This window comes from Clostridium sp. TJA038 (assembly GCF_058310255.1).
On sequence record NZ_JBZEFA010000001.1, the window covers coordinates 1,153,426 to 1,265,291 of the forward strand.

General features: G+C 25.9%; 105 protein-coding genes and 1 riboswitch (1 of these 106 running past the window's edge). Of the genes, 26 read left to right on the forward strand and 79 right to left on the reverse strand.

The genetic code is table 11. The annotated features are described in order from the left end of the window. Both AC4FQV_RS05425 and AC4FQV_RS05430 read right to left on the reverse strand, forming a co-directional pair. A protein-coding gene (locus AC4FQV_RS05425; RefSeq protein WP_491138276.1) for a hypothetical protein crosses the window boundary here: on the reverse strand, positions 1-307 show its 5' portion. 47 nt of this gene lie to the left of the window's left edge; 307 of the gene's 354 nt are visible here — the first part of the coding sequence; its start codon is at positions 305-307; its stop codon lies beyond the left edge, outside the window. 116 nt (positions 308-423) lie between these two features. Continuing rightward, positions 424-2,364 carry a GTP-binding protein gene (locus tag AC4FQV_RS05430; protein ID WP_491164860.1) on the reverse strand — a complete coding sequence of 647 codons (1,941 nt, stop codon included), beginning with the start codon at positions 2,362-2,364 and terminating at the stop codon, positions 424-426. Positions 2,365-2,554: 190 nt separating this feature from the next. On the opposite strand from AC4FQV_RS05430, the gene AC4FQV_RS05435 reads away from it, so the two are divergent. Beyond that, on the forward strand, positions 2,555-3,583 hold the full coding sequence (locus tag AC4FQV_RS05435) for a lactonase family protein (RefSeq protein WP_491138273.1): 1,029 nt from the start codon (positions 2,555-2,557) through the stop codon (positions 3,581-3,583). A gap of 25 nt (positions 3,584-3,608) precedes the next feature. Here the strand turns inward: AC4FQV_RS05435 and AC4FQV_RS05440 are convergent, their stop codons facing one another. After that, complete coding sequence (locus AC4FQV_RS05440) at positions 3,609-4,388, reverse strand: histidinol-phosphatase (protein ID WP_491138272.1); 780 nt, start codon at positions 4,386-4,388, stop codon at positions 3,609-3,611. A gap of 226 nt (positions 4,389-4,614) precedes the next feature. On the opposite strand from AC4FQV_RS05440, the gene AC4FQV_RS05445 reads away from it, so the two are divergent. Together AC4FQV_RS05445 and AC4FQV_RS05450 are read left to right on the forward strand one after the other, a co-directional pair. Beyond that, positions 4,615-5,235, forward strand: a complete 621-nt coding sequence (locus tag AC4FQV_RS05445; protein ID WP_491164863.1) for a methyltransferase — start codon at positions 4,615-4,617, stop codon at positions 5,233-5,235. A 27-nt stretch (positions 5,236-5,262) separates the two neighbouring features. Then, on the forward strand, positions 5,263-6,714 hold the full coding sequence (locus tag AC4FQV_RS05450) for a cation:proton antiporter (protein ID WP_491164866.1): 1,452 nt from the start codon (positions 5,263-5,265) through the stop codon (positions 6,712-6,714). A gap of 74 nt (positions 6,715-6,788) precedes the next feature. On the opposite strand, the gene AC4FQV_RS05455 is transcribed toward AC4FQV_RS05450, so the two are convergent. Beyond that, positions 6,789-7,763: a hypothetical protein gene (locus AC4FQV_RS05455; RefSeq protein WP_491164868.1), complete on the reverse strand. Its 975-nt coding sequence runs from the start codon at positions 7,761-7,763 to the stop codon at positions 6,789-6,791. A gap of 662 nt (positions 7,764-8,425) precedes the next feature. Between AC4FQV_RS05455 and yjeM the strand changes: the two genes are divergently transcribed. Then, a complete protein-coding gene (gene yjeM / locus AC4FQV_RS05460) occupies positions 8,426-10,039 on the forward strand; it encodes a glutamate/gamma-aminobutyrate family transporter YjeM (RefSeq protein WP_491138268.1) in 1,614 nt (537 codons plus the stop codon). 42 nt (positions 10,040-10,081) lie between these two features. Here yjeM and AC4FQV_RS05465 read toward each other — a convergent pair whose 3' ends face one another. Continuing rightward, positions 10,082-10,513: a MarR family winged helix-turn-helix transcriptional regulator gene (locus AC4FQV_RS05465; protein WP_491138267.1), complete on the reverse strand. Its 432-nt coding sequence runs from the start codon at positions 10,511-10,513 to the stop codon at positions 10,082-10,084. A gap of 729 nt (positions 10,514-11,242) precedes the next feature. Here AC4FQV_RS05465 and AC4FQV_RS05470 point away from each other — a divergent pair. After that, complete coding sequence (locus AC4FQV_RS05470; RefSeq protein WP_491138266.1) at positions 11,243-11,833, forward strand: metal-dependent hydrolase; 591 nt, start codon at positions 11,243-11,245, stop codon at positions 11,831-11,833. 64 nt (positions 11,834-11,897) lie between these two features. On the opposite strand, the gene AC4FQV_RS05475 is transcribed toward AC4FQV_RS05470, so the two are convergent. Further along, complete coding sequence (locus AC4FQV_RS05475) at positions 11,898-12,434, reverse strand: glutathione peroxidase (protein WP_491138265.1); 537 nt, start codon at positions 12,432-12,434, stop codon at positions 11,898-11,900. Between the two features lie 113 nt (positions 12,435-12,547). Further along, the gene (locus AC4FQV_RS05480; RefSeq protein ID WP_491138264.1) at positions 12,548-13,759 is read right to left on the reverse strand and encodes a BaiN/RdsA family NAD(P)/FAD-dependent oxidoreductase; all 1,212 of its coding nucleotides are present in this window, start codon (positions 13,757-13,759) and stop codon (positions 12,548-12,550) included. A 247-nt stretch (positions 13,760-14,006) separates the two neighbouring features. Here AC4FQV_RS05480 and AC4FQV_RS05485 point away from each other — a divergent pair, with 247 nt between their 5' ends. The 6 genes from AC4FQV_RS05485 (at position 14,007) to AC4FQV_RS05510 (ending at position 18,461) form a co-directional block, all read left to right on the forward strand. After that, a complete protein-coding gene (locus AC4FQV_RS05485; RefSeq protein WP_491138263.1) occupies positions 14,007-14,234 on the forward strand; it encodes a single-stranded DNA-binding protein in 228 nt (75 codons plus the stop codon). Between the two features lie 285 nt (positions 14,235-14,519). Continuing rightward, positions 14,520-15,401, forward strand: coding sequence for a hypothetical protein (locus AC4FQV_RS05490; RefSeq protein WP_491138262.1), 882 nt, complete (start codon positions 14,520-14,522; stop codon positions 15,399-15,401). Between the two features lie 175 nt (positions 15,402-15,576). After that, positions 15,577-16,233 (forward strand): pentapeptide repeat-containing protein, encoded by a 657-nt coding sequence (locus tag AC4FQV_RS05495; RefSeq protein ID WP_491164870.1) that lies wholly within the window; start codon positions 15,577-15,579, stop codon positions 16,231-16,233. Between the two features lie 150 nt (positions 16,234-16,383). Then, positions 16,384-16,728, forward strand: a complete 345-nt coding sequence (locus AC4FQV_RS05500; RefSeq protein ID WP_491138260.1) for a DUF1622 domain-containing protein — start codon at positions 16,384-16,386, stop codon at positions 16,726-16,728. 100 nt (positions 16,729-16,828) lie between these two features. Beyond that, positions 16,829-17,614 carry a hypothetical protein gene (locus AC4FQV_RS05505; RefSeq protein ID WP_491164873.1) on the forward strand — a complete coding sequence of 262 codons (786 nt, stop codon included), beginning with the start codon at positions 16,829-16,831 and terminating at the stop codon, positions 17,612-17,614. Between the two features lie 94 nt (positions 17,615-17,708). After that, positions 17,709-18,461 (forward strand): DUF7852 domain-containing protein, encoded by a 753-nt coding sequence (locus AC4FQV_RS05510; RefSeq protein ID WP_491138258.1) that lies wholly within the window; start codon positions 17,709-17,711, stop codon positions 18,459-18,461. 38 nt (positions 18,462-18,499) lie between these two features. On the opposite strand, the gene AC4FQV_RS05515 is transcribed toward AC4FQV_RS05510, so the two are convergent. From AC4FQV_RS05515 to AC4FQV_RS05615, 21 genes are all read right to left on the reverse strand, one after another. Continuing rightward, positions 18,500-19,009 carry a GNAT family N-acetyltransferase gene (locus tag AC4FQV_RS05515; protein WP_491138257.1) on the reverse strand — a complete coding sequence of 170 codons (510 nt, stop codon included), beginning with the start codon at positions 19,007-19,009 and terminating at the stop codon, positions 18,500-18,502. 91 nt (positions 19,010-19,100) lie between these two features. Continuing rightward, on the reverse strand, positions 19,101-19,778 hold the full coding sequence (locus AC4FQV_RS05520; RefSeq protein WP_491164875.1) for a ferric reductase-like transmembrane domain-containing protein: 678 nt from the start codon (positions 19,776-19,778) through the stop codon (positions 19,101-19,103). A gap of 333 nt (positions 19,779-20,111) precedes the next feature. Further along, positions 20,112-21,269, reverse strand: coding sequence for a 1,3-propanediol dehydrogenase (dhaT, locus tag AC4FQV_RS05525; protein ID WP_491138255.1), 1,158 nt, complete (start codon positions 21,267-21,269; stop codon positions 20,112-20,114). A gap of 99 nt (positions 21,270-21,368) precedes the next feature. Next, positions 21,369-21,797 (reverse strand): GlcG/HbpS family heme-binding protein, encoded by a 429-nt coding sequence (locus tag AC4FQV_RS05530; RefSeq protein ID WP_491138253.1) that lies wholly within the window; start codon positions 21,795-21,797, stop codon positions 21,369-21,371. A gap of 25 nt (positions 21,798-21,822) precedes the next feature. Continuing rightward, positions 21,823-22,335 carry a cob(I)yrinic acid a,c-diamide adenosyltransferase gene (locus AC4FQV_RS05535; RefSeq protein ID WP_491138251.1) on the reverse strand — a complete coding sequence of 171 codons (513 nt, stop codon included), beginning with the start codon at positions 22,333-22,335 and terminating at the stop codon, positions 21,823-21,825. A gap of 15 nt (positions 22,336-22,350) precedes the next feature. Continuing rightward, positions 22,351-22,701: a glycerol dehydratase reactivase beta/small subunit family protein gene (locus AC4FQV_RS05540; protein WP_491138250.1), complete on the reverse strand. Its 351-nt coding sequence runs from the start codon at positions 22,699-22,701 to the stop codon at positions 22,351-22,353. Beyond that, positions 22,694-24,541: a diol dehydratase reactivase subunit alpha gene (locus AC4FQV_RS05545; protein WP_491138248.1), complete on the reverse strand. Its 1,848-nt coding sequence runs from the start codon at positions 24,539-24,541 to the stop codon at positions 22,694-22,696. The genes AC4FQV_RS05540 and AC4FQV_RS05545 overlap by 8 nt, the downstream gene beginning before the upstream one ends. 17 nt (positions 24,542-24,558) lie before the next feature. Next, positions 24,559-24,984 (reverse strand): diol dehydratase small subunit, encoded by a 426-nt coding sequence (locus AC4FQV_RS05550; RefSeq protein WP_491138247.1) that lies wholly within the window; start codon positions 24,982-24,984, stop codon positions 24,559-24,561. A gap of 18 nt (positions 24,985-25,002) precedes the next feature. Further along, positions 25,003-25,569: a propanediol/glycerol family dehydratase medium subunit gene (locus tag AC4FQV_RS05555; protein ID WP_491138246.1), complete on the reverse strand. Its 567-nt coding sequence runs from the start codon at positions 25,567-25,569 to the stop codon at positions 25,003-25,005. Between the two features lie 13 nt (positions 25,570-25,582). Beyond that, a complete protein-coding gene (locus AC4FQV_RS05560) occupies positions 25,583-27,247 on the reverse strand; it encodes a propanediol/glycerol family dehydratase large subunit (protein ID WP_491138245.1) in 1,665 nt (554 codons plus the stop codon). A gap of 335 nt (positions 27,248-27,582) precedes the next feature. Next, on the reverse strand, positions 27,583-28,335 hold the full coding sequence (locus AC4FQV_RS05565; protein WP_491138244.1) for a response regulator transcription factor: 753 nt from the start codon (positions 28,333-28,335) through the stop codon (positions 27,583-27,585). A gap of 17 nt (positions 28,336-28,352) precedes the next feature. Then, positions 28,353-29,585, reverse strand: a complete 1,233-nt coding sequence (locus tag AC4FQV_RS05570) for a sensor histidine kinase (protein WP_491164879.1) — start codon at positions 29,583-29,585, stop codon at positions 28,353-28,355. A gap of 153 nt (positions 29,586-29,738) precedes the next feature. Then, positions 29,739-30,443 (reverse strand): MIP/aquaporin family protein, encoded by a 705-nt coding sequence (locus AC4FQV_RS05575; RefSeq protein WP_491138242.1) that lies wholly within the window; start codon positions 30,441-30,443, stop codon positions 29,739-29,741. A 232-nt stretch (positions 30,444-30,675) separates the two neighbouring features. Further along, the gene (locus AC4FQV_RS05580; RefSeq protein ID WP_491164883.1) at positions 30,676-31,497 is read right to left on the reverse strand and encodes an MBL fold metallo-hydrolase; all 822 of its coding nucleotides are present in this window, start codon (positions 31,495-31,497) and stop codon (positions 30,676-30,678) included. Between the two features lie 47 nt (positions 31,498-31,544). Beyond that, positions 31,545-31,958 (reverse strand): hypothetical protein, encoded by a 414-nt coding sequence (locus AC4FQV_RS05585; RefSeq protein WP_491138240.1) that lies wholly within the window; start codon positions 31,956-31,958, stop codon positions 31,545-31,547. 19 nt (positions 31,959-31,977) lie between these two features. Beyond that, entirely contained in the window at positions 31,978-32,610 is a 633-nt protein-coding gene (locus tag AC4FQV_RS05590; protein ID WP_491164887.1) for a hypothetical protein, read from the reverse strand. Positions 32,611-32,786: 176 nt separating this feature from the next. Further along, positions 32,787-34,586 carry a diguanylate cyclase gene (locus tag AC4FQV_RS05595; protein ID WP_491164889.1) on the reverse strand — a complete coding sequence of 600 codons (1,800 nt, stop codon included), beginning with the start codon at positions 34,584-34,586 and terminating at the stop codon, positions 32,787-32,789. 145 nt (positions 34,587-34,731) lie between these two features. Beyond that, complete coding sequence (locus tag AC4FQV_RS05600; RefSeq protein ID WP_491164891.1) at positions 34,732-35,655, reverse strand: hypothetical protein; 924 nt, start codon at positions 35,653-35,655, stop codon at positions 34,732-34,734. Positions 35,656-35,726: 71 nt separating this feature from the next. After that, positions 35,727-36,005 (reverse strand): hypothetical protein, encoded by a 279-nt coding sequence (locus AC4FQV_RS05605; RefSeq protein ID WP_491138235.1) that lies wholly within the window; start codon positions 36,003-36,005, stop codon positions 35,727-35,729. Between the two features lie 15 nt (positions 36,006-36,020). After that, a complete protein-coding gene (locus AC4FQV_RS05610) occupies positions 36,021-36,356 on the reverse strand; it encodes a hypothetical protein (RefSeq protein ID WP_491138233.1) in 336 nt (111 codons plus the stop codon). A gap of 29 nt (positions 36,357-36,385) precedes the next feature. Next, entirely contained in the window at positions 36,386-37,102 is a 717-nt protein-coding gene (locus tag AC4FQV_RS05615) for a ferredoxin-like domain-containing protein (RefSeq protein WP_491138232.1), read from the reverse strand. Positions 37,103-37,344: 242 nt separating this feature from the next. Between AC4FQV_RS05615 and AC4FQV_RS05620 the strand changes: the two genes are divergently transcribed. Continuing rightward, complete coding sequence (locus AC4FQV_RS05620; protein WP_491164894.1) at positions 37,345-37,989, forward strand: DedA family protein; 645 nt, start codon at positions 37,345-37,347, stop codon at positions 37,987-37,989. Between the two features lie 66 nt (positions 37,990-38,055). Here AC4FQV_RS05620 and AC4FQV_RS05625 read toward each other — a convergent pair whose 3' ends face one another. Further along, positions 38,056-39,069 (reverse strand): alpha/beta hydrolase, encoded by a 1,014-nt coding sequence (locus AC4FQV_RS05625; protein ID WP_491138229.1) that lies wholly within the window; start codon positions 39,067-39,069, stop codon positions 38,056-38,058. Positions 39,070-39,286: 217 nt separating this feature from the next. On the opposite strand from AC4FQV_RS05625, the gene fliB reads away from it, so the two are divergent. Next, positions 39,287-40,435, forward strand: coding sequence for a flagellin lysine-N-methylase (gene fliB / locus AC4FQV_RS05630; RefSeq protein ID WP_491164896.1), 1,149 nt, complete (start codon positions 39,287-39,289; stop codon positions 40,433-40,435). Positions 40,436-40,465: 30 nt separating this feature from the next. Here fliB and AC4FQV_RS05635 read toward each other — a convergent pair whose 3' ends face one another. The 9 genes from AC4FQV_RS05635 to AC4FQV_RS05675 all read right to left on the reverse strand — a co-directional run bounded on the left by AC4FQV_RS05635 (position 40,466) and on the right by AC4FQV_RS05675 (position 52,410). Continuing rightward, positions 40,466-41,152: an MgtC/SapB family protein gene (locus AC4FQV_RS05635; protein WP_491164898.1), complete on the reverse strand. Its 687-nt coding sequence runs from the start codon at positions 41,150-41,152 to the stop codon at positions 40,466-40,468. 175 nt (positions 41,153-41,327) lie between these two features. Further along, positions 41,328-42,089: an SDR family NAD(P)-dependent oxidoreductase gene (locus AC4FQV_RS05640; RefSeq protein ID WP_491138225.1), complete on the reverse strand. Its 762-nt coding sequence runs from the start codon at positions 42,087-42,089 to the stop codon at positions 41,328-41,330. Between the two features lie 120 nt (positions 42,090-42,209). After that, a complete protein-coding gene (locus AC4FQV_RS05645; protein WP_491138224.1) occupies positions 42,210-42,899 on the reverse strand; it encodes a pseudouridine synthase in 690 nt (229 codons plus the stop codon). A 421-nt stretch (positions 42,900-43,320) separates the two neighbouring features. Next, entirely contained in the window at positions 43,321-46,497 is a 3,177-nt protein-coding gene (locus AC4FQV_RS05650; protein WP_491164901.1) for a DEAD/DEAH box helicase, read from the reverse strand. 88 nt (positions 46,498-46,585) lie between these two features. Continuing rightward, entirely contained in the window at positions 46,586-47,608 is a 1,023-nt protein-coding gene (locus tag AC4FQV_RS05655; RefSeq protein ID WP_491164905.1) for a hypothetical protein, read from the reverse strand. Between the two features lie 130 nt (positions 47,609-47,738). Further along, a complete protein-coding gene (locus tag AC4FQV_RS05660; protein WP_491164907.1) occupies positions 47,739-48,608 on the reverse strand; it encodes a cation diffusion facilitator family transporter in 870 nt (289 codons plus the stop codon). A gap of 227 nt (positions 48,609-48,835) precedes the next feature. Next, complete coding sequence (locus AC4FQV_RS05665; protein WP_491138220.1) at positions 48,836-49,228, reverse strand: hypothetical protein; 393 nt, start codon at positions 49,226-49,228, stop codon at positions 48,836-48,838. Positions 49,229-49,340: 112 nt separating this feature from the next. Beyond that, entirely contained in the window at positions 49,341-51,260 is a 1,920-nt protein-coding gene (locus tag AC4FQV_RS05670) for an FUSC family protein (RefSeq protein WP_491164910.1), read from the reverse strand. A 172-nt stretch (positions 51,261-51,432) separates the two neighbouring features. Beyond that, positions 51,433-52,410, reverse strand: coding sequence for a DUF4003 family protein (locus tag AC4FQV_RS05675; protein ID WP_491138218.1), 978 nt, complete (start codon positions 52,408-52,410; stop codon positions 51,433-51,435). A gap of 361 nt (positions 52,411-52,771) precedes the next feature. On the opposite strand from AC4FQV_RS05675, the gene AC4FQV_RS05680 reads away from it, so the two are divergent. Next, positions 52,772-52,975 carry a hypothetical protein gene (locus AC4FQV_RS05680; protein WP_491164912.1) on the forward strand — a complete coding sequence of 68 codons (204 nt, stop codon included), beginning with the start codon at positions 52,772-52,774 and terminating at the stop codon, positions 52,973-52,975. Between the two features lie 70 nt (positions 52,976-53,045). On the opposite strand, the gene AC4FQV_RS05685 is transcribed toward AC4FQV_RS05680, so the two are convergent. After that, positions 53,046-53,615: a hypothetical protein gene (locus AC4FQV_RS05685; protein WP_491138216.1), complete on the reverse strand. Its 570-nt coding sequence runs from the start codon at positions 53,613-53,615 to the stop codon at positions 53,046-53,048. Between the two features lie 175 nt (positions 53,616-53,790). Then, a complete protein-coding gene (locus tag AC4FQV_RS05690; protein ID WP_491138215.1) occupies positions 53,791-54,396 on the reverse strand; it encodes a DUF3267 domain-containing protein in 606 nt (201 codons plus the stop codon). A gap of 491 nt (positions 54,397-54,887) precedes the next feature. Here AC4FQV_RS05690 and AC4FQV_RS05695 point away from each other — a divergent pair, with 491 nt between their 5' ends. Further along, positions 54,888-55,376, forward strand: a complete 489-nt coding sequence (locus tag AC4FQV_RS05695) for a GNAT family N-acetyltransferase (RefSeq protein ID WP_491164914.1) — start codon at positions 54,888-54,890, stop codon at positions 55,374-55,376. A 509-nt stretch (positions 55,377-55,885) separates the two neighbouring features. Here the strand turns inward: AC4FQV_RS05695 and AC4FQV_RS05700 are convergent. The 3 genes from AC4FQV_RS05700 to AC4FQV_RS05710 form a co-directional block, all read right to left on the reverse strand. Next, positions 55,886-56,122: a branched-chain amino acid ABC transporter substrate-binding protein gene (locus tag AC4FQV_RS05700; protein WP_491138213.1), complete on the reverse strand. Its 237-nt coding sequence runs from the start codon at positions 56,120-56,122 to the stop codon at positions 55,886-55,888. Positions 56,123-56,565: 443 nt separating this feature from the next. Next, a complete protein-coding gene (locus AC4FQV_RS05705; RefSeq protein ID WP_491164916.1) occupies positions 56,566-61,233 on the reverse strand; it encodes a S8 family serine peptidase in 4,668 nt (1,555 codons plus the stop codon). 455 nt (positions 61,234-61,688) lie between these two features. After that, the gene (locus tag AC4FQV_RS05710; protein WP_491138211.1) at positions 61,689-62,216 is read right to left on the reverse strand and encodes a hypothetical protein; all 528 of its coding nucleotides are present in this window, start codon (positions 62,214-62,216) and stop codon (positions 61,689-61,691) included. 352 nt (positions 62,217-62,568) lie between these two features. On the opposite strand from AC4FQV_RS05710, the gene AC4FQV_RS05715 reads away from it, so the two are divergent. After that, a complete protein-coding gene (locus AC4FQV_RS05715; protein ID WP_491138210.1) occupies positions 62,569-62,742 on the forward strand; it encodes a hypothetical protein in 174 nt (57 codons plus the stop codon). 71 nt (positions 62,743-62,813) lie between these two features. Here AC4FQV_RS05715 and AC4FQV_RS05720 read toward each other — a convergent pair whose 3' ends face one another. From AC4FQV_RS05720 to AC4FQV_RS05750, 7 genes are all read right to left on the reverse strand, one after another. Then, a complete protein-coding gene (locus AC4FQV_RS05720; RefSeq protein WP_491138209.1) occupies positions 62,814-63,371 on the reverse strand; it encodes a hypothetical protein in 558 nt (185 codons plus the stop codon). 296 nt (positions 63,372-63,667) lie between these two features. Next, positions 63,668-64,393 (reverse strand): hypothetical protein, encoded by a 726-nt coding sequence (locus tag AC4FQV_RS05725; protein ID WP_491139512.1) that lies wholly within the window; start codon positions 64,391-64,393, stop codon positions 63,668-63,670. Positions 64,394-64,551: 158 nt separating this feature from the next. Then, positions 64,552-65,226 carry a hypothetical protein gene (locus tag AC4FQV_RS05730; RefSeq protein WP_491164918.1) on the reverse strand — a complete coding sequence of 225 codons (675 nt, stop codon included), beginning with the start codon at positions 65,224-65,226 and terminating at the stop codon, positions 64,552-64,554. Positions 65,227-65,390: 164 nt separating this feature from the next. Then, positions 65,391-65,813 carry a MarR family winged helix-turn-helix transcriptional regulator gene (locus tag AC4FQV_RS05735; RefSeq protein WP_491138207.1) on the reverse strand — a complete coding sequence of 141 codons (423 nt, stop codon included), beginning with the start codon at positions 65,811-65,813 and terminating at the stop codon, positions 65,391-65,393. A 105-nt stretch (positions 65,814-65,918) separates the two neighbouring features. Next, positions 65,919-66,383, reverse strand: a complete 465-nt coding sequence (locus tag AC4FQV_RS05740) for a hypothetical protein (protein WP_491138206.1) — start codon at positions 66,381-66,383, stop codon at positions 65,919-65,921. Between the two features lie 209 nt (positions 66,384-66,592). Beyond that, positions 66,593-69,301 carry an MGH1-like glycoside hydrolase domain-containing protein gene (locus tag AC4FQV_RS05745; RefSeq protein ID WP_491164923.1) on the reverse strand — a complete coding sequence of 903 codons (2,709 nt, stop codon included), beginning with the start codon at positions 69,299-69,301 and terminating at the stop codon, positions 66,593-66,595. 480 nt (positions 69,302-69,781) lie between these two features. After that, the gene (locus tag AC4FQV_RS05750) at positions 69,782-71,704 is read right to left on the reverse strand and encodes a beta-N-acetylhexosaminidase (protein WP_491164926.1); all 1,923 of its coding nucleotides are present in this window, start codon (positions 71,702-71,704) and stop codon (positions 69,782-69,784) included. 193 nt (positions 71,705-71,897) lie between these two features. On the opposite strand from AC4FQV_RS05750, the gene AC4FQV_RS05755 reads away from it, so the two are divergent. Then, positions 71,898-72,584 carry a hypothetical protein gene (locus AC4FQV_RS05755; protein WP_491164929.1) on the forward strand — a complete coding sequence of 229 codons (687 nt, stop codon included), beginning with the start codon at positions 71,898-71,900 and terminating at the stop codon, positions 72,582-72,584. Positions 72,585-72,665: 81 nt separating this feature from the next. On the opposite strand, the gene AC4FQV_RS05760 is transcribed toward AC4FQV_RS05755, so the two are convergent. Together AC4FQV_RS05760 and AC4FQV_RS05765 are read right to left on the reverse strand one after the other, a co-directional pair. Further along, complete coding sequence (locus tag AC4FQV_RS05760) at positions 72,666-74,129, reverse strand: sulfatase (protein ID WP_491164932.1); 1,464 nt, start codon at positions 74,127-74,129, stop codon at positions 72,666-72,668. A gap of 200 nt (positions 74,130-74,329) precedes the next feature. Continuing rightward, a complete protein-coding gene (locus tag AC4FQV_RS05765; RefSeq protein WP_491138200.1) occupies positions 74,330-74,656 on the reverse strand; it encodes an SdpI family protein in 327 nt (108 codons plus the stop codon). A gap of 1,187 nt (positions 74,657-75,843) precedes the next feature. Beyond that, a riboswitch (cobalamin riboswitch) is annotated at positions 75,844-76,022 on the reverse strand. Positions 76,023-76,262: 240 nt separating this feature from the next. Here AC4FQV_RS05765 and AC4FQV_RS05770 point away from each other — a divergent pair. Further along, positions 76,263-76,802, forward strand: a complete 540-nt coding sequence (locus AC4FQV_RS05770) for a hypothetical protein (RefSeq protein WP_491164934.1) — start codon at positions 76,263-76,265, stop codon at positions 76,800-76,802. A gap of 50 nt (positions 76,803-76,852) precedes the next feature. On the opposite strand, the gene AC4FQV_RS05775 is transcribed toward AC4FQV_RS05770, so the two are convergent. Further along, positions 76,853-77,326 carry a CPBP family glutamic-type intramembrane protease gene (locus tag AC4FQV_RS05775; protein ID WP_491164936.1) on the reverse strand — a complete coding sequence of 158 codons (474 nt, stop codon included), beginning with the start codon at positions 77,324-77,326 and terminating at the stop codon, positions 76,853-76,855. A gap of 517 nt (positions 77,327-77,843) precedes the next feature. On the opposite strand from AC4FQV_RS05775, the gene AC4FQV_RS05780 reads away from it, so the two are divergent. Then, positions 77,844-78,155, forward strand: a complete 312-nt coding sequence (locus AC4FQV_RS05780; protein ID WP_491138196.1) for a hypothetical protein — start codon at positions 77,844-77,846, stop codon at positions 78,153-78,155. 151 nt (positions 78,156-78,306) lie between these two features. On the opposite strand, the gene AC4FQV_RS05785 is transcribed toward AC4FQV_RS05780, so the two are convergent. Beyond that, positions 78,307-79,680, reverse strand: coding sequence for a [FeFe] hydrogenase, group A (locus AC4FQV_RS05785; RefSeq protein WP_491138195.1), 1,374 nt, complete (start codon positions 79,678-79,680; stop codon positions 78,307-78,309). A gap of 204 nt (positions 79,681-79,884) precedes the next feature. Beyond that, positions 79,885-80,019 carry a hypothetical protein gene (locus tag AC4FQV_RS05790; RefSeq protein ID WP_491138194.1) on the reverse strand — a complete coding sequence of 45 codons (135 nt, stop codon included), beginning with the start codon at positions 80,017-80,019 and terminating at the stop codon, positions 79,885-79,887. A gap of 163 nt (positions 80,020-80,182) precedes the next feature. Here AC4FQV_RS05790 and AC4FQV_RS05795 point away from each other — a divergent pair, with 163 nt between their 5' ends. Continuing rightward, positions 80,183-80,776: a hypothetical protein gene (locus AC4FQV_RS05795; protein ID WP_491138192.1), complete on the forward strand. Its 594-nt coding sequence runs from the start codon at positions 80,183-80,185 to the stop codon at positions 80,774-80,776. A 69-nt stretch (positions 80,777-80,845) separates the two neighbouring features. Here the strand turns inward: AC4FQV_RS05795 and nagE are convergent, their stop codons facing one another. The 13 genes from nagE to cas6 all read right to left on the reverse strand — a co-directional run bounded on the left by nagE (position 80,846) and on the right by cas6 (position 93,611). Continuing rightward, positions 80,846-82,297: an N-acetylglucosamine-specific PTS transporter subunit IIBC gene (gene nagE, locus AC4FQV_RS05800; RefSeq protein WP_491164939.1), complete on the reverse strand. Its 1,452-nt coding sequence runs from the start codon at positions 82,295-82,297 to the stop codon at positions 80,846-80,848. A gap of 543 nt (positions 82,298-82,840) precedes the next feature. After that, positions 82,841-83,407 carry a manganese catalase family protein gene (locus tag AC4FQV_RS05805; protein ID WP_491138189.1) on the reverse strand — a complete coding sequence of 189 codons (567 nt, stop codon included), beginning with the start codon at positions 83,405-83,407 and terminating at the stop codon, positions 82,841-82,843. Between the two features lie 12 nt (positions 83,408-83,419). Continuing rightward, positions 83,420-83,671 carry a spore coat protein CotJB gene (locus AC4FQV_RS05810; RefSeq protein WP_491138188.1) on the reverse strand — a complete coding sequence of 84 codons (252 nt, stop codon included), beginning with the start codon at positions 83,669-83,671 and terminating at the stop codon, positions 83,420-83,422. A gap of 17 nt (positions 83,672-83,688) precedes the next feature. Continuing rightward, entirely contained in the window at positions 83,689-83,841 is a 153-nt protein-coding gene (locus tag AC4FQV_RS05815) for a spore coat associated protein CotJA (RefSeq protein ID WP_491138187.1), read from the reverse strand. A 145-nt stretch (positions 83,842-83,986) separates the two neighbouring features. Then, on the reverse strand, positions 83,987-84,334 hold the full coding sequence (locus tag AC4FQV_RS05820) for a hypothetical protein (protein ID WP_491138186.1): 348 nt from the start codon (positions 84,332-84,334) through the stop codon (positions 83,987-83,989). A 103-nt stretch (positions 84,335-84,437) separates the two neighbouring features. After that, positions 84,438-86,063 carry an EAL domain-containing protein gene (locus AC4FQV_RS05825; protein WP_491164941.1) on the reverse strand — a complete coding sequence of 542 codons (1,626 nt, stop codon included), beginning with the start codon at positions 86,061-86,063 and terminating at the stop codon, positions 84,438-84,440. A gap of 438 nt (positions 86,064-86,501) precedes the next feature. After that, positions 86,502-87,293 carry an HAD-IIB family hydrolase gene (locus AC4FQV_RS05830; RefSeq protein ID WP_491138184.1) on the reverse strand — a complete coding sequence of 264 codons (792 nt, stop codon included), beginning with the start codon at positions 87,291-87,293 and terminating at the stop codon, positions 86,502-86,504. Positions 87,294-87,849: 556 nt separating this feature from the next. Further along, the gene (locus AC4FQV_RS05835) at positions 87,850-88,794 is read right to left on the reverse strand and encodes a phage lytic cycle repressor MrpR family protein (RefSeq protein WP_491138182.1); all 945 of its coding nucleotides are present in this window, start codon (positions 88,792-88,794) and stop codon (positions 87,850-87,852) included. Positions 88,795-88,981: 187 nt separating this feature from the next. Then, positions 88,982-89,305, reverse strand: a complete 324-nt coding sequence (locus AC4FQV_RS05840) for an NADAR domain-containing protein (protein WP_491164995.1) — start codon at positions 89,303-89,305, stop codon at positions 88,982-88,984. A gap of 122 nt (positions 89,306-89,427) precedes the next feature. After that, positions 89,428-90,186 carry a type I-B CRISPR-associated protein Cas5b gene (cas5b, locus tag AC4FQV_RS05845; protein WP_491164943.1) on the reverse strand — a complete coding sequence of 253 codons (759 nt, stop codon included), beginning with the start codon at positions 90,184-90,186 and terminating at the stop codon, positions 89,428-89,430. A gap of 3 nt (positions 90,187-90,189) precedes the next feature. Beyond that, positions 90,190-91,131, reverse strand: a complete 942-nt coding sequence (locus AC4FQV_RS05850; RefSeq protein ID WP_491164945.1) for a type I CRISPR-associated protein Cas7 — start codon at positions 91,129-91,131, stop codon at positions 90,190-90,192. A gap of 3 nt (positions 91,132-91,134) precedes the next feature. After that, the gene (locus tag AC4FQV_RS05855) at positions 91,135-92,901 is read right to left on the reverse strand and encodes a type I-B CRISPR-associated protein Cas8b/Csh1 (protein ID WP_491164947.1); all 1,767 of its coding nucleotides are present in this window, start codon (positions 92,899-92,901) and stop codon (positions 91,135-91,137) included. Between the two features lie 17 nt (positions 92,902-92,918). Further along, positions 92,919-93,611, reverse strand: a complete 693-nt coding sequence (gene cas6 / locus AC4FQV_RS05860; protein ID WP_491138175.1) for a CRISPR-associated endoribonuclease Cas6 — start codon at positions 93,609-93,611, stop codon at positions 92,919-92,921. 360 nt (positions 93,612-93,971) lie between these two features. Between cas6 and AC4FQV_RS05865 the strand changes: the two genes are divergently transcribed. Both AC4FQV_RS05865 and AC4FQV_RS05870 read left to right on the forward strand, forming a co-directional pair. Further along, complete coding sequence (locus AC4FQV_RS05865; protein ID WP_491164949.1) at positions 93,972-94,523, forward strand: hypothetical protein; 552 nt, start codon at positions 93,972-93,974, stop codon at positions 94,521-94,523. A gap of 606 nt (positions 94,524-95,129) precedes the next feature. Next, positions 95,130-95,882 (forward strand): GIY-YIG nuclease family protein, encoded by a 753-nt coding sequence (locus tag AC4FQV_RS05870; protein WP_491164952.1) that lies wholly within the window; start codon positions 95,130-95,132, stop codon positions 95,880-95,882. A 127-nt stretch (positions 95,883-96,009) separates the two neighbouring features. On the opposite strand, the gene AC4FQV_RS05875 is transcribed toward AC4FQV_RS05870, so the two are convergent. Then, complete coding sequence (locus AC4FQV_RS05875) at positions 96,010-96,459, reverse strand: YkvA family protein (RefSeq protein WP_491138172.1); 450 nt, start codon at positions 96,457-96,459, stop codon at positions 96,010-96,012. Positions 96,460-96,753: 294 nt separating this feature from the next. Here AC4FQV_RS05875 and AC4FQV_RS05880 point away from each other — a divergent pair, with 294 nt between their 5' ends. Then, a complete protein-coding gene (locus AC4FQV_RS05880) occupies positions 96,754-97,068 on the forward strand; it encodes a hypothetical protein (RefSeq protein ID WP_491138171.1) in 315 nt (104 codons plus the stop codon). A gap of 240 nt (positions 97,069-97,308) precedes the next feature. Here the strand turns inward: AC4FQV_RS05880 and AC4FQV_RS05885 are convergent, their stop codons facing one another. Next, positions 97,309-97,992 (reverse strand): hypothetical protein, encoded by a 684-nt coding sequence (locus tag AC4FQV_RS05885; protein WP_491138170.1) that lies wholly within the window; start codon positions 97,990-97,992, stop codon positions 97,309-97,311. A gap of 134 nt (positions 97,993-98,126) precedes the next feature. Between AC4FQV_RS05885 and AC4FQV_RS05890 the strand changes: the two genes are divergently transcribed. Then, complete coding sequence (locus AC4FQV_RS05890) at positions 98,127-98,357, forward strand: DUF4318 domain-containing protein (RefSeq protein WP_491138168.1); 231 nt, start codon at positions 98,127-98,129, stop codon at positions 98,355-98,357. A gap of 510 nt (positions 98,358-98,867) precedes the next feature. On the opposite strand, the gene AC4FQV_RS05895 is transcribed toward AC4FQV_RS05890, so the two are convergent. From AC4FQV_RS05895 to AC4FQV_RS05905, 3 genes are read right to left on the reverse strand one after another with little or no spacing between them, the layout of a single operon-like run. Then, the gene (locus AC4FQV_RS05895; RefSeq protein WP_491138167.1) at positions 98,868-100,661 is read right to left on the reverse strand and encodes a DUF2357 domain-containing protein; all 1,794 of its coding nucleotides are present in this window, start codon (positions 100,659-100,661) and stop codon (positions 98,868-98,870) included. Continuing rightward, on the reverse strand, positions 100,645-102,651 hold the full coding sequence (locus tag AC4FQV_RS05900; protein WP_491164955.1) for an McrB family protein: 2,007 nt from the start codon (positions 102,649-102,651) through the stop codon (positions 100,645-100,647). Before AC4FQV_RS05900 ends, AC4FQV_RS05895 begins: the two co-directional genes overlap by 17 nt. Positions 102,652-102,653: 2 nt before the next feature. Then, positions 102,654-103,787 carry a hypothetical protein gene (locus tag AC4FQV_RS05905; RefSeq protein WP_491138164.1) on the reverse strand — a complete coding sequence of 378 codons (1,134 nt, stop codon included), beginning with the start codon at positions 103,785-103,787 and terminating at the stop codon, positions 102,654-102,656. A 318-nt stretch (positions 103,788-104,105) separates the two neighbouring features. Between AC4FQV_RS05905 and AC4FQV_RS05910 the strand changes: the two genes are divergently transcribed. After that, positions 104,106-104,510: a (deoxy)nucleoside triphosphate pyrophosphohydrolase gene (locus tag AC4FQV_RS05910; RefSeq protein WP_491138163.1), complete on the forward strand. Its 405-nt coding sequence runs from the start codon at positions 104,106-104,108 to the stop codon at positions 104,508-104,510. 79 nt (positions 104,511-104,589) lie between these two features. On the opposite strand, the gene AC4FQV_RS05915 is transcribed toward AC4FQV_RS05910, so the two are convergent. The 4 genes from AC4FQV_RS05915 to AC4FQV_RS05930 are packed head-to-tail and all read right to left on the reverse strand — an operon-like array spanning position 104,590 to position 109,561. After that, on the reverse strand, positions 104,590-105,750 hold the full coding sequence (locus AC4FQV_RS05915) for a tetratricopeptide repeat protein (RefSeq protein WP_491164958.1): 1,161 nt from the start codon (positions 105,748-105,750) through the stop codon (positions 104,590-104,592). 18 nt (positions 105,751-105,768) lie between these two features. Beyond that, positions 105,769-107,526 (reverse strand): Hsp70 family protein, encoded by a 1,758-nt coding sequence (locus AC4FQV_RS05920; protein WP_491164960.1) that lies wholly within the window; start codon positions 107,524-107,526, stop codon positions 105,769-105,771. Positions 107,527-107,539: 13 nt separating this feature from the next. After that, positions 107,540-108,154 carry a nucleotide exchange factor GrpE gene (gene grpE, locus AC4FQV_RS05925; RefSeq protein WP_491138159.1) on the reverse strand — a complete coding sequence of 205 codons (615 nt, stop codon included), beginning with the start codon at positions 108,152-108,154 and terminating at the stop codon, positions 107,540-107,542. A gap of 15 nt (positions 108,155-108,169) precedes the next feature. Further along, entirely contained in the window at positions 108,170-109,561 is a 1,392-nt protein-coding gene (locus tag AC4FQV_RS05930; RefSeq protein WP_491164963.1) for a J domain-containing protein, read from the reverse strand. A 128-nt stretch (positions 109,562-109,689) separates the two neighbouring features. On the opposite strand from AC4FQV_RS05930, the gene AC4FQV_RS05935 reads away from it, so the two are divergent. Then, positions 109,690-110,010, forward strand: a complete 321-nt coding sequence (locus AC4FQV_RS05935; protein WP_491164966.1) for a DUF3784 domain-containing protein — start codon at positions 109,690-109,692, stop codon at positions 110,008-110,010. Positions 110,011-110,062: 52 nt separating this feature from the next. On the opposite strand, the gene AC4FQV_RS05940 is transcribed toward AC4FQV_RS05935, so the two are convergent. Together AC4FQV_RS05940 and AC4FQV_RS05945 are read right to left on the reverse strand one after the other, a co-directional pair. Further along, positions 110,063-110,917, reverse strand: coding sequence for a PIN domain-containing protein (locus AC4FQV_RS05940; protein ID WP_491164969.1), 855 nt, complete (start codon positions 110,915-110,917; stop codon positions 110,063-110,065). A gap of 17 nt (positions 110,918-110,934) precedes the next feature. Further along, positions 110,935-111,825: a tetratricopeptide repeat protein gene (locus AC4FQV_RS05945; RefSeq protein ID WP_491164972.1), complete on the reverse strand. Its 891-nt coding sequence runs from the start codon at positions 111,823-111,825 to the stop codon at positions 110,935-110,937. Positions 111,826-111,866 lie beyond the last annotated feature (41 nt).

A 111,866-nucleotide genomic window follows, 5' to 3' on the forward strand; every position in this document is an offset into this window, starting at 1 on the left:
TTACAAATCTCATTTTAAACCTTTCAAATTCTTTTAACTTAAAAAAGTTATTTAAGTCAAAGGTTAAAAATAAAGTATCTACAATTAAATATCTTAAATCATTTAAATTATCCTTGTCCTTTTCATCCACTTCTAAAGTATCAGTTTTAATCTTTAAATCCTCTATAGATTTTTGAAAACTTTCTAATTTACTAAGTATAAAATCATGACTAAAGCCTTCAAAATTTTTATTTATTATCTCCTCTATAAAATTTACGTAATTTTTATTTATTTCTTTATAGTCGTCATAAATATTTATTAATTCCATCTCTCCACCTCATAGAAAACTAATTCATCTTAAACAGTTTAAAACTTTCTTTATAAATTATAACTAAGCTAAATATTTTTGTCTAATTATATAACTTTTTAAAATTATCTTCTTAATTAAACTAAACAATGCATATAATTTTTTGCTTCTTCCCCTTTAACTAAATAAGATTGTCCTTTTGAACAAAAAATAGAAGTTGATGTATAATCCATATCTGCATTTTTATCATAAGCTATTTTCTCAATAACCTCTTCTTCATTATGACAAAGCCCATATCCATAAAACTTAAGAGAAAGTCCCCCTTTTCCCTTAGTAAAGGATTGAAATTCTAAACCATAATTTATAAAAGTAGATACAGGTCCTATTCCTTCAATTATAGCTCTTTCTTCTCCTATAATAGGCTCCTTAAAATTTCCATGCATTTTTTGAATATCAGTCATTACTCTTCCTATTAAGTTTATATCAACCTCTATTTTAAATTTGTAATAAGGTTCTAAAAGTTTGTTTTTAACACTTTCTAAGCCTTGTCTTAAAGCCCTCTTTGTAGCTTCTCTAAAATCTCCTCCAGAGGTGTGTTTATTATGAGCTCTCCCTGTTAATAAAGTTATTTTAATATCAGTAATAGGAGAGCCTGTTAATATACCTTTGTGCTCACATTCAAATATATGTGTCTTTACTAAATTTTGATTTCCAATTGTTAAATCATCTGTATGACACTTATTTTCAAATATTATTCCTGAATTTCTTTTTAAAGGCTCCATTTTTAAATGAACTTCTCCATAATGTCCTAAGGGTTCAAAATGACCATATCCTACTACCACTTCTTCTATTGTTTCCTTATACAAAATCTCTGGTGTTCCAAAATCTATCTCTTCATTAAATCTATCTTTTATAACTTCCTTTAAAACCTCTAGTTGAACCTTCCCCATAATATTTATATGAATTTCCTTTAATCTTTCATCATAAGAAAGGCTTAGAGTATTATCTTCACTTTCTAAAATTTTAAACCAAGAAAGAACTTCCTTTTGATTTAACCCTTCCCTATATATCACCTTAGCCTTTAAAGTTGGCACCATATCATAAGCTTTAATATCCTCTATTGAAATTCCATTTCCAGCTTCTAAAGACTTTATTCCTACAATAGAAAATACATCTCCTGCATAAACTTCCTTTACAAGGTCATATTTACTTCCATTATATATTCTAATTTCATTTATTTTTTCTAAAACTTCTTTAGTTTCTTTTAAATATGCAATTTCTTCTTTAGTTTTTAACTTTCCTTCTAAAGCTTTTATAAAGGTTAATCTGTTTCCTTTTTCATCATGCTTTATTTTAAAAACTCTTCCCTTAAATTTTCCTTTCTTATCTTCATAATTAGTAAAAGTTAATTTATGAAAACACTTTATAAATTCTTCTATACCCTCATCAATTAAAGCTGAGCCACATAAGCAAGGAAACACTTTATTTTCCTTTATTAATTTTTTTAAATTATGTAATAATTTTTTCTTTTCTAAATTTCCTTCTAAGTATAAAGTTAATAATTCTTCATCTCTTTCTACTATTTCTTCAATTACTTCTTCTTCTATTTTATTTGAAAAAAATATAACATCCTCTGTAAGTTTCTTTTTGACTTCATCTAAAACTCTACTTATATCTGCTCCTTCTCTATCCATCTTATTTATAAAAATAAAGGTTGGTATTTTGTACTTTTTTAACAATTCCCATATTGTTTCACTATGCCCCTGAACCCCTTCTACTGCACTTACAATTAAAATTGCATAATCCAAAACACTAATAGCTCTCTCCATTTCTTGTGAAAAATCTATATGACCTGGAGTATCTATAAGATAATACTCATCCTCCTCTATAAAAAATCTTCCAACCTCAGAATAAATGGTTATCCCTCTTTCTTTTTCAATTTTATTATTATCTAAATAAGAATTTTTATGGTCTACTCTACCTCTATTTTTTATACTTTTTGTATGATATAAAAGTTGCTCTGAAAAGGTTGTTTTTCCACAATCTACATGAGCTAATATCCCTATAGTCTTTTTCATATTAATCCTCCATTAAAAATAAAGAATAAACCTTTATACACTTTTATCTATTATAATCTTTACTATTTTTATTTTATATGGTATAACAAATAATATTTAATATTATTTATAAAATTTGTTAATATATCTTATATAATACAAATAAATTTATAATTTAACAATATAATAAACCTAAAGGGGGCTTTTAATAATGAATAAATCTATTGCATATATAGGTACTTACACAAATGGGGCTAGTGAAGGAATATATAAGCTATCTTTAGATACAGATAATGGAAAACTTTATGAGCTGTGTCCAGTTGCTAGATTTGGAAATCCAACCTATCTATGCATTCATAAAAACAAACTATATGCTGTTGGAAATCCTTTTTCCTTAGATACCTTAGGTGGAGTTGCTTCTTATAATATAGAAGAAGATTATTCCTTAAAATTAACAGGTGCTAGTTTACTTCAAGGAAAAAAACCATGTCATATAAATATAATTCCACATAAATCTTTAATAATCTCTAGTAATTACCATGAAAAATCAATAAATACATATTCTTTAAATGAAAATTTTGACATAGATAAATCCTTAAGTTCCTTTTATCATAAAGATAATTCAAAAATGCATTATGCATCCTTAACTCCTGATAAAAAATTTATTTGTGCTATAAATTTAGGAATGGATAGAATTGAACTTTTTAAATTAAATTCTAATAAAATCTTAACATACATTGAAAACTTAAGCTTTATTTGCAAAAAAGGTTGTGGACCTAGACATATAGTATTTTCAAAGGATGGAAAATTTGCTTATGTAATTTGTGAATATAGCTCAGAAATTATAATTTTAAAATACCTAGGTGAAAAGGGCTTTAAACTTATTCAGTATCTCCATGTACTTCCTAATGGTTTTGGTGGACAAAATTTTGGTTCTGCTATAAAAATAAGCCCTTGCAATAAGTTTTTATATGTTTCAAATAGAGGCTTTAATGGAATATCTGCCTTTAAAATAAATGAAGAAAGTGGTTTATTGTCACTTATAAATCACTATAGTTCTCATGGAGATTTCCCTAGAGATTTTGAAATAAGCCCTTGTAATAACTTTTTAATAATAGCTAATGAAAGGTCTAATAATTTAACTATATATTTTAAAAATAGTGATGGAACTTTAAAACTTATAAATAATGATTTTTCTATTCCCTCTCCTACTTGCATAAAATTTTTAAATAAAAGGTAGAAGCTTTTAAGCTTCTACCTTTTATTTAAAAGTTTAATTTATCTATAACACATAAATCATTTTCTTTCGCAAAAGCTAAACCTCTATCTAAATCTTTCATTTCTATAGGATTATGTGCATCTATGCCTACTATTCTTTTAACATTATACTCTTTAGATAACTCCCAAAATTCTTTTATAGGATATTGATATCTTTCTCCATTATTGTATTTTATTCTTTTTCTTCTCATCCCATTTATATTTATTTCTAGAACTACACCAAAATCTTGTGCAGCTTTTAAAATTTTTCTAGAGGCTTCAATTGAATATTTATCCCAATTTCTATAACTAATTCCAAACAAATCAGGATGAGCTAAATAAGAAAAATACCCACTTTTAATAGCTTCAACTACAAAATCTGCATAAATATTTAATATTTCAGGGGTTAAATCTATAGCTCCTATATAAACCCATTGCCCATTATAAGGAAAAAAGTGAACTCCTAAGGCTAAATAATCTACTTTATATTTATCCTTTAATTCTTCATAAAGCCAATGAAAATCAGGAAAATATTCACATTCTATAGAAGCTCTTATGGATATTTTATCTCCATATATTTTTTTTGCTTCTTCTATCTTTTTAAAATAATCTTCTAAGTCCTCATAAGCCATTCTATGATAGTTATCTATATTTTTTCCTGGATGAGGCATATGGTCAGAAATCCCAATCTCATCTATATTAGCCTCTATTGCTTCTTTAACATAATCTAAAACCTCTCCTTTAGCATGATTACATCTATATGTATGGGTATGATAATTGCTCCTCATAATTAGTCCTCCTAAATATCTTTTGTATTTTAATCATTCCTTTTTATTTTATCTAATTATAAAATTTTAACCAAGAACACCTATAGGTCATATTCTTAGCTTTTTTCACTTTTTACTAAGGGTATTTTATATTAACTAAGTATTTCTTAAAAATTACCTTGCCCAATTTAAAGTAACATAATATACTGATACATATAAATTTAAATAATTGATTAAGGAAAGAAAAATGGAAGAACAATATTTTGAAAAATTACTAAAGATAAAAACCTCTGGTGAGCAGAAAAACTTTAATGATTCTCTTCACTATAACAGGTATGAACCTACCTCTTATTCTATATTAGAACTTCTTTCTAAAGAAGAAGAATTTTCAATAAAAGATTCTATAGTAGATTTTGGTTGTGGAAAAGGAAGACTTAATTTTTACTTTAATTATTTTTTTAACCTTAATGTTACAGGAATAGAAATGAACTCCTATTACTTTAATAAATGTTTAGAAAATAAAAAAAGTTATTTGTCGCAAAATAAAATAAGAGAGGATAAAATAAATTTTTTAAATATTTTTGCTGAAGATTATAAAATCTCTCCTAAGGATAATAAATTTTATTTTTTTAATCCCTTTTCAGAACAAATTTTTATGAAGGTTCTTAAAAATATTTTAGAATCCATTTCCGAATTTGAAAGACAGGTAAACATAATACTTTATTATCCCTCTGAAGACTATATATTCTATTTAGAAAACTATACTCCTTTCTCTTTAAAAAGAGAAATAAAAATTCCTGAAAAATACGAATATGATTCAAGAGAAAAAATCCTTATATATGAACTTAAATATTTAAATTTAATATAAACTAAAGAAAAAGAGAGGATTTATTTTATGAGCGGAACTATAAATTATGATTCACTATTAATTCTATCTATAGTTGCTTTCTTTACACCCTTTTTAGTTTCTAAATTAAAAAGGGTTAATATTCCCTATCAAGTTGGTGAAATTTTTATAGGAATACTTCTAGGAAAAAGCTTTTTAAATATAATAAAACCAGACATTTGGATTTTATTTTTATCAAATCTAGGCTTAGCTTATTTAATGTTTTTAAGTGGTCTTGCTATAGACTTTGATGAACTTAAATTAAAGGAAGGAGAAAAACTAAAAGACTCTAAACTTTTTACAAGTATAAAAATGTTTATTGTTTCTATATTAACAGCTATAATTTTATCCTTTTCCTTAAAATTTCTTGGAATATCAAAGGGTTATATATTTTTTGCATTGCTTTTTACCTCTGCAGCACCAGGACTTCTTGTACCTATATTAAAGGGTAAGAATATAATAAGCACTTCCTATGGGCAAACATTACTTGTTTTTGGAATAATAACTCAACTAGTAAGTTTAATAGGTATTACTTTTGTATCTTCCATTTATATAAATGGATTAAACTTTAAAAGCTTTACTTTTTTAATAATATTTTTAGTTGCAGTAATAGTATATTTTTTATCAAAAATTATTTTTAAAGTACACGACTTTTCAACAATTACCTTTAAAAACCTTCACCTTAGTGTAAGAGGTGCTTTTGTTCTTGTACTAGTTTTAGTAGCAGTAGCAGAAAAGGTAGACTCTGAAATAATTTTAGGCTCCTTTTTAGCTGGAATGGTCTTCTCCTTATTGGTAGGAAAGGCAAAGGAAGAAATATCTCACCAATTAGATGTTGTTGGATATGGATTTTTAATTCCTATATTTTTCATAATGGTTGGAGTTAATGTAAATTTAAAAGATGTTTTTGAAAATCCAAAGGCTTTTCTTAAAATCCCTATATTTATTTTAATATTTTTCTTAGTAAAATTAATTCCTTCTCTTTTATTAAAAAATAAATATGGAACTAAAAACTCTTTAGCTGCTTCTATGATTTTAACAGCACAACTTAGCTTAGTTATAGTAGGAGCTCAAATAGCCTTAAATCTAGGTTATATAAATTTAGCTGATTATTCAGCCTTTGTAGTTACAACTGTAATTACCTGTATTTGTTTCCCTATCCTTTTTGAAAAGCTAATAAACTTAAAAATAGAAAATAATCCTTTAGAAGAAAAGGAAGAAAAAATTATAATTCGTGAAGTTTTCATAAGTAGCACTTGGTATATAGGAAAAGCTTTAAAGGATTGTAAATTGCCTACAGGATGCAGAATTTTTTCAATTATTAGAGATAATAATGAATTTATGCCTAAGGCTAATACTATTTTAAAAGAAAAGGATTTAGTTATTTTAGCAGGAGTAAAAAAAGATGTAAACAAAACTATTGACATGTTATCAACTTGTAATTTAGCTTTACCAGAATAAAAAGAATAAAAGCTCTTATAAATATTTATAAGAGCTTTTATTTTATCAAAATTTTTATTTTAAAAATTTTTCTTCTAAGATAAGCTTTTATAAAAATCTAAAATTAGCTTATCATTTTTGCTATACGCTCTTAATAAAAAATCTAGTACCCCCTCTTCTCTCCATTTAAATGATAAATCCTTAAAAAGATTTTCCTTAGAAAGCCAAATATATAATTCTTCTAAAAAGCTATCAAACTCTTTTTTTAAAGAATCTATTGAGAAATTATTATATTTTCTACTCTCATACTTTTTAAATATCTCTTTTAATATTTCTTCTTTTAAAGTTTCTATTTTCTTTAAGATTTTCTTATTTCTCTTTATTAAAATAAAAAACTCCTTACTCGAAAAATCATAAATATCAGAGCCCTTTAAAATCTCCTCTTCTATACTTTCTAAAAGATTTAATAAATACCTATATTTTTCCTGTTTCTTAAATAAAGAAGAAAAATCTTTTAAAATAAAATTCTTTAAATTTTCTTTTTCTTTTTCTAAGTTATTATTTATTGCTATTTTTTCTTCATAGCTTTTATAACTTAATAAAGAATTTTTAAGAAATAAAAGAATTTCCTCTTTCCATAAAATATAATTAGAATCTTTTGAATTAATAACCTCAAATAAAACATTATTATTTGAAGAATTTTCAAATAAACCTTTAGAACTTAAATAAATTATTTTATCAGTTAATATAAAATTACTGTCATTTAAGGAATTTAATAATACAGCAGTATTTTCTTTATTTAATAACTTAATAAGTTTTATACTATTTAAGGCTTCTTTTTGATTTTTAAATTTATAATTAAATTTAGTTATTAAAATTTTAGGACAATTTAAATCCCCTAAAGCCCTTAATATTTTTTCATTTAAGGAAATAGAATTACTTCCTAAAATAACATACCTCGGATTACATTTTAATGTTCTTTCAATAAAAAAATCTAAATTTTCTTCTAAATCCTTTAACCCTAAAATAGCTGTTTTTTTACTATTTAAACTATTTACTCTATATTTCATACTTTTTAGGTAACTTCCTTTATAAAGCTAACCTCAACTTCCCCCCTTTCTAAAAAATTAATACTATTAAGTAAAAAATCTAAAACCTAAATTTTAATAATTAAAGGACTTATGTTTTTTTAAGGAATTTTTAACCTTTAAAGAACTAAACCATAAGATTATAAAAGTTATAATGGTAAACCAGCCTAGCTTTGAACCTTTTATTAAAAAAATAAAACTTAAAAATAAAAAATAAAAAGCACCTAAAATCCATAAATATCTTTGATTTTCTAAGGTCATTTAATCACCTAAAAATAAATATATATAAATTATATGTTTTTTTAAATTAAGTTGTACCTTATTTATTTTTAAGTTCTTTTCTAAAATAAAAAGAATATAATATATAATAAGAAAGGCCTTTCTTTAATTTTTAACTCTTTAATTTTTAGTTCATATTATAAATAAAAATTAATTTTATAAATTTTGGTAAATTTATTATTTTTATATAAAATCCATTAAATATTTATTTATTTTATAAAAATATATACTTTTACGACTATTTTTATTTACTTTTTGTTAACAAATCATTAATTTATTAAGATACTTTACTTTAATTTAATCTTTATTATTTGTATACTTAAGAAAAATAAGATTTTAAAAGTATATATGAGAGGTGATTTTATATGGAATCAAAAGAAAAAAGCAAATTAACACTGACAGCCTTAATTCTTATGATTTTCACATCAGTTTATGGCTTTACTAACATGCCAAGAACTTTCTATCTTATGGGTTATAGTGGAATCATATGGTATATTTTATCAGCTATTTTATTCTTTATTCCTTATGCTTTCATGATGGCTGAATATGGCGCAGCTTTCAGAAAAGAAAAGGGTGGTATTTATTCATGGATGGCTAGATCAGTTAACCCTAAATTTGCTTTTATAGTAACCTTTATGTGGTTTTCTTCAAACTTAATATGGATGGTATCAGTTTCTTCATCTATTTGGATTCCTTTGTCTAATGTATTCTTTGGAAAAGATACAACTTCAACTTGGAATATCTTTGGATTAACAGGACCTCGTGCAATGGCTGTTTTAGCTATAATATTATTAATTACAATAACATTTGTTTCTTCTAGAGGATTAAATAAAATATCAAAAATTACTTCTATAGGTGGAACTGTTGTTGCTTTAGCTAATATAGTTTTAATAGCTGGTGGATTCTTTGTACTTGCAAGTAACGGTTTCCAAGCTGCACAAGGATTTAATATTGAACAATTTATTCATTCTCCAAATCCAGCCTATCAGTCTCCTATAGGGGTTCTGGGATTTGTAGTTTTTGCTATTTTTGCTTATGGTGGTATTGAAGTTGTAGGTGGATTAGTTGACCAAACAGAAAATCCTAAAAAGAACTTCCCTAAGGGTATAAAAATATCAGCTTTTGTAATCGTTATTGGTTATGCTATAGGTATTTTATGTATTGGTTTCTTTGTAAACTGGAATAGAGATTTAACTGGTCCTGATGTAAACATGGCTAATATAGCTTATATTATTGTAAATAACCTTGGTTTTTATATAGGTGAAGCACTTGGACTAAGCATAGAAGCTTGTACAATGCTTGGTAACTTCTTTGCTAGATTTATAGGACTTTCAATGTTCCTAGCACTTATAGGTGCATTCTTTGCTTTAAGTTACTCTCCATTAAAACAATTAATAGAAGGTACACCTAAAGATATATGGCCAGAAAAATGGACAAGATTAAATAAAGAAAATATGCCAGCTACAGCTATGTGGATTCAATGTATAACAGTTATTATATTTGTTTTATGTTGTTCAATGGGTGGAGAAGATTCATCTAAATTCTTCGACTACTTAATTCTTATGGGAAATGTTGCTATGACTTTACCTTACATGTTCTTATCCTTTGCATTCCCATTCTTTAAAAAGAAAAAAGATATTGCAAAACCATTTGAAGTTTATAAAAACTATAAGAGTGCTTTAATCTGGTCTGTAATAGTAACCTTAACAGTTGGATTTGCTAATGTATTTACAATTATACAACCTCTTACAGCAGAAACTAAAGACTATGTAGCTGTAATGTTCCAAGTATCTGGTCCTATAGTATTTGGACTATTAGCTTGGATAATCTATAGAAGATATGAAAAAAATGTTTTATCAAAAAAAGTTCTATCTTCTGAAGGAACAGTTACAGAAGTAGAAGAAATAAGCTCAAATGGAGATTCTGTAGATGTAATAGACGTAGAAGTTAATAATAACAAAGATGATGATAAAAAGTAATAATTTAATATAAAATAAAAGGATGTATTTTTATACATCCTTTTATTTTATTGCTTCTAATAATATGTCTAAATCTTTTTTAAGTTCTAAAATTTGATTTTCATCCATTCCTAAAGTACAAAATACTTTCTTTGGAACTTCTATCATTTTATCTTTTAATTCTCTTCCCTTCTCTGTTAATTCAACTATAACAACCCTATCATCTTTTTTTGACCTATATTTTATTACAAGGTCCATTTTTTCTAACTTTTTTATAAGTGGTGTTAAAGTTCCAGAATCTAGATGTAACTTTTCACCAATATTTTTAACAGTAATTTTCTCATTTTCCCATAGAACAATCATAGTTAAATATTGAGTATAAGTTAAATTATACTTATCTAATATAGGCTTGTACTTTTTTATAACTTCCCTTGAAGCTGCATATAACCTAAAACATATTTGATTTTCCAATTTTAAAACATCATATTTATTCATAGTTACTCCCTTTAACTCTTTAAATATACTCCATTCCATTTTGTTCAATAATCATAAAATTAAGGATATTACTTTTTTTACTCATTGTCAATTTTTTAATTTATTACTAATACTTTATATATAATCCTATTTAATCATATAAATATTATTAAAATAACTTCCTTATAATATTATTAAATATAATTATAATAAATTTCCCTATTATAAAGATTACAAAAGTTATAATATGACCAGTTTTGCATGTTTTTTGACCAGTTATGCAAAGTGTATTTTCTAGGAGTTAAATTACTGATAAAATACATTTATGGTATTGCTAATGTAAATATTTATTTATAAAAGCTGTTAAATTACTAAAACAATATTTTATTTTTAAAATAAAATTAATTATTACAAACTCTTTTTCTCCCTTATAATTTAAATTTATATTTTTATATAAATTGATTAAAGAGATTGATATTTTACTTAAATAGATTTTGTTTTATTAATTTTCACCTTTAATGTTTAATTATTAATCCCACAGTTAAAAGTTAGATATAAATAATTATTTGCTTAGTTTATTATTTTAATTTAGTAATAACCTTACATAAAATTACCACCATAACTATTAATCCTAAAAATAGAACTGTCCACTCTATTTTTTAGGATTTTTATTTTTTTCTTTATGAACTTTGCATATTATGATAATATCTTTAATATAAACTAAGGAAAACTAAATTAAAAGGAGTTTTTATGACAAAAGAAACACATAAAACAGGCGGGGTTTGCATTTCCTTGTTAATGCTAAATACTCTTTTAAGTTTATTTCTATTTCCTTATGAAATAGCTTATAAAATATTACTTATAGCTTTGTTTTTTCATTTTTCTTACATAGGCTCAATCTTTCCTGATATAGACCAAAGAAAATCATCAATTAGTCAAATGTATCCTTTCTTATCAAAACATATTGGAAGTAAATGTAGACATAGAGGTTTTACTCATAGCTTATTTTGTCTTTCTTTAATAATCTTATTTTGCTATGTAATATTAAATGTAAGCAATTATAATATTATATTTTTAGTAATTTCCATAGGCTTTGTCTTAGGATATATATCTCATTTATTCTTAGATTTTCTTACCTCTGAAGGAATAGAACTTTTATATCCTTGTAAGGCTAATTTTAAAATAGCTAAAATCAAAACAGGTTCAAAAAGTGAAAAAATAATAAATAAACTAATAAAGCTATTCAACTTTTTATTAGTTATATATAATATAATACTTATTTTATCGGATTTTTTAGGAATAAATATAATTAGAGCATTAAAAAATATAATTCCTCTTTAAGATGCTTTAATTTAAATCATAAAGAAGCTAAAAAATACCTATGCTAAAAAGCATAGGTATTTTTTTATTCTTCTAGTAATTCTTCTATAATTTTTTCTAAATCTTTAGGTTCAAAGGTAGGTGCAAATCTTGCTACTACATCTCCTTTTTTATCAATTAAAAACTTAGTAAAATTCCACTTTATCTCTTCTCCCTCTGTTTCAAAGCCTAAAGATTTTAATTTATCATAAAACTCTAAGGACTTTGTATCTTCCTTTGCCATAGGTGCTTCCTTTTTTAAATACTTATAAAGTTCACAAGCATCTTCTCCATTAACAGAGACTTTTGAAAAAGTTTTAAAGGTTGTTCCAAAGTTAACTTTACAAAAGTTTTGAATTTCTTCATCACTTCCAGGAGCCTGCTCAAAAAATTGATTACAAGGAAAATCTAAAATTTCAAATCCTCTATCTTTATATTTTTTATAAAGTGCTTCTAAGGCCTCATATTGTGGAGTAAATCCACATCCTGTAGCTGTATTAACTATTAAAAGAACCTTTCCTTTATAATTTTTTAAAGGAATCTCCTCACCTAAGACATCTTTAACTTTAAAGTCATATAGCATAATTACTTCTCTCCTTTTAAAGGTATTTTATTTCTCTTTTTAATTTATCCTATAAAAAATTTTTAATACTAAAACTTATTAAATTTAATATGATAAATTTAAATTTAATACCCTTAAAAATCACTTCCTGCTAAATAGCCTGTAGAAAAAGCCATTTGAAGATTATATCCTCCTGTTTCTGCATCTATATCTATAACTTCTCCTGCAAAATAAAGATTTTTTATAAGCTTAGACTCCATTGTAGAAGAATTTATCTCCTTTGTTTTAACTCCTCCTGAAGTTACTTGTGCAGCCTTTATAGTTAAAGTTTCAAATACAGTAAGCTTCATATCTTTAATATAACTTATTATTTTATTTTCATCTTCTTTTTTTAAATCACTAGCCTTAACTTCACTTAAAGATAAAAGTTCAAAAATTTCCTTTAAAAAGTTTTGAGGAAGAATTCCCTTTAAATTATTTAATACAGTCTTATTTTTATTCTCTCTCATTATTTTTGAAATATCCTCTTTAGATTTATCCCTTAAAAAATCTAAACTTAAAGATACTTCCCCATTTTCTAAGGCCTTAGTAATATATGATGATAATTTCAGTATAGCAGGACCTGATACACCAAAATGAGTAAAAATCATATCACCAAACTTTTCATATTTTCTTTTATTTATCTTAGCTGAAACAACAACATCCTTCATAGCTACCCCTTGAAGATTTTTCACAAAACTCTCCTTAGTTACAAGAGGTATTAAGGCTGCATGTATTTTAGTTATTGTATGACCATGTTTTTTTAACACATCATACATAAAACCATCAGAACCTGTATTAGGAAAGCTTTTTCCACCTGTAGTTACTATAACCTTATCTCCTAAAATTTTTTCTCCTTTCTCTGTTATTACTCCCTTTATTTCATTATCCTCTATTAAAAAATCACAAACCTTTGTATTATATAAAGTCTTTACTCCACTTTCTTTTAATTCTTTTTTAAAAATACCTATTACTTCTTCAGCAGTATCACTTTTTGTATAAACTTTTTGGTCTAATTCAACCTTATATTCTAATCCTCTTTCACTTAAATACTCTAAAAGATTAATATTCGAAAAATTATATAAAGCACTATATAAAAACTTATTATTTGTAACTATTTTATCAAAGAAATCCTCAATATCTCTATTATTAGTTATATTGCATCTTCCGCCTCCTGTAAGTTTAAGCTTTTTTCCAATATCATCATTTCTTTCTATAAGTAAAACTTCATTATTTTTAGAAGCTTTTAAAGCTGCCATTATTCCAGCTGGTCCACCACCAATTACTATTACTCTTTTTTTGCTCATTAGTTTCCTCCAATATTTAATTTAAATATATAATTAAAATTCTTTAAATTACACTATTAAAATTTTATTTAGTTTATTAAAAATATATAAGTTATTATACACTAAATAAAGCTATTTAAACTATACTAATTTACTCTCCTTAACTTCTTCTTAAATTTAATTTAATCCTTATTAAAAATATAAGTTCTAAAAAATATAATGAATCATATAATATATTTAGTAATTAAAATTTTAAGGGGGAGTTCTTATGAATGCAATATTGCCACAAGCAGTTAATCTATTAAGCTATATAAATTCTGGAGAAAAATTCATAGTAAAGGATCTTTTCCCTAAAATAATATGGGATAAGCTATCAAATACAGAAAAGAAAACTTTAGAATCAGCTTTTTTAAAGCATATAAGAAAAAAATCTGAACTTAAAATAGAGGCTCTTGAAGAAATAAGAGAGGGTCTTAAGGTTTATAAAAAGCTTTAAAACTAAATTTTTCTTGACAAAATTACACCTTAAATGTTATCCTTATTAAGCAGTTGGTACGTATAGTGCTAATTCTTGTAGAGCTTGGTTTAGTCCTTCGCCGGATGCCAAGCTCTACTTTTTTAACATTAAAAATCTTATAAAGTTAATTAAAGAAGCTCCTTTTATAAACAAATCTTTATTTTTATGCATATAATAATATGAATATTTGCTTTAATATTAGAAAGGAGGAGCACTCAATAGGTAGATATTATCTAATGATTTTATAATCTATTGAAGGACTTTATGGAAAAAAATTTATTTAATAATGAAGCCTTAGATGATATTATTTTTAGATTATCAAATAATAATATTTCCACCTTTTTTTATGAAAAATTAGGTGAAAAAAATATGATACTAGAAGGATTAAACACTGATTTTTCAGGGGTTGCTTCTACCACCTTAAGTGGTTGTTCCTTTAAACTTCAACAATTAACTCTTTTTAAAAGACTTTTAAATGAAGTAGAACTAATCTTAGAATTTATTCTAAATAATAAAGAGGATTTTAGAACCTGGTTTAACAATAACCCTAATTCCTATTTTAAACACTGTTCTATATTTAAAAACTCAACTTTAAAAAAAGATTACTATAAAGATTTTAAAGCATCTTATAAAGAACTCTTATCTAAGTACAATCTAAATCTATTAAATTTTATATCTTCACTTATATTCTTATCTTCTTATAACTGTTGTCTAAAGAAAAATTCAAATTGTGAAATTGCTTTTATTAAGGCATACTTAGAAAAACATTTAGATAAAGTCTATGAAAACAAGGAAAATATAGATGATTTTGTAGAGAACTTAAACATTAAACCTTTAGAGTTTAAAGATGAGCTAAGGAATATTCTTTCCTTAATAGCCTCTGAAGCACTATACTTTGAAGATATCCCTCTTAGGTTATTAGAGTATTTAAATGCAAGTGATGTTTTAAGAATAATAATATTAACTGTAAATGTAAAAGAATATATATCAGAAAGTAAGGTAATTCCTTTAAATCTTTCAAAAAAATCCTTTATGAATATAGATGAATATAAAAAATTTATGCATTCTATAAGCGAATCTTACATCAGAATATATGATTTTGATGAAGAGGTTAGAAAAAAAATAGAAGAAGACCTTAAGCTTTAGAAAAAAAGGCAACTAAATTTTTATTTAAGTTGCCTTTTAAATAAAAGACTAAAGTATTTAATATATATTTTAAAATAAATATTATATAATAAAATAAAAACAAAAAAATATTTAAAATAAAAATCCTAGAAAGGTGGTGCATTTGTTACTATTAATAATTTAGTAACCTATATTTATGACACAAGATAAAAAAAATACAAATATTTTCAAATACAATAAAGCAGAAAAAAGAAATAAAAACTTTATGTATATGGACTTTAAAAGAGCAAATTGTTATAACTGTGATTTTTCCTCTTCTAATTTTAGTTATGCAAGTTTTAGAGGAGCTCATTTTAAGTCTTGTGATTTTTTCCAATGTAAATTTGACTCTACAGAGTTTATAGGAAGTAACCTTAAAAAAAGTAAATTTAAAAAAGCTAAATTTAAAAATGTAGTTTTTGAAGGAGTTAATTTAGAAGGTACAGACTTTTTAGGTGCAACCTTTGAAAATGTAATTTTTATTGATACAAAGCTAGATAAAGCTAATAATTTAAAATTTAATAAGGAAGAGGTTACAATTTATGAAAGTATGCCTGAAATAGCTATAAGCACTTCTCTTAAAGAAGCTTTAGAAAAAGCTTTAGAAAATAAATATATAAAAAACTCTAGAGTTCTAGATACAAAAGAAGGAAAATTAAATACTATAAGTGTTATAAGACTACTTAAAAATCATAAGGAAAGTTTACTTATAGAAGGTCTTAATCTTTCTTCAAAAACAATAGATAGAGATTTTTGCACATTAAGTTACATAGATAAAAATATAAATAAACTTAAGGATTCTGGTTTATTATAAAAAGTACTTTTTAAAGTACTTTTTTTATTTTAAAATCTCTTATAAATATTTAAAAAAACATTAAAAGTATTATATAATTTATCCTCTTAAATCCTCATAAAATTTAATAAAAAATATTTTTTATTAAATTTTAAAAGGAGGAATTTGTTTATGTTTAGACACATTTTAGAAGTTGCTATATGGATTATAAATATTGTATCTATAGTTGTTCTTTTATTAGGAGTTATCTTAACTGTAAAGGATTTTATAATCTATGAAATTAAAGCTAAAAACAGAATAGAAGCAGTAAAAAAAATTACCATAGTAAAAAACTGTTTAGGAACTTATATTCTTCTTGGCTTAGAAATTTTAATTTGTGCAGATATAATAGAATCTATCTTAAACCCTACATTTCACGACATTATAGTTTTAGCCTCTATAGTTGTTATAAGAACTGTAATATCTTATTTCCTTAATAAAGAAATTGAATCTGATAAAAAGCACCTTGAATGTTAAAATATTTAAAGACTAATAAAACTTAAATTTTATAAATGATATTAATAATTCTAAAAATTTATAAATATTTATTTAGTAAATACTTTTTGAGGTTAATTTAATGAATTTAAAGTATATTTTATCTATATTTGTTTTATATAGCAAAGATTTGCTTTCTCTTAAGGTTACTAAAATTATTTTTACATTACTCTTTTGTCAACTACTACTTATAATTAAAGAAAATAATACTAATGATGATTCCCCTTTAAATATCAAAACTATAGAAAAGGAAGAAAAAATAACTAAATCTCAAAATAGGGGTCAAATCAAAACATCATTATCTCACTTAAAGGCTTCTACATACTCTTTAAGTGTAGAAAATGTTTCCTTAGAAAATTATGAAAGCTTAATTTATAATAAAGCTTTGCCTAAATTCCCTATTTTTTTATCTTCTTTTTCCTTAGTTGATATATTTAAAGGTGATTTAGAATTTATAAAACCTGCTATTTTTATAAACTCTATTGAAAACAATCTTTCTATAAAATCAATTTCACTAATTTTAGACTCTCTAAATAGAAATGTGGCCTCATTATATATTGAGGGTTTATTAGAAGTTAAACTTTCCTATAATATAACTAAAGACAATTCACTCCCACTTCTTTCTAAGGAAATGAACTCTTTAATTTTTATTCCCTTTAAAAGTTCTTTAAGAGTGAATTTTAAAAGTCCTTTAAAAGGAGAAAAAATTTACTTTGATGAAAACAATATTAAATTAAAAAAAGTAAACTTTACTAAAGATATTAAATATACAAAAAAAGAGTCATCAAAAAACTCTCTCTCTTTAATAAAAGAGTTAAGAATGTCTTTAATAGTCAATTATATTCTAGAATTGTATGATTTTGTATAAATTTATTTATAAAAATATCACTTTTTATAATAGCCTTGAATAGTATATAACATAAGATTAATAATAAAAATTTTATGTTATGAGGTGAAATTTAATGAGTTCTTGCTGTGAGAAAAATTTTCCTGTATGCTCTAATGATATAGAAGTTAATGTTGATAACTTTACTACAACTTTAGGTACAAACCCTACTAATGTAGGAAATGCTAAAGCTTTAGTTAGAGTATCTTCTGTTAATATAAATCATCCATTAACTAATTCAATAACTATTCCTGAAGGCTTTTATAGCATAAAAGGCATATCTAGAAGATTAGTTTTAACTCAATGCTATGTTGTTCCTATTTCAGCAACACCTAAAAATACTGGACAATTATTTGTAGAAGGATATATATTAAAAAATGTTCAATATGCTACTCCAATTTCTGAAGAAGATTCTAAAGAACCTTGTGAAGAATGTATTGTAATGAGAAATGATTATAAGGATTTAACAGCTAAAGTTAATTTCAGTTTTTCAGTTCCTTTAACTTTAACTAACGCAAACATAGTTGCGCCTACAACTGATACTGAAAGAGCAATATTGAAAAACTGTATGGGTCCTTGTGATAATGGAACTATGAGTGAATCTGATTGTGAAAGATTATTTTCTGAAACTGTAGTTTTACAAGAGCCATTTTCTTGTGAATTAGATAGATACACTATTAATGAAGCTGTTATAAGCAAAACTAACTGTTCTCTTACTAATAAGGACTTATTTGATACTGTAGTTGAAAAATTAAATTTAAATCTAGTTATATCTGTTTTCCAACTTAGACCAGTAACTGTAACAGTTCCAAATATACCAGCTCCTTAAAAACAAATTATAAAAAAATAGATAGCTTTAAAAGCTATCTATTTTTTTAACAATTTTTCAAAAGCTACTCTTTCACTTCCATCTTCTAAAAAGATTATTCCACATCTTTCAAAATTATTCTTTAAAAGAGCTTTTTGCATTATACTATTATCTCTGTGAGTATCTATCTTTATACTATATATATCATTTTTAATAGCTAATTCTTCAGCTTTATTTATTAAAAACTTAAAAACATTTTTCCCTCTATATTTAGATGAAATAGCTACCCTATGCAGTACTATATAATTTTTATCACTTAACCATTTTCCATCTTTAATAAAATTGTAAGTACTTTCCCCTTCTAAAGATATTAAAAAGGTTGCAACTATCTCTCCTTCCTTAAGTAAAACATAACTATCCCCACTTTCTATATCCTCTTTTAATATTTCCTTATTAGGATATCCATCTTGCCACTGGTCTACCTTATTTTCTTTTAAATATAATTTACCTTCTTCTATTATGCCTGTAATATATTCTAAATCAGTAAGCTTTGCTTTTCTAAATTCCAATATAATTCCTCCTAATTATTATAATTAAAATAAAAACTTCCTTTATAATAAACTTAATTATTACTATAAAGGAAGTATGAAAATATTACAATTATGCTTTATATGTTTTTTTATTATTTAATAATTTTAATATAAAATAACTTAAAAATATAACAGAGTATAATATGACAGAGTTTAAGTTAAATATCTTTTTATTAAATAAAATAAGAATTATATGTATATATATTAAAATATAAAATATGTAAGCTCCTTTTTGAACCTTCTTCCATTTGCTTGGTATCATAAGTTTTCTTATCTTCTTAAAAGAAGTTATGCATAAAGGTATCATTATTAAAAATGCTATTAACCCAACTATTATAAAAGCTATGTATAAAGGAGTTAAGGCCTTACCTTGAATAATTTTTTGAATGAATTTATATGTATAAATTATAAAGTGAGGTAAAATTAATATAGATGCTAAGATTGCCATTTCTCCTCTTACTCTTAGAAGTCTTTTTGTAATTTCATATCTTTTATTTAAAACTCCTGCAAACATCACTAGTATAAATAATGAGGTAGAAACAAAGCCTTTCATAAAACTTCTTTCTAGTACAAAGCCTATCCCTGTTAATTTAAAGCCTGTACATAGTTTGTAAAACTCATAAGATATAACAACTATACTTATTAACAGAGCTACTGAATATAAATATTTGATGTTCTTTTTAAAAAAATTATTTAGTCCTATAGCTAAAATTATTACTGCTATTAATGAATAAATTAAGTATTCCATTGATTTCTCCTTTTATGTGTTATTGAAATTCATTTTCATTTATATATTACTATAATTATTATTAAAAATCAATTAATTTTATTAATTTATTTAATAATTTATTATCATTTTTAATAAAACATTAATTTTTGCACTAAAAATATTTAGTATAAAAAAGAACTCTCTTAAATTTTAAGAGAGTTCTTTATATATTATGAAAAATCACTTTAAGTATTATAATCTATGGGTATAATATCTTAATTTAATTAATTTTATTGTTGTTTTATAAGTTTATATAAAGTTTATTGCATCTATGTCTTTTATTTTACTTAGACTATTAAAAATTTATTTTAATTAGAATGCAGCTTTAAATATTTCAACTATTTCTCTTTCGTTACCTTTTCTTGGGTTACTAAATGCATTACCATCTTTAAGAGCCATTTCAGCCATGTATTGGAAGTCTTCCTCTTTAACGCCCATATCTCTTAATCTAGCAGGAATTCCTATATCAGTTGATAATCTGAACATTGCATCAATAGCTTTTTGAGCAGCATCCATTACTGATAATCCTTCTATATTTTCTCCCATGAACTCTGCTATATCAGCGAATTTTTGTGGGTTTGAAATTAAGTTATATTTACATACATGTGGTAATAACATAGCATTAGCTACTCCGTGAGGCATGTCATATAATCCACCTAATTGGTGAGCCATTGCATGAACATATCCTAAGTTAGCATTGTTAAAGGCCATACCAGCTAATAATGAACCATAAGCCATATTTTCTCTAGCTACTAAGTTTTCTCCTAAAGCAACCGCTTGTCTTAGGTTATTTGATATTAATTTTATTGCTTGAATTGCAGCAGCATCTGTTACAGGGTTAGCATCTTTTGAAACATATGCTTCTACAGCATGAGTTAATGCATCCATTCCTGTTGCAGCTGTTAATCCTGCTGGTTTTCCAACCATTAACATTGGGTCATTGATTGATACTAAAGGTAAGTTTCTCCAGCTTACTATAACAAATTTAACTTTAGTTTTAGTATTTGTTATAACACAGTGTCTAGTTACTTCACTTGCAGTACCAGCTGTAGTATTTACTGCTACGATTGGAGGAAGTGGATTTGATAAAGTTTCTATTCCTGCATAATCGTAAAGATCTCCTTCGTGAGTTGCAGCTATACCTATACCTTTACCACAGTCATGTGAGCTTCCGCCACCAACTGTAACTATCATATCACAGTTTTCATCTTTAAATATTTTTAAACCATCTCTAACATTTGTATCTTTTGGGTTTGGTTCAACACCATCATAGTAAGCTACTTCTATACCAGCTTCTTTTAGGTATTTTTCTGTTAATTCAACTGCTCCACCTTTTAATCCTCTTAAGAATTTATCTGTAACTATTAAAGCTTTTTTTCCACCTAATATCTTACATCTTTCACCAACTACTGATATTGAGTTAGCTCCCATAAAGTTTACACTTGGTACTAAATAATCGTACATTCTCATTTCATTTTCCTCCATTTTTAAACATTTTATATGTATTAAAATATATTTTAATATTTAAACTTTATTAAGTATTAAATATTATTACCTCTTTTTAAATAATTATTTATTGTTGAAACAATCAACAGCTGCTTGTGCTATAGCCATATCTTCTTCAACTGTTCCACCACTTACTCCAACAGCACCTACAACTTTTCCATCAACTATAATTGGGAATCCACCACCAAATGGAACTATTCTACAATTATTAGTTAATTGAAGTCCATAAAGGCTTTCTCCTGGTTGAACACATTGTGCAATTTCATGACTGCCTTGTTTTAAACAAGCTGCAGTATAAGCTTTATTTATAGCTATGTCTATACTTGTTAAAAAAGCATCTTCCATTCTGTGCATAAGCATTAAATTAGCTCCTGAATCAACAGCTGCAAAGATAACTGGAACATTTAATTCTAAAGCTTTAGCTTCTGAAGCTTTAGCCATTTCTTTAACTATTTCTAAGCTTAACTCTTTTTTATCATTTAATTTTTTCATAATTTTCTCCTCCTTTAAAATTTAATTATTTTTCTTCGTAATATCTTGCTATAGCAAATAAACAATCTGATAATCTGTTTATATACTTTTTAATCTCTTCTCTTAAAGGTTGAACCTCATTTAAAGAAATCATTATTCTCTCTCCTCTTCTAGCTACAGTTCTAGCTACATGAAGATTAGCTGAAGGTTTATTCTTACCTGGTATAACAAATTCTGTTAAAGGTCCTGCAATTGTCATATATTTATCTATTAGCTTTTCTAAATATTCTATATGTTCAAATTGAATTTTATCCTTTAAAAGTTCAAGACCTTTTTCATCACTAGCAAGCTCGGCTCCTAACATGAACAATTCCTTTTGTATTTTTTTAAGTTCCTTCTTCTCCTCTTCATCAGGTAGTTCAGCATAAGCTACACCTATAAATGATATTAATTCATCTATAGTTCCATAAGCATTTACTCTTAAATCATTTTTATCTACTCTACTTCCTCCAAAAAGAGAAGTTGTTCCTTTATCTCCAGTTTTAGTATAAATATTCATGTTAACACCTCTCATTTAAATATTTTTTAAAGGCATTCCTTTAACTAATCTTGCTGCATTAGCTCCTAAACTTCTTAAACAAACCTTTCCCTCTTCTATATTTATATAAAATAGTGGTTCTTCTAGCTTTAGCTTGTTAATAGTTAAGGCTACATTTCCCTCTTTATTAACTCCTATACCTACTGAAAGTTTTGAATCATCAGAAGCTAATTTAGCAAGCTCCTTAGCACTTTTTAAATCTTTATTTTTTATAGTAAAAGGAATTCCTTCTTCTTCTATTCCCCATAGAATTTCTTCTATATAATCTTCTTTTATATCTAAAGAAGTATATATAAATATACTTGGATGATTATAATCTTTAATCATTTTCCTTGACACCCTTTCTGTCAAAGGCTAAAACTAATCCTGTTGCCACAGCATTTCTTGGTCCTTCACAACCTCTTATATTTCCTCTTCCTGCAACTACTCCATAATGAGATAAAGCATCTGTTACTAATTCAGGAACTTCAAAATCTAAAGAAGAACCTCCAACTAAAACAACAAATTCTATATCTCTTATATTTCCTGTAGGAGAAACACTTTTTAAAGCTCTTAAACAGTTTGTTACAAAAACTCTTTCCTTAGCTGTTTTTCTAACATTCTTTATTTTTTCTATAGAAGTTTGACCATCTACAGGAATAAGCATTCCTTCCTTAAGGATCACTATTTTAGCAAAAACTGAAGAATCTAAAGGTTTTTCAAAGAATTCTACACTTCCATCTTCATGTCTTATATGGAATAAACTTTCAACCTTAGCTAAAGGATATTTCTTTATATCTTCTGCAAGACTAAAGTCTTCTATACCTAGTTCTGATTTAATAAGCATAGTTACCATATTACCTGCACCAGCTAAATGTATTGAAGTTATATTTCCTTCTTTATTTATAATAGAAGCATCTGTTGACCCTGCACCCATGTCTAAAATAGCTAAAGGTGTATTAGTACCTGGTGTTGTTAAAGCTCCTCTTATTGCCATGTCAGCTTCTACTCCACCAACTTCTACAGGAACACCTAACTTTTCTTCAAGTTTATTAGCTATTATTTGCATTTGAAGTTTATGTGCTTTAACCATAGCAGCTATTCCTACAGCATTTTCCATAGAAAACTCCTTAGCAAGACCACCTTTTACCTTTTGAGGTATAAATGTGTCTACAGCTAATAAATCTTGAATTTTTATGTCAGAAATATTTTGATTTGTTAAATCAGCCATAACCTGTCTAACCTTCTCAAGCATACCTCCAACATTAGAGCCAGCCTCTCCTCTTAAATCTTCTATAGGAGTACAAAGACTAACAGCCTCCATTATTTTATCTGCTCCCTCTTCAACATCAACAGACTCTTTTCTTCTAATTCCTGTTATATTTATTTTACCTGCTGGTATCTTCTTCTCTTTAACATCCCCTTGAGGAGTTTTAATTACAACAGCTGATCTATTTCCTATTAAAGCTCTAGATATAGGAACTATCATTTTAGTTTCCTCAGGATTTAAATCAAATACAGTAGCTATTCCATAAGGATTAGATAACTGTTTTATTACAGAACCTTGAGGTGCAACTTCTACAGCTGCCTTCATATTTACAGGAACTTTTTCTAAAAGCGAAACCTCATCAACTATAGGTATCTTTTTATTTAATCTATTATTTATTAAGACACCATCATCTTTTTGTATAATAGCAGCAGTTATATTTATTCCTCTTTTAGTAGCTTGATTCATCTTAAAAACAGCTTCTAAAAAGCTTATGTTTTTTAAAACTAATGGAATAAAAGCATTTTCATCTTTTATTTCCTCAAGATTTAACTTTTCTAAGTCTTCTAATCTTATAGTTTTTCCAATTCCTACTCCTAATCCTCCAGGTGTTGATGGATTGTGTCCTATCATAGTTGATTCTGTAATTATAGTTTCTGTTATAGTCTCCATAGCAACATCACCAATAACTGGTGCTGCTTCATTAATTCTTACTAAATCTAAATCCTCTAAAGTTAGGTTAGCTTTTCTTAAAGCTTGGTTTAAAGAAGAAATTACTCCGCTTATATTTTCTTCAGTTCCTTTAATTCCTGTAGTGGGAATTATCCCACTAGACAGAAATTCAACTTTATCTTTATAAACCTTACCTAAAGCAGTTTCAGTAGAAGAGTTTCCTATATCAATTCCTGCTATGATTTTCATCTTTTCACCTCTTGATTTTACTCTTCTATTCTTAATTTATTTCTAGTTTCATAAACTTCAGCAGCTTCTCTAACAAAATCAGCATTAACTTTAGCTTCATATTTTGTTTCAAGCTCATCAGCTATTTTATATAGTTCTTCTTTAGTTGAACGATATGGTCTTAAAGCATTATACATCTCTAATATTCTATCGTCTGGTACTCTTATAAGTTCTGCAGCTCTTCTAAAGTTTCTAGCTATAGCATCTCTATTCATACTTTCAGCTATTTGAGCTTGCATCTCTAAAGTTTCTGGTGAAATTCTTATATCCTCTGCATTGATTTCTCCACTTAAAACTTTTTCTAAAGTTATATCTTCTAAGGCTTTTCCTGTAGGAGTTTTTATATCTTCTTTTCTCTTAGAAGTTAAAGGATAATCTGCCGCAGTCATCTTCTTATTTTCCATGATTTCAATCCTTTCTAACTAAAACTCAACTTCTAATTGAACTGGTTTTTTACCTAATTCAACATGTTTTGTTTCTTTTATGTGTAATAAAGCTGCCTTTGCCATAAACTTAGGTCTAACCATTTGGTCATTTTTTACTGGTACTGGTGTTGGTGATTCACCTTTTGCATATTTAGCAGCATTTTTTCCGATTAATCTATAAGTTTCTGGTGTTAAAAGTGGGGCTTGTGAAAATAATTCTAAGTTGTTTAAAGGTAATAAATCTTTTTGATGTATTACAGTAGTTCCTTTAGATTGTATTCCTATACCTATACCTGACCCACTTAAACAAGCAGCATCATGAGCTATAAAAGATACATCTGAAGTTCTTAATATTCTAACAACTCTAGCATGTAATCCTTCCTCTTCTATTCCTGCTATAATTTCAAGTAAAGTTTCAGTATGAGGAACATCTACTATAGTTTTGTTTTGGTATTTTAAAAATGCAGGTGCTAATCCAATAACAACCTCATCTGATCTTAAACCAACCTTAGCTTCTCCAACTTCTTCAACTGTTATTTCTGGTATAAAAGTTCTTTCTTCCATTGACATTCTCCCCCTACTCTATATCCTCTGGTCTCATTACTGTAGGAACTTTTTTAATTTCTTCCCATCTTTCACCATCTAGTCTATATCCTGTTCCAGGTCCCATATAGTCATTTACATCATTAACAGCACTTATAACATTAAAGTCTTTATCTAAAATTGCTGAAGTTTGAAGATAATCTCCAGTAACTCTTTGCTTAAGCATATTTAACAGGTTGTTTGCTATATCTTCCATACCATTTTTGCTTAAAGCTTTTATTATATCTAATCCTGTTATTCTTCTCTCTAACATTTCTTCTGCAGCTTTTAAATCTTCAACTACATTTCTATTTGGCATCTCTTTACTTCCATGACAGTAAGTTGCAGCTTCTACTTCTTCATCTGTAACCTCTGGGAAGCCTAACTCTCTAAAGATTATTTGTATGCACTTAGCTGCTTTATTTCTAACCTTTATAGTTTCTTCTTCTGTAACTGGTCTTAATCCACCGTCAACCTTTAAGTCTCTTTGAAGTATGTTATAATCATCAAAGTCTTCTGCATCAAAGTTTGAACCTGCAAACATGTTATCATAGTTTGGAACTGCACTATATCCTGAGAATATAAAGTCTGTTCCTGGAAGCATTTGCATTAACATTCTTGCTGTTCTTCTTATATCTGAATGTGAGAATGTTTGGTCATTTGCTGACGCAACCTCTATATCAAGCATTGCTGCTATTAAGTTTTCTCCAAGAACTGCTCTTATTCCTGATGGAACCGCACCTGTCATACCTATACAGCTAACTGCACCATTTTGTAATCCTTGAACTCCTGCACCCTTAGTTATATATATACATCTTGACTCTAAGTAAAGCATTGATCTTCCTTCTGAATATCCCATTAAGGCTTCTGAACCTGAACCTGATGTAAATCTCATTTTAAGTCCTCTTGAAGCATAAGCTGATGCTAAAAAGGCTTTTGACCATGGAGTATCATCTCCATCTGTAAATACTGACTCTGTTCCGTAAACTGAAACTGTCTCTGCATAACTTGTAAGTCCTCTCATACCAAGGTCAAGTTCTGTAGCTTCCTCAACTGCACATTGAGTTAAAACTCCGCCTCTACCTACTTGTGAACCTACTAATATAGCTAAAGCATTAAAAGGTGCATATCTTACAATACCTACTGTAGTTTCTTGTTCTGCAAATCCTCTTAAAGCAGCTTCTGCCGCATCTGCTGCTATTTGAACTGGATTGTCCTTTACATTAGTTACATGGCATTGATTAGCAGGTGTTCTTCTAGCTCTCATTTTTTGAAGAGCCATCATCATCTCAACAACGTTCATTTCTTGAATTACTTCTACAGCCTTCATAGGTGTTATTGAAGTTGTAATTTTAACTATCTCATCTCTACTAACATTTATATCAACTAATCTTCTTGCTATTTCTTTAGATGAAAGTTTCATAGATGCTTCCGCGTCTTCTATGTTTATAGCATACTCAGCTATAAATTTATCTATCATATCAAACTCATCTCTAGATCTTCCGTCTAATTCAGTAATTATTCCATTTTCTATTTTTATTGATGATTTTGGATCATTTGGACTATCTAAAGCTATTAAGCCCTCATCAGCCCACTCTCCTATAAGTCCATCTTGATTTACAGGACGTTCTGATAATACTTGGAATCTTTTAGATTTCACTTTAACGTCTCCTCACTTTCAAATTAAAATTCATTTGTTAATTTTTTGTCTATGTCTAGATTTTAATATAATTCTAATTAAATTCCATTGAAAAATTTTAATCTGTTATGTCAAATTCTTGTCGTATTTTGAATAAAAAATAGGACTATTTTGATTTTAATTTCCTAAAAATCAAAATAATCCTACCTAAATATAATTTTTTTAACACCTTTACTAAAACTTTAACTATATTTTCCTATTAATAACTATATTTTTATATGATGTATTCCTCAAAATATGGCTTTTCCCTAAAATAAACCTTAATAAAAACACTTCTTTGTTAATTTAATAATTAATTATTTTTCCCTAAAAGCCTTTGGAGTTATACCAGTTATCTTTTTAAAAACTCTTATAAAATATCCACAATCATCAAAGCCTAAATCTAAGGATATATTTATTATAGGCTCTTTACTTCTTTTTAAAAGTTTCTTTGCCTTTTCAACCTTTCTTTCATTTATGTATGTTATTACAGTTTTTCCTGTTTCCTTTTTAAAAACTCTGCTAAAATATCCAGGACTTAAATTACAAAGAGATGCTAATTCTTCTAATTTAATAGTTTTATCCATATTAGCATCTATATACTTAGTTACCTTATCTATTAAATTATTCTCACTTGTTAAAGTTTTTTCTAAATAACTATCATATGTATTATTTTTATTTTCAATCTCTATATTCTTATTTTCAATTTTATCCATTATGTTATTTACAATTTCCATTAACTTATCTGGTTTTACTGGCTTTATTATATAATCTGAACCACCTAAAACTAAAACCTTATGTATAAAATCAAAATCATCATAAGCTGTAAGCATTATTATTTCTTTATTAGAATTTTCATTTTTTATAAGCTCTAAGGCTTTAATGCCATTTATTCCTGGCATCTTTATATCCATAATTATTATATCTGGATTAAATTCTCTGTTTAATTCTAAAGCCTCTTTTCCATTTTTAGCTTGAATTATATCCTTAACTCTTGAATTTTTCTTCAATATAGAGGTTAAAACATTTCTTTCTAATTGCTCATCATCAGAAATCATTATACTAAACACAAAATACACTTCCTTTTTTAAAGTTTTCTAGGTATTATAATTTCTACTTTAGTACCATTTTTAACTTTACTATCTATATTTATACTATAATCTTCTCCATAATAGTGAAACATTCTTTTATTTACATTGTTTATTCCAACCTTATCTAAATCTAATTTATCCTTATTTTTTATTTCTTCTCTAATTTCACATAATTTTTCTAAGGAAATACCTACGCCATCATCAGAAATTATAATTATTAACTTTTCTTCTTTGCTCTTAACTGATAAATTTATAGTTCCTCCTTGTTCTTTCTCTTCTATTCCATGTAAAACTGCATTTTCTACAAAAACTTGAAGAGCCATAAAAGGAATTTGAACATTAGAATCTTCTTCATCAAAACTTATATTATAGTGTATTCTGTCTCCAAAACGTACCTTTTGTATTTCTAAATAAGACTTAACATGATTTATTTCTTCGCTAAGTCTTACAAGTTTATTAGCTTTTTTCAAAGTATATCTTAATATATAAGATAAGTTGTAAATTACCTCTTGAGTTTTAGGGGCTTCTTCTATAATTGCTAAGGAAGCTATACTATTTAAAACATTAAATAAAAAATGTGGATTTATTTGAGATTGTAATGCCTTTAATTGACAATCCTTATATTCTTCCTCAAGTTCTAATTTACTTCTTTCAGCCATTGCAATTTCTATATTCTTTGTATATATTTCATTTTGAGTTCTCTTAAGCAATGCCTCTTCTACAATGTAATTGCTTACATGAGACATCATTTCAGATACAGCTTTTATTTTATCGAAACTAAGAACAGGTATCTTTTCATAAGCTTTCATAATTTTATCTTTAACATCACTTTTATATTCTAATTCTTTAGTTAACACAGCTTCTAATTCATGTTCATCTTCATCTGTAACTAAAACCTGCCCAACCATTACAGCTCCTAGATACTGACCATCAATTATTATAGGAACAGCTACATCTACAAGCCCTCTATGACATTTATATATATAAAAACTTCCTTCTCTAGCAGCTTCTAAGCCTCCTCTTGAATCACACTTTTCACAGAGCTTAGAAAACTCCTTTTGTTCTCTTATTAATCGGCAAAACTCACTACAACTACTGTGATTAGTTACAGGTACCCCCTTATAATCAACTGTAATCATAGCAAATTCTGTAGCTTTAGAAATGTCATCTTGTATTTTTTGAAAAGTATTTAAATCTAAAATTTCTCTAATATCTAATAACTTTGCCATATTTCCTCCCTTTCTTAAGAGCTTTAATAGTATTAATTTTATGGATTTTTAAAAAAATAATACTATTTAAGTTGAAAATATATTCATAAGTAAAAAAAATTATTATCTATATACTTATATAGATAATAATTTTAAATTTATTTACCTAGCTTATTAAAATATATTTACATAAACTAAGGCTCCACAAATTGCTCCTATTATTGGTGCAACTATAGGAATCCATGCATACTCCCACTTTGAGCTTCCCTTTCTAGGTATTGGAAGTAAAAAATGTGCTAATCTTGGTCCAAAGTCTCTAGCTGGATTTATTGCATAACCAGTTGGTCCACCTAAACTTAAACCTATGGCCCATATTAAGCATCCTACAATAATTACCTTAACTCCATAATCTATTTCTTGAGCTCCTATTCCTAAAACAGCAAAAGTTAAAACAAAAGTTCCTATAAATTCTGTTAAAAAGTTTATTTTGTGGTCTTCTATTTCTGGAATGGTACAAAAAACTCCAAGTTTAGAATTTTGGTCCTCTGTTTCTTCAAAATGATTATAATAAGTTATGTAGACAATGACAGCTCCTAAGAAAGCTCCTAAAAGTTGTGCAATTATGTATGGAATAACTTGTTGCCATGTAAATTGACCAATTATTGCTAAAGCTATTGTAAGTGCAGGATTAAATAAAGCTCCACTTACACTTGTAAACATTGCAGCTGGAATAGCTACTGCTAGGGCCCATCCTGTAGTTATAACTATCCATCCTGAACTATGTCCTTTTGTCTTTTTTAAGACTACATTTGCAACAACACCATCACCAAGTATGATAAGTAGCATTGTTCCTATTAATTCTGCTAATAATGATGCCATAAATTAAACTCCCTTTAAACTTTATGACATAAATGCAATTATTTTAAATAAAACTTTAATATTCTTTAAACAACAATTATACTATAATACACATGTTAAAAAATAGTCAAGATTATTATTAAAAAATTCTTTTTTTATTAATAATTTTAAGAAATTAACTAAATATTCTTGATTTATAATGAATTTTTTTCCATGTAAATCTTTTTATTTAGTTAAATTTTCAACATTTATTTTATATATTTAAAATCTCTCCTGAAGAAATATAATAAATTTTATCTTTTAATATCTCTTTTAACATATAAAAAGCTTTAAGTCCTGTACAATGGCATGTATAAAAATTACTATTTCTTTTCTTTAAATCCTCTCCTAAAGTATTTATAAAAGAATCACTTTCTATCTCTCCTGTACTAGGATTAAAAACATGAAAACCGCTTATTACATAATCTATATTTTTTCCTGCGATTTCTTCTGCCCTATCTAAAATATTTCTTATATCATTATGGGCACAGCCACCCATTAAAACCTTTAAATTATTCTCTGAAATAATAAGATTTTGTTCATGAATAAAATCATCTTCTAAATAAATTCCATTTTCTCTTTTATATAAAACTCTGTTAAAATCAGATGATTTATGAACTTTTTTAACTGTAGAAAAAATATATAATTCCTCATCTATTTTCAAATCACCTTCAGTTAATATTAATCTAGGATTGTTTTTTAAACTTTTATCTAACCCTATATATTTTTTAACATCACCAAAGATATGATAGTATTCATTAAAAGCCTCTTTATTTATATAAATTTTCGCCTTATCATTTATTTTTAGAAACTCCTCTAAGCCACCACCATGGTCATAATGTCCATGAGATATTATAACTGTATCTACCTCTTTTAAATCTACTCCTAATTTTCTAGCATTCTCTATAAAAACCTTTTTAGGTCCTAAGTCAAAAAGTAAATTATGCTTATCTGTTTTTATATGAAAGCATAAGCCATGTTTATTTTCATATTCCTCTGATATTTTAGTATTTTCAACTAATGTAGTTATTTTCAAAATCTCTCACTCCTCTTTTATGTAAAAAAACTCTTTATATTATAAATTTATAAAGGAAATATCTTTATACTTTTAGAAAGGGCCTCCTCCTCTTTGCTTAAATCTCTCGATACATACTTATAACAATTTAAAATCAAATTAGAATAAGTATTGAAAGCCTCTTGATTTTCAAAACCTTTTCCTTCAAACATTCTATCCATAATTTCAACAAGATTATTTATGTATAAATAAGGATTTATAAAGGTAACTAAATCTCTAAAACCATTTCCTTCTGATTCCTTAATATTATCTTGCAAAATTCTATCACACTCTCCCTTGCAACAAGGAATTACCCTAACTATCTTATCACTTTCATCTGTAATTATTTGAACCATAGACATTTCAACATCTTCCAGTAAATCTTTTCCACAAACTCTACATCTTATTTTCTCTTCATTAGAAAATACATTTGACTTTTCCATAATATTTATTTCTCCTTCTCTATAATAAATTCCTATAAGATAAAAGCTCTTTTATTTTTAAAATAGTTTTATCTTCATCTAAATTATCTTCATAATAGGTTACATAAATACTTCTGCCAGACTCTAAATGTAAAAACCAATTGTCTAATAGATTTAAATAAACATAGTCAATATAAGATTTGCTATATTCCTTTCCTACAAATCCATTTCCACTATTATAAACCTCATTGCTTACAGCATAATTAGAATGATATATTATATCTTCTTTATTATTCTGAATTAATTTTAACTTTCCAGAAAAATCTACAATTAAAGAATTATTATATCTGTCATCTCCTTCTATTAATACCCTTTTTAAATCTTCCTTTGTAAAAATATTAGGTTTTGTCTTTCTATGAACTATTATTTCAACCTTAAAATCCTTATCTTCATAAGGATTTTTACAGGTTTCTGAAACATTAACTTTCTCCTCACTTATTAAAAGAATATTGTTCTTAGATAGCCATTTTTCAGCTTCCTCATGAGTGTTAAATATCATATCCTTTTCAAAGTCAATAGCTAAAAAGTGTTCCTGTGGCTCCCAATTACTATCTTTTTTCAGTCTGTAAACTGATTCTAACGGTATTTTATAAGCATTAATTGTAAAAACCATATCCTCACCCCTAGTCATTAAATATGAGAACAAAACCAAATAATTACATTTAAATTATAACATTTTATTAACTCTTTGTACACATTTACAAAAAGTTAAGATTATTATTTAATAAAGAAAAAAACAAACTAAAAGTTAAAGTTTAGTTTGTTTTTTAATAGACTAATATTAATTTTTTATATATCTTTTAAATTTAAAAAAGCCTTAACAATTTTAGGGTCAAACTGAGTACCTGAATTTCGTTTAATTTCAAGTTTTGCTTCCTCTACTGTAAGCCTCTTTTTATAAACTCTTTTATTTATCATTGCATCATATGCATCTACAACACTTATAATTCTAGCTAAAAAAGGTATCTTATCTCCCTTTAATCCTAAGGGATATCCTAAACCATCATATCTTTCGTGATGAGCTAAGATATAAGGTGCTATTACTTCATAATCTGGATTAAAAAGAGCAATCCTATATCCCTTTTCAGAGTGAGTTTGTATTATCTCATATTCTTCCTTTGTTAAAGTTCCTGGTTTTCTTAATATATCCTCAGATATTCCAACCTTTCCTATATCATGAAGTTTAGCTAAAAGCTTTAATTTATCTAAATCTTCATCAGATAGATTAAGAGCTTTTCCAAGCTTTAAAGCATATACCTCCACTCTCGATATATGTTCTTTTATATCCTCATGCTTTAAAAAAAGTTCCTTGTTTAAAGTATTTATTATGTTCTTTTTTATTTTATTTTCCTCAATTAACTTTTCTCTATAAACCTTATCCTCAGCTTCAACTAATATTTCAGCTATAGATTTATTCATTTCATTTTTACTAGAAACACCTAAGGCTATACTAAGAGGCAGAGCTGTTTTATTATTTATCTTACAGTTTTTCTTAATTCTTTCACAAACTAAATTAGCTTCCTTTTCAGTTGTTTTAGGAAGTAAGATACAAAATTCATCTCCTCCCCACCTAAATATAAGGTCTTCTCTCCTACAAGAACCCTTTATTACCTTAGAAATTTCCTTTAAAATTTTATCTCCTTCTAAATGTCCTAAAGCATCATTTATTACCTTAAGACCATTTAAATCTCCCATGATAAAACTTAAAGGTAAATATTCTTCACTATCTAACTCTCTTAACTTTTCGTCAAAGTAAGCTCTATTATATAATCCTGTAAGCTTATCTCTATAACTCATATTTTTTAATCTATTTTCTAGAATAGAGTTTTCAGTAATATCCCTAATAACTCCTACAATCCCTGTTACTTCTCCCTCTTTATCTATTACAGGAACCTTTATTGATTCAATATACTTTACTTTATCATCTAATTTAACCTTAATTTTCTCTGTTATCTTTTCCTTGTTTTTTATAACATAATTATCTTTATCAAGAAAACTCTTTAAAATCTTTTCATCTTTAAATATACTATTTCCTTCTAAATCATTTTTAGAAAGACAATTTAAATCTTTTCCTATAATTTCCCCTTTATTTTTCTTGTAATATTCCTTTACTAAGGCATCATTACATTTTAAATATTTGCCCTTATTATCTTTATGATATACTCCATCAGGAATTGAATCTACAATTACATTTAAAAGGTCCTTTTGACTTATAAGTTCTTCTTCATATTTCTTTCTTTCACTTTGGTCTTGTAAAATCCCTAAAAAACAGGTTACTTCACCATTTTCTTTAATAGGTGCTAAATAACATTCTAAAAAAGCCCCCTTTGGATAATCTAACTTTTTTTCATATCCTGAAAAAAGCTTTGGCTTTCCTTCTTTAAGAACTAATTTATAATTTGCAATATACTCCTTAGCTATATCTTTAGAATATATTTCCTCTATGCTTTTTCCTATGATATCCTCTTTTTTTAAATTAAGCATATCTGCATAATATTTATTTGCAAAAATAAATCTATTATCTAATCCTATTAACCAAACTGAATAAGGTATGTTATCTAATAATAACTCTAATAAATTTGAATTCATATATTTCATCCTCTTTACTTCCATACTATTAGACTTTAATTTTATCACAAAAAACTGTTCATGATAATTTTTTAAATTTTACATTTTTTTAAAAATAAAATAACCTCACCTAAATTTTTAACTTTAGATGAGGTTATTTTCTTATCTACTTACTATTTATCCTTTTTTTCATCTCTTTTAAGCTTTCTGCTAAATTATAATAAGTATCCTTTTTAAGAAGATATTTAATTATATAAATAGCCTTATGATATTCTTTTACTTTTTCATAAGTTAAGGCTAAATAATAAAGATATATATCTTCTTCTTTTAAACTTATAATATCTTCATAGTATTTTATAAGCTTTTTATAATAATATTTTTCTAAATTTTCTTCTTTCTTAAGAGATTTATCACTTAAAGAGTATATTTCTATTTTATAACATTTATATACTTCCTCTAGAAAAAATATAATATTTAAATTTTCTTTCTTTTTTATATTCTCTAAAAACATTTCGCTATAATAATGTTCACACTCTTTAAAGGCTCTAATAAACTTATCTTCTTTTAACTTTAAAATATATAATTTATTTAAAGAATCTTCTATTTTAAATCCTACCAATATAAAAATTTCTTTTTTTACATTTAAAAGAACTATCTCCTTAAAGCATAATCCTTCTCCTTTAAATTCATCCTTAATAACATAATGATTTTCCCCTTCTTTTTTTAATAATACTAAAGAAGGTGTTTCTAAAGAAGATTTTAATATAATAAACTCTTCATTTTTATCCCTTAACCTAATAATATTCTTTTTTATTAGTTCTTCTAAAGTAAAAAAATCTTTCCTAAAAAAGTCCTTATTTAAACTTTCAATATCATTCCCCTCTTTTTTAAGAGAGTTTCTACTTAAATTATTTAAACTTACATTAGGTTTTATAAAATCATTATTATCTTCTAAAGAATAAAGACCTATAAAAGAAGATTCCATAGTTTTTATACATCTTAAATTACTACTATCTTCATAAGAAAATTCATAAAGAAGCTCTTTATCTTCTTTATTTAAAATATCTAATTCTTTATTTAAGTTACTCATTAAGATTCTTCCTTAAATTATTAATTAATATATTCTATTTTCTTACTTTTAAAAAGGTTATATAAATATTTTTAATTCTTTTTTCTTATTATTTTATACCAAAGTCTATTACTCTTAGGAAATTCTTTTTTTTGAAGATATTTCAAAGTTCTCTTTAAATCTTTTTCATCTAAATTTAAAAATACATCTCTTTTAAATCCATTTTCATGCACTTTATATAAATCTTTATCTATTTTTTCTATTTCAATTTCTCTATCTTTTTTAAAGCTTTTAAAATTAACCTTTTCATTTATTTCTATTCTCTTTGCTGTATATAAAGCAACATCTATAAAATCCGCTATATTTACCACTCTAAATACATCCCCCTAAGCTTTATTTACATTTTTTAATTTAGAAACAAGTTTTGTAAATTCCTTTTTTATAACTACATTAGAAATAAAAAATACACTTATCTCTTCATCCTCAAAAATATATGCAACTCTACAATCTAAAGAAGGCTCTAGAGGAATTTTATACTCATATATAGTTTTTCCCTTATACTTATATCCTCTAACCTTCTTAATCTTATGAGGATTATTATTTATTAAATCTAAAGTAGAGTTATAGATTTTATCTTTTATATATTCTTCATGCTTTTTATTATGTTCAAAAAATTTTTCTAAATATATATTATCCTCAATAACTATTTTCTTTTCAATCAAAGATATCATCTCTTTTCAAAAATTATTTTTTATGAAGCAAACCTATTTAAAAGTTTTTCTTCAAAATTATCATATCCCATTCTCTCAATAACTTCTGCAAGTCTTTCTTTCCCTTGTGCAGTTTCTTTATAACATTCTATAACAGTTTCTAAAAGAGGAATAATTTCTTCTTCCTTAAATAATCTTTTCATAGGTTCTGCTTTTCTTGATTTTCTTCCTGCTCTTCCTCCTAAAAAAACTAAAAACTCTATCTTCTTACTTTCACTATTTAAAGAAGGTAAGATAGAAAAATCATTACTTTGAGCCTTTCCATAACTATTTGAACAACCAAAAACTCCTATTTTAAATTTAGAGGGAACCTCTCTACCTAAAAATCTATCCTCTAAAATTTCTGCAATTCTTCTAGTATCACAAAGTCCATGCTTACAAACAGTTCCCTTACAAGATAAAACTGCTCTAACAGTTTTTCCTGCTCCTCCTATTCTAAGATTATTTTCCTCAGCTCTTTCAATAACCTTATATATATTCTCCTCTTTTATATAAGGTATCTCAATAGTAAGCCTACTAGTTAAACTTATTTCTCCATTTCCATAATCCTTTGCTATTTTAGAAATAGCATCTATTTCCTCTGCTTTAAAATATCCTGCTTTACTTAAAAATCTTATAGCATAAAAATCTTCTTGCTTTTGATTTAAAATTCCTTTAGCTTTTAACTCTTGCTTTTCTTTTAAAGTTAATTTACTCATTTGTATACTCCCTATTTAATAAAAATATATTTTATAAATATATTATAATATGTAATTATATATAACTACTATATTTATTTAATAGAATTAACATAATTATATACCTATATATTTTCCCTTAATTTGTTTATTAATTTAAAAAATAATGTACTTTTTTAACATTTTATCCTTATTATTAATGAATATTTATTATTTACGTAATATAATTAAAGATAGATTTATTAATATGTTAGGAGATTTTTATGAACTTAATTATGAATTTTTTTGATTTAATACTACATTTAGACAAGTATTTAAGTGTTTTTATTCTCAATTATGGAACATTTACCTACTTACTTTTATTCTTAATAATTCTTGCCGAAACTGGTTTAGTAGTTACTCCTTTTTTACCTGGAGATTCAGTAATATTTGCAGCCTCTGCCTTTTGTGCTTTAAAGATGATGAATATTTTTATATTAGTTCCTTTACTTTTAATAGCTGCAATTCTTGGAGATAGCTTAAACTATAGCATTGGTAAGTTTTTAGGTGGTAAGTTAATTTCTAAATCTAATATTATAAAAAAAGAATATATAGATAAAACTAATGGCTATTACAACAAGTATGGTGGAAAAACCTTAGTTATAGCTAGATTTATTCCAATAATAAGAACCTTTGCTCCTTTTGTTGCAGGCATTGGAGAAATGAACTATAGAAATTTTTTATTTTTTAATGCAGTAGGAGGATTTATCTGGATTATAATTGTTTCCTTTTTAGGATACTTTTTTGGAAACATAAAAATAGTTTCAGAAAACTTTTCAATAGTTATTATAGTTATAATAATTATTTCTATATTACCTGCTATAATAGGAGTTTTTAAAGCTAAATTATCCCCTAAATCAACTACATAAAAAAATAAACAGCAAATTTGCTGTTTATTTTTTTATTATAAAGTTTTATCCTTTAAAACTTATACTTTACTTTACATATTTATTTAAAAAATCATCTATTGTTTCCCAATAAAGCTTTGGATTAACCTTACTTGCCTTAGCATGTCCAGCCCCTTCTATTATTAACTTTTCCTTTTCAGCAGAAGATGCCTCATAAAGCTCATCTACCATAAAAGAAGGAACAAAGGTATCTTCATCTCCTTGAATAAATAAAGTAGGTGTTTTTGATTTTGCAGTTTGAGAAATTGGAGAAGATTCATTTATCCAATATCCCGCTCTAACCTTAGTTATTAAATTTGCAACATGCATCATTGGAAAAGCTGGAAGACCAAAAAGCTTGTCTAATTGGTATGCAAACTCGTCCCATGCACTAGTATATCCACAGTCTGCTACAATAGCCTTAACATTACTTGGAAGATTTTCTCCTGAAGTATTAAGTACTGTAGCTGCTCCCATTGATATTCCATATAAAACAATTTCTGCATTTTTATCTTCTTTAACTATATAGTTAATTAAATCTATAATATCTAAACGCTCGTCCCATCCCATTCCGATATAATCACCTTCACTACTTCCATGACCTCTTAAATCTGGAATTATAACATTATAACCCATGTCATAAAAGTTTTTTGCATAATATGAAGTTAACTTTCCTTGTGAAGTATATCCATGCACTGTAATAACCCATTTATTAGAATTTGGATTTTTTATAAGATAATTGTGTAACTTTAATCCATCTTTTGAAGTCATATATAAATCTTCATAACCACTTTGATTTAAAAGCCACTCTTCACTTGAAATACTAACAGGACCACTAGTACTATCTACTGTAACAACATCTTTGCTACTTTCTGTTGAATCAAAAACTATGTCCTTTGGTGTATCTGGGTTTATAGCTAAATTATATAAATAATTTCCTCCAAATCCTAAAGCTAAAATAATAACTATTACTACTGCTATTAATATTCCACAAATCCACTTTTTTCCCTTTCCCCACTTTTTCTTAGTTTTAATATCTTGTGTTTTATTTGCTGTACTCATATAGCTCTCCTTAAAAAAGACTTTTTGTAAGTCATAATTATATCACGAATTATTTTGATTATCAAATATTTATTATTTAAAACAATTCTAGTAGCAAAATATTAAATAGATTTATTTATTTTTATAATTTTACTTTCTAAAAAAATTACTAACTATTTATAGAGCTAAGTGATAAAATATTAAGGCAGTATAATTTTACACGAAAGATGGTGTTGTTTTGAAAACAAATTTTTTTATTCCAAAATACATGAAAAACTTTAAATGTATAGGTCCTAACTGTAATGATACTTGCTGTGTTGGTTGGGACATTAACATAGATGAAACAACTTTTAAAAAATATAAAAAGGATAAAGGAACTTTAAAAAAATTAACAGAAGGAAAATATATAAAAAATTCTTCCTCAAAGGATTATTTTAATTTTGGATTTATGAAAATAACAGAGGAAAATAGATGTCCTTTCTTAAATGAAAACTTACTTTGTGAAATTCATCAAAAATGTGGTGAAGAAAACCTTTCTATAACCTGTAAAAGATACCCTAGAGTTTTTAATATTATAGACAATATATATGAAAAAAGTGGTCTTCCTTCCTGTGAAGAAATATGTAATATAGCTTTTTTAAATAAAGAAAAAATGGAATTTATTGAAACAGTAGAAAATATTAATCATAATAATTTAGAAATAAGAAGAGTTATAGATACTGAAGCCTTTTTAGATTCAAATAACCTGCTTCAATACTTTTGGGATATAAGAATAATTTCTATAAATATTATGCAAAATAGAGATTTCTCTATTGAAGAAAGACTTTCCATTTTAAAATTATTCTATTCCAAATTAGAAACTTTAAAAGAAAAAGAAAAATTCTATGAAATAGAAATGCTCTTAGAAAATTTAAATAATAGTTATCTAGAACTTAATAAAATTTTTTCCCTTACTACTCCTCCTTTAATAAAAATACATAAGGATTTTTATTTTACTATTCTAGAAAAAAATCTTTCAAATAAAATAATAGGAAAAAGACTAAAAGAATTTATAATATCTTTGAAAAACAATAAAAACATTTTTTCTAAATTAAAAAACTCTAATGTAGAAAATTTAGAAGCTCCTTTAAAAAACTACTCTTATATTTTTGAAAATTATCTAGTTAATCAAATTTTTAAGGATATTATTCCCTTTAATAAAGGTGAAAAACTAAGTCTTAGTGGAAAAAAACTTATAAATACCTATAACTTAATAAAAGCCTATTTAATCTTATACTCTCTTTCTCTAGAAAAAGACATTTCAGAAAAGGATATAATATATTTAATTCAAATTTTAAGTAAAGATATAGAGCATAATAAAGTTTTTGAAGAAATTCTAAATTTATAAAATAAAGGGAGAATATTTCTCCCTTTATTTTTACATTCCAAAACCTATCTTTTTTACCTTATTTATATTTTCATTAATTATAAGTCCACTTACTATTTCATTTATACTAACAAATTGAGGAGCCTCTATTCTGTATTCGTATACATTCCCCTCCTTAGTTTCAATATTACTTATTTTTATTTGATACTCCTCAAAAAAATCATTTATCTCATTTAAAGCCTTAATATCATTGCACTTTATTTCCATATTTACATTCCTAGTTCTTATAATAAATCTATCTTCAAATTTTTTTAAAGAAATTAAAACTAACAAAATACTAGCTCCACTAAAAATACTTATAGCATAAAATCCCATACCAATTGCAATTCCAACTCCAGCTACTGCCCACATAGAAGCCGCTGTTGTTAAACCTTTTACAGTTCCCTTAGTCTGTATTATTGCACCAGCACCTAAAAAACCAACTCCTGAGATAACCTGACATACAATTCTTCCTACATCAACATGCAAAATACCATTAATAGCTTGATTTTGAACTATTTCTTCAATAACAAAATGTCCTACTTGAACTTGTATAAGACCTGCAATGGTAGCTCCTAAACAAACTAGCATATGTGTTCTAAAACCAGCTGGTCTATTTCTATATTCTCTATTGCACCCAACTAAGCCCCCTATTACTATAGATAAAACTATTCTTATAATAACTTGTTCTATATCCATTTTATTCCCAACTTTCTTTAATATATTTTATCCGATAAATAATGTTTATTATGTAAAAACTTGTAATATATTTTTAGTTTATACCTTTGCAAGATAAAAATCAAATTTTTACCATATAACTATTAAAATAAAAGTAGGAATTCTTAAAATTAAGAATTCCTACTTTTATTTTAAACTATATAACTACTGCACCATCTACAGATAAAATTTCTCCGCTTATGTAACTTGCCATATCGGAAGCTAAGAATAAAAAGGCATTTGCTATATCATCAGCTTGTCCAACTCTTCCTAAAGGTATATTACTAGCTATTCTTTTAACTAAATTTTCATCTAGGCTTGAAACCATGTCAGTTGCAATCACTCCTGGTGCTACCGCATTAACTCTTATACCATCTTGTCCAAGTTCCCTTGCTAAAGATTTAGTTAATCCATTTACTGCAAATTTTGATGTTGGGTAACCAACTCCTGTTTTTTGTCCATATATACTTACAACAGAACTAGTATTTAAAACAACACCAAATTTTTTCTCCTTCATTATTTCTGCACAGGCCTTAGTACAATTAAATATAGCATTTACATTAATATCAATTATCTTAGAAAAGTCCTCATCACTTTGGTCATATATAGCCTTGCTATCACTAACCCCTGCATTGTTTATAAGTATATCTACAGTTCCAAATTTCTCTAAAACCTTAGAAACCATATGATTAACTTCTTTTAAATTTAATAAGTTAGGATGAAATCCTATAACCTTAAAGCTTGGGTCTATATCCTTTAATTTTTCTAATGCTTCATTAACAGTTTTTTCTCTTGAACCGCATAAAGCAACTTTAGCACCACATTCTAAAAATTTTCTAACTGTTGCAAAGCCAATTCCTCTTGTTCCACCAGTTACTATAACAACTTTATCTTTAATACTTTTTGATAACATATCCATTTATCTCACCTCTTATACATATATTTAATCTTTCTCTTACTTAATATAATAATACAAGGTGATTAATTATAGTTGTAAATAATTAAATAATTTTAAATCAATATCTTTTTAATTTAAAACTTAAGAATTTAATAATTTTTTTAACTTTAAAATTTCTTCTTCATTTATATATTTCCATTTTCCATATTCTATATCATCAATAGTTATATTAACTATTCTAATTCTTTCTAATTTAACTACATTAAATCCAAAAACTTTACTCATCCTTCTTATCTGTCTATTTAACCCTTGAGTTAATATTATTGAATATGTATTTTCATTTATTCTTTTAACTTTACAAGGCTTTGTTAACTTACCTAAGATAAAAACACCCTTTTCCATCTTCTCAATAAAATCTTCGTAAAAAGGATTATCTAAAGTTACTATATATTCCTTTTCATGATTATTTTCAGCTGCTAAAACTTGATTTGCTAAATCACCATCATTAGTTAAAATAATTAAACCTTGAGAATCCTTATCTAATCTACCTATAGGAAAAACATAGTCCTCTATGCCTAAATAATCTATTATATTATTTTCTACCTCCTCTGAAGCTGTGCATACAACCCCTACAGGTTTATTAAGAGCTATATAAATTTTCTCCTTCTTAGCTAAGGGTTTTCCATCTAAAAGTATTTCATCACTTAACTCAACCCATTGTCCTTCTATACATGGTTTACCATTAACAGTAACCCTTCCTTCTCTAATAATTTTATTAGTTTCTTTTCTAGAGCATATACCAAAGTTACTAAAAAGCTTATTTATTCTCATTATAAAATCTAATATCTCCTTTCAAAAGTTACTTTCTAATTTTACTAAATCTAATTAAATAAATATATAATTATTAAACTTAGAAAATATATTTATTTTAACCAAATTTTAAAATTTAGTTTATATATTACAAATAGTAGTTTATAATGTAAATGTAGTATATTTAAAGAACATACTTAGGAACGTATGGTTATACTATAAACTTTCGGATTTTCTGTTAGCCTGTTTTTTATATTGTATTTTTAAAAGTAAAAACCTTCTTTACTTTTAAGATAACTTGGATGATTTTTATGTATAATAAGATTTATTAATCTTATTTCTTAAACTCTCTAACTTGGTTTGCCACCAACTAACTACAAATACAGATAATGGTTAAATTATAAAAAGCTAAGGTATTAAAATATCTTAGCTTTTTATAATTTTATTCAAATAACTGAATTATTTCTTCTTCTGTAAGACGTCTTAATCCCTTTCCATCCATAGCTTTTCCATCTATTAAGGACTTTATAAGTTCTCTTTTATATTCTTGCATTAATAATATTTTTTCTTCAATAGTATCCTTTGCAACTAACTTTATAACTTCAACCTTATTTATTTGTCCAAATCTATGAGCCCTATCTGTAGCTTGATCTTCTATAGCTGGATTCCACCAAGGGTCAAAATGTATAACTAAACTTGCAGAGGTTAAGTTCAATCCAACACCTCCTGCTTTTAAAGAAATCAAAAATACTTTTATATTATCATCTTCATTAAATCCTTTAACCCTGTTTAATCTTTCTTTAGCTGAAACTGCCCCATCTAAATACATATAGGAAATACCCTCTTTTTTTAAGGATTCTTTTATTTTTTCAAGTACTGAAGTAAACTGTGAAAATAATAAAATCTTTTTATTATTACAAATAGCTTCCTTTACAATCTCCTTAACAACAATAAGCTTACTACTCTCTCCACTATAGTTTTCCATAACTAAGGATGGGTCTAAACATATTTCTCTTAACTTTGTCAAATAAGAAAATAAATTTATTTTATCTTTACTATTTTTATCTTTTAATTTATCTTTTAAATTTTTCACATAGGTATTATAAATCTGTTTTTGTTTTCCTCTAATCTCTACTAAGTATTTTTTCTCTATCTTTTCTGGAAGCTCTTTTAAAACCTCCTCTTTAAATCTTCTTAAAATAAAAGGAGCTATTAAATTTTTTAATTCTTCTAAATTGCCTTCATCTAAAATAAATCTTTCTCTAAATCTTTCTCTAGTAAACAAATATCCTGGCATAACAAAATCAAAAATTGACCAAAGTTCCATTAAATTATTTTCTATAGGTGTTCCTGTTAAAGCTATATTGCATCTTGATTTAATACTTTTAACAGCTAAGGTTACTTGAGCCTCTGGATTTTTTATATTTTGCCCTTCATCTATAATACAATAATCAAAGTCCAATTCTTCATATAACTTTTCATCATTTTTAATAGTTCCATAAGTTGTTAATAAAACATCATATCTTTCATAGGAATTTTTCTTTCCTTTAGAGGAAGTATTTTTTTTAGAGTTAATTCCATTTTTAAATTCTTCTAAAAGTTTTTCCCTTTTAGATTTACTACCATGAACCATTAAAACCTTTATATCTTTAGCAAATTTTTCAAACTCCTCCTTCCAGTTATATATAACTGAAGTTGGAACTATAACTATACTTTTACTCTTTTTTTGGGATAATAAAAAAGCTATGATTTGAATAGTTTTACCAAGCCCCATATCATCTGCTAAAATACCTCCAAAGCCTAAATGAGTAATTTCATTAAGCCATTTAAAGCCTTCTTTTTGATAAGGTCTAAGCTCTGCATTTAAGTTTTTTGGAACAAGTTTTCTTTTAAAATCCTTGTTTATAAGTTTTTCCACTATATGTTTAAGAACTCTTCCTCCTTTTATAAAAGAAAGATTTTTATCCTTTAATTTTTCTTCTATATACAAGACCTTATTTTTATCTATATAAACCTCATTATTTTTTATATTTTCTAAGCCTAAATCCTCTAAAAGATTTAAAAATCCAACTATAGCTTCATCTTCTAAATTTAAATATCCCTTAGAACTTTTATAAAACTTATTCCCACTTTTCATAGCTTCTATGCTCTCTTTAAAATTCTCTAAAGTAAAATCTAAAAAATCAAATTTAAGCTTATAAAAATTATTAAAATCTATAAGTTCTGAGGTAATAAAAGAAGAATCTATAATTTTAAACTCCTTAAATTCTTCCCCTATTAAAACCTTGCCAAAGTCCTTTAGTTTTTTAATTCCAACTAAAAAAAGTTCATATAAGTCTTCTTCATTTCCTATAAATAAAAAATCCTCTTCTTTTTTTATAAATTTAAATTTTTCAAGTTGAAATTCAATAAGTTTTTCTATTTTTAAATCTCTTAAAAAACTATTATTTTTTTCATCTCTTATTAAGTCAATTATGTATCCACAATAATCTATTTTTACATTAAAATATATTTTTTCTTCTTTTTTATAAAGAAAAAATCTTGCCTTCATAAGTTTTTTCTTTAAAATTTTAATATTTTCATCTAAAACAATATTATTACTTATATTTTTAAGAGTTTCTAATAAGTTTCTTAAAGTATATAAATCATTTTTATAAATAATTTCATTGTTTTTCAAAAACAATTTATGAATTGGAATATAATATTTTAACTGTTGTTTTCTTGGAAGATATAAATTCCTATCAAAAAACATTACATCTCCTAAAGTATTTAAAAGGACAGGAAACTTTTTATGATGGCTTAAAATTAATCCTTCTTTCCTCTCCTTTAAGGTTAGGTATACAGGCACCTTTTCCTTTTTAACATTAACTTTATAATTTATAGAATTAATATTAAAGTTTATTTTCTTTTTTTCACTTATTAATTTTAAAAAGTCCCTTAAATTATTCTGTTTTATTTTTAAATACCTTCCACTTATATCTTCCCTATTATCTACTAAAAATCTAAGAATTTTTTTATCTTCTTCTAAAAACTCATCTTTTAAGGGATTATATGTAAACCCATTAGGAAATTCTAAAGGTTTTTTCAAAGTATTTTTATATAAAAAATCCTTTAGGTCTAAAATTAAGCTTGTATTTACTATACCTATTTTAAATTCACAGTTATATATGCTTACACCCTCATTTAAAACCTGCTTAATATCTATATCTAAAGATAAAAATCTTTTTTCTTCCTTTTTCTTTTCCTCTCTTTTTACAAATTCATTATTTATCTTTGATTTTTTTCTTACCTTTTTTCTAACTAAGGAACAGAAAGCTTCACTACTTGCAAAAATATGTTTACACACATAATTTTTTATATGTTTACTATTTTCTTTAAAAATTTCACAGCTACAATTAGTACTTATTATCTCACTACTTGTAATTTCTATTTTTATGTGAGTATTAACTTCTCTATTTCTATCCTCATTAAATAAACTTCCATAAATATGATAAGTAGCACCTATCCTTTTCCCTTTAACTTCTTTTAAATATGCTTCCTTAATTAATTTTTTTCCTTGTTCTTTAGTAAAACTAGAAGTTTTTCTAACTAAGTTCTTATTAAAAGTATCTAAATTCAAAGGCCTCCCTCCTTTAACAACTTTCATAAAATATAATTTTATCATAAATAAGCTTTATAAATAAAAAATTACTTAATATTATTTAATTTTACTCTTTAAAATTATCAGGATAACCATAAAAGACCTCAAAGCTATTTTTACTTTCTTCCATCATAGGAAGTAAAGAATCTCCGTACTCTCTTGGAAATTCGTAAATAAAATAACTTATTCTTCCCTTTTCTAAGGAAATCACCTTATAATATGAAATATTTCCTCTTCTAACATAATACTGAAGTTTATTATTATCCTTACTACAGCTAACTACCTCTCTTCCTTCAACTTCCTCTTTGTAAAAATCATCAATAGTCATTTCCGTTGTATTTTCTTGACTATTTAAAACAAATCTCAATTTTTCGTCCTTACTTCTAAGACATATAGCTGATTTATCCTCTAAACCATAGGAAATATCTAGCTTAAATATATTTGGATACTTAACTTTAGCTCCTAAAAGCATAACATAGTTATAATTATAATCTCCATTTAAATCTCCTATATCTCCAAGATTTGTTCCAATTAAATATCCATAGGTATCCTCATAATTTTTACTTTCTTTATAGTTACAATTTTCTAAATATAATTCTTCGTTCCATCTTTCAGGATATCTATCTTTAACTATTCTTAAAATATTCTCATCTATATAACCTTGATTTTTAGCTTCTCCTTCTTTACCATAGCTATAATCTTCATTAAAATTATTTTCGTCACTAAAATTATCCTCTTGCCCCTGCTGTTCGTTTTCTTTATCTTCTTCATTAAAATCCTCTTCACCAAGGCTATTTTCTTCTTTATTCTCCTCCTTGTTATCAGAAATTTCATAGCCATAGTTAAAATTATTTTCATCTTTACTAGTACCTTCTATACCTTCTCCAATATCATATAGAAAATCATAAAAATCAAAGCTCTTTTCAAAGTCTTTTTGTAAAATAAATCTTTCTAAATTAAAAGTATTATATAGCCTACTTTTTTCTAAAACTTCCCTTGTATAAGTCATAATCCCATTATGTTCTCCCATAGCAGTATTTAATCCACTACTTAACAAAACGCTTATACTTAATAAAACATCTAATAACATTAAAATCCCCCCTACTTTTTGAAAACTTTTAATTAATTGTATCATAAATTTACAATTTATTTTAAAATAATATGAAAAAAGAATAAAAAATAAGTGAAGACCTTAAAATTAAAATCTCCACTTATTCTATTTAAACAAAAGGTTCTACATGAACTGTAATTCCTTTTATAAAATTCATATTTTTAAATATAATACTTTCTAAATTACTAGCTATTTTATGTCCTTCAAAAACAGAAATATCCTTATCTACACAGATTATTAAGTCTACATAGGCCATTGGTCCATATTTCCTAGTTCTTATTTCTCTTAAAGCTTTTATCTCCTCAATACTTTCAACAATAGTACATATCTCTCTTTCCTTCTCTTCATCAATTGAAATATCCATAAGTTCATTACAGGATGAAATTAAAATTTCAACTCCAACTTTTAATATAAAAATGGCCACAACTATAGATGCTATAGAATCTAAAGCTTTAAAACCTAAAATAGCTCCTAAAATACCTATAAAAGCTGCAATAGATGACAATGCATCTGACCTGTGATGCCAAGCATCTGCTTTTAAAGAAGGTGAATTTGTTTTTTTAGCTACCTTAATAGTAATTCTATATTGATATTCTTTTATAATAATAGATAAAAGAGAAACAATTAAAGGAAGAGTAGTTGGAATTTCAACTTCATTTAAATGAAAAAGAGAATAAAAACCATTATAACCAATTTTTAAAGATACAATCACTAGTAAAATAGCTAATAAAAAAGAAACTAAGGTTTCTGCCTTTTCATGACCATAATTATGCCCCTTATCCTTTGGTCTACTAGAAATCTTATTTCCAATTAAAACCCCAAGAGAACTTAAAATATCTGAGGCAGAATGAATACCATCTGCTATCATAGCATTTGATTTTCCAACTATACCAGATATTATTTTTACTAAAGTTAAAAATATATTCCAAAGTATAGCTATAATTGTAACTTTATTAGCCTCACCATATCTTGATTCCATAAAATTCTCCTTCTAAATTATCAATTAATATAAAAAATATATTAATACCTTAAATTTACTATATAATTTATTATCAATTGATAATATTATTCCTTAAAAATACTTTACTTAGTATAATATTCTAAAGTTTTATTTATTGTTACTAAAATGCCTAGATAAAAAAATAAAGGGGATTTTAAATCCCCCTTATTTTTATAAAAATATCATAATTTAATTCTATTAAAATACTAAAGAACCTTTTCTAAAAGTTCTAATAAATAAAAAGCTTCCTTTTTCTTTGCAAGTTTAATTAAAAATTCCTTGTCATTACTATCTAAATTATAATGATTTTTAAGATGACTTAGAGAATTTTTTGCAGAACTTTTATATAAATATTCTAAATCAAACTTTTCTTTACTTATTTTCTTTAAAATAAAATCATTTTTCAAATCTTTTATTATTCCATCTAAAACACACTCTAAAGAACAATAGGGTTCATCTACTATGAAATATCCTCCCTCATTTCCACTAAAACCTTTTTCGCAATTAAAGCAAAAAGCATTCATAGTTAAATCTTCTAAATTAGATTCTCTTAAAACACTTATATCCTCTTTAGAATTAACATTTAAATTTGATGCCATTTTGCTCACTCCTCTCTAATTCTATTTATAAAAGAAAAAATTAAATGCTCTATTATTTATATATGCTTTATCTTTAATAAATATGTTAACATTAAAAAAATTTAATATTTTCTTAATTTATTACTTCTTTTAACTCATTTAAGCTTTTCTCTAAAGTATAAACCCTGTCAACACATTTTATTAAGCAATAATTTTTATAGTTATCCTCATGCTTTATAAGTTGTATATTTTTGCAATAGTTTCCTAAATAATTAGGTTCTTTAAAAAACTCCTCCTTAAAAGAATTTAATTTATTATAAATCAAATCAACTGCAGAAATTACATAATCATAATCTAAGGCTCCCTTTTCTGCATTGCTTAAAACCACAGCATAATTTATTATAGATGTTGTAAATTCACTATTTGAAAGCATGAACTTTTTTATATATACCCCTTCTTTTTCATCCTTTGGATTAGTATGCATTTGTATTCTTCCACTTATAAGATAAGATGAATATATTATTCTTCTTAATTCCATTTCATCAAAATTACCTTTTAAAGCCCCCTTAACTTTTTCAATCATAATTTTATCTAAATCTATAAGCCGTTCAATCATATTAATAAGTTCAACATGATTTTTATTAGGGAGTATAAATTTATTTGCAAAAAGAACTATAAGTGCAGCTATTGCAGTATAAGATAATCTTAAAAAAACAGCCTCTCCATCTTTCATATATATAGTTGTTATGGCTAAAGCATAACAAGTTACATATATACTCATAGTTGCATAATCTTTAAAAGCGTACATGAAAAATGTTGTAATTACTATTATAATAAAATGCATTTCCTTTCCTTTAAATATAGAGAATAGTAAAAAAGCTAAAATAACCCCCAAAAAAGTTCCTCTAAATCTAGCATATACTCTTTTTTTACTATCTTCATAAAAAGGAAGTGCTAAAATAAATACAGTCATAGGAAGCCAATACCCCTTAGGAAGAGAAAATACTCTAATTGCTAAAAAAGATAAAGTTACTATAATTGCCATTCTTATTGCAAACCTAAATTTAAATTGATTAAGCTTAAAATTATATTTACTATAAACTTGAAAATAGTCCTTATTTTTTTTAAACTCTAAAAACTTCCCTAAATTAAATCTATGATAATTTAAATGTTTTATAGCTTCATTTAAATATTTTAATACTAAGTCTATGTAGTAATTTAAGTTATTATTTTTAAATTTAATTTCCTTTTCAAATTCATCTAACTTATGTTTACAAAAGTTAAAATCCTTAAAATTATTTTCTAAAGAATGAAAAAGCTTATAAAACTTCTTAAGTTCCTTTCTACTTTCAACAATAACCTCCTTTGATTCTCTCAAATCATGAAGTATGTTATTTATGTGTTGAAAAGATATAATTATTTGATAATATTTTCTTCTTCCACCTGAATAAACAAACCTATTTAACTCTCTGCATATATCAAAAAGCTCTATCTGTTCCTCTTTTATATTATCAACCTTTCCATAATAAAGATTTTTAAATTGAGAAGTTATATTTTCAAAGCCTCTTTTTATAAGAGATTCAATCTTACTATCCTCTCCACTAGGAGATACTATAATAAGAGCTATATAAACTATTATATATGACAGAAAAATTCCTAAAAGTCTTCCTGATATTTCAGAAACTTTAACAGGAAACATCTGTAAAAGTACAAAAGCCATTAAATATGGGAAATAACTATCAGGGTTATATTCATCTGTTAAAAGATATACTAAGGTTATTATTCCAAAAAAGTTTATAATAACTTCTAATATCCCTCCCATACTAGCAATAGATGCTAGTACTCCTATAAATAAATGAATAAATAAAGGCTTAAAAATATTATTTTCTATTATTAAATAAGTTCTCATCCTTATAAAGGTCAAGGTCATATAAGTTGCTATAATTATATTACTTGCTCCGAAAAATCTTAAATTCATCTGAAGTAAAATAATAGATAATATGGTAGGTGGTAAGGCTTTTTTAAAAATTTCTCTTATGTTTTTTACTTCCAAGTTTTTCTCCTTCCTTAAGCATATATTTTACTTAAAAAAATATTCTACCATACAAATTTTTATTTTTATTTAAAAATCTATAAATATAAGTTTTAAAAAAAGGGAGTTTTAATATTCAAAACTTAGAATATTAAAACTCCCTTATATAAATTTAATTAAAAATTTTCTTATATTACATTGTTACAGCCATTTCTTCTAAAGTAACGCTACCTGATGATGCAATTGCAAATATTGCATCTAAAGATTTTCCTGACATTTCTTTTACAAGATTTTGTTTTTGACTATCGTCTAAGTTGCTTAAGTAAGACTTAACTACTAATATTATAGCCATAGCATTTCTTACTTTTTCATCTACAGTTGCAGATTTAAATCCTTTAGTTTCTTTTAAAGTACTTGCAACATCTAAAGCATTTTTGCTTAACTTGTTGTAATCATCAGTTACGAAAGCAGCTATACCTAATATTGGAAGTGCTGATTTTTTAAGCTCAACTTTATTTTCTTTTAAATTAGTAGATAAATCTCTAACCTCTGCACATTTTCTATCAACAGGCATATTTATAACTGTTAAAACACAGCTTAATAATTCTAAATCATTATTTTTTGAAAAACCACAGTTTGTTAAAACTTCATAACATTCTCTAACTTCATCTAATGTTTTGTTTATATCCTCTGAAGTCATTGAAAGCATAGCAGCTGTGCAAACATCTTCTCTCTTAGTTTCAAATCTATGGTCTTTTTTCATTTCTTTATATATAGCTTTTGTATTTTTTACTGTTTCATCAATATCTATGTTATCTTTTGCAAAGAATATTTCTTCAGCTGCTAACATTAAGTATCTGCTTGAAGATAATTCATCTTTAAGTTTATTATAGATTTCTTCTATTGAACTTAAAGCCTTGTCCATATCATCTTCTAATGATAAGTTTACAGCTAAGTTTAATAGATTTCTTCTTCTATACTCAGAAAACATTGAAGTTTTTTCCTTTATAAGTTTTATTGCATTTTCTATTTTATCTATATTAGCATTTTCATTTTTTAAAGTTAAATTTAAGGCACAGTATTTTCTGTCAATATTTTTCTCAGAAGTCCCTTCTACTTTATCTAAAACTTCCCCATTGCTAATTAATAGATTTACTAATTCGTTAAGCATAAAAATCATCCTTTCCTTTGAAAAAATATTGTAAACCTTGCAAACTAACCCTTGTAAATATAATTAAAATAAAATAAAACCCTATGTAAAAATCACAAAAATTAACTCGCTTAGTCCTATTAATAAAATTATACTATTTTTTTTAAAAAGCACTAAAAAAGCTACTGAACTAAATTTAATAAAAGGTACTTATTTTTGTGCTATTATTAAAATATATACTCTTAATATGATTTTCTTTTAATTTAAAGCATATATTATCTAAATACTTATATTTTTTGCAAAATAACCTACAAAAATCCTTTTATTTTATCATTTATTGTATAATTAAGGTATTAAATGGTATAAAAGGGGTGTTATTTTTATGAATATTTATACTTATATTAGAAATATGACTTTAGTTTTATCCTACCTTATATTTGGCCTTCTTGTAGCTATGTTTTATGACCAACTTTTATTAGATAATATATATACCTTAAGTATATTAAGTGTTTTTGTAATATTCATAATTTTTTTCTTAATAATTAAGGCAGTTATTAAGCTTCAAGAAAAATTTAATATAAAATAAAAAGAGAGAGATTTTGAAAAGTCAAAATCTCTCTTTTTTTAATTTTAAGGCTCTTTATGTAAATTTAAAGTTATCTTAATTCACCATCTACCATAAGAACTTGTGATTGCTGAACTCTATTTACTTTTCTAATAGATATTTTATTTCTCTCAAGCTCCTTTAAAATAGGATATTCCTTAGTTAAAACATTAAATGCATCAACCTCATCTAATCCTAATACCATAGCAGATTTAAAAGGAATTATTTTGCTATCATTAAAGTTTAAAACTATATTATATAATTCTTTAGGAGTTGATATTATTCTTTTATGTTCAGCAAGTAATCTACTAACTCCTGCAAAATCATTAGACTGTATAAGCTCATTTAATCTCATCTTTTGCTCCTCTGATAGAGTAAGAACATAATCTAACATATTCTCCTCTTGTTTTATAGGTGTTGGTATAGGATTTAAAAGTTCACCCTCTTCTCCATCCATATTCTCCTCTTTTTCCTCTTTTTCTAAATCAATTCCATAGGCTACAGCCTTACTTTTATCAAAAGTAACGTTTTCTACAGAACCCTCTTCATTTACAACAACTTCTACAGCACTTTTTTCTTCTAAATCATCTTTTTCATCTTCATTTCTATTAAAAAGATTCATTTTAAACTCCTCCTAATTCTAAATTCCATCAACTAAATAAAATAAAACTTTAATTTATTATATCATTTTTTTATTTATTTTTCTTTAAAAAGAAATAAAAAGACAAGTAATAAATTACTTGTCCTTTTACAAAAATTATATTCTTTTATTTTATATGCCTATTTTTTACAAACTCTTATTTTTTCAAAAACCAATAAGAATTAAATCCTGAAATTTGAATCATTGCTTTTTTTGGAACTTGTCTTATAGCATTATAAACATTCATAAAATCACCTGTCCCCATGATTAAGCTTATAAAACCAAATGTAAACAAAATTCCTGATAAAAAACTCATATTCTTAGGTACAAAAATCCATATTACAAGGGGTAAAAACCCAAATACTATGTTTGGTAAAAGATTTAAAAATATGAATCTTCTTTTTGTTATAGCTCTATCCGAAATAATAACTGCTAACCTCTGTTTAAAAGAATACCACATCTTAACTTCTGCCCCTTTAGGAAAAGCTAAAGCATGTAAGTATTCATGAGGAACTATACTAAACGGAACTAAAATAACTCCAAATATATTTAAAACATCATTAACCTTGAAGCTTCCATTTATTTTCATTCTAAGAAAGATAACTATAAGCAAAAATATTATAACTGGAATTAAGGATTTCCTAGTTTCCCTAGCTAAGTCTGAAGCTGTCTCTGGTTCTTCAAATCTTCTCGCATCCTTAGGTACTTCTTCAACTGGAAGATCCTCTACACCATTAAACTTCCCTTTCCAAATTAATTTCAAAAATTCAGCCACTAACTTTATTAAAACCTTTAACTAACATTTTAACTTCTAAATAAAACTTTACTCGCTGTTACAATTCTTTAGCACTTATATAATAATTAGTGACCTTCACCTCCCCCATTTATTGTGAATTAAGAAAAAGTTTAATATTAATTGTAATATTTAACTTTAATATAAACTTTTCACTTTTATTAACTATTAATTTTTAGGCACATAATATAAAGCCTTATATAAATATAAGGCTTTTAACTTAAATTCTCCCTTATTACCTTATTATACCATAATATTATTTATTTTCATCCTGGAAAATCGAACCAAATTAAATTTATTTTTATAATGTAGTAATATTTTCAAATTTTAAGCATATAAATATTAAAACTGAACTTTTTAAGGGACTTACTTTAAAATCTCCTTTTTCTTAAAGTCCCTTATTTTTTTATTTTTAAAATAAAAGGAGGATAGTTGGGGTTATTTTAACCTTTTTTTATTATATGAATATTAAAATTTATGAAATTGAAAGTTTTGAAGATTTAAATATTTTTTGGAATATGTTTTATAAATACATAAATCATATTTCTGAAAATAGTAATAGTTCTAAGGAGAAAATTAATTATTTTTTATCTAAAGAATATAAACTATCTTTTTTAGAAGCATTAGAAAGAGATTTTAACCCTTTAAAATTAGTATTTTTTAAAAATAATGAAGAGTTATTAGGCTTTGCTACCTATATAACGTACATTGATAAAAAAGGTAAAGCCTTAATTTTAGAATTTTGTATAAATGAAGATTATAGAAATAAAGGAATAGGAAAATTAGCCTTTAAAGAACTTGAAAAAAAATTAAAAAAAGAATGTGCTAAAACTATAGAATTAACCCCTACTAATCCTAAAAACAAATTATTTTGGTTAAATTTAAACTTCTCCAACTCTGGTATATTTTACTATGATAATAGAGAAATATTAATAAAAAAAATAACCTAATAAAAATTTAATTATTAATGTATAGAAAATAAAATTTATGTCTACAATCTTAATGACTATAAAAAATACTATATTTAAGTTCAAACCTAAAACTTATGTTTTAAAATTATAAAACCATTAAAAATTTAAATGTGTATCTTAAAGCTCTCCTCTATTTTTAGTTACACATTTAAATTTTAACTTAAAGCAAAATTCAAATTTACATAATTATACGAGATTTATATTAGAATAAATCATAAAATTTAAAGAAACTAAAGACTAACTTAAAATAAAAACATACAAACTAAAGAATTAAAAAACAAAAGAATCCTATAAATCACCCTAAATCTCCTTTAAACTAATCTTATATTAAATTTAAAAGCAAATATTTCTTTGTTTTTAAACTCCTTTTAGATATAAGGAAAGGCTTATTTAGCCTTTCCTTATATTTTTTTATTAAATAAAAAAATTAAAGAACATAAAAGTATTTTTTAAATATTTTTATGTTCTTTAATTTATATATAAAAACTCTAATCATCTATAGGAATTAAAATTGCATTTTGAATACATTTTGCTCCTTCAGGAGTTAAATTTTGATCTCTTAAATAATATTTTTTGTCATCTACTATTAAATGATAAAAATCTATTATTTTACAATCTCTATCATTTTTAATTAAGTATCTAACAACAGCTCTCATAAAATCGACTCTACTTAAAAAATCTTCATTAAAAGTTATTTTTATTTTGTCATTGCCTTTGTATAACATATTACAACACCCCTTTTAATAATAAAATCCTTTATAAAATGAATCATATTAATGTAAAGTCCTAAAAGATATTTTAAAAGCTATATTTTAAAAAGAGATAAATTATTTTGATAATTAAAAGCAAAATTCAAAACGCAGGACTTTATAAACGTTTACACAAGATAAAATAATTCACTTCAACTTATTTTGAATAATTATATAAATTTTCCTAAATAAGTCTATTTCTCTTTACACCTTTATTATACTACTCTAATTTCTTAATGTAAACATTTTCTGTAGAATATTTATAAATTTTATTAACTATTTATCATTATTTTTAATAAAAAGTATATACTTTTAAAGTAATTATTTTTTTCATAATAAAATTACTCATAATAGAAAAAAATAAAAGGCTATTTTAAATAAATAGCCTTTTAACTAAAAATCCCTTAAACTTCTATAAATTATTTATCTTTATTCTTTTTCTTTGTAAAAACAGCTCCTAAAGTAGCCATAATAACACCTAAAATTGATAAATAAGACCCTCCAAGAACTTGTCCTGTATTAGGTAAATTCCCTAATTTATCTAACATACTTTCTTCCTTACTTGCCTTTGAGTTATTCTCATCTTTAGAAATTTCAATTTCTTCCTTTGAATCATTTTTAGCCTCTGGTTTTTCTCCTATTAATTCCTCCTTAGGCTCATTATACTTTTTATCCTCATCCTTATTTTCTTCATCTTTTAAGGAACTTCTATCTATAGAGAAATTAATTGTCTTTTCTAATTTATTTCCTGCTTTATCTAAGGAAACAATTGTTAAAACATACTGGCCTTCTTTCTCTATTCTATCTTTTCCATTATAAGTTTCACCATTTAAAGTATATTCTAAAGTTGCATCCTTATCATCAGTTTCAATAATTGGTGTAACTGCTTCTTTATAAACTTCTCCATCTTTTACACCTTCTACTAATATATTAGCTGGTGTTTTATCTATAGAAAATTTAATTTTTTTGCTAGATACATTCTTAGCCTTATCAGTTGCAGTAATATTTAAAAGATATTCTCCTTCATCCTTTATAAGAGATTTTCCATCATACTCTTTTCCATTTAAAGTATATTCTAAGGTTGCCTCTTCATTGGTATCTACCTCTAAAGAAACATCATTATTATAAACTTTTCCCTCTTCAATATTTTTAACTTGAATATTTGCTGGTGTTTTATCTATTATAAAATTACTTTTAACCTCTGTTTTATTTCCAGCTTTATCTAATGCTGTAACTATTAATTCATAATTACCTTCTTCTTTAATAGGAGTTTTTCCATCATATTCTTTTCCATTTAATAAATAAGTAATAGTAGCTTCTTCATTAGATGTAACCTTTGGTAAAACATCATAGTTATATATTCCTTTATCAGATACCCCTTCTAAGGTTACCTTTGGAGCATTTTTATCCACTTTAACAGTAAGCTTTCTTATGGTTTCATGTCCTAAAACATCAACAGCTCTTAATACTAAAACATCTCCATCTTTTACAGGCACATCATAAGAGAAATTTCTTCTTGTACTATCATTTCCTGGTTTAACTCTATCTTCTACATCTAATTCCATAGTTCCATTTTTATAGAATTTATATCCTATAGTATTATCTTCAACAGTACCTTCAACCTTTATGCTATCTTCATTTGTTATAACAATCCCATCTTCTTTAACCTTTGGAGAAACTAAATTTATTATAGGAGCCTTAGTATCACATAATATACAACTTGCATAATTATAAATTTCTTTTCCATTTTTATCTTTAGCATAAATATTTACTTTATTCATACCTTCTTTTAATGAAATTTTATGAGCAAATGTTCCATCTTCATTAACTGAAACTTCTTCATTATTTATTTTAAATTCCTCTACAGGTCCTAATGAAATTCCTTTAACTACATATTCTGAAGAATTATCAACACTTAATGTAGTTTTTCCAAAGTTATCAGCAAAATTAATAATAGCTTCTGAAGACTCAACCTTTATATTCTTTGTAACTTCTCCTAAGTTAAAGGCTGTATCATTCATGTCAACCTTAACTTCATTTAAAGAATTATTTTTAAGTTTGACTTCACAACTATAAAGCCCCTTTTCCTCTTTAATAGGTGCTTGTACACTTTTTCCATTAACTGAAACAGAAGCTACTCCTGGAATAACAGAAACATTATCCTTCGCTGTCCATTGAAGAGTATAGTCAACTTCTTCTTCATCTTTATTTCCTAAAACTTTATCTTTAGAAGTTATTTCTATATTTGGCGCTGTAAGGTCTACCTTTACTGGAACAATAACTTCCTGCTCCTTAGCCCCATCATAGTCAACTTTAGATTTTATATTTAAATAATATTGACCTTCTTCTACAACTTCTTTTTCTCCTGTACTTTCGTTATATAATTTTCCATCCCAATTTAAATTTTCAAATAAATTAGGTGCTTTTCCACTTCCACTTGGTTCATTAAATTCTTCTTTTCTTATATAATCTTCATGTCCTATAAGACCTAAAGATTTTTTATCCTTATCTAAAAGTTCAACCTCTGTAACTCTAGCATTTCTTAAATAGTATAGGTATGGTGCTATTAAATCTCCATTACCATCACCATTTGGAGAAATTGCTATTTTATTTTCATCAACTACAAAATTTCCTTTTTCATCCTTATTTCCTAGACCTAACTTGTATCCCATTGCTCCATTTAAGTTAGTTAGAACCTCTGAAGGCACTATAAACTTTTGATTTTCTTTGTCCCAATTCATAGTCTCTATTATTTGGTCTTTACCCCAATCACCATAATATCCTATAAAAGGAACGGATAATGAAGGAACATCCTGTCCTTTTAATTTAATAAATCCTTCAACAAATCTATCCTCTGAAACAACTTTTGGTATAGTTAATTTAACCTTTAGGGTTTCAGTACTATTAGGCTTAACTACTACCTTTTCTTTATCAAATTTAAGATTTGCCCCTTCAATATTTACATCATGAGACATAGTATTTAAGGTGTCGCTAGTTTCAGTTAATATTCCACCTAAATTTTCAACCTCATATATTGCATCTTTATCACCATAATTTTTTAAAGTTAAGATAAATTCCTTTTCATTTCCTATTTCTTTTAATGCTACAGTAGGACTTCCATTTTCATCTAAAACAACAACTTTATTTTTAAGAGCCTCTTCTATCTGCATAAGACCTGCTCCTTGTCTTCTTGGTGAGTATGGTATCTTAGGATTATTTTTATCCATCTCTATTTTAGAAGTACTTATAGCTGTATTTTTAGCTAAATCAACTAAATCTCTTCCCTTAAGATTTGGATTTTCTTTTTTAAGTCCTTCAACAATTAAAGCCTCTCCCCCTGCAACATGAGGTGATGCCATTGATGTACCTGTTTTTATTCCATACTTATTATCATTTAAAGTTGAATAGATATTTCCTCCTGGTGCAGAAATTTGAGGTTTAAAATCCAAACTAGGAGTAGGTCCCCAAGAAGAAGATTCAACAAAGTCTCCAGCATCATTACTATTTACTAAAATTTTCTCCTTAGTAAATTTCACCTTTGAATTTTCATCTATTACTTCTTTTAATTTTTCTCCATCAGAATTTTTAATAAAAACTGAAGGTATTGTTACCTTTTCATCTGTTGCCATGTTTATAAAAGATTCATCATTATCACCATTATAAACTATAACGCCTTCTGCTCCCGCTTCCTGTGCATTTAAATTTTTATCTATAAAGGTAATTTCTCCTCTTTTTATTAAAGCAATCTTTCCACTTAAGTCCTTATCCTTAAAATCTTCCTTTTTACCAAGTCCACAATCTACAATTTCAAAGTCCTTGTCTAAATTTAAAGTGCTTTCATCAGCTGACATCATAAATGGAACCTTATAATTTTCACCTTTAAGATTAAAAGATATTGTAGGTAATGGCATTTTACTATTATGATAATTTGCAACAGTTAAAGCATCCTTTGCAGTTCCTGGTGCCCCTACTAAACCAGTATCTTTTACATCAGGAACCTTATATGGTGCTGTAGAATATTGAGAATTTCCCGCTGCAACAACAACTACAACGCCTGCATCTACTGCTTTTTTAACTGCTATTTGCTCTGGGTCATCTTCCTTTTGAAAACCAGCTGATGAACCTAAACTCATATTTATTATATCTGCTCCTTGATTAACAGATTCCTCAATAGCTGCAACTATATCATCCTCTGAAGCCCCTTGTCTATTTGGATTATTAGAAAAAACTTTCATAGCAAGTAATTGTGCTTCAGGTGCTACTCCCTTTACAGCTTCGCTTTTTGAAACTTCTTCATCACTACCATTAGCAGCAACTATTCCTGCAACATGCATTCCATGCATATCAACCTTAGGATGAGAATCTACTATATTTTCATTTTCATCTGCAAAGTTATATCCATAAGGCACCTTCTCAGTAAAATATTTACCTGGACCTTCTTTTAAGTCTTCCTTTTTAATCTTAACCTTTGAAGAATCTGATACTCTCATATCCTTATGACTTGGGTCTATTCCTGAATCTATAATAGAAACAACCATACCTTCTCCATTTAAACCTAAGTCTTTCCATGTTTCAACAGCTTCTGTTAAATCCTTAGCTGAATTCATAGCTGGATAATATGTTTTAACCACCTTAACACTTTTTACACCATCTATTTTCTTTAATTCATCTATATCCTTTATTTTAGCATCAATACTAAAACCATTTATTAATGTTCCAAAGCTTTTATTTATCTTTTCTCCTGTAATTTCTTCTGCCTCATCCTTAGCATCCTTTTGTTCTTCTTTTACCTCTTGAATTTTTTCTTCAGAAGGCTTTTTATCTCCCTCTTTATTAGCTTCCTCAATAGCAGAAGGTTTTTCAAGTTCAACTATAACTCTTACAACTTCTTCAGGATTTTCATGCTTAAAATAAGCTTCATCTCTTGCAATACTTTCTAAATTTTTAACGGTATGACTTGTACCATTATTTACTTCCTTTGCTATAACCTTTGTTCCCACACTATTTGGCATAATAATTGATAATGCAACTAAGCCTGTAAGTGTTGAGGATAAAAATTTTTTCATATGTTTCTTTTCTTCTTTCATTAGAATTAGTCCCCCTTTTTAGTACTTTAAAATTTATATAAATCTTTAAATAATAAATTACTTAACTTGCCCCAAAAAGTAATTTATTATAAAAAAATTTTAAGCTTTTAAATATAAGAAGTTTTTCTTTAGATTTACAAATTTATTCCTAAAGAGTATTTTTCTTAACAATTTGTTTATTTTTTTAATAGATTATACAATATTAATTATTTTTTTAAAAGAATTCTTTTTGTTAACTTTTTATGAACAAATTTATAAAATTAGTCTTTAATAGGCATTATTACTTTAATTTACCTTAAAAATTATTTTTGAATTTTTTTCAATTTTATTTAAATTATCCTATTTTAAAAACCCCTTATCATTATTAATAATTTATTAATAAATTATTAATAATGATAATAAAAATAAGCAAGAGTATAAATTTATATAATATAAATCTATAAACTTGCTTTTAATTAAAATCCCTTTCTAAAAGGTGGAAATAAATAATCATCCTTTTTCTTCAAAGATATTAAAACTTCCTCTCCTAAAATATCCTTACATACAACAGTTCCTCTAAAAACCTTTAAATTATCATAAGCACCCATTTTTAAAAATCCCATAATAGCTTCTACTTTAGTGTCATAATAAGCTATAGGAACTTCTCTTTCTAATTCATCAATTTCCACTAAAATATATTTCTCTGAAATATATTTACACCAAGCATTTTCTCTATTCCAGTCTTCTCCAAACTTTTCCATTCTACTTTCGTAAAAATTTTCAACAATTTTTTTTATTTCAAAATCATTTTTTCTTCCTACTAATTCTTCCTTAAGTTTCATAACAGCATATCTAAGATAAAAAACCTTATCTACCTCATCTTCAAATTCATATAAATTAAGGTCAAAACCATAAATTTTATAAACTTCAGTAACTTTCTCATTTAACTTTTTAGAATCAATCTTAAAATTGCCATTTTTAGTTCTATATGTAGTAACACTCATTCTTGTTCTCCTTGTCTAGAAATAATACTTTCTAAAATATGTTTATTTCCTTTTTTAACTTTTTAAATCCTTTAATTAAATCTATTTTGTAAATAATATTCTTTTTTATTAACATTTTATTATTATATTTTATATGATAACATACTAAGTAAAACTTTACCAACTATCCATTTTTTCACCTTTTTAATATAAAAGCTTATTAAAGATACTAAACCTTATTATATAAATACCTTAACTCTCTTTATTTTTACTTTATATAAACTTTATAAAAAATATAAAGTATATTATTGAAAAATCTCATAAAAAGAGGTATGCTTTTACTCAAATATAGTTTAAAAAGGAGTAGTAGAATTTGAAAAAATCTAAAGTTTCTAAGGATAAAATTAAAGATAATAAAACTTTTGAAATTTGTGAAATCTGTGGTGAAGAAATGATTGAATATCCCTTTGCCTACGACTATGATGCTGAAAAAAAACTTATTTTTAAATGTACTGTTTGTGGACATAAAAAAATAAAAAATATATAAATACATTTTTTATCTTTAATACATAAATATAAAAAGGGCTTTAATCTTTTAAGATATAGCCCTAATTTTAATTATTTATTCTTTTCACTTTCAATAGCTAATATAGAAATAAGCTTTAATTTTAACTGTTCAAGCTTTTCCTTCTGCTCTCTTGTTCTAACTCTTCCATCTAAACTTTTAATTAAAATTATGGACTCCTCATAATTTTTATCTTCTATTAAAGACTCTAACTTATCCATATCATCCTTTATTTCTTTATCATACTTAGAATCTTCATCAATATTTTTCTCTAAAGTGTCTACACACTCCTTAAACTTTGGAAAATCCTTAGACCTATCCCCAATGTTTTGAAACTTAACCTCAGCTTTTCTTATCTGCCCCTCTTCTAAAGCCTTTCTAGATTCTAAATAATTTTCAACCATATTTTTTAATTCTTCTGCTTCTTCATTTTTAGGGTCTTCATCTAAAGCTAGTTCTAAGGAAACAATAGCCTTATCACATTGATTATCTTCAATTAAGTCCTTCCCCTTGCTTAAAGCCTTATTAGATTCTCTACTACAGGACATAATACTTAAAGATAAAATTGAAACAAAAAATCCTAAAACTAAATATTTAATACTTCTTTTCACCTAAAATAACCTCCAGAGTTAAAATAATATGACCTACTCTCATATAACCATAAAACATAGCTTATTAGTCCATTTTTTATAATACACCCATTTCCTTTTTATCCCATTTAAATATTATCATAATTTAAATAATAAGTAAATATTCTTAAGTAATAAAAAATAATAGTTAATAATAAGTAAATTTTAAAAATTTAAGAAAATCCCCCTTTAAAAATAAAAAAAATTAAAAAGAGTGATTTAAATTATTAAATCACTCTTTAAATATGTAAATTTATATGCTTTTAATATTTTAAAAATCATATCAATTTTATGTAAGAATTTAACTTAGATAATTCTATTTCACTTTTTATCTTGTAAACTCCATATATTCCTTCTACTGCTTTTCCTCCTAATTTATTAACCTTAAGCTGTATGCTTATTCTATCTTGTAATCCTTCTAAATCTTCATAGCCTTCACTTTTTATCTTTAAATAACATTCTCTAATTATTTTACAAAATTCTTTTGGTATATGTATCTTTCTAATAGCCTTAACTACTCCCTCTTTACCTTCTATTAAAATTATATAAAAAGTATATTCTAAATCCTTAGATAAATAAAAACCCTTAGAAGAAAAATTTAAATCTACAGGAAAAGCACTACACTCTAAAAGTCCTTCTATAGAAAGAGTAAAACCTATAAAATCTCTAAATAGCCCAAATTCTTTTTTCGGATAAATTTGAAAACCTAAGCCAATTTTTCCATAAGTAATTGCCCTATAGTCCTCTATATTTGAATTATCCCATCTTAAAAAAAGGTTAAACTGATCCTTTTTTTCAAGAATCATAGCACTATCCCCTTTAATATCAATATAAAGCTTATCCCCTAAAGAAATTTCCTCCTCTTTATAATCTTCCTCATTGCAATAATTATTTAACTCCTCCTTAGCTCTTTCAAAGGAATTTAAAAATATTTCATCTTCAAAATCTTCAAATCTAATAAGTTCTCTGACGAAATCTTTTACATCTTTAAGCTTCTCATTCATCATAAAAACCTCCCCATTTATTACATATCATTCCATATCCATTATATACCATAATACCTTTTTGGTATAGATAGTAAAAGACCTTATAAAATATAAATAAATTTTAAACTTAAATAAATAAGCTTATTTTAATTTATATTAAATAAGGTCTAGTCTTTTCAAACTTCTATATATTTATCTAAAATAGATTCCTCTGGTTCATCTGTAAAAGTATATAAACTAAAATTATCCTTAACATCCTTTGAACTTATACACTCAAATAATATAGAATTTAAATTTTCTAAATCTTCTAAAGCAGTTTCTCTATTATACTCTTTACTTTTAAAATCAACATAGTATTTTCTAATGATTTCACAAAGCTCCCTTGGAAAGCTAATATGTCTAATAGCTCTAATTATAGAATTATCATCTATTGCTATTATATTTAAAGAATAGTTTAAACTCTTTGAAAACTCAAATTCCTTAGGAGTAAAATTAAGGTCTAATCTCATATCACTATATTCAACGGCACCTTTTATAGACAGAGTAAACCCTACAAAATCATATTTAGTATTAAAGTCCTCTTTCCTAAAAAGTTGAAATCCAAAATCAACCTTTCCTTTACGCACTCCCTTAAAGCTTTTTTTAGACTCATTTTGAAATCTTAGGATAACTAGGAGACTATCCCTGTTAGTTAAAAGGCTAATCATATCCTCTGAAATTTCTATAGGAAACTTACACCCAACTTCTAAGTATGATTCATTTTCCTCTTTTGAATTTACTTCTTTAATAATATCCTTACCTAAAACCTGATATAAATAGTTTTTAAATTCAATATCAAATTCCTTTTCCATTCCTTAAGCGTCTCCTTTTATTTTAAATAATCTTCACCTATTATATATCAACCCTTAATTACTTACAAACCATATTTTATCCATTTTTACTTTAAAGGGCTCCTTTATTTAAAGAAAAAAACATTTAAGTTAATAATTACTTTTCTTAAATTTAACATATATTATTATTTTATTTTTTCCTTAATAAGTAAAAGTGTTTCTCTAAGCTTTTTAACCTCCTCTTCAGTAAAATTTTCAAAGACTTTATCAAAACTATTATTTATTTCTTCCTTAAAATTTCTTGCAAAGGCTAATCCTTTTTCAGAAAAAATTATATAAGTATTTCTCTTATCCTTTTCCTCTTTAATTTTCTTTACATAGCCCATATTCTCAAGCCTTGAAATAATTCCAGAAACAGTTCCCTTAGATAAAGACATTTCTTCACAAAGTTCCTTAACTGTAACTTTTCCCTTATGCGCAATCAATTTAATAACTGTTATCTGTTGGTGAGTTAAACCACTTTTTCTAATTCCATCATTTACCTTACCCATAGTATTTGAATAAATTTCTTTTATTAATAAGGCTATCTCAAACGAATCAAAATTCATAATAAATTCCTCTTTTCTTAAAATTTTATATTCAATTATCCTCTCTATAAAATTAATGGCACATAAAGTTTTAAACCCTATGCACCATTAGTTTTTTATATTATATTAACTGATTTTATATTTTATTTTTATATTTTCAAAAGTGAAAAATCCTATAAAGAAATAAACTCCTGCTAAAAATAAAGCAGCTCCTAATCCCATATAGAAATCCCCTAAATATACGGGATTAAATATCTTAATATTTCTAACTGTTATACCAAAAAATATCATGAATCCCATTATTACATAGCTTTTAAAGTCAAAGAAAGAAAATACACAATGCTTTTCTAACTCACTATTTACTATTCTCTTAGTATGTTTTTTAAACATCTTACTAAAAATAAATTTAAAAAATATAAAAAATACTATAGCTGCAATAATTATAGCTACAATATAATTACCATGATTTGAAACAACATCGCTAAAACCTAAAGTAAAAACTCTAAATCCAGCAAAACACCAAACTAAACCTGCAACAAGAAATAAAATTTTTTTACTAACCCTTGGAGTAAACTTTTTTATTCCGTCCATAAATATCATCTCCTAAACTTTATATTAAATTCTATGAGAAATTAGTTCGCATAGAAACTATATTTTCCGTTTTTTATTTTACTACTAATAATAATTGTTGTCAAATATATATTATCTCTAAAAAATTTTATTTTTAAAGAGTATAAATTATATTACTTAAAAAAAATATCTATAAAGACTTTAAGTCTTTATAGATATTTTAAAATTAATTAAAATCTTTTTCTAAGGAAGTATACTCCTAAACCAATTATACCTAAAGCACCAACTAATAAAGAATCTTTTCCAAGTGCTTGTCCTGTATTAGGTAAAGAACCTTGGTTGTTTTCTTCTTCTGATGGTTTTTCAACTGGCTTATCTTGTGAATCTCCTCCATTTTGTGGAGTTTCATTATCTGCTTCAGGTTTTTCCTCATCTCCAACTGGTGGTTGTGGTTTTTCTGTACCTTCATTTGTTGGTGGTTGAGGTTTTTGTGTATTATCCTCAGCTGGTGGTTGTGGCTTTTCTGTATCTTCACCAACTGGTGGTTGTGGTTTATCAGTATTATTATCTTCAACTGGTGGTTGTGGAGTTTCTGGTTTTTCAACTGGTGGTTGTGGTTTTACATCCTCACTAGCTAAAATAGGTAAACTTTCTTGAGAAGTTGTACTATTTCCAGTTAAAACATTCTTATATAATAAGTAGTAAGCAGAAGCTGACCAGCTAAAGTTTTTAGTGTGTAATCCTTCCCCTGTTTCTGGGTTGTAGTTTTCTCTAATAGAGCCATCTCCTAATAAGCCCTCTGCATTGTTAAATAATTTTTTAGTTAATGTTTCAGCATCATCTGTGTATCCATAGTTTTGAAGAGACTCAACTCCATATAAAGCTTGGTCCATCCAAACTGGTCCACGCCAGTATTTGCTTGGCTCATACTTAGGATTGTCCTTTGAAGCTGTAGGTAATGGCATGAAAGTATTAAACTTACCTGGGTCCATCATATTGTCTTTAACTAATAATGCTTCATCCTCTGTTGCAACTTTAGCCCAAAGTGGCATCCATCCTTCTGTACCTTTACCTCTGTTTACTAATAATTTCTTTTCGCTTCCATCTTCATTTATTTGTAAATCATAGAAGAAACCAGTTTCTTTATCAAACATATTATCTCTAATGTATTGTCCAACTTCCTTAGCTTCTTCTTCATATTTCTTAGAATCTTCTTCATTTCCTAAAACATCAGCCATAGATTTTAAGAAACCTTTTTCAGCATATAAATAAGAGTTTAAGTCTACAGATTCTTGGTTTATAGAGTAACCTACAGTTTGTCCATTGTCATTCTTGTTTTCAAATACATGAACTCCAACGTCTCCATCTCCATATCCTTCTTTATCAAATCTAGTAGCATTATCCATACCACTTTCCCAAGCAGCTGCTAGAATTATTTCATCTTCACTATTATTAGCTGGATGAACCATTCCACCATATTCTGCTATACCATTTTTATCATGGTCTCTGTTTGTGTACCACCAGTTATGGTATGCAACTAATTTAGGATACATTTCTCTTAAGAAGTCTACATCTTGAGTTTCTTTGTAAACATTCCATACAGCCCAAGCTGATAGAGGTGGTTTAGAGTTTCTTTCATTCCAGTTTCCTCCGTCTCCTCCTCTTTGTTCATCCTTATTATAGAAGATTGCATCTATTATAGCACCCTTGTCATATGGTCTAATAGGGTCATCTCCTTGTATTTGATAATCAAATAAAGCTCTAATGTTATCCTCTGCTAATTCTCCATCAAAGTTTGCAGTTGCAACAGCTTGTTTCCATGAGTCCCAAGCCCACATACCTACAAACCACTTGTAAGATAAAGATGGAACTATTCCATCGTGTTTAATAGCACCTGCTGCACTTCTCCAGTTAGTTGTTAATGTAACTATAGATTTTACTGCAGCCTCTTTATATTGTGGGTCAGTTTGTTTTTGTTCTTTTGAAAATGCCTTGTCTAAGTAACCTTGCCAACGATTATGATTATCCTCAAAATATTTATCTCCATTTTGAAGTAAATCTTCTACCTTTCCTTGCTCTTTATTAAACTCATCTTGAGTGAAAGTGTAACTTTGAGTTGAGAAAGTCTTATATGTATTATTAGGTTTTATGTTTACTGTATTATCTAACTTAGTTACGTAAGTATTTCCGTCTACTTTAGTAGTAGTATCACCTTCGTAATTTACGTCAAATTTAGTTTCTTCAGTAGAGAAGAATGACCATGTAGATCTTATATTAGAGAAGTTAACTTGAACACCATCTTTAGTTGCTTCTAATCTTTGTCCTAAGTCAAAATTCTTTTCTCCAGCCTCATCATAGCTTATTGTGTAAGGTGATTTATTAAATATATCTCCTGTCCACTCTATGTCTAAGTTTAAGTCTTTGTCAGTTTTGTTCTCTATTTCTGTCTTTATTAAGGCACTTCTGTTAGTTGCAAAAATAAGCTCTAATTTTAAGTTAAAATCTTTTAAGTCATAATTTTGAACTAACCTTCCAGGATAAAAATCAAAACTTACATCTTGAGCCTTTGATAAATCATAAGTTTCATTAGTATCCTTATTTGTTATTACTATTTTACTTATAGTCTCTGATAAGTTTATAGGATATTCCTCTCCAACTATTAAAGGTCCTGCAAAGCCACCATATAAATTTGTTGCTCCTTCTTTAGGTAAGTAGTAAGCATGCCATGCTCCCATATCTGAAAAAGGATTATCAACGTTAGTTGAATAAGAATCGTTTAAATCTACCTTTGGATCACCCTGTACGTTTAAAACGTTTTTAAAGTTCTCTACAGAATTCTTTTGTTCCGCACCAAAGGCATTAAAACTACAAAGTCCTGTAAGTAAAGTTGTAGTTAAAGCTGTTGTAACTACAGATTTTCCTTTTAAAGTTAACTTCATTAAAAAATACCCCCTAAAAAAAATTAATATGTAAAATACTTAAATTAAAACCAGTAAAATTCAGTTATTTAATCTAGTAAAATTAGGTTATTTATTAAGTAAAATCCAACAAAATCATAACACTTTATGATAACATTTACAACACCCTAAATTAAATTTAACAGAATATTCAATTATTTTCGTGAATATTAGTTGACTTACAATCATATAATATATAATTTATGAATTTATAAATCCTTAAAAATATTTAATTTTGAATAAAAAACTTTTTTATGGGAAAGATAGGTGTGTATCCTTATAAAAGAGGTTAAGGCTTCTTTTTGTGATTGATGTTCATCACCTCCTAAAAGTCTTAATTTCTTAAATTTTCTATATGCCTTTTAAATTTTAAAGGCTATACCTATTATCTCTCTCTTCTAGAAATTTTAGGTATAGCCTACTATTTTCTGCTAAAATTTTCTTTTAAATACTTATAAAATTTTACCAACTCAAAATATTCTGAGTTGCTATATTTTTATATTCATTGCAACATATAAGTTTGCAATCTTCTTCAAAATCATAAGAAAAGTAAAGTCTCTCTTCCTCTAATTCCTCTATTTTATCAATTTCTCCCTTAAGATATTTACTTATTCTATAAATAGCAGAATCACATCTTGCCATAACTCCACCAAGTCTAATATCTATAACTTCAAAACCTTGTCCTTTACATTCCTTATACCAAAGACTTCTAAAACTTTTATGAAAGATTTTAAGCTTTTCTTTTATTTCAGGTATAAAACTATAAGCTATAAGTCTTAAAGCATCTTTATCCTTTTCTAAATAAGCTTTTCTTATCTCTAAACCAATTTCACTTTTACAAGAAAGATAATCTGCAAACTTAGAGTACATACTAAACATTTCCTTAAATCTTCCTGCTTTCTCTGCTATATTTTCATATTCTTTTGAAAGTTTTCTATAATGTTCTTCTAAATTTAAACCTTCTAAATGCTTGTCAAAGGCACCTAAAAGCAAGTCTTGATAAGCAATATATTTTGAAGGATTACAAACATTCATATTAGGAACTTTAACAGTTTTAACAATGTCTAATTTTTCTAATAATGTAAAATCACCCATATTAAGTCCTGTCAAAGCCTTACATCTTTTATCTATCCATTCTTCCTTAACCTTTTCATAATATCCATGCTCTGCAAAAAGTATAAGTCCAACCATTATTGAATATATAGGTGTTTCAGACCCATCATCTCCCCAAGAAGTTGCAAAGACTTCATCTATTCCCTTATCCTTGCAAGCTTTTAAAGAAGCCTTTGTTGTTTCAAAGGTCTTTGAATAATTTGGAGCAAATCCACTCCATCGCCAACAACCTCCTGCAAAAATAATCTTATTATGAAAACTATCTCTAATATCTAAAAGCTTTTTATACTTATCTAAACTAGAATTATAGTAATCCCAATAAACTAGGGAAACTTCTCTAGGAATACTATTAGCTATTTCAGGAGTTATTTTTATATCTAAATCATAATATCCTCCTTCTTTTGCTCCTAGTCTTAAAAACATATCATCCCATATCATAGGTTTAAAATCATATTTTTTTGCTATTTCATTAACTTTATTTAAATGCTTAATCATAAGAGTTTTATTAGAAGAATATCCATTTTTATCTAAATAAACTCCTCTTCCTAAATTAAAAGCTTCATCCATACCTATATGAATATTTTTGCTTCTAAAAACTTCCCTTAAAGAAGAAAACATACTTTCTATAAAATTATAAGTCTTTTCTTCTCCTACTAAAAGAATATCTTCAGTATCCTTTATAGAAGAAGCATATGGCCATTTTAAAGTTCCTTTTAAGTGAGCTAAGGTTTGTATACAAGGTATAACCTCTATTCCTAAAGAATAGGCATATTCATCAATTTCCTTTAATTCTTCCTTACTATATCTTCCTCTCATATATCCAAAGTAAGGATACTCCTTAATTTCATAAGTGTCCTCTGTATATAGCATAAATTTTTTATATCCCATTAAAGCCATATACCCTAATATATTTTTCAATTCTGAAACTCTATAAACGGCATTTCTTGAAGCATCAATCATTAAACCTAAAGATTTTATATAAACCTTTTCATTTTTCTTAAAAACTTTCTCTCCACTTTTAAGATAATGAATATATAAGCTAAAAGCTCTAAAAAAATGGTGCATTTCTTTATATCTTATTTCTTTAAGTTTTCCTTCTCTAATAATCTCTATAACATTTTCACAATCACAGGATAATTTAGAGACACTTATAACTTCTACTTCTTTTTCTTTAAGTTCTTTTCCATTATAAAGCTGAAAATCAACTAGTTTTTCTAATCCCTTTACAGCTTCTAACGTCTTCTCACTTAATCCAACTAATTTAATCTTCATCTTTATTCTCCTCTCACAAATAGACCTTTAATATATAATTCAACAGAAAGATGAAATATCCTACTAAAAAATAACTTTTATCATAAATAAGTTAAATTATTTTAAAATATAACTTTTTTATTGACTAAATCTTTTCCTAAATATATAATCTAATTGAAATTGATTATCATTAACAAGAAAGGGAAATTTATAAATGCTTTTTTTAATTCTACTATCATTAACAATATTTTTATGTATTTATTTTTACAAAGAAATAAAAACTCACAGTTATTATTTTTATTTTTTATCTGTAATTCTTAGTATATTGTCTTTATTTTTAATTAAAAATGAAGCTTTTACAAACTATCCTAAAATTTTACAGTACTTTTTATCTTTAATTCCAACTGGAACCTTCTCCTTAATAATATTTACTATAGTAATGTTTACTGGTGTATTAAAAAACAACTTTAAATACTCAAAAAATTTAAGAGCAATAAGAGGAGAATTATCTATTTTAGGTTGTATATTCTTATTATTTCACAGTAGCTTTTATGGAAAAATATTTTTCCCTATATTTTTTAGAAACTCTTATAAATTAGATGAACTTAATTTTTTATCTATATTCATCAGCTTTATAATATTTTTACTTGTAATTCCACTAGGAATAACTTCTCTTAATATTTTTAAAAATAGAATAAGTCATAAACTTTGGAAAAAAATACAGAAGTTATCCTATTTATTTTATTTATTAATGTATATCCATGTAATTTTGATTTACATATCAAATTTTAATAGTAAATTTATAGATGCAATAATTTATATAACTTTATTAATATCCTATATATTTTTAAGAGTAAAAAAATATATAATTGAAAATACAAAATCACCTTTAATAGCCTAAAGAAAAAAACTTATAGATAAAAATTATCTATAAGTTTTTCTTTTAAAATAATCTTAATTTTATAATTTTAAAATTGCATTTTTATTTAAATTCATTTTCATGTCTCTTTTTAAGTTCTGTAATAGCCCATCCTCTTCCTGTTTCTTCTAACCTTTTACAATACTCTTTTAAATGCCCCTTAGCATGATAAGGTCCTCCTTCTTTAATTACAGTCCATAAAGGGTCTACATCACTTTCACTACTTAACATCATTTCATCATGCCAATTTTGTAGAAGATAAGCTCCCTCCATACATATCTCTTTTCTAACTTCTGCTATATTCCTTATTTCATGAGGGTCATTTTCAACATTAAAAAGCATTTCCTTTGGAAATAAATGATACCCATCATGATAAGTTCTAATATACATATAATCCTTAAACCTAACAGCTCTTTGACAAACATGAGCACATTGTCCTAAAACTAAATAATCTCTACCTGTGTCTTCTCCCTTTAAAATACTCTTAGCATAGCTTCTTCCATCCCAATAGTCCTTCTTTTCCTTATTAAATAATTCTGCTAAGGTAGGTGCTAAATCTAGATTATAATGAAATCCATCATCTCTATAATTTTTCATAGCCTTTGGCCATTTTATTATCATAGGTATTTTAGTAGTTGTATAATCTGCAGTTCCATGTTCTGCATATATACCAAATTCGCCCATAGCTTCTCCATGGTCTGAGGTTATTATAATAGCAGTATCATCATATATTCCTTTTTCCTCTAGAAAATTAAGTATTTTCCCAATATGAAAGTCCATATAACTTATTCCACAATCATACTTATTGAAAAACTCCAAAAGTTCATCATAAGTTTTTATCTCTCCTGGATGCTTTGGAAAATTTAAAGGCTGTTCATTATTATACATACTAATTTCTCTTGCTCCATGAGGACCAATCTTATTTTCTCTATGTTCCTTAAATCTTTCTTTACTTATCCATAAATTCAAATCCTCTTTTGAAAAAGGATTTTCATATGTATCTGGCGTTCTATATGGAGTGTGTGCATCCCAATAATTCACATGAAGAAACCAATTATCTCTATCTCCTTTATCCTCTATCCACTTTAAAACTTCTGGTGTTATATCCTCTGCTATTTCTGCACCATATCCTCCTACATTGTGTATTTCATTAAAACCTGCATTAAACCAAAAGGCACTATGTCTTTCAGAAAAGGTACTTATAGAGGCAGTATAAAATCCCTCTTCTCTTAAAAACATTGGCAAACTGTTTAAGGTCATTTTATCTCTAAAATCTCTATCTTTTCCCTCTATTCTAAAATCAGCACAACTTCCTCCATGATTTACAACCCCTGTGTGTATTCCAAATCTTCCTGACATAAGAGAAGCCCTAGAAGGAAGACAAGGTGCATCTGAACAGTAATAATTATCAAAGGTTATTCCCTCTTTAGAAACTCTATCTATGTTAGGGGATGTATTTCTATAATATCCATAACAACCTAAATGGTCTGCTCTTAAGGTGTCTAAATCTAACATTAATATTCTCATGTTTTAAACTCCTCTCTAAAAGATAAAATTTAATCTCTTTAAATATATAATTCAACAAAAAAAATAAAATTCCTATACCTTTAGATTTTTATTATAAAAAAGTTAAATAATTGTTTAATTTATAAAAAAATAAAATGACTAAAAGAAAAAATATTTTTTTCTTTTAGTCATTTTATTCTTATATCTTTATATTAAATATTTTATTTTTTATTAAACCTTCTTATATGTATTTCTGTACAAAGTACAGGTAAAGACAAAATTAAAATGCAAATTAGTATGTAAATATTACTTGAAAGCTTTAAATTAAAAATTCTTATAATTAAAGTAAATATTATTGAAAATATTAAAGCTATAGTGCTAGGTTTTAATATGTAATTATTTGCTTCTTCCCAAAGTTCCTTACTTCTCATTACATGTCTTAACTTGTATCCAACAAAAAGATTAGGATACCTTTCATAATCATCATGCAGTCTTCTACAAATAAGCCCAACAATAAATATAATTATTCCCATGAAAACTATAACCAAAAATCTTCCCCCTCTTTTACTATTTTAAATAATTAATATAAAAATTTCACGGCCTTTATATAATACCACTATTTACCACAATTTTCATTTAATAAAAATCCCTAAATTCATTCATTATATTTCAAATCCATTCATTTCCATTATATTTTTTTATATTTCTTCTTTTTTTACAATTATTGCTTATAAATAATTGTATATAAATTATCATTAAGTAAATAATATTTATGAAAAGGAATTCACTATTCTTTTTAATTTTAGCTTATAGATTTAAGGTTTAATAGCCTATCTCTTACTATTATAAAAGTGTAATTACTAAATCAAAACTTTAACTCTCTCAAAATTGTTGTCACTTCATCTAATTAAGAGAATATCTCGCACCTAAAAGATAACTTAAATCTATAAGCTTTTATAAAAAAAAGAAAAGCTATCCCTCCCACTGAATAGCTTTTCATTCACTCACTCAACAACATATACAATATAAATTAATACTTTATTTTACTTATAAATGTTACCACTAGACATACAATTTAACAATCTCTTAAAACTCACAAATTATTACGTATATTACATTCACAAATTATTTTTTGATATTATTCGCTTCTAACTTTTAATTTCGTTAAAATGTTCCCATTATTTACTCACTCTATTATCTTATTCGATTACGCCAATTGAAATTGGTCATACCACCTTTCAAATAGCCATTTTTAAGGTATATAGAAGTCTAAAAATCACTACTTTTATAAGACAAAAATGTAAAAGAAAAAGGGATATATAGAAAGTTAAATTTTTTCTTTCTATATATCCCTAATAAGTTTTAATTGCTAATTTATGATAAATATAACTAACTCCCTTGTTAGAAATAAAAGCTATTAGCAATTTATTTTTGATTCTCCTTTGAACCTTAGCATAGAAATGCCTACTCATCTTTGAGAAATTTACCTGTTTTAGATTTTTTTCTACTGTTATTTTTTAAATCCTAGCTAAATTAAAAAATAAAAGATAGATACTCACTTTGAATACCTATCTAGGAAAATCTCTACAAGTTAATTGATATTTCTCTATATTTTAATCATGCAAAAGACCACCTCATTGTAGACACAGAATAAAATAAAGCTTCTTTTATAAAAAGCCTCTATAATTTAAGCATGATAAAATTTCAATTACTTGCCTCTTTCCCCAGAAAGATAAACGTATTTTTGAATTAGGCAGGTCTCCTGGCTCATAGCTATGTCTTTAAAACTCCTTCCCATGAAAAATCACAGTGGACTAATGTTTTAAAGAAGATACTTACAGTTGCTGGGGGCAGCTTTAGTTTTACACTAAATTCCCTATTAAGCATTACTGCACCTATTTCAAAGGTAAGTTTAAATACTTACCTAAATACATTATATAAATAAAAATTAAACTTATCAACACCTTTTGCCTTACTTAAAGTTTCTTAATAGAAAATATTTCTTAAAATTCGTTTTTTATTTCTTAAATAATGGATTAAAATCCATATAAATACTTTATTAACCCTAAAAATATTTCCAATATTTGTAATTTAATTATTTTTACTGTATAATAATTATGTAAACTTTTATAGGGAGGGTTTGTTATTTTATATTTGCTTTTTTTAATAATTATATCCTTAAGTATATTTTTAGGGAAAGGAAAAACTATAATAAAACAAAAATTATTTTTAACCTTTTCCTCCTTTTTAATTTTCTTAGGTCTTATAACTTCAATTTTTATTAAAAACATTTTCTTAAAAAACTTAATAAACCATAAAGAAATTTATGAATATGTAACCTTAGATTACATCTCTTGGGCTACAGATAAATTTAACTCTTATTTCTTTTTATCCTATTTATATATTTTAATAATCTTAGGCATATTATTATATAACTTATATAAAGATACCTCTATTAGAAGCAAGAAGGGATTAAAGGAACTAACACATCTTACATTATTATCTATGGCTATTATAATAATTTCCTCTTTAATATATTCCCTTAGCTCTTTTAACAAAATTTTTGATATTCCTATGTATATATCAATAACTTCCTTTTGCCAAGTATTTATACTTTTCTTGCCTCTAGTGGCTACAAGGCTTTTTATAGGAAATCCAGAAGTTGAAAATACTGTTTTCCCTATAGAAAAATAGGAGGCTAAAAGCCTCCTATTTAAATATTTTTCCTAAAACTAAATATATATTTATCCTATTAAAACTAAAAGATTAGAAACCATATGTATTAAAGTTAAAATCCAAAAGGATGATAAAACTTTACTTTTATAATAACTATAAGAAAATATTAATAAAAAGGAACTTGGAAAAACAATAATTATATAAAGTAGAGAATAATTATGAAAAAGTGAAAATATTAAAGCTACAAGTAATGTGCATATAAATTTTCTTTTTATAAATTTTCCTATAAAATTATACATAAAAATAATAAAAAAAGATTCTATAATAGGTCCTATAATAACACCTAAAATAATCTTTTCATTTAAACTTTCACGAAGTAAAGGTGCTCCTAAAAAATTTCTATTTAAAACATCAAAAGTATTTACAACATATTCTAAAATAAATTCTACACCCATCATAATAAAAACAATAAAAGCAATATAAAATATATCTGTAATCAATCCCCTTATATTAAACTTATTGCTATTTTTTATATACTCCATATGCATGCCCCCTTAAAAATATTTTACTATATAGTTACTTTTTCGTAAATTTAAAGTTAATAAAACTTATCTAACTTAGAAAGTTCTTTAAATAAAACTAAGGAAGACATAAAAAAATTAGAAAAAAGTAAATAATTACATAATAAAAAAGGAAGAGTAAACTCTTCCTTTTTTATTATGTAATTATTTTTAATCTTATATAGAATACTTATTTATTTAATAAACTTTTTTTATTATATATTGACACTTTGCTTAAAAGAACTCATAAAAAATAAACTTTTTTACATAAAAATAAGAAAAATTTAATTTTCTTATAGAAAAAATATTATTTAAAAAATAAGTTATATTTATATATATAAGTAATTCATTTAAAATTAAATTTATTCTATTATAATATATGTTATTATTATATTGATAAATTTAATTTAAAAGACATTTTATTATAAAATTTAATTTTATTAAAAATAGAAAGAAACTTTGAAATTAAGAAAGCTTTGATAAGGGGGACACACTTAAGATGAAGAATTTAATTAGCTTTATTCCAATGATTATTTCGCTAATAGTTTCTGCTTTTATTTTCATACCAGTAAATAAAAGATTAAATATTTCTGAAAAAATAGCAAAAATTATACCTACAACACCTAAATTTAAACCTTTGTTTTTTATAGTATGTGTATTTTTGCTTTTACTTATAATAGGACTTTTAGGTTTATATGTATTACCTATAAGCGATTTAACTTATTACATAATAACAGGAGTTGTTGCAGGAATTGGTCTTAGCATAACTGTTGAAATATCTCCAAAACATCAACATAAACATCATAAATAAATATATAAAAACTTATTTCCATTTATGCTAAGAATTTTAAGAATATTTTAAGTTACATTCTTAAAATAAAATTTCTGCTTATAACTTAAAAGGGAAGCACCTAAAATTTAGGTACTTCCCTTTTTTATTTGCAATGAAAATAAAATTTAATCTATTTTCCTAAATCTTCACTTCTATCAAAATAGACAGTATGTAGCATTTTCTCTGCAATATCACTTAAAGGCTTTTGATAAAAATCTTCATATAAAGCTTTAAGTTCTTTATTTTCATAACTTGATTTTATATTTAAACTTTTATCTCTTTTATATAAAGCTTCTATACGCTTCTCTCTTAATTTATCTCCCTCATAAAGCTTTCTCTTAGGTTGTCCACCACCACCTATGCATCCTCCAGGACAAGTCATGACCTCAACGAAATCATATTTTTTATTATTATCTTTAAGAGATTCTAAAAATTTCGCAGCATTTTCTGTACCATAAATTGCTGCAACATTAAGATTTAAATCACCTATGCTTATAGTTGCTTCTCTTACTCCTTTTAAACCTCTAACTTCTTCTAAATCATAAAATTTATCTGGTGGGTCAAGATTAGTAATAAACTTATAAGCTGTTCTTAAAGCAGCCTCCATAACTCCTCCTGTATTTGCAAAAATAACTCCTGCACCAGAAGATTCTCCCATTAATCCATCAAAACTTAAATCTTCAAGAGAATTAAAATCAATGCCCTTTTCTCTTGCCCATATAGCAACTTCTCTAGTTGTTATTACATAATCCATATCTCTCATAGAATCTATTCCATAATATCTTCCTGAGGCATTCATTTCTTTTCTCTTTATTTCAAATTTTTTTGCAGTACAAGGTGTTAAGGCTACATTTATAATATTCTTTGGATCTATTCCCATCTTTTTTGCAAAATAAGTCTTTATAGTAGGTCCTTGCATACCTATAGGACTTTTTGTTGTTGATAAATTATCTAAAAATTCAGGATAAAAAGTTTCTAAATATTTTACCCAAGCAGGACAACAACTAGTAAATTGTGGAAGAGGTTTATTTTTATTTTTCATACGCTCTATAAGTTCACTAGCTTCTTCTAAAACAGTCATATCAGCAGCAAAATTTGTATCTAAAACATAATTAGCACCTAACTTTTTTAAAAGACTTACCATTTTCCCTTGAACAAAAGTCCCTTCCTCCATATTAAACTCCTCTCCTAAAGAAACTCTAAGAGCTGGAGAAGTAGAAAATATAACTATCTTGTCTCCATTTTCTATTTCCTTTTCTACCTTTTTGTAATCAAAAACCTCTGTAATACTATATGTTGGACATACATTTGCACATTGACCACAATTAATACATATGGCTACATCCTTTGTCTTTTCTAAAGAATAATGACCATTTACGCCTATATATTCTGTGCATATATTTTTGCATGAACCACATTTTATACAAAGTTCTTCTCTTCTAGTAATAGAGGGATTATCCTCTTCAATAGCTACTCTAATATCAGTAGATAAATGCTTACTCAAAACTCTTCCCCCTTTTTAAGTCTATTCCATATAATGTTAACTCTTACCTCTTATTTTTTCAATAAACTTAAATTAAAGCTTATTAAAGCATTTATACTTAAACTTAATAATTTGTATGTTTTTATTTAATCTCTTAAACAAAATCACAGAAAATCTTCTTTTTTTATAAGTATTTTTAATTTATATAAATATATTTCTTTAATATTAAAAATTAATTATTTCTAAAGTCATAACTTCCCTATATACTTTCACAAAAGAAATTATTAAAAATATACATAAAATTAGTATTAAAATACCTTTAAAAAACTTATTTTTCTCTGAACTATAATACTTTTTCATATTTTCTCCTAAACTTCATGATTTATTTTTATAAAATTACTTACTAAATATGAACTAAAGAAAAATTTTATTTTAAATTAAATTAACATAACTTCTCATTTATTACTTTTTATGTATAATTTAATTGGGTATAATTTACAAACAATATTTAAATGGAGGTATAATGAGCATATATAACTTAAAAAACTACGATTATAAAAACTATAAATATTCTGAGAAAGCCTTAGAAGAAATAAAAAAATTAAATAAAGTAAGCAAAATAATAAGGCTATTTTCAATAATCTCTTTACTTGTTTTTCTTGTTAAATATTTAAAAACAGATGACTTTTCCTATATAATTTTATTATTTTTATTTGTAGCTATATTAAGATTTATAGAATATAAATTTCTTAATAAATCAAAAATCTACTTATCTAAAGAAAGTTTAGATGACCTTCATGACTTTATATATTACTTTTATTGCAAAAAGCGAACAAAAGGGACTCATACCATGCACTTATTAGATTTAGTATATTGCAATTTTGAAAAAAAGAATTATGAAAATGTCTTAGAACTTTTAAATTATATTGAAACACCAAATAATTTATTTGAAAGCCAACTATTCTTATATTACTATTATTACACAAAATCATACAATGAAATAAATAATAAAGAAAAAGCTAAAGAGTACCTAATTTCATTAAATGACTTAGTTAAAAGAAAAGGACTTAATAAAAAATCAGCTAAGGTTCGTGGTGTTAAAATCATTATTGAATAAAACAAGACTCCAGAAGATTTGTATCTACTGGAGTCTCTTTTGGTAAAATAATATTATAAATTTTAAATACTATGCTCTACTTTTTTCTTTGCAAAGCTTTTTAAATTCATCAGCTACAAATTGTACTTGTGTTCCCACTATAACTTGAACACTTGTTTTTCCTGGTCTTATAACTCCTGATACACCAGAAGATTTTATCTTTTTCTCATTAACTAAGGTACTATCTTTAACTTCTAATCTTAATCTAGTTATACAGTTATCAATTGAAGAAATATTAGAAGCTCCACCTAATCCCTCTAAGATTATTTTTGCAACTTCAGTATAGTTATTATTAGCTAAAACTGCTTTTGAATCTTCTTCTCCATCATCTTCTCTACCTGGAGTTTTTAAATCAAATTTCTTAATCATAACCATAAATACTACATAGTATATAAGTGCAAATATTAAACCTATTCCTAATAAGTATAATGGATTTAATGCCATAGGTGCTTTAAAGCTTAATATCCAGTCTACTAAACCTGCACTAAAGTTAAATCCTGCCCTTACAGGGAGTGCTGCAACTACAGCTACAGATATACCAGTTAATAATGCATGAGCTACATATAAAACTGGTGCTAAGAACATAAAGGCAAATTCTAATGGTTCAGTTACCCCTGTAACAAAAGAGGATAAAGCAGCAGCTAATAATATACCTGCAGCAGCCTTCTTTTTGCTACTCTTTGCACAACGATACATTGCATAAGCAGCAGCTGGTAAACCAAACATCATAACTGGGAAGAAACCTGACATATACATACCTGTTTCTCCTAAAACTCCTGTACCACCCCAGAATTTTGCAATATCATCTATACCTGCAACATCAAACCAGAATACTGAGTTTAAAGCATGGTGTAATCCAAATGGTATTAATAATCTGTTGAAGAATGCATAAATACCTGCTCCTATTGGACCCATAGCTATTATAGATTCACCAAAGGAAACTAATCCATTATAAATTAAAGGATATACAAAGAATAAGATTATAGCAGCTACTATGGAAACAAGAGCTGTAACTATAGCAACACATCTCTTACCACTAAAGAATCCTAAGAAATCTGGTAACTTAGTATTTTTAAACCTGTTATAACAACTAGCCCCTATCAAACCGGCCACAATACCTATAAATTGGTTTTGAATTTTTACAAAGGCTGGGTTAACAGCTTCAACTTCTACTCCTTGTATCATAGCAACAACTGAAGTAGATAATAAAGTAGTTATCATAAGCCATGATACTAAACCTGCTAAACCTGCTGCACCATCATTATCATCTGACATACCAACTGCTACCCCTATAGCAAATAGTATTGCCATGTTATCTATAATAGCTCCACCAGCTTTTAATAAAAATGCAGCAATAACATTATTAGCTCCCCAACCACTTGGGTCTATCCAGTATCCAATACCCATTAATATACCAGCAACAGGAAGTGCTGCAACTGGTAACATTAAGGATTTACCTAGTCGTTGTAAATATTTCATCATATTAATTATCCCCCCATAAATTCTATAAACTATTAATTATTTTAAAACCCCTTTTAAAATAAAATTTATAATTAATAATTTATAAATTTCGCTATTTATCTAATATTGCTAAAACCTTTTCTTAAGCTACAAAACTGATGTATTTTTTAATTTATAATATATTTCACCTCCTAAAATAGAATTTTAAAACTCTTAAGGAATAAAAAATAAAATAAATATAAATATGCCTAAGTATAGAAGAAATTTAATTCCCCATGAAAATATCCCTTAATTGTTTTTTAGAATATCAAGTTTTTAAAGACTTCAAATTTTAAATTTACAATTTAAAACTTAATATCCTTTTATTTACATTATTATTTTAACATGGTTATTTATTACAATTAGTGGACTATAAGTAAATATTGTGTTAAAACTATTTAATTTCAGTAACATTTCTTGTATTTTTTGTAAAAATACAATTTAATAATATTTATCTATTTTTAAATAAGTTTATATTTTTCACATAAAAATAGGCCTATATAAATATTTATATAGGCCTTACTACTATTTTTTATATTTCATTTTTTCCTGAACATCCATCAAAGCCTCTCCAAATCTTTGATAATGAACAATTTCTCTTTCTCTTAAATATCTTAAAATCTCTTTTATATCCTGGTCATCAGTTAAATTTATAAGCCATTCATAAGTTGTTCTAGCCTTTTGTTCTGCTGCCATATCTTCATGTAAATCAGCTATAACATCTCCCTTTGCTTGAATATAGGTTGCAGTCCAAGGATTTCCTTGAGCATCTGCATAATACAAAGCTTTTCCATGGTCTGTATAATGTCCTGCTAAACCAGCCTTTTTTAAATCCTCAATAGATGCATTATCCACTAATTGATAAATCATAGTAGCAATCATTTCTACATGTGCCATTTCTTCTGTTCCTATATCAGTTAATAACCCCTTTGATTTATTAGTTGGCATAGTGTATCTTTGGTTTAAATATCTAAGTGCTGCACTTAGTTCTCCATCAGGTCCCCCATATTGAGACATTAAAAATTTAGCTATATTTAAATCATTACTTTTTAAATTTATTGGATATTCTAAAGTTTTTACATAATACCACATAATTAAATCCTCCTACTCTGTAATTTCCCAAGGCCAAGGTTGTTCAATCCATGCCATTGGATTTTCCACATAAGCATCCCCAAAGTTTCTAATAGGTCCATATTCACATTCAAAACTAGAAATTAATTGATTTAATTTTGAAGCTATTTCTCTAAAATCCTCTGTAGCTTTTTTGTTCTCTGGGAAATTATCTAAATAAAGATTTAATTCTACTGCATAAAACTGTAATTTTCTTATATCATTTAATAATTCTTGTGCCTTCATAACATTCACCTCTAAAATTATCTTTTTTCTTTATAAGGCTTATCTAGGTCTTTAAATATAGTTCCCTTTTCAAAAGCCTTATTTATAGAATATAAATTTTCATATTTTTGAGGTAATATATACGCACGAGCATATTCTAATTTAAACTTATCTTCTGTATGATTATACATGCCTTTCACCCTTTAAATATATAATATAAATAACTTATAGTAATATAATATGTCTCCTTTTAAAGGTGTGTGATAAAACTTTAATAATTAAATAAAAAAACATCTTAAATGAATTTCTCACTCATTTAAGATGTTTTTTATCTAATTATTGTAACCCATATTTACCTTTAAAACTTTCTAAAGCAAAGCTATAACTTTTCTTATCATCCTCTGTAAAATCTCTTATATGGATAAAATTGTTAATATCAGAGCAAATGTCAAAACCACATTCTTCGCTCATCATATATTCTAAAAATCTTTCATATTTTTTGCTTATAATATCTTTTCCAAAACGCTTAAAAATTTCATAATAAAATTTTTCAAAACCTTCTCCCGTTAAAGGATTTACAACCATAAACTTATCTTGTATATTTAAGTCTTTTAGTATAAACTCAATTCCAATTAAACTTTTAAAAGCATCCTTTGCATCCTCTCCAACTATTCCTATCTTCACCCTTTTTACCTCCTAAATTTTAAGAATACTTAATTACTTCTATTTTTAAAGCTTATTTCCTTTATTATTCTCAATATTTACTAATTATATTCTTAAAATTCTCTTAAAAGGTATAGCTTTTTAATTCTTTTATATCTAAAGGTTTTGAAAAATAATACCCTTGTATATAAATTTTCTCATAAAGAAAGGTTTTTATTATATCGACCTGTGCTTTTTCCTCTATGCCCTCAATAACAATAGATTTATTTGAAAGTCTACAAATATCTAAGATAAAATTTATAACCTTAAGGCTTATTTCAGAATCCTTAATACCATCAGAAAAAAACTTATCTAGCTTTATTATATTAGAGTCTATCTTTTTTAATAAATCTAAGTTTGAATATTCCACTCCAAAGTCATCTATAGCAATTAAAATTCCATTGCTTTTTAAAAACCTTATATTTTCTCTTATATTTTCAATTTCTTCAAGGCCAAATTTTTCTATTATCTCTAGGCATATACAACCTTTAAGAGTATTATTTTCCTTAACTATATCTACAATTTTTTTTAAAAACTCTCTATCCTTTATTTCATTAAAGGATACATTTAAAGATATATAAAAATTATTCTTATCTATATTTTTATAGTATTTTATTGTATCATAATCTCTTATTACTCTTTTTAATACCCAAAGAGTAATTTCTTTCATCATATCAGCACTTTCTATATCCTTCATAAAATAATATGGAGTTAATATTTTCCCGCCTTTTTTAAGTCTTAACAAGGCTTCAACACTTCTTACTTTGCTATTTTTAAAATCAACTATAGGTTGATAATAAAGCGTATAATTTTCTTTTTTCAAATTAGCCCTTATACTTCTTCTTTTAAATACTTTTAAAATATTCTTTTTAATTTTAAATAAAAATAAAACTAAAAGACTAAAAATCACTAGAAGAATTAAATGTCTATTAGAGGTATCCTTAATGAAATTATCTATCCTAACTTTATATGAAGTATTTCCAATATAATCATTAAGATTCATATTTTTTAATTCTCTATCAATGCTATTTATTAAATCTTTATGATTTTTATTTGCAACAATATATTTAGGTCCAGAAGAAAACTCAAAAATAGCCTTAATATTTTCTCCTTTATTTTTTATATCACTATCAGGATTATCTACAATAAAATCCACCTTATTATCAAGTAGCAAAGTTTTTACAGCCTTATAGGAAGAGGCCTTAACTAAATTTACCTTTATATCATTTTCCTTAAGATATTGCAAAATCCATTCATTATCTAATTCTCCTTCTATATAGCCCATAGTCTTATTGTTTAAATCTTCTATATGACCATACTCTATATTTTGATTAGTGTATAAGATGTTTAATTCATCATTTATAGATTTATCAGTAAATTCAAAGTCTTTTTCTCTTTCGCTTAATTTATTTATACCAAATATTAAATCTATTTCTCCATTTTTAAGTTCTTGCAAAAGATCTGGTACTCTTCCATTTACATATTCAATTTTAAAATTAAGCTTTTCTGCTAATTTCTCACTTATATCTTTATAATACCCACATACATTTGCTCTGTTATTAATATAAAAATGTGGATAATCATCATAAAATCCTATTTTTAATAAGGTCTTTTCTTTTTCTTTATTTATAACTGCCCCATGAAATAGAGTAAAAGTTATAAAGGCAATAAAAAAGAGGACAATAACTATAAACCTCCTATGTTTTTTCATAAATTAACTCCCATTGTAAAATTTAAATCTATACAGTATTCTACAAATTATAGCATATTTAATAATTTTTTTGAAACAAGTTTTTAAAGTTTTAATATTTATAAATCTCTAAATTTTTAATTTATATATGTTTATATAGTATTTACTGTTTAAGTAAAGCTTTTCTCTCTATTTTTCAAAAGAAAACAAGTTTAAATTTAATTAACATTTTCATTAAAAAATAAAACAAAAAAATCAATTTAAAGTTAATTATCTTTCTATATAAATCTTTCCCAAATCTCCCATATTGTATAACTTAGCTTTATAAAATAAGTCAATTTTAAAATATAAATTCTTTTATCTTCTCTTTATAAAAATAAAAAGGAGAAAAACTAAAAAGCTTTTCTCCTTTTATACTTTTAAAATACTATTCTCTATGTAAAATATTTTTATACTAAACTATTTATTATCTAAAATATCATCAATTACTTCATAAACATAGTCAACAGTATGATTAGCTTTTTCCTTTATAAAGCTATCAGCTCTATTAAAGGTATAACTATTCTCTGTTATTTCAAACATAGATATGTCATTAAAGGAATCTCCTATTACATACAAATCCTTAAAATCCTTATTCTCTAAAGCTAGTACTTCTTTAAGCCCTTCTCCCTTTGAGGAACCCTTTGAAGATACATCTACAAAAAATTGATTTCTAAAAATAGAAAGTTCCTCTCCAAAAAGTTCAATTAATCTTTTCTCAATCTGTTCTCCTCTTTTTAAAGAAGCATCTGAAGTACATAAACTTAAAATAACTGCTCCACTTTTTAAGCTTAATATTTCTTCCTTTGTTTCAATTTGAAAATCTAATTCTTCTGAGAAGGCAAGATTATTCATATCAACCTTTTCATTTTTTAATAACTTCATTCCACTTCCATTATCAAAATAAATCATAACCTTGTCCTCTTTTAAAAACTCATCTAAAATTATTTTAACCTCTTCAAAGGAAACAAGATTGCTTTTTATAACCTTTTTATCTTTATCAAGTATTACTGCCCCATTACAAAGAACTAAATAATCAAACTCTAAATCATATTTTTCAATTACCCCTTCCATGGTAAGAAGAGTTCTTCCTGTAGAGATTATAAACTTATTTCCCGCTCTACGAAAGGCTTTAATTCTTTCCACATCTCTTTTATCAATATTTTTATCTACTAATAATGTTCCATCAAAATCACTTGCTAATAACTTCATACTTTCTCCTTAAGTTTATACCTTTAAATTTATTGTAGAGTATCTTTAAATAACTTTATAACTAAATATTTTCTTAAAATAATTTAATAAAATACCTAGTAAAGTTTTTAATCTACAATCCTATAATTTTATTATACATATTTTAGAGATTTTAAATTTAATAAAGTGTAAAATTTACATATTATATTAAATATAAACCTTTAATTAAAATAAAAAGAGATGGATTTATAAATCCATCTTTTCTAAAATAAAATATTAAAATTAAATTTAAACTTTAAAAATAAACTTTTAAAATAAACTTTCTTTTAAAAACATCCTATGTTATGGTTAAATTATTACTGTTCTAATTAGAATAGACAATAATTTCAAATTTAAATACATCCTATATTAAGGTTAAACAAATTAATTTTTTTAAAAAGCTCATTAATTTCAAATTATATATTAATACTAAAATAAAGTAAATAAATAACGTAAATTTTAAGCTTAAAATTTAATTAATTTACGGTTTATTTATATTCTATATTTATATTATATATTAAACTCAAAAAATTAAAGGCTAAAATAAGCCTTCAATTCCTTTTATGAAGTAATCCTTACCTAAATATATGTCCTTTAAAACTTTAAGTTTATTTTTCTTTTTTACTACATTTAAATCTTCTATACTACCCATGACACCGTTTTCTTTCAAAACCCTTTTTAATTCTAACTGATTTATATCTATACCATCATTTTTCTTGTATTCTAATAAAACTAAGTCATAAATAAGTTTTGAATTTTTTATTGATACTGGAGTAATTTTTTTATGTAAATGTTTTGAATATGTCTCAAACCTCTTTTTTAAGGTTGCTGAAGGTAAAATAAGGGCTCCACCCTTTCTTAATCTACTCTTTATTAAATAAGGAGAATCTAAATTTAAAGGATAATGAGTTGAAATTCCCTCTTGTATGCTTTCCATATACTTTTCAATTTCAGTTTCTTTTTTTGCACCTTCTAATATAGAATTACAATACTCATTTAACTTTATTTCTTTTCCTTCTTCTAATATTAATTTACCATCTTTTAATTGCTCTGACTTTAAATTTCTTATAGTGTCAAAATTATTATCATAAAGTCCCATGTATATCATAAGAATTAAAGCCTTATCTTGATAATTTAGCAAATTATCTATTATATTAAATATCTCACTTGGAGAAAAAATATCTGCCTCTTTAACATTTAACATATCCCTAACATAAAATAAATTTAGATGTTCTGTAGCACTTGGATTACCATAAAATTTAAACATGTCTTTTAATCTACTTATACAAGTTGATAAAGTTGTGTTTGATTTCCCATTATACTCTTGCTTTAAAAATGAATCTACATCCTTAGAGGTTATATTAACTATAGAATCTATCCCACAGTTATTCATATAGTTATTTAATTTATTACAAATAACCAATATAGTTTTTTTTGTATTTTCACTAGTAATGCTTTCTATATATCTGTCGAACTTTTCCACTGTAAACACTCCATAACTAATAAATTTACCTTACATTTTGACTATATAATATATAGCTGTCTTTTTCAACTTAAATCCATAAAATTTATAATTTATATAAATTTTCCTATTATATTTCATATTTTTTACATCTATTGTAAAATAAATCAGAAAATATGGAATGTATTTTCTTTTAAAAGCTACTAATTTATAAATTATCTCTAACTTCCATTAAGGCAAAACCTAATAAATTTTCTCCATTCCAAATACCTATGTTAAAATTCTTAACTTGCCTACCTAAACTTTTAATCTCACTTTGCTTAGATGTTGATAATTTTTTAGATAAAATATTAAAATCATTAAATAATCTAGCCTTTTCAGCCATCATATACTGTTTATCACAACAATATGAAATTCCATCAATACTAAATTCAGAGTAATACCCTTGACTTAAACAAGCTTTTGTAATTTCTTTATTACCCTTTTCTGTATGTCCCCAAAAAAAATAAAAAATCCATATCTTTATTTTTATTAAACTCCTTGCAAAGTAATTCTAATGTGTATTTAATAATATTCTCCCCCTATTTTAATAAAGCTTATATAAAAATTTAAATATATTTCCTTTAAAAACTCTTAAGATATTCATATCTTATTTTATATAAATTGAATAATTTTATCCTTTACTTTATAAGTTAAACTTTCCTTTTCTCCCTTCTCTAAAGGACTATTTGTATAAATTAAACTTTCTGTTTTATACATACTTGTCTCCTCATCAAGAGATATAGGTAAAAATTCTTCATACTTATAAAGACTTTCATAATTATCATAACTAGTCTTTGATAACTTATATGTTCCTTTTTTAAAGAAACTATCTATAAAATCAGCTTCTAAAACTTCATTGCAACTACATATTTCACAATTTAATATATCTGCTCTATGGTCATTTTTCCCAAGGTAAGGAAGATATATAGCCTTTTTATTTAAAATAAATTCTGAAATTTTTTTAGCTTCCTTATTATCTAAAAGAAGATAAATATCCCAAGAAGGCTTTTCAAGCCATTGTTCTTTTACAATTAAATTTCCTCCCTGTTCTTGAGAGGCATATCCTACAGAATTATTAAATACATTAACCTTTTTTTCTATAAAACCCTTTTTATTTCTTGGAACTATAGAAACTCTTAAATTCTTTAGTTTTTCATAAAACTCTGGTAAAGTTACCTCCTCCTTAGAAAACTTTTCATAACTTGTAGTAAATTTTTTTTTATTATACCCTCCATAACCTACTATAGCTCCAAAAATTCCAAGCAAGGCAACTTTATGAATATGACCATAGGTAAAATAAAGCTTAGAGTTCACATCAGGCCTTTTAAAAAAACCATTTCTTCCTTCTAAAGTAAACTTTAAAATTTCCATATACTACACCTCTTTTTTACTAAAGATGCTATAATACTTAACTCCTTCAAAGTTAGCTTTAACATCTATTGTTAAAGGATTATAATAAACCTCTATACTCTTTATTCTTTCTTCTAGCCCTTCTAAAATTTCTTTAAAATTTAACTCAAAGGTATCTTTTTCTTCTCCCTTTATAAACTTTACATATCTATCTAGATTTGGTAAGTATAAAGTACCTTCAGTTTCTATAAAGACTCCTAACTCATTTTCACAACCAAGCTTTGAATTTGTTGCAAAAGCTGTTACTGAGGAGAGAGCCTTCTCTTTAAAATCTTTATAATCCTCTTCTGTATACCCTTCTGTAACCCCAAGTTCTATAAACTCCTTATATGCAAGGGGATTTATAACAAAAGGATAACAGTAATGAGCCTCTGGTGTTACTATTTTAATTCCTAAAGTTGAATTTTTTGCTTCTTCTTCCTTGTTTGATTTTACAGAACTATCTCTAAAAGGTGATAATATAGTTTGTTCTTCAGCCTCAGCCTCTTCATAAATATTATAACCTTGTCCAATTTGAACTGCGCCAGTTATGGATATATTGTTTTTAGCCTCTGCAAAGGTAGCTCCAAAATTTTTAACATCCTTAGCTTTAAATAAATTTTTTAAAAGCTCTCTAGAATTATTTTCTTCCTTTGAATATTCTCCAAAAAGACTTTCATATCTTTCCTTTAAAGATTTTGGAACTAATGAAACCTCACCTTTTTTTCCCTCAGAAAATTTCATAGATTTTATATATAAAACCTTCTCTCCTGAATTGTCCCAAGCTTTTTTCATAGGATACTTTAAGGCCTTATCACTTCCAAAAATATCTCCATCAGAAGTTGTTTTTGGGAATCCCGTAAAATCAGCATTCCAGTTTGCCATTCTAGATGAAATACATATTAATCCATAAACTCTTTTGTTCATAATCTAACTCTCCTTCTTTTCATAAATAATATTGTTACTTAAATATCCAGCAGTTATTATATCTCCCTGTATTTTTCCTTCAACTTCATAAGCTAAAATCATGGTATACATTCTTTTAAACCTTAAATCTTTATTTAGGTCTAAAGCATAGTTACATTTTTTATAAAGTCTAAATAAATTTGATTTTATTATTTTATCATTTTTTGCATTTATTATAGGATTACCTAAGGATAAAGCCTTGTTTTTCCCCTTGCTTTTTCCTACTAAATAAGAAGTTAACTGACCAACTGCATAAAAGTATTCTCTATCACAGCTTATAGAGTCCTCTTTTTGCTTTAAGACCTTTTCTCTTAAAGTATTCTTTATTTTTAAAAGAACCTCTGCCATGCTTTCCTCTCCTTCCTCAAAATACTCTTTTAATGAGTAAATTAAATTAAACTGATTAATTGCCTTTTTGTAATATCCATTATTTAAAGAATGTTTAAGCATTAATTTTGATACCTTATTTAAGCTTTTCCAAATATTTTTTGAATTTCCTTTATAGAAAAAGTTAAACAACTGCTCCTTACTTATTGATAAAGCTCTCTTAACCTCTCCTTCTTTAATAATAGGCTCCTCTAAAAAATAATTATTTTTTAAAAGCTTATTAAAAAGTATTATGTTAATTAATTCATGCATTTCATCTCTATTTTCAATTATTCCATAATGCCAAGTATCTTTTTTCTTACTATATAAATTTTCTAAAGATTCACCTATAATATTTTGGAAATTAAATTTCTTATGAAGCTTAAAAGAGTAGGAAGAAATTATATCAAAGTCAATTATTTCACATTCAGTAGTTCTTTGTATTTTAAGATAAATCCCAGAGAAATTATTATTTTTTATAAATTCTCCATTTTTAATAGCATAAAATTCTTCTTCATTCATATATATGTTAGTTTCACCTTTACAGGCCTTATTAAATAATAAGTCAAATACTTTTTTATGCTTTAATATATCTTCTTCACTAACTAGGAAAGGAATTGTATTGTTTCTAGTTCTATTTTCTAAAAAAGGCTTTTTGCTATTTAAGGTTGAATTATTATTTGGAAAACCTAAAATTCCCTCTTTAGTTTTTATATTATAATTATTGCTATTATAAATATTAGGAATTAAATAACGTTTACCTTCCTTTATAAAATCCTCTTCCTCATATAAGAAAAATATCTTTAAGTAATTTTTATTTGTTACATCTATATCTAGCTTAAAAATATTATCACAAATCCAAGACTTTATTTTAGAAATCCTTTCTAAGTTAACCTGCCCAATTTCTTCTTCTACCTTCTTGTAAATTTCTAAGGACTTTTTACCCTTTTTTGCATACTTTTCTTCTAAATTTGATAAAACTCCATAGTAATCCTCTATACGTTCTTTATTTAACTTTGCTTGTCCCGTCTTTTCATCTTTCTTTAAGCTTTCCTTTTTAAGAAAAAAACTTAAATAATTGTTACTATGTATAACTTTCTTGTTATCAATTGGCTTATTCATATCAATTAATTTACTATTATAATCCATTTTACATAATAATTTAAAATTTTCTATACTAAAATCTACTTCTTTAGTATTTTTATTAAATGAAATCTCTGTTCTATAGCTTTCTTTTAAATTTCCCTCTTTATCTTCCTTAACTATAAGATAAGTTCCCTCTGAAAGTGTGTATTCCTCTAAAATTTTATCCTCTAAGGTACTTCCATAATTATTATAAATATAGTTTATAATCTGATTTAACAACTTCTCCCCTCCCCTCTTTATATTGTTTTGTAATTTACATATCCAAAGCCTCTAGGATTTCCTTCTCCTAAGCCAACTCCTAAAAGCATATAAGCTATTTTCTGTGATAAATCATCCTGACTTATATGAAGTTTTAATTTATCTGAAAGAAGTTTTACTCCCTTACAACTTATAGCTATAGGTTTTTTATTCTTAAACTCTAAGGAACTAAATAGTGGAAAATCTTCTCTTATTTTTTCTCCTGTAAATTCATTATACTTTTTTATACTATTAATCTTTAGTCTATCTTCATATTCCTCTAAAGACATATTGTTTCTCCAATACCCAAAATCATTTTTTACAAGAACTGGGCTTATAGAGTATAATTTATCTATAAAGCATTTTTTTATTAACTTTATATTAACCTTTATACCTTTTATTGAATTATTGTAACTTTTATGAATCTCATTTAAAAGATATTTTGCCAATTTGTTATTTATAGTTCTTAGCTGAAAGGTATAAATCTTATCTTTTTTATAAAGCTTATCCTTCTCTAAGGGGTAAAAAGAATTAAAACAATACATTTTATAACAGTTCTCTCTATGTAACTTTAAAAAGTTTTCTTTTCTGCCTAAGGTAATATCTATAAAATTACTTATTTCTTTTAAAGCTTCCTCACTTTTTATATCTTCTAAAAGGTATACCTTTACATCAAGCTGATAAACCTGCACCTTTATTCCCTCCCATAAAATATCATAAGATTTTATTCTTAAACTATTATATCAAGCCTAAAATATATATTAAACCTATTATACAATATAAACATTTATTTTAAATTGTATGTTTTACTAAAAATCAATTTATTTTATTAATCTAATTGCAAATTATTACAATATTTAAGTTAATATTATTATTAATTTACTTTAATTGTAAAAATAATAACAATATATAAATTATTGTTATTTTTTTAATATACAAAAAATTATTAAATAATATATAATTTATATAAATAGTAATATTATTGAAGGTTTATAGGTTTATATGTCTAATATAATAATTAGGTATAAAATCTTTTTTTGGGGGGTATTTTAGTGTTTAGCATAGATGAAGTAGCAAATAAATTAAATATTAGTAAGCAAAGTATATACAAAAAGATTAACAATAAAGATTTTGAAGATTTTGTAGTAACTGAAAAAAGAAAAAAGTACTTAACTTTAGAGGGGGTAAATAAATTACAACTTATGATAGAGAAAAAAGCAACTGAAGAAAATCTTAAAGAAGAACTTAAAAATCTCAAATCTATAATTGAAAGACAAAAAATTGAAAATGGAAGTCTTAAGGTAGAAAATGAAAGAGTTAAAAAGGAAAATAAAGCTTTATGTAATGAGATAGAAAGCTTAAATGGAAAAATAAGAACTAAAAATATAGAAAATGAATGCTTTAAGGTAGAAAATCAAAGAGTTAAAAAGGAAAGTGAAAGACTACTTTGTTTAATAGAGGATGAAATATCAAAACAAAACCTTATGATAAAGGAAACTTTTGATAATACAGAAAACTTGTTAAGATATAGACAGGAAAATTATGTGAGAAGAAGTGATAAATATAAAAAGAAATCTTTTCTTAGAAAGCTTGGAATATTTTAATATAAAAATATAAAAAGAGGTTTAATTAACTTCTTTTTTTATTAATGTTATCATTATAATTATTTAAAGCCCTAAAGCACACATCTAATGTTACGGTTTAATTAAAGTTTAAGGTGTGCACACCTTTATACCCTTTATACTTAAATACATCTATGTTCTGGTTTAATAAATAATTAATAATGATAACACATTAAGAATTATATCATACTCTATTTTTAATTTAAACTTGCATATAAGAAAAATCCTATAACAATGTTAAAAATACCATATTAATATATTTATTAAAAATATTGACAAAGTAAAGGTTTTAATAGTAGAATAATTAAGGTCATTAGATACTAATGACTTTTTTCATGTTCACTCATATATTATGTTGTAATGTTTTTTGAATAAAAATAGCACCATAAATTTATGGTGCTATTTTTATTTATATAATATTCTTAAAAATACCATATTTATTAAAATTATATAAATATACTGTATATTAGTTCAATCTTAAACTCATAAAAGGTATAATAACTTAATAAAAAGGTACAAATATCAATTAATAAATATTAGAGTTTTAATTATTAAAACTAAAGTAATTTTTAAGGAGATGTAAAGGTTATGTATGGTTATATTTACAAAACTACTAATTTATTAAACAATAAAATTTATATAGGACAGCATAAAGGTAAAGAATTTGATGAATCTTATTATGGTTCTGGTGTTATTCTTAATTTAGCACTACAAAAATATGGGAAAGAAAACTTCAAAGTTGAAGTTCTTGAAGAATGTGAAGATCAAAAGCAGTTAAATGAAAGAGAAATTTACTGGATAGAATATTATCAATCAAGAAATCCTTCTATAGGATATAATCTTTCAAAAGGTGGAGAACAAATTCATATTGGTTGTACTGAACATGAAATACAACTTATCTCAGAAGCACTTATTAATTCTACAAAGGATAATATATATGAACTAATTTCTATACTAGAAAAATTCGGATTAAAGGTTTATAAAAAAAATGAAGAATGGAAACCAACTAGTTATAATTCAGATGATAGTAAAAAAATACTTATAAATGATGATTCTATAGTTGTAAGTTTTTATACTAAAAACCAATGTTCTATAACTAAAGAATATGCAAAGACATTTGATTGCAATTATTGGAAATATAATTTAATAGTTGAAATTGATAAAATTCCAAAATTATTTAAAAAACTAGCTGAGGACTATACATCAAAAAAAATAATTCCTGAATCATTTTCAGGACCTGCAAAAGGAACTTCTGGAATTTTCTTAGAAACTCAAAAATATCCTAATACTAAAAGTATAAGAATGCCAATAAATTTTAGTATGCAAAAGAAAATTTATTAATAATTAAATACTTTAAATATAATTATTAAATAACATAGAAAGGACAAGCCTCTCTTTTTTTAATTACTTAATAATTATATAAAAAATAAAAGCATCTAAATTTTAGATGCTTTTATTTTTTAATTTATTATGCTTCTATTTTCTTATCAATATCTTCTATAGAAGATTCCTCATATTCTCCGAACCATTTTTTTAGTCTACCTTTTGCTTTTTCCTTTACTTCATCATCAATATAGAAGGCTACTGCTGCTAGGGCTGCAAGTAAAAGACCTAAGTCATCTGTATATCCTGCTATAGGTGCAATATCTGGAAGAATATCTAAAGGAAGTATGAAATATCCTAAGGCTCCTATAATAATACTTTTTGCCCATTTAGGAGTTGTGTCCTTTTTTAAGGTATAGAAAAGTAAAAGACATATGTAAACAACCTTTATTCCTGCCTTTTTAGCAAACCTTTTTAATTTTTCAAAAAAATCCTTATCTGAGAAATACTTTGAATACTTACTTAAATCTATTTTATGCTTTTTCCCCTTAAGAATAAATTCCTTAAGAGATTTTTTGCTATTATTATCCTTCATTTTAAAATACACCTCCTTATTGATATTTATTAAATCATATTTTCTATGAAATAATCTATAAAAGCTTTATAACAATCTATAAAATAAATTTAGAGTTTTTTATTACTTTCCCAAAAATCCCTTAGTTTTTTTCTCTCTCCTTAATTAGTATTTCTTCACTCCCTAAAGATTATTAATTTTCTTTTTAAAAATCATAATCTGTAATCTGCTTAAAAATTTCTTATGTTTACCATTTATTAAAAATTTGGTAAAATATACATAGGTTTAGTAATAAAAAAAAAGGGGGGAATATTTATGATAGTTGTTCATAGAAATAATCTACTAGACATTATGAGGTCTTATAATGTAGTTATAGATGGTGATTACTGTGGAAAGATTAAGTGTGGGGAAACAAAGCACTTTGACTTAGAAGAAGGAGAACACACCATTTATTTAAAAATAGACTGGTGCAAAAGTGCTAAATTAAATTTTTCCCTTAAAGATGATGAAACTATATTTTTTGATTGTGGAAATTACCCAAGTGGTTGGAAACACTTCTTATTTCCTATCTATGTAAACTTCTTTGGGAATAAATATTTATTCTTAAAAAGAAATAGTACTTTATCTTAAAATTTAACTTTTAAATTAAGTCTTATAAAAAGCTTTTAAAACTTATTTTTTTATAAAGCCATAAACTAAAAGGGCTACAAGATTTTTACCTTGTAGCCCTTTAACTTTATCTTAAGGGTAGCCCCCTTTTTAAGACTTTAAGCTCTTTAAATATAAGACTTTTAAAGACTTATTTTTAGAGCCTATATTTTATATTATATCCTTATTTTTTGATTTTTATGTACAAAAATAAACTTAAAATTAAAGTTTAAAAAGCTTTGCAAAGTATTTTTTACTTCTTTTTCCCTCTATTTTTATTCTAAAAGGACTTTTATCATAGCCTTCTAAGATTACATTTCCCTCTTTGTCCTTATAGCTATTATTTATATTTTTATAATAAAATATATAATATCCAAGGATTATTCCCTCCTTAAAAGAACCAGTAGCTCTACTTATTGCTTCACTTCCTAAAGCAGCAGAACTATTTTTTAATTCATATAATCTTCTTCCTCTTTCCTTGCTTTCTGTTACAATTACCCCTGATATATTTGTTATAAAAGCCCATATAAAAAAGATTGCAAAGGCAGTATATAAAAAAGGTTTACTTGCATAATTTAAAGCCTCTATATTGTCAGTTAAACTAAAAATTCCTAAGGCTTCTAATAAAAGTACTGCATAAGATGAAAGGGCAAAAACTATGCCTAAAACTATCATAGACATATCTTTAAACTTTGGAAAATCAACCTCTTGTAATTTTTTTAACCTGCTTAATAAATCTATAGAATAATTAACCCTGTTTAAAAAGGCTATGTTTAAAGCACCTATTAAAACTAAATTAAGAAAAAATATAAAAGAAATATTATCCTTAAGGAAACTTAAAACTAAAATTGCTAAGCTTATTACTACGTTTGATATTATATTTACCCTCATTTTTGAATTTTCCATGAAAATCCTCCCTTCTTTTATGATTTTAATTTTATATTCTAAATCAAATTTACCTAGATAAAATCATTTTCAATGGAATTTTATGGTATAATTGAAATACTATAACAAATAATTTTATTTAGGAGAAAGATTTTATGTTTAAAAAAGGCTTTCTAATCGATTTAGATGATATACCTAAAAATGACTATGATATCTCTTTAGAAATTGCAAAATATTGTGGAAAGAACAATTTAACTTTTGAATTTATAAAAAGAACCTACCCACTTATAGTCTTAATTGATGGAAAAAAGTATAAAGTTACTAAGGTTCATATCCCTGGTAAATTTATAAACTGTGTATGTTTAAGTTGTAAAGAAATAGCTTAGATTTTTTAAAATCCTCATACAAAAAACAAAACAAAGATACTTATCTTTGTTTTGTTTTTATGTTATAAATCTAAATACTTTATAATATTTAACACTTATACTTTCCTTTAATACTATATTAATATTATATAACTTTTTTGTTAAAATGTAAAAATATTAACATAAATGCTTTTTTAAGGTTTTATATTCCTTTATTTAAACCTTAAAAAGTAACCTCTATGAGATAATAAAAAGAATAGTTTTAAAAATAAAAAAGTAAGACATTAAAGAATGTCTTACTTTTTAAGTTAAAAATTATTAAAACAATTATAAGGGTTTACTGGTAGAGAAGAGAAAATAAAGCTTAAATGGAAATTTAAAATCTTAAAGCTTTATATAAAATATTATTTCCTTAATAATTTTTTTTATACATATAAAATAAAAAATTTTTTCTTTATAAACTTTTATTTTAAAATCTTTATTTTATAAGAAATTTCTTTAATTTCAGGTTATTTTATTTCTTATTTTAAATTATTTTATAAAGCCTTCTCTTTCTATAACCTCATTTATTTCCTTATTTAACTCCTCTTTTACAAGGTCTAAATTTTTCTGTGGTTTAAATTTTAAAAATTTTATATTATAGTCCTCTACATCCTCTAGATTGCTATTTTCATCCTTATCCTTTGGATAAAAAACCATAACCTTGCTTACAGGAAATATAGGTAATACCTTCTTACACTCCTCTCCCCTTTCTCTTAAAATAAATTTACTTGCACACCCTATACCATAGGAAATTAACTGTTTGCAAACTCCCTGTTCTAGATGTCTATAATAATCTCTGCTGTCCCAAAGCATTTCTTTTCTTCTATACTTAAATTCAAAAAGTACACTTCCTAAGTAAAAGTTCCCTTTATATATATCCATTCTTCCATCTGGCTTATTGTTACTTGCTCTTATAAAAAGTGGATTTTTTTCAAAGTCTGTTCTTTCACTACTTTTTGGTATTTTTGTGTCATAATAAAACTTTATTTTTATATCCTCTTTTTTAAAGATTTTAAAGGTGTTTTCTTCTAGAAGGTAAATATCCTTTTCTCCCTCCTTAGAGATTAACTCATATCCTAAATCCTTTAATATATTGCATAGCTTTATATAACACCACATTTCATAAAGTATATCTGTTTTTTTCCATTGAAGAGTAAATCTTTCTTTTTTGCTAAAGTTAAAGTCCTTAGAGTGAAGTCTTTCATAAACTTTATATAAAATATTGTATCTTGAATCCTGTATTAATACATGGGGAAGAGTATAGGTTTCTACAGATTTTATGCTATTATACCACTCTGTAGATTTTAATACATTTATGGAATTTCTCATTTTAAAAGCCTTGTTTCTAAGTTCTATTATATAGTCTAAGGTGTTTTTCTCCTTGTTTAGTAGTATATTGTTACTTCCTTCACTTGAATATCTTTTTATTTCCTCTAAGGCTTTACTTTTCTTTTTAGAAACTATTTCTATTTCCCTTATAAAGCCCTTTAAAAGATTTGATATTTCTAAGACTATTTTCTTAACCCATCTATTCTCTGGCAAGTCATATTCCATAGTTTTTGTTGGTACCTTCATAAAGCCCATTTTTTCTGAATTACTTAAATGGTTTCTAATGGTTACATTGTCTATATACCTAACCTTTTCCCTTCTTACCTCTTTATAATTTGTTCTTATCTTATAGTTTGGTCTTACTCTAAGCTCCATTAGAGAATGCATTATATTTTTAAACTCATTTGCAATTACAAAGAATTTATAAAGTCCCTTTGGTAAGTCTAAAAGAAGTTCTTTTTCATAAAGGTTAAACTTTCTCTTTACAAAATCAAAGCTTATTCCCTCTATTTCCTCCTCTAACTCCCTTCTTATTTCCTTTGCCTCATCCTTTGTAATTATTTTATTTATAACCTTAAAGGCAGAGAAAAATATTATGTCCTTATAAACAACTCTAATTAAGTATATTCCTGGTATAAAAGGGGAAACCCCATCTTTACATAGAGGGATTTTCTCCTCTGAAGGTCCTAAAAATAAACCTCCTCTTTTTGTGGTTCTTATATTATATTCCTCCTGCTTTTTTTCTAAAAGCTCTAGTAAGATTAAATCAAGCTCCTCCATGTAAAGCCTAGCCTCTTTATCTCCTTGAAATCTTAAATGAATTAAGCTATTTTCCTCAACCTCTGCTATGTTTTCATAATCTATATCCTTTAAAGCCTCATAAAATTTTAAATTTATTATTTCTTTTGTGTAGTTTTTCTCAAAGCTTACATTAAAATTATAAGGTGTATCCATATATGCTAAGCTCTCTTGCCTTGTTTAAAATTTGTTTTTTTGAGGTTTTAAAGTCTGAAATATCCTTATAATTTTCTAGTATGTCTAAAAGTTCTCCCTTTACTTCCTTATTATAAGGGCTTTCTCCATCATAAATATCATATTCCCCTATAAAGCTACCCCATTGTTCCTTAGTTCCTCTGATTTTTGGAAGTATTCTTTGTGCAAGTTGAATATCTAGGCCTTCTTCTCTACTTATTATGGAGTTTTTAGGAATATTTCTTATATAATCATCTATTTGACTTACTATTCTAAAGCCAATACCTACATTCTTATTTAAAAAGTTCATCTTTTCATTTATTTCTGATAAAAATTGAAGTTCTCTATCCTTTAATTCTATAAAATCCTCATGTTTTATCATATCCTCATATTCCTTAAAGGTGATTTTACAATGCTTTTCCTTAATTTCTTCTCTTTCTCTATTTTTTAAACCCTTAAGGGCTAAAAAATTTCCTTGCTTTAAGGTTATTACATTGGCTCTATCTAAAACCTTATCTGAAAAATGATAGGTAGATTCATCTAGATTTACTGTTCCCACTAAAAGAATATTTTCTCCTATTTTTATTTTTGACTTATATTTTTTTGAATTTTTTAGTCCTTCTTCTAATTCTTCATTATATAGCTTTAATACTCTTTCCTCTTTATCTAGTTCTAAAACAGAAAGTATTTGAGAAAAATAATGCTCAACTCTTGCTAAGTTCATTTCATCTAAGCATATTATATAAAGTTCTTCTTTATTTTTTGATGCCTCTATTAAGGTGTCTATAAAGCCTGAATCTCCTGGTCTATAAATATTGTTTATACTATCTACATATCCTAAAAGATCACTATCATCTCCCCAAGAAGGTCTTACTGAAATTAAGTTTAATCTATTTTCTGAAAGGCCTAAGGCCTTTCCATAGGCTTGAACAATTTTTGACTTTCCTGTTCCACTCATGCCAGATAAAATTACAAGCTTTGAGGATTTCATAGCTGTATGAAAGTTTATTAAGTCCTTTTCATCATATAGAAGTTTCATAGCTATGCAAGTTTCTTTAAAGTTTTCTAAAAAGAAATCTTCCCCTGTTTTCTCATAGCTTTCCTCTCTTCTTTCTATTTCCTTCTCTAAAAGACTTTCCGTAGAAATCTCTTCTTTTATTTTAAGTTTTAAGTTTCCTAAGTCCTCCTCTAAGGTAAGGCTTTCTTCTTTTATTTCTTCTTTATCCTCTTTATTTTCTTCCTTTATAAAGGTAATATCCTCTTTTATTTCTTCCTCCCTTTTTTCAAGGTTTGAAATTAAATTGCTTTCCCTTGAAAGAGCTTCTATGTAAGAGGCTGTATTATTTTCTACAAAGATTATATTTGAAATCTCTGCACTTCTAATAAAATTATCATACCAAGCTTCACTTTCTTCTATGGCGTAAAGCTTGTCATAATCATACCTAACCTTACCATATTTAAAATGCTGTTTTGTAAATCCTGAAAGGGCGTAAAGCTTTTTCTTATCCTCAAAGAATATAAGTCTTGGAAAATTCTCCTCTTCCTTTGAAAGACCTAAAACCTCCTCTATCCATTCTCTATTTTTTAGCTTTTCTACAAAAGCTTTAAAATCTATCTTTAGGTTTTTCTCTGAGTATACAGGTACTGCTCTATATTTAAACTCCTCACTAAAATTCTCTGGCTTTTTTACTATTATTTCCTTTAAGGCAGAAGGATTTGTGCTTATAAAGGGAGTGAATATAAGAAGCTTGTCCTTTAAATAATCATAGAATGTATCTTCCTTACTTTCTCCTTCCCTTTCAATTAATCCATATTTATATATAGATTCAATAAAACAGTTAAATCTCTCTTCCTTTATATTTTCTAAGGAATCCTCTATTATATTTTTTACACTAAACTGCAAAAATCCCCTAGAGTTTTCAAAAACATTACTATCTAATTTTCCTAAAAGATACATATTTATATTTTCCATAGTTAATAACTCCCCTTATCCATATGATTTTTTACCTCTTGAAAGCTCTTAAACTTTAACACCCTATAGCTATTTTCCTCCCTAATTGCTCTACTTTGCTCTAGGGCATTTAGGTCATATAATAAAACCCAAACCTCTAAATATTCTTCTTTTAAAAGCTCCTCTAAGGAATGAACCCTTTTTATGTCTATATTGTCGAACTCATAGCTACTTCCCTTTAAATGAATTTTATCTATATGTCCAATTAAGGCTACTCTATCCCTTGAAACCTTGTCTAATTCATTTTTTATGTTTTCAATTTCATTAGTAAGTTCCTTATTTTTTACCTTTAACCCCTCTTCTCTGTTTTTTATCTTTTGCCCTTCTTTAAGAAGATTTAAGTTTTCCTCTATTAATTCCTTTTCTCTTTTTATTGTAAGGTCATATTTTCCCTTTAAACTATTATAATTTTCTGTGCTTTTTATAACCTTTCCTTCACTTGTTTCTAATTTCTTCTTTAAGGTTATAATATCTTGATTTAAAATGTTTATTTGCTTTTTCAAGGCATTTTTCTCATTATTTAAGGTCTTTTTTTGCTCCTTTGACTTGTCTAAATCCTCCTTTAATCTTTGACTATTTCTCTCAAGCTTTTCAACCCTTTTTATAAGTTCTTCTAAATCCTTATTTTCTACTACCTTTTCTACTTCTTCTTTTTCTTCTTTAATCTTATCCTCATCCATAAGTTTCTCCTCATTATCCCCTTTTAAAGTTTCTTCCTCTTCTGAATCTAAATTTAAGGTTTTATTTTTTATCTCATTTATATAAAACTTTTTTTCATCTAAATACTCATCCTCATTACTCCCAATTAAAAATTTTAAAATAGGCTCCTTTTCCTTCCCTTCTTTAATAAGATTCATAATCTTACTTTTATCCTTAACAGATATAAGCTCAATTAAAGACTCTGACAGAAGATATTCCCTAACATTTTTATAGTTTTTTGTGTTTGATAGAATATTCTGCTTTGCAATTAAAGCAGGAATAGAGGTTTTATTTTTTGTGGTAAAACCATTTATACTTACAGGGGCTTTTTCTATTATTTCATTTAGTCTTTGTCTATTTATATAATTTAAATACCATTTTAAAATCTCTTTATTCATGCTCTTTCCCTCTCTTTATTTATTTTTTAAATACCCTTATTTTCTTTTTATTTATATATTTTTAAGGCAGGAATTTTTTCTATAATTGCCTTAATTTAATTATACTCTAAAATAATAAGTTTAACTCCTAATATCTGTAATTATACACAAAATTACTTCATAAGAAAATCATAGCCAAAATACTATAAAATTCTCTATTTTAAGAGGAGATTTTTTTATTGTTTAATAAGTAATTTTAAAAATATTTCACTATTTAATTTTAAAATTTCCCCTAGAAAATAATTGTGATAAAATAGTTTTCGAGGTGAGATAAACATTATGAAAAAAACAGTAAAAGTAGTTGGAGCTATAATTGAAAATAGTAAGGGAGAAATTCTTTGTGCTTTAAGAGCAGAGAATATGACTCTTCCTAAAAAGTGGGAGTTTCCTGGTGGGAAGATTGAAAAGGGAGAAAGCTTAGAAGAGGCTATACTTAGAGAAATTAGAGAAGAATTAGACTGTACTGTAGAATATATATGTCCTTTTAATGATAATACTCATGAGTATGAAAAGGTCATAGTTAATTTAATAACTGTAAAATGCAGACTTTTAGAGGGAGAACCAAAGGCTAAGGAACATGCAAAGCTTATATGGCTTCCTGTAAATTATCTTGAAACTTTATCTTGGGCTCCTGCTGATATTCCTGCTCTTAAGGAATTAATAAAGGAAAGCTTAAAAAATTAAAAGGGAAATTTTATAAAGAAGGTTAAAATAAAAAGGTCAGAAATTTTCTGACCTTTTCTTTTTCTTTAAATATTATAATTTAAATATTTTCATTCTTTAATAGGGAGTTTATTTTTTCATTATTGAAGATGCTATCTTTACATTCTTTTTTTAACTTTTCTCCATAGAATCTGCTCTCTTTTTCCTCTCCTCTTTTATCTAGAATAAGGGCTAACCTATAAAGAGAATCATCATAATACCATTGATTTTTAAAATTCTCTACATAAGCTTTATATTTTTCTATAGCTAATTCTTCTTCTCCTAGCTTCTCATAGCTCTGCCCTTGCCAAAAAATAGCCTCTCCCTTTATATAGTTTTCATAATTTTCCTTTTCTATTTCTGAAAAGCCCTGTAAGGCCTCCTTGTACTCTCCCTTTTCATATTTTTTTAGGGACATATTTAAAGAGGACAAGGGATAAAATTCTTTATACTCTTTTTTTATCTTCTCTTTTTCCCTTTCTTCTACTTTGATTTTTTCCTTTAAGCTTTCTATATCCTTATTTAACCTTACTTCTCTTTCCTTTACTTCCTCTTTCATACTTAGTATTTCTTCCTTTAAAGAGTATTTCTCCCCTTGAAGCTTTTTTATTTCTTCCTTCTCCTTACTTAAAAAAAGTCCTCCTAAAAGTATAACTACAGATATTGTGCTAAAAGAAATAATATTTTTTCTTTTCTCCCTTTTGTTTTCCCTTAATTTTTCTAAGAAATCCTTTGAAAGTATATTTCCCTTATCTTTATTTAATGCTCCTTCTAAGTATTTAAGAGCATTTTTTTCTGACTTTTTCTTAAGGTAAATCATGCCTATGAAAAAATCTATATCTGCCCACTCATAAGGCAAGTGCTTTAAGCTTAAAAGAATTTCCAAGGCCTTATTATATTTTTTCTCCTCTATACAATCTAAGGCTTCTTCATATTTTCCTAAGCTTTCCCTAAACTCCTTTGAGTTTAAAAAACTTATATATCTTAAAGCCCTCTCCTCTTCCTTATTAATTAAAAGACTTTTTTCAAAAAGCATTTTAGCCTTATTAAAGTATCCTTTTTTAAAGTAAGAAAGTCCTAGTAAATTTAAAATATCAATATCAGAGGAATTTAATAAATAGGCCTTCTCTAAAAGATAAATTCCCTCTGATATATTATTTTCTGAAAGCTTTAATAAGGCTTTATTATAATAATCTATATAGGAAAACTCTTTATTATTCATATTAAAGCTCCAATCACTTTATAAGTTATAAAACATATCTGTTAACTTTTCATCTAGTTCTTCTAAGCGTTTCTTATCATTATCTAAAAGAGCCTCTTTTATTTCTTTTAATATATTATTAAGCTTATTTTTATCCTCTTCCTTTAAGCTACTTGCCTTTCTTTCTGCTATGGAAAGAGACATTTTTACAACTTCATATAAAGGAGATTTTTTTAAAGCATCGCTATATAAACTGCTAATAGAAGTTATGGAATTATTTTTAACTTCTTCATACTCCACATCCTTAAAGGTGCTTTCAGCTAGTAGTTGCACTTCATTTTTACTTAGTCTGTTAATAGCCATAACTCTCTTTTCTACTTTTCCTGTACTTTTAATTCTAGCAGAAACATCAAGCATTCCATTTAAATTGTAGGTAAAGGTAACTACTACAACTTCAACGCCTACCCTTGCTGAAGGAATATCTGTTAATAAAAATTCTCCAATTAAGGTGTTTTCACTTGCAACTTCACTTTCTCCTTGATAAACCTTAATAGCCATACGAGTTTGCCAATCCTCAACAGTTATATAATCTCCAGAATTACTGCAAGGTATCTTTGTATCCCTATAAATTATAGGAGAGAATATATTTCCTATAACCTCAATACCTAAAGTATGGCTACAAGCATCTGTTACTATTATTCCATTAGCAGAGGTTATTTCACTATTTTTTATTCCTGCTTGAACCGCTGCTCCTAGGGCTACAGCCTCATCTTTATTAACACCTTTTTTTATTTTTTCCTCTCCAAATTTTCTAATTAAAAGATTTTTTACCATGCTCATTTTACTAGAACCACCAACTGCTAAAACCACATCTATATCCTTAGGCTCTAGATTACTAGCCTTTAAGGTTTTATCAACTATGTCCTCACTTCTCTTAAGCAAGTCATAGGACATTTTTTCAAAGTCTTCCCTTGTAAGCTCTAGTTCTATATCAATACAATTTCCTTCCTTATCAATATGGAAGTTATTCATTAAAATTTCTGTACTATCATAGGCAGATAAATCCTTTTTAGCTCTTTCAGCAGCACTTTTTATTTCACTTAGTTTTCTAATGCCTAAGTTGTCAGTATCTATATCATAATTTTTCTTAATATGCTCAATTATATAGTCCTCAATTTTCTTGTCAAAGTCCTTTCCTCCAAGAAGATTGTCCCCTCTACTAGCTCTAACATCCATAATTCCAGAAAACATATCTAAAACAGTACAGTCAAAGGTTCCTCCCCCTAGGTCATAAACTAAGATATTACTCTCTTCCTTTAAATTTTCTAAGCCATAGCCTAAAGCTGCTGCTGTTGGCTCATTTATTATTCTCTCAACCTTAATTCCTGCTATAGTAGCTGCATTTTTTGTAGCATTTCTTTGAAGATCATTAAAGTTTGCAGGTACTGTTATAACTGCCTCTGAAACTTCCCCTATTTCCTCTGTTGCAACCTCTACAAGACTTTTTATTATCATAGCTGATATTTGCTCTGGTAAATACTCCTTCCCTCCTACTAAAATCTTTTCAGTAGAACCCATTTTTCTCTTTACCTCTGCTATTGTACTCTCTGGCTTTAAAATCAATTGTCTTTTTGCCTTTTTCCCAACTATAATTTCATTATCCTTAATAGTTACAACAGATGGAATTACAGAACCATCTCCAAATTTATCACTTTTTATTATTACTGGCTTACCATTTTTAATGTAGGCTACCTCTGAGGTTGTTGTGCCTAAATCTATTCCTATAATTTTACCCATAAAAAATCTCCTCCTAATTTCTTATAACCACTACATGGGCAGGTCTTATAACCTTTCCCTCTAAAATAATACAAAGCTTTAATTCTTCAATAATAGTGAAATCTTCCTTTTCTAAATCCTTTCTAACCTCTTTACAATAGTGAAAATCCTCATTAAATTTTTCTCCTAGGGAGGATTTTATCTCTAAATTTAAATCCTTAAGCTCCCTTTTTATAAAGTTTATATACTTTGTAACCCTCTCTACTAAATTTTTATCTCCACTATAATCTGCATAATATTTTAGCCTGTATATTTCATCTATTATACTTATTAAAGCCTTTAAGATTTTTTCTTCATATTTATTGCACCTTGAAAGTTTTTCATTTAAACAAGTATTTTCCCCTTTTAATCTTTCAATTTCTAAATAAAGCTTACTTATTTCATTTTCCTTTAAAAGCTTCTGTTGAATAAAATCTAACTGCTCTGCTGTATATAATGTGTTTTTAGCTATTTTTTTTTGAAACTTAAAAACCTCTTTCATTATTACCTTTGTTTCTTCCCCTTCTAAAAGAAAGCCTTCCTTTATATCTTCCTTTTTCTTCTTGCAGTAAGTGTTTATTTCATCATCTATATTTATAAAGTTATGCATAAACCCTCCCATTTTTTATATAAATAAAGCTAGAAAAATCCCTATAACAGCTCCTGCTTTTCCTCCAAAAATAGCTCCTATTAATCCCCATAAAATAACCCTTTTAATTCTCTTCTTTAAACTTACTCCTCCCTGTAGCTTAACCATGCTATCTGAGGATTTATTTATTTTAAATTCTTCTTCCTCTTCTTTGTTATTTTCCTCTTTATGTAATTTTTCCTTATTTTCCTCCTGTACCCTTGTGATTTCTTCTATTTCATATAAAATATTTGTTCTCTTTAAGCCTTCATAAAGTTTATAAAAATCTCTTTCAATTCCCTCTAGTTCTCTAAGTATAAATTCTCTACTTATCTCCTTTGAAAGTTCCTTATAAATATTCTCCTTATCCCTTGAAAAGCCTTCCATAGCCCTCTCTCCAAAGGAGTTTTTAAAGCTATTTTCAAATAAAACAAAGGATACTCCTATGTAGTCTCCTATAATGTTAAAGTTTCTATATTTTAAATAATTTAAATAGTCTCTATAAAAATAAAATTCCTCAAAATATTTAGTGCAGTCATATCTAGAAAAATAGTCAAGTAAATCCTTCATTAAATAAAAAGCCTTCTCTTGATTATTTCTCTGTCCTAAAAAATAAAAGGAAAAGAACATATATTTTATATAATTAAAATTTTCTTCAAAGCTTGAAAAGGTGGCTATATCCATAAAAATCTTTTTATATTTATTTTCATAAGTTGTATTTTTAAAGAAGAGATTTTCATAATAAAGGTATAAAACTAAACTTTCCTCTGCATCTCTAAGCTTAAATAATACATTTACCTTCTCATTTAAAATAGTACAGGCTTCCTCCTCCCTATTTTCATTTAAATATAATAAAAATAATCTATAACTTGTTTTAAAGCTATTAAATTTATTAAGGGAAATTTTAAGATAGTCCTCTCCCTCTTTAAAATACCTTAGCCTGTAGCAAATCTCCTGCATATATAAAAAGTCCTTCTCTTGTAAATCCCTTGATAATCTTAAAACCTCTCTTTGAATATCATAGGCCTTTTCATAATCTCCTAATTCATAATAATTTTTACTTAAAAGATTTTTTGCAAAATTATTATCTTTTTCTAAAATTAAAAACTTCTTTAAAAATTTTATAGATTCTAAATAATTATTCTCATAATAGAAATTCTCAGCAGAACTTAAAAGCTTTTGAGTTTCATAATTAAAGCCATACTGCTCCCTATATTTCTCCCTAAATCCCTCATCTTTTAAGGCTTCATAGGCCTTTGCAATATTATCAAATTCCTCTGGGAATTTTTCAGGAGGATATTTTTTTACAAGCTTACCATAAGCTACTTTAATCTCTTTTATGTCTGCATCCCTAGAAACTCCTAATATTTCATAATAAGACTTATCCATTTAATACCCCACTATTTTAGGTGAAATATAATTTCTTTATTTAGCATATATTTCCCTTACCTATGATATAATAATGTTAATATAGTAAAAGTATATTAATAATTTATATTTTTAGAATATTTTAGGAGATGATTTTTTTGTTTAATTTTATTGCTTTAGGTGCTTTTGGTATTCTCTTAATTTTTTTAGCATACCTACTTATAGTTAAGAAAAAAGTAAACTTAATACATTCCTATCAATTAAGAGGGGTTAAAGATATAAAAAACTACTGCACAGCTATGGGGCTATGTATTCTCTTTTTAGGAGGAGTATTTTTATTTTTCTCCCTTTTAGGCTTGTTAAAAATCATGACTTTTAATAATATGGAATTTACAATAGTTTCCCTATGTCTTTTAGATGTTTTAGGAATTTTATTTGTGCAAAAAAAGTTTTCAGGACGTATAATTTAATAAATTTTTAAATAAAAAAATAAGATTGCCTTAAAGCAATCTTATTTTTATTTTAAGACAGTATATCCTCTAAAGTGCAGGTATTAATTCCCTCAGCCTTAGCCTTAATGTTAAAGGCAATATCATTTGTTATTAATATAGGATTAAACTCCTTAAACTGCATTGCCACAGATAGTATTAAATTATCTCCCTTTAAGCTATATCCCTTTGGTATTAAACTTTCATTAGCTTGAGAAAATACTATATTTTCCTTTTTATAGCAGTCTATTCTTCTAATAGCCTCCCTTGCCTTAAAGGCAACATCCTCTTTAAAGTTAGTCTTGTTACGGTCTAGCTCCTCAATAACAGTTTTAGATATAACAATTAAATTATCTACGGTAATGCAATCTAATATTCTAGGGTCTTCAATAAATATATTTGTATCTATTATATATACCTTTTTATATTTTTTATTTACAAGGTCAAAATACATCTCCTTTGTAATAGGATTTTTTTCCTTTTTCCCAATGTATTTTTTAAGGTATAACAAATACTTTGCATTAAGCAAAACTTCTAAAATATTATCTTTATTTCCATTAATGCCAATACCTTTTACCTTTGAAATAACCTTTAAAATATCTTTCTCATACTTTTCTAAATTTCCCTCAAGCTTTAACTTTCTCTTTTCTATAAGCTTTATTTCCTTCTCTAAAACATCCTTGTTTTCCTTTAACCTATGCATCTCTTTATTTGTAAGACTTTCTCCATGACTTTCAATAACAAGGTCTAATTCCTCTTTAAGCTTCTTTTTTCTATAAAACTTATGATAAACAGCTTCTAGCCTTTCATTATTCTTTTGTATAAAGTTTCTTATTTCCTTAATAGATACTATGCTTTTTTCTAAAATATCTTCAAAATTCTTTTGCATAACTTTTTGTAAAATATTTATTCCTTTAAAATTCTTTCTATATTACTATTGTTAAAAATGCTATCTCCACATTGATTTTTTAATTTCTCTGCATAGATTTTAGCATCCTTCTTATCTCCTAATTCTTCTAAAAGCATTGAAATTCTATATAAGGAATCGTCATAGTAACATTGATTTTTAAAGTTATTTATATAATCTTTGTAATCTTCTATGGCTAAATCATATTCTTTAAGCTTTTCATGACATTGTGCCTGCCAAAAAACTGCCTCATTTTTTAGATAGTTTTCATAATCGCCCATTTCTATATTTTTTAAGGAATTTATAGCCTCCTTATAAGAGGAGTTTTTATAGGCACTTAAAGCTCCTCCTAGTAAGCTAATTCCCTCTTTATCACTTTTTTCTCCCTTATCCTTATCATAGGTAAAGTCTTGTATCTTTTTTTCTAACTTTTTTATATAGTCCTCCTTCTCCTTAAGCTCCCCCTCTTTATAGGCAAGTTCCTTTTCCTTCTCCATTAAACTATTATTTAAGGAAGAAGTTTCCTTTGTAAACTCAATTTTATCTTCTCTATTCTTGTTAAAAAGGAAAATTAGGGAGGTAGTAAAGACTATTATTATAAAAATTAATAAGCTAAAGAACCATATTCTTCTTCTTTTGTATATTCTGTTTTGTCTTAATTTCTCAATATAATTTTTTGATAGGACATTTCCACAGTCCTTCTCCTGTGCCTTTTTAAAATAAATCTCTGCCTTTTTATACTGCTTTTTCTTTATTAAGATTAATCCTATTAGTAAATCTACATCAGCCCAGCAATAATCCTTATCTGATAAACTTTTTAAATCCTCTAAGGCCTCTTTATATCTTTTTTGGATAAAGTCCGTATAATTGTGTAAAAGTAAAAAGGCCATATAACAGTCCTTTTACGGTACAATGTTTTTAACGACAAAAA

What these genes read in the sequence shown, in the direction of transcription:
- AC4FQV_RS05430 (WP_491164860.1), bottom strand. Translation starts at nt 2,364, where the DNA reads ATGAAAAAGACTATAGGGATATTAGCTCATGTAGATTGTGGAAAAACA.
- AC4FQV_RS05435 (WP_491138273.1), top strand. Translation starts at nt 2,555, where the DNA reads ATGAATAAATCTATTGCATATATAGGTACTTACACAAATGGGGCTAGT.
- AC4FQV_RS05440 (WP_491138272.1), bottom strand. Translation starts at nt 4,388, where the DNA reads ATGAGGAGCAATTATCATACCCATACATATAGATGTAATCATGCTAAA.
- AC4FQV_RS05445 (WP_491164863.1), top strand. Translation starts at nt 4,615, where the DNA reads ATGGAAGAACAATATTTTGAAAAATTACTAAAGATAAAAACCTCTGGT.
- AC4FQV_RS05450 (WP_491164866.1), top strand. Translation starts at nt 5,263, where the DNA reads ATGAGCGGAACTATAAATTATGATTCACTATTAATTCTATCTATAGTT.
- AC4FQV_RS05455 (WP_491164868.1), bottom strand. Translation starts at nt 7,763, where the DNA reads ATGAAATATAGAGTAAATAGTTTAAATAGTAAAAAAACAGCTATTTTA.
- yjeM (WP_491138268.1), top strand. Translation starts at nt 8,426, where the DNA reads ATGGAATCAAAAGAAAAAAGCAAATTAACACTGACAGCCTTAATTCTT.
- AC4FQV_RS05465 (WP_491138267.1), bottom strand. Translation starts at nt 10,513, where the DNA reads ATGAATAAATATGATGTTTTAAAATTGGAAAATCAAATATGTTTTAGG.
- AC4FQV_RS05470 (WP_491138266.1), top strand. Translation starts at nt 11,243, where the DNA reads ATGACAAAAGAAACACATAAAACAGGCGGGGTTTGCATTTCCTTGTTA.
- AC4FQV_RS05475 (WP_491138265.1), bottom strand. Translation starts at nt 12,434, where the DNA reads ATGCTATATGACTTTAAAGTTAAAGATGTCTTAGGTGAGGAGATTCCT.
- AC4FQV_RS05480 (WP_491138264.1), bottom strand. Translation starts at nt 13,759, where the DNA reads ATGAGCAAAAAAAGAGTAATAGTAATTGGTGGTGGACCAGCTGGAATA.
- AC4FQV_RS05485 (WP_491138263.1), top strand. Translation starts at nt 14,007, where the DNA reads ATGAATGCAATATTGCCACAAGCAGTTAATCTATTAAGCTATATAAAT.
- AC4FQV_RS05490 (WP_491138262.1), top strand. Translation starts at nt 14,520, where the DNA reads ATGGAAAAAAATTTATTTAATAATGAAGCCTTAGATGATATTATTTTT.
- AC4FQV_RS05495 (WP_491164870.1), top strand. Translation starts at nt 15,577, where the DNA reads ATGACACAAGATAAAAAAAATACAAATATTTTCAAATACAATAAAGCA.
- AC4FQV_RS05500 (WP_491138260.1), top strand. Translation starts at nt 16,384, where the DNA reads ATGTTTAGACACATTTTAGAAGTTGCTATATGGATTATAAATATTGTA.
- AC4FQV_RS05505 (WP_491164873.1), top strand. Translation starts at nt 16,829, where the DNA reads ATGAATTTAAAGTATATTTTATCTATATTTGTTTTATATAGCAAAGAT.
- AC4FQV_RS05510 (WP_491138258.1), top strand. Translation starts at nt 17,709, where the DNA reads ATGAGTTCTTGCTGTGAGAAAAATTTTCCTGTATGCTCTAATGATATA.
- AC4FQV_RS05520 (WP_491164875.1), bottom strand. Translation starts at nt 19,778, where the DNA reads ATGGAATACTTAATTTATTCATTAATAGCAGTAATAATTTTAGCTATA.
- dhaT (WP_491138255.1), bottom strand. Translation starts at nt 21,269, where the DNA reads ATGAGAATGTACGATTATTTAGTACCAAGTGTAAACTTTATGGGAGCT.
- AC4FQV_RS05530 (WP_491138253.1), bottom strand. Translation starts at nt 21,797, where the DNA reads ATGAAAAAATTAAATGATAAAAAAGAGTTAAGCTTAGAAATAGTTAAA.
- AC4FQV_RS05535 (WP_491138251.1), bottom strand. Translation starts at nt 22,335, where the DNA reads ATGAATATTTATACTAAAACTGGAGATAAAGGAACAACTTCTCTTTTT.
- AC4FQV_RS05540 (WP_491138250.1), bottom strand. Translation starts at nt 22,701, where the DNA reads ATGATTAAAGATTATAATCATCCAAGTATATTTATATATACTTCTTTA.
- AC4FQV_RS05545 (WP_491138248.1), bottom strand. Translation starts at nt 24,541, where the DNA reads ATGAAAATCATAGCAGGAATTGATATAGGAAACTCTTCTACTGAAACT.
- AC4FQV_RS05550 (WP_491138247.1), bottom strand. Translation starts at nt 24,984, where the DNA reads ATGGAAAATAAGAAGATGACTGCGGCAGATTATCCTTTAACTTCTAAG.
- AC4FQV_RS05555 (WP_491138246.1), bottom strand. Translation starts at nt 25,569, where the DNA reads ATGGAAGAAAGAACTTTTATACCAGAAATAACAGTTGAAGAAGTTGGA.
- AC4FQV_RS05570 (WP_491164879.1), bottom strand. Translation starts at nt 29,585, where the DNA reads ATGGCAAAGTTATTAGATATTAGAGAAATTTTAGATTTAAATACTTTT.
- AC4FQV_RS05575 (WP_491138242.1), bottom strand. Translation starts at nt 30,443, where the DNA reads ATGGCATCATTATTAGCAGAATTAATAGGAACAATGCTACTTATCATA.
- AC4FQV_RS05585 (WP_491138240.1), bottom strand. Translation starts at nt 31,958, where the DNA reads ATGGAAAAGTCAAATGTATTTTCTAATGAAGAGAAAATAAGATGTAGA.
- AC4FQV_RS05590 (WP_491164887.1), bottom strand. Translation starts at nt 32,610, where the DNA reads ATGGTTTTTACAATTAATGCTTATAAAATACCGTTAGAATCAGTTTAC.
- AC4FQV_RS05595 (WP_491164889.1), bottom strand. Translation starts at nt 34,586, where the DNA reads ATGAATTCAAATTTATTAGAGTTATTATTAGATAACATACCTTATTCA.
- AC4FQV_RS05600 (WP_491164891.1), bottom strand. Translation starts at nt 35,655, where the DNA reads ATGAGTAACTTAAATAAAGAATTAGATATTTTAAATAAAGAAGATAAA.
- AC4FQV_RS05615 (WP_491138232.1), bottom strand. Translation starts at nt 37,102, where the DNA reads ATGAGTAAATTAACTTTAAAAGAAAAGCAAGAGTTAAAAGCTAAAGGA.
- AC4FQV_RS05620 (WP_491164894.1), top strand. Translation starts at nt 37,345, where the DNA reads ATGAACTTAATTATGAATTTTTTTGATTTAATACTACATTTAGACAAG.
- AC4FQV_RS05625 (WP_491138229.1), bottom strand. Translation starts at nt 39,069, where the DNA reads ATGAGTACAGCAAATAAAACACAAGATATTAAAACTAAGAAAAAGTGG.
- AC4FQV_RS05635 (WP_491164898.1), bottom strand. Translation starts at nt 41,152, where the DNA reads ATGGATATAGAACAAGTTATTATAAGAATAGTTTTATCTATAGTAATA.
- AC4FQV_RS05640 (WP_491138225.1), bottom strand. Translation starts at nt 42,089, where the DNA reads ATGGATATGTTATCAAAAAGTATTAAAGATAAAGTTGTTATAGTAACT.
- AC4FQV_RS05645 (WP_491138224.1), bottom strand. Translation starts at nt 42,899, where the DNA reads ATGAGAATAAATAAGCTTTTTAGTAACTTTGGTATATGCTCTAGAAAA.
- AC4FQV_RS05655 (WP_491164905.1), bottom strand. Translation starts at nt 47,608, where the DNA reads ATGTTATTAGATGTTTTATTAAGTATAAGCGTTTTGTTAAGTAGTGGA.
- AC4FQV_RS05660 (WP_491164907.1), bottom strand. Translation starts at nt 48,608, where the DNA reads ATGGAATCAAGATATGGTGAGGCTAATAAAGTTACAATTATAGCTATA.
- AC4FQV_RS05665 (WP_491138220.1), bottom strand. Translation starts at nt 49,228, where the DNA reads ATGGCATCAAATTTAAATGTTAATTCTAAAGAGGATATAAGTGTTTTA.
- AC4FQV_RS05675 (WP_491138218.1), bottom strand. Translation starts at nt 52,410, where the DNA reads ATGCTTAACGAATTAGTAAATCTATTAATTAGCAATGGGGAAGTTTTA.
- AC4FQV_RS05680 (WP_491164912.1), top strand. Translation starts at nt 52,772, where the DNA reads ATGAATATTTATACTTATATTAGAAATATGACTTTAGTTTTATCCTAC.
- AC4FQV_RS05685 (WP_491138216.1), bottom strand. Translation starts at nt 53,615, where the DNA reads ATGAATCTTTTTAATAGAAATGAAGATGAAAAAGATGATTTAGAAGAA.
- AC4FQV_RS05695 (WP_491164914.1), top strand. Translation starts at nt 54,888, where the DNA reads ATGAATATTAAAATTTATGAAATTGAAAGTTTTGAAGATTTAAATATT.
- AC4FQV_RS05700 (WP_491138213.1), bottom strand. Translation starts at nt 56,122, where the DNA reads ATGTTATACAAAGGCAATGACAAAATAAAAATAACTTTTAATGAAGAT.
- AC4FQV_RS05705 (WP_491164916.1), bottom strand. Translation starts at nt 61,233, where the DNA reads ATGAAAGAAGAAAAGAAACATATGAAAAAATTTTTATCCTCAACACTT.
- AC4FQV_RS05710 (WP_491138211.1), bottom strand. Translation starts at nt 62,216, where the DNA reads ATGAGTGTTACTACATATAGAACTAAAAATGGCAATTTTAAGATTGAT.
- AC4FQV_RS05725 (WP_491139512.1), bottom strand. Translation starts at nt 64,393, where the DNA reads ATGAATGAGAAGCTTAAAGATGTAAAAGATTTCGTCAGAGAACTTATT.
- AC4FQV_RS05730 (WP_491164918.1), bottom strand. Translation starts at nt 65,226, where the DNA reads ATGGAAAAGGAATTTGATATTGAATTTAAAAACTATTTATATCAGGTT.
- AC4FQV_RS05735 (WP_491138207.1), bottom strand. Translation starts at nt 65,813, where the DNA reads ATGAATTTTGATTCGTTTGAGATAGCCTTATTAATAAAAGAAATTTAT.
- AC4FQV_RS05740 (WP_491138206.1), bottom strand. Translation starts at nt 66,383, where the DNA reads ATGGACGGAATAAAAAAGTTTACTCCAAGGGTTAGTAAAAAAATTTTA.
- AC4FQV_RS05745 (WP_491164923.1), bottom strand. Translation starts at nt 69,301, where the DNA reads ATGAAGTTAACTTTAAAAGGAAAATCTGTAGTTACAACAGCTTTAACT.
- AC4FQV_RS05750 (WP_491164926.1), bottom strand. Translation starts at nt 71,704, where the DNA reads ATGAAGATTAAATTAGTTGGATTAAGTGAGAAGACGTTAGAAGCTGTA.
- AC4FQV_RS05755 (WP_491164929.1), top strand. Translation starts at nt 71,898, where the DNA reads ATGCTTTTTTTAATTCTACTATCATTAACAATATTTTTATGTATTTAT.
- AC4FQV_RS05760 (WP_491164932.1), bottom strand. Translation starts at nt 74,129, where the DNA reads ATGAGAATATTAATGTTAGATTTAGACACCTTAAGAGCAGACCATTTA.
- AC4FQV_RS05775 (WP_491164936.1), bottom strand. Translation starts at nt 77,326, where the DNA reads ATGGAGTATATAAAAAATAGCAATAAGTTTAATATAAGGGGATTGATT.
- AC4FQV_RS05780 (WP_491138196.1), top strand. Translation starts at nt 77,844, where the DNA reads ATGAAGAATTTAATTAGCTTTATTCCAATGATTATTTCGCTAATAGTT.
- AC4FQV_RS05790 (WP_491138194.1), bottom strand. Translation starts at nt 80,019, where the DNA reads ATGAAAAAGTATTATAGTTCAGAGAAAAATAAGTTTTTTAAAGGTATT.
- AC4FQV_RS05795 (WP_491138192.1), top strand. Translation starts at nt 80,183, where the DNA reads ATGAGCATATATAACTTAAAAAACTACGATTATAAAAACTATAAATAT.
- nagE (WP_491164939.1), bottom strand. Translation starts at nt 82,297, where the DNA reads ATGATGAAATATTTACAACGACTAGGTAAATCCTTAATGTTACCAGTT.
- AC4FQV_RS05805 (WP_491138189.1), bottom strand. Translation starts at nt 83,407, where the DNA reads ATGTGGTATTATGTAAAAACTTTAGAATATCCAATAAATTTAAAAAGT.
- AC4FQV_RS05810 (WP_491138188.1), bottom strand. Translation starts at nt 83,671, where the DNA reads ATGAAGGCACAAGAATTATTAAATGATATAAGAAAATTACAGTTTTAT.
- AC4FQV_RS05815 (WP_491138187.1), bottom strand. Translation starts at nt 83,841, where the DNA reads ATGTATAATCATACAGAAGATAAGTTTAAATTAGAATATGCTCGTGCG.
- AC4FQV_RS05825 (WP_491164941.1), bottom strand. Translation starts at nt 86,063, where the DNA reads ATGAAAAAACATAGGAGGTTTATAGTTATTGTCCTCTTTTTTATTGCC.
- AC4FQV_RS05830 (WP_491138184.1), bottom strand. Translation starts at nt 87,293, where the DNA reads ATGAAGTTATTAGCAAGTGATTTTGATGGAACATTATTAGTAGATAAA.
- cas5b (WP_491164943.1), bottom strand. Translation starts at nt 90,186, where the DNA reads ATGGAAATTTTAAAGTTTACTTTAGAAGGAAGAAATGGTTTTTTTAAA.
- AC4FQV_RS05850 (WP_491164945.1), bottom strand. Translation starts at nt 91,131, where the DNA reads ATGAACAAAAGAGTTTATGGATTAATATGTATTTCATCTAGAATGGCA.
- AC4FQV_RS05870 (WP_491164952.1), top strand. Translation starts at nt 95,130, where the DNA reads ATGTATGGTTATATTTACAAAACTACTAATTTATTAAACAATAAAATT.
- AC4FQV_RS05875 (WP_491138172.1), bottom strand. Translation starts at nt 96,459, where the DNA reads ATGAAGGATAATAATAGCAAAAAATCTCTTAAGGAATTTATTCTTAAG.
- AC4FQV_RS05880 (WP_491138171.1), top strand. Translation starts at nt 96,754, where the DNA reads ATGATAGTTGTTCATAGAAATAATCTACTAGACATTATGAGGTCTTAT.
- AC4FQV_RS05885 (WP_491138170.1), bottom strand. Translation starts at nt 97,992, where the DNA reads ATGGAAAATTCAAAAATGAGGGTAAATATAATATCAAACGTAGTAATA.
- AC4FQV_RS05890 (WP_491138168.1), top strand. Translation starts at nt 98,127, where the DNA reads ATGTTTAAAAAAGGCTTTCTAATCGATTTAGATGATATACCTAAAAAT.
- AC4FQV_RS05895 (WP_491138167.1), bottom strand. Translation starts at nt 100,661, where the DNA reads ATGGATACACCTTATAATTTTAATGTAAGCTTTGAGAAAAACTACACA.
- AC4FQV_RS05900 (WP_491164955.1), bottom strand. Translation starts at nt 102,651, where the DNA reads ATGGAAAATATAAATATGTATCTTTTAGGAAAATTAGATAGTAATGTT.
- AC4FQV_RS05905 (WP_491138164.1), bottom strand. Translation starts at nt 103,787, where the DNA reads ATGAATAAAGAGATTTTAAAATGGTATTTAAATTATATAAATAGACAA.
- AC4FQV_RS05910 (WP_491138163.1), top strand. Translation starts at nt 104,106, where the DNA reads ATGAAAAAAACAGTAAAAGTAGTTGGAGCTATAATTGAAAATAGTAAG.
- AC4FQV_RS05915 (WP_491164958.1), bottom strand. Translation starts at nt 105,750, where the DNA reads ATGAATAATAAAGAGTTTTCCTATATAGATTATTATAATAAAGCCTTA.
- AC4FQV_RS05920 (WP_491164960.1), bottom strand. Translation starts at nt 107,526, where the DNA reads ATGGGTAAAATTATAGGAATAGATTTAGGCACAACAACCTCAGAGGTA.
- grpE (WP_491138159.1), bottom strand. Translation starts at nt 108,154, where the DNA reads ATGCATAACTTTATAAATATAGATGATGAAATAAACACTTACTGCAAG.
- AC4FQV_RS05930 (WP_491164963.1), bottom strand. Translation starts at nt 109,561, where the DNA reads ATGGATAAGTCTTATTATGAAATATTAGGAGTTTCTAGGGATGCAGAC.
- AC4FQV_RS05935 (WP_491164966.1), top strand. Translation starts at nt 109,690, where the DNA reads ATGATTTTTTTGTTTAATTTTATTGCTTTAGGTGCTTTTGGTATTCTC.
- AC4FQV_RS05940 (WP_491164969.1), bottom strand. Translation starts at nt 110,917, where the DNA reads ATGCAAAAGAATTTTGAAGATATTTTAGAAAAAAGCATAGTATCTATT.
- AC4FQV_RS05945 (WP_491164972.1), bottom strand. Translation starts at nt 111,825, where the DNA reads ATGGCCTTTTTACTTTTACACAATTATACGGACTTTATCCAAAAAAGA.